The sequence below is a fragment of the Brevibacterium spongiae genome (assembly GCF_026168515.1).
GTDB lineage: Bacteria > Actinomycetota > Actinomycetes > Actinomycetales > Brevibacteriaceae > Brevibacterium > Brevibacterium spongiae.
This window is the reverse complement of the sequence record NZ_CP093443.1, coordinates 230,687-345,366: the sequence shown is the minus strand read 5'-3', so window position 1 is coordinate 345,366 and position 114,680 is coordinate 230,687. Positions and strand designations below refer to the sequence as shown.

108 protein-coding genes (2 of these 108 running past the window's edge) are annotated in these 114,680 nt (G+C 62.3%); 40 read left to right on the top strand and 68 right to left on the bottom strand.

Annotated features, from left to right (window positions below; translation table 11 throughout):
• Nucleotides 1-329, top strand: the 3' end of a protein-coding gene (locus L1F31_RS01580; RefSeq protein WP_265418985.1) for a DUF2891 family protein. 529 nt of this gene lie to the left of the window's left edge; 329 of the gene's 858 nt are visible here — the last part of the coding sequence; the start codon falls outside the window, past its left edge; its stop codon occupies nt 327-329.
• Here the strand turns inward: L1F31_RS01580 and L1F31_RS01575 are convergent.
• Both L1F31_RS01575 and istA read right to left on the bottom strand, forming a co-directional pair.
• A complete protein-coding gene (locus L1F31_RS01575; RefSeq protein WP_283255771.1) occupies nt 293-1,039 on the bottom strand; it encodes an ATP-binding protein in 747 nt (248 codons plus the stop codon). The two genes, L1F31_RS01580 and L1F31_RS01575, sit on opposite strands and share 37 nt — an antisense overlap.
• Nucleotides 1,036-2,589, bottom strand: coding sequence for an IS21 family transposase (gene istA / locus L1F31_RS01570; protein ID WP_265417440.1), 1,554 nt, complete (start codon nt 2,587-2,589; stop codon nt 1,036-1,038). Before istA ends, L1F31_RS01575 begins: the two co-directional genes overlap by 4 nt.
• A 177-nt stretch (nt 2,590-2,766) precedes the next feature.
• Between istA and L1F31_RS01565 the strand changes: the two genes are divergently transcribed.
• On the top strand, nt 2,767-3,099 hold the full coding sequence (locus L1F31_RS01565) for a DUF2891 family protein (RefSeq protein ID WP_429860976.1): 333 nt from the start codon (nt 2,767-2,769) through the stop codon (nt 3,097-3,099).
• Nucleotides 3,100-3,128: 29 nt separating this feature from the next.
• Here the strand turns inward: L1F31_RS01565 and L1F31_RS01560 are convergent, their stop codons facing one another.
• From L1F31_RS01560 to L1F31_RS01525, 8 genes are all read right to left on the bottom strand, one after another.
• Entirely contained in the window at nt 3,129-6,128 is a 3,000-nt protein-coding gene (locus L1F31_RS01560) for a DEAD/DEAH box helicase (protein WP_265418984.1), read from the bottom strand.
• Between the two features lie 2 nt (nt 6,129-6,130).
• Nucleotides 6,131-6,538 carry a (deoxy)nucleoside triphosphate pyrophosphohydrolase gene (locus tag L1F31_RS01555; protein WP_265418983.1) on the bottom strand — a complete coding sequence of 136 codons (408 nt, stop codon included), beginning with the start codon at nt 6,536-6,538 and terminating at the stop codon, nt 6,131-6,133.
• A 1,165-nt stretch (nt 6,539-7,703) separates the two neighbouring features.
• Nucleotides 7,704-8,873 carry a CoA transferase gene (locus tag L1F31_RS01550; RefSeq protein WP_265418982.1) on the bottom strand — a complete coding sequence of 390 codons (1,170 nt, stop codon included), beginning with the start codon at nt 8,871-8,873 and terminating at the stop codon, nt 7,704-7,706.
• Between the two features lie 10 nt (nt 8,874-8,883).
• Entirely contained in the window at nt 8,884-9,741 is an 858-nt protein-coding gene (locus L1F31_RS01545) for an HTD2 family dehydratase (protein WP_265418981.1), read from the bottom strand.
• Nucleotides 9,742-9,854: 113 nt separating this feature from the next.
• Nucleotides 9,855-11,030, bottom strand: a complete 1,176-nt coding sequence (locus L1F31_RS01540) for an acyl-CoA dehydrogenase family protein (RefSeq protein WP_265418980.1) — start codon at nt 11,028-11,030, stop codon at nt 9,855-9,857.
• A 14-nt stretch (nt 11,031-11,044) separates the two neighbouring features.
• Nucleotides 11,045-12,193, bottom strand: a complete 1,149-nt coding sequence (locus tag L1F31_RS01535; protein ID WP_265418979.1) for an acyl-CoA dehydrogenase family protein — start codon at nt 12,191-12,193, stop codon at nt 11,045-11,047.
• 47 nt (nt 12,194-12,240) lie between these two features.
• On the bottom strand, nt 12,241-13,992 hold the full coding sequence (locus L1F31_RS01530; RefSeq protein WP_429860938.1) for a FumA C-terminus/TtdB family hydratase beta subunit: 1,752 nt from the start codon (nt 13,990-13,992) through the stop codon (nt 12,241-12,243).
• Nucleotides 13,993-13,997: 5 nt separating this feature from the next.
• Nucleotides 13,998-15,206 (bottom strand): CaiB/BaiF CoA transferase family protein, encoded by a 1,209-nt coding sequence (locus L1F31_RS01525; RefSeq protein ID WP_265418978.1) that lies wholly within the window; start codon nt 15,204-15,206, stop codon nt 13,998-14,000.
• Between the two features lie 165 nt (nt 15,207-15,371).
• On the opposite strand from L1F31_RS01525, the gene L1F31_RS01520 reads away from it, so the two are divergent.
• From L1F31_RS01520 to L1F31_RS01500, 5 genes are all read left to right on the top strand, one after another.
• Nucleotides 15,372-16,052 (top strand): GntR family transcriptional regulator, encoded by a 681-nt coding sequence (locus L1F31_RS01520; RefSeq protein WP_265418977.1) that lies wholly within the window; start codon nt 15,372-15,374, stop codon nt 16,050-16,052.
• A 326-nt stretch (nt 16,053-16,378) separates the two neighbouring features.
• Entirely contained in the window at nt 16,379-17,356 is a 978-nt protein-coding gene (locus L1F31_RS01515) for a TRAP transporter substrate-binding protein (RefSeq protein WP_265418976.1), read from the top strand.
• 2 nt (nt 17,357-17,358) lie between these two features.
• Nucleotides 17,359-17,934: a TRAP transporter small permease gene (locus L1F31_RS01510; RefSeq protein ID WP_265418975.1), complete on the top strand. Its 576-nt coding sequence runs from the start codon at nt 17,359-17,361 to the stop codon at nt 17,932-17,934.
• Nucleotides 17,934-19,217, top strand: a complete 1,284-nt coding sequence (locus L1F31_RS01505) for a TRAP transporter large permease (RefSeq protein WP_265418974.1) — start codon at nt 17,934-17,936, stop codon at nt 19,215-19,217. The genes L1F31_RS01510 and L1F31_RS01505 overlap by 1 nt, the downstream gene beginning before the upstream one ends.
• A 243-nt stretch (nt 19,218-19,460) precedes the next feature.
• On the top strand, nt 19,461-20,711 hold the full coding sequence (locus L1F31_RS01500; protein WP_265418973.1) for an ATP-binding protein: 1,251 nt from the start codon (nt 19,461-19,463) through the stop codon (nt 20,709-20,711).
• 6 nt (nt 20,712-20,717) lie between these two features.
• Here L1F31_RS01500 and L1F31_RS01495 read toward each other — a convergent pair whose 3' ends face one another.
• A complete protein-coding gene (locus L1F31_RS01495; RefSeq protein ID WP_265418972.1) occupies nt 20,718-22,028 on the bottom strand; it encodes an Nramp family divalent metal transporter in 1,311 nt (436 codons plus the stop codon).
• Between the two features lie 191 nt (nt 22,029-22,219).
• On the opposite strand from L1F31_RS01495, the gene arr reads away from it, so the two are divergent.
• Nucleotides 22,220-22,630 carry an NAD(+)--rifampin ADP-ribosyltransferase gene (arr, locus tag L1F31_RS01490; RefSeq protein ID WP_265418971.1) on the top strand — a complete coding sequence of 137 codons (411 nt, stop codon included), beginning with the start codon at nt 22,220-22,222 and terminating at the stop codon, nt 22,628-22,630.
• Between the two features lie 3 nt (nt 22,631-22,633).
• Here the strand turns inward: arr and L1F31_RS01485 are convergent, their stop codons facing one another.
• The 7 genes from L1F31_RS01485 to L1F31_RS01455 form a co-directional block, all read right to left on the bottom strand.
• A complete protein-coding gene (locus L1F31_RS01485) occupies nt 22,634-23,104 on the bottom strand; it encodes a carboxymuconolactone decarboxylase family protein (protein WP_265418970.1) in 471 nt (156 codons plus the stop codon).
• 8 nt (nt 23,105-23,112) lie between these two features.
• On the bottom strand, nt 23,113-23,487 hold the full coding sequence (locus L1F31_RS01480) for a GNAT family N-acetyltransferase (protein WP_265418969.1): 375 nt from the start codon (nt 23,485-23,487) through the stop codon (nt 23,113-23,115).
• 115 nt (nt 23,488-23,602) lie between these two features.
• Nucleotides 23,603-24,658 carry a pirin family protein gene (locus L1F31_RS01475; protein ID WP_265418968.1) on the bottom strand — a complete coding sequence of 352 codons (1,056 nt, stop codon included), beginning with the start codon at nt 24,656-24,658 and terminating at the stop codon, nt 23,603-23,605.
• 83 nt (nt 24,659-24,741) lie between these two features.
• Entirely contained in the window at nt 24,742-25,833 is a 1,092-nt protein-coding gene (locus tag L1F31_RS01470; RefSeq protein ID WP_265418967.1) for a Fic family protein, read from the bottom strand.
• A 224-nt stretch (nt 25,834-26,057) separates the two neighbouring features.
• Nucleotides 26,058-26,519, bottom strand: coding sequence for a MarR family winged helix-turn-helix transcriptional regulator (locus L1F31_RS01465; RefSeq protein WP_265418966.1), 462 nt, complete (start codon nt 26,517-26,519; stop codon nt 26,058-26,060).
• Nucleotides 26,520-26,760: 241 nt separating this feature from the next.
• Complete coding sequence (locus L1F31_RS01460) at nt 26,761-29,115, bottom strand: MMPL family transporter (RefSeq protein WP_265418965.1); 2,355 nt, start codon at nt 29,113-29,115, stop codon at nt 26,761-26,763.
• Between the two features lie 100 nt (nt 29,116-29,215).
• A complete protein-coding gene (locus L1F31_RS01455) occupies nt 29,216-29,683 on the bottom strand; it encodes an Lrp/AsnC family transcriptional regulator (RefSeq protein WP_265418964.1) in 468 nt (155 codons plus the stop codon).
• 119 nt (nt 29,684-29,802) lie between these two features.
• On the opposite strand from L1F31_RS01455, the gene L1F31_RS01450 reads away from it, so the two are divergent.
• From L1F31_RS01450 to L1F31_RS01430, 5 genes are all read left to right on the top strand, one after another.
• Entirely contained in the window at nt 29,803-30,972 is a 1,170-nt protein-coding gene (locus L1F31_RS01450; RefSeq protein ID WP_265418963.1) for a M20 aminoacylase family protein, read from the top strand.
• Entirely contained in the window at nt 30,969-32,111 is a 1,143-nt protein-coding gene (locus tag L1F31_RS01445; protein WP_265418962.1) for a pyridoxal-phosphate dependent enzyme, read from the top strand. Before L1F31_RS01450 ends, L1F31_RS01445 begins: the two co-directional genes overlap by 4 nt.
• 172 nt (nt 32,112-32,283) lie before the next feature.
• A complete protein-coding gene (locus L1F31_RS01440; RefSeq protein ID WP_265418961.1) occupies nt 32,284-33,204 on the top strand; it encodes a carbon-nitrogen hydrolase family protein in 921 nt (306 codons plus the stop codon).
• A 111-nt stretch (nt 33,205-33,315) separates the two neighbouring features.
• Nucleotides 33,316-33,768 (top strand): hypothetical protein, encoded by a 453-nt coding sequence (locus L1F31_RS01435; protein ID WP_265418960.1) that lies wholly within the window; start codon nt 33,316-33,318, stop codon nt 33,766-33,768.
• Between the two features lie 2 nt (nt 33,769-33,770).
• A complete protein-coding gene (locus tag L1F31_RS01430) occupies nt 33,771-34,166 on the top strand; it encodes a PadR family transcriptional regulator (RefSeq protein WP_265418959.1) in 396 nt (131 codons plus the stop codon).
• Between the two features lie 30 nt (nt 34,167-34,196).
• Here L1F31_RS01430 and L1F31_RS01425 read toward each other — a convergent pair whose 3' ends face one another.
• Both L1F31_RS01425 and L1F31_RS01420 read right to left on the bottom strand, forming a co-directional pair.
• Complete coding sequence (locus L1F31_RS01425) at nt 34,197-34,727, bottom strand: GNAT family N-acetyltransferase (RefSeq protein ID WP_265418958.1); 531 nt, start codon at nt 34,725-34,727, stop codon at nt 34,197-34,199.
• A complete protein-coding gene (locus L1F31_RS01420) occupies nt 34,724-35,590 on the bottom strand; it encodes an aldo/keto reductase (RefSeq protein WP_265418957.1) in 867 nt (288 codons plus the stop codon). The genes L1F31_RS01425 and L1F31_RS01420 overlap by 4 nt, the downstream gene beginning before the upstream one ends.
• Nucleotides 35,591-35,729: 139 nt before the next feature.
• Here L1F31_RS01420 and L1F31_RS01415 point away from each other — a divergent pair, with 139 nt between their 5' ends.
• Entirely contained in the window at nt 35,730-36,512 is a 783-nt protein-coding gene (locus L1F31_RS01415) for a hypothetical protein (protein WP_265418956.1), read from the top strand.
• Between the two features lie 26 nt (nt 36,513-36,538).
• Here L1F31_RS01415 and L1F31_RS01410 read toward each other — a convergent pair whose 3' ends face one another.
• Genes L1F31_RS01410 through L1F31_RS01400 form a run of 3 tightly spaced genes read right to left on the bottom strand, consistent with a single transcriptional unit; the run spans nt 36,539 to nt 39,363 of the window.
• Nucleotides 36,539-36,934 (bottom strand): MmcQ/YjbR family DNA-binding protein, encoded by a 396-nt coding sequence (locus L1F31_RS01410; RefSeq protein WP_265418955.1) that lies wholly within the window; start codon nt 36,932-36,934, stop codon nt 36,539-36,541.
• Nucleotides 36,935-36,961: 27 nt separating this feature from the next.
• The gene (locus L1F31_RS01405) at nt 36,962-37,903 is read right to left on the bottom strand and encodes an NAD(P)-dependent oxidoreductase (protein WP_265418954.1); all 942 of its coding nucleotides are present in this window, start codon (nt 37,901-37,903) and stop codon (nt 36,962-36,964) included.
• Nucleotides 37,904-37,929: 26 nt separating this feature from the next.
• The gene (locus L1F31_RS01400; protein WP_429860937.1) at nt 37,930-39,363 is read right to left on the bottom strand and encodes a dihydrolipoyl dehydrogenase family protein; all 1,434 of its coding nucleotides are present in this window, start codon (nt 39,361-39,363) and stop codon (nt 37,930-37,932) included.
• Nucleotides 39,364-39,624: 261 nt separating this feature from the next.
• Between L1F31_RS01400 and L1F31_RS01395 the strand changes: the two genes are divergently transcribed.
• Entirely contained in the window at nt 39,625-40,749 is a 1,125-nt protein-coding gene (locus L1F31_RS01395) for a DUF2690 domain-containing protein (RefSeq protein ID WP_265418953.1), read from the top strand.
• Between the two features lie 43 nt (nt 40,750-40,792).
• On the opposite strand, the gene L1F31_RS01390 is transcribed toward L1F31_RS01395, so the two are convergent.
• From L1F31_RS01390 to L1F31_RS01370, 5 genes are all read right to left on the bottom strand, one after another.
• Complete coding sequence (locus L1F31_RS01390; protein ID WP_265418952.1) at nt 40,793-41,320, bottom strand: hypothetical protein; 528 nt, start codon at nt 41,318-41,320, stop codon at nt 40,793-40,795.
• A 349-nt stretch (nt 41,321-41,669) separates the two neighbouring features.
• The gene (locus L1F31_RS01385) at nt 41,670-42,380 is read right to left on the bottom strand and encodes a hypothetical protein (protein ID WP_265418951.1); all 711 of its coding nucleotides are present in this window, start codon (nt 42,378-42,380) and stop codon (nt 41,670-41,672) included.
• Nucleotides 42,381-42,483: 103 nt separating this feature from the next.
• Complete coding sequence (locus tag L1F31_RS01380; protein ID WP_265418950.1) at nt 42,484-44,289, bottom strand: vWA domain-containing protein; 1,806 nt, start codon at nt 44,287-44,289, stop codon at nt 42,484-42,486.
• 159 nt (nt 44,290-44,448) lie between these two features.
• On the bottom strand, nt 44,449-45,726 hold the full coding sequence (locus L1F31_RS01375; protein WP_265418949.1) for a TM2 domain-containing protein: 1,278 nt from the start codon (nt 45,724-45,726) through the stop codon (nt 44,449-44,451).
• A gap of 41 nt (nt 45,727-45,767) precedes the next feature.
• Complete coding sequence (locus L1F31_RS01370) at nt 45,768-46,610, bottom strand: hypothetical protein (RefSeq protein ID WP_265418948.1); 843 nt, start codon at nt 46,608-46,610, stop codon at nt 45,768-45,770.
• A gap of 319 nt (nt 46,611-46,929) precedes the next feature.
• Here L1F31_RS01370 and L1F31_RS01365 point away from each other — a divergent pair, with 319 nt between their 5' ends.
• The 4 genes from L1F31_RS01365 to L1F31_RS01350 all read left to right on the top strand — a co-directional run bounded on the left by L1F31_RS01365 (nt 46,930) and on the right by L1F31_RS01350 (nt 48,838).
• A complete protein-coding gene (locus L1F31_RS01365; RefSeq protein ID WP_265418947.1) occupies nt 46,930-47,631 on the top strand; it encodes a class I SAM-dependent methyltransferase in 702 nt (233 codons plus the stop codon).
• Nucleotides 47,632-47,789: 158 nt separating this feature from the next.
• Complete coding sequence (locus L1F31_RS01360; protein WP_265418946.1) at nt 47,790-48,167, top strand: hypothetical protein; 378 nt, start codon at nt 47,790-47,792, stop codon at nt 48,165-48,167.
• Between the two features lie 69 nt (nt 48,168-48,236).
• The gene (locus L1F31_RS01355) at nt 48,237-48,698 is read left to right on the top strand and encodes a hypothetical protein (protein WP_265418945.1); all 462 of its coding nucleotides are present in this window, start codon (nt 48,237-48,239) and stop codon (nt 48,696-48,698) included.
• A gap of 2 nt (nt 48,699-48,700) precedes the next feature.
• On the top strand, nt 48,701-48,838 hold the full coding sequence (locus tag L1F31_RS01350; protein ID WP_265418944.1) for a hypothetical protein: 138 nt from the start codon (nt 48,701-48,703) through the stop codon (nt 48,836-48,838).
• 82 nt (nt 48,839-48,920) lie between these two features.
• Here the strand turns inward: L1F31_RS01350 and L1F31_RS01345 are convergent, their stop codons facing one another.
• Genes L1F31_RS01345 through kdgD form a run of 3 tightly spaced genes read right to left on the bottom strand, consistent with a single transcriptional unit; the run spans nt 48,921 to nt 52,861 of the window.
• Entirely contained in the window at nt 48,921-50,261 is a 1,341-nt protein-coding gene (locus L1F31_RS01345; protein ID WP_265418943.1) for an enolase C-terminal domain-like protein, read from the bottom strand.
• Between the two features lie 11 nt (nt 50,262-50,272).
• Nucleotides 50,273-51,907 carry an aldehyde dehydrogenase (NADP(+)) gene (locus tag L1F31_RS01340; protein ID WP_265418942.1) on the bottom strand — a complete coding sequence of 545 codons (1,635 nt, stop codon included), beginning with the start codon at nt 51,905-51,907 and terminating at the stop codon, nt 50,273-50,275.
• Nucleotides 51,908-51,913: 6 nt separating this feature from the next.
• Nucleotides 51,914-52,861, bottom strand: coding sequence for a 5-dehydro-4-deoxyglucarate dehydratase (gene kdgD, locus L1F31_RS01335; protein ID WP_265418941.1), 948 nt, complete (start codon nt 52,859-52,861; stop codon nt 51,914-51,916).
• Between the two features lie 219 nt (nt 52,862-53,080).
• Here kdgD and L1F31_RS01330 point away from each other — a divergent pair, with 219 nt between their 5' ends.
• Genes L1F31_RS01330 through L1F31_RS01320 form a run of 3 tightly spaced genes read left to right on the top strand, consistent with a single transcriptional unit; the run spans nt 53,081 to nt 56,852 of the window.
• Complete coding sequence (locus tag L1F31_RS01330; protein WP_265418940.1) at nt 53,081-54,205, top strand: L-talarate/galactarate dehydratase; 1,125 nt, start codon at nt 53,081-53,083, stop codon at nt 54,203-54,205.
• Between the two features lie 15 nt (nt 54,206-54,220).
• On the top strand, nt 54,221-55,501 hold the full coding sequence (locus tag L1F31_RS01325) for a glucarate dehydratase family protein (protein ID WP_265418939.1): 1,281 nt from the start codon (nt 54,221-54,223) through the stop codon (nt 55,499-55,501).
• A 31-nt stretch (nt 55,502-55,532) separates the two neighbouring features.
• On the top strand, nt 55,533-56,852 hold the full coding sequence (locus L1F31_RS01320) for an Nramp family divalent metal transporter (protein ID WP_265418938.1): 1,320 nt from the start codon (nt 55,533-55,535) through the stop codon (nt 56,850-56,852).
• A 97-nt stretch (nt 56,853-56,949) separates the two neighbouring features.
• Here the strand turns inward: L1F31_RS01320 and L1F31_RS01315 are convergent, their stop codons facing one another.
• The 5 genes from L1F31_RS01315 to L1F31_RS01295 form a co-directional block, all read right to left on the bottom strand.
• Entirely contained in the window at nt 56,950-57,873 is a 924-nt protein-coding gene (locus L1F31_RS01315; protein WP_265418937.1) for a D-isomer specific 2-hydroxyacid dehydrogenase family protein, read from the bottom strand.
• Between the two features lie 104 nt (nt 57,874-57,977).
• Complete coding sequence (locus L1F31_RS01310) at nt 57,978-58,373, bottom strand: universal stress protein (RefSeq protein ID WP_265418936.1); 396 nt, start codon at nt 58,371-58,373, stop codon at nt 57,978-57,980.
• Entirely contained in the window at nt 58,370-59,884 is a 1,515-nt protein-coding gene (locus L1F31_RS01305; protein WP_265418935.1) for a tripartite tricarboxylate transporter permease, read from the bottom strand. Before L1F31_RS01305 ends, L1F31_RS01310 begins: the two co-directional genes overlap by 4 nt.
• 13 nt (nt 59,885-59,897) lie before the next feature.
• Nucleotides 59,898-60,482: a tripartite tricarboxylate transporter TctB family protein gene (locus L1F31_RS01300; protein WP_265418934.1), complete on the bottom strand. Its 585-nt coding sequence runs from the start codon at nt 60,480-60,482 to the stop codon at nt 59,898-59,900.
• Complete coding sequence (locus tag L1F31_RS01295) at nt 60,454-61,455, bottom strand: Bug family tripartite tricarboxylate transporter substrate binding protein (protein ID WP_265418933.1); 1,002 nt, start codon at nt 61,453-61,455, stop codon at nt 60,454-60,456. The genes L1F31_RS01300 and L1F31_RS01295 overlap by 29 nt, the downstream gene beginning before the upstream one ends.
• Nucleotides 61,456-61,593: 138 nt before the next feature.
• On the opposite strand from L1F31_RS01295, the gene L1F31_RS01290 reads away from it, so the two are divergent.
• The gene (locus tag L1F31_RS01290) at nt 61,594-62,469 is read left to right on the top strand and encodes a LysR family transcriptional regulator (protein ID WP_265418932.1); all 876 of its coding nucleotides are present in this window, start codon (nt 61,594-61,596) and stop codon (nt 62,467-62,469) included.
• 78 nt (nt 62,470-62,547) lie between these two features.
• Here the strand turns inward: L1F31_RS01290 and L1F31_RS01285 are convergent, their stop codons facing one another.
• The 3 genes from L1F31_RS01285 to L1F31_RS01275 form a co-directional block, all read right to left on the bottom strand.
• Nucleotides 62,548-63,306, bottom strand: coding sequence for an HpcH/HpaI aldolase family protein (locus L1F31_RS01285; RefSeq protein WP_265418931.1), 759 nt, complete (start codon nt 63,304-63,306; stop codon nt 62,548-62,550).
• A 139-nt stretch (nt 63,307-63,445) separates the two neighbouring features.
• The gene (locus tag L1F31_RS01280; RefSeq protein WP_265418930.1) at nt 63,446-64,066 is read right to left on the bottom strand and encodes a dihydrofolate reductase family protein; all 621 of its coding nucleotides are present in this window, start codon (nt 64,064-64,066) and stop codon (nt 63,446-63,448) included.
• Nucleotides 64,067-64,304: 238 nt separating this feature from the next.
• Nucleotides 64,305-64,808, bottom strand: coding sequence for an NADPH-dependent FMN reductase (locus L1F31_RS01275; protein ID WP_265418929.1), 504 nt, complete (start codon nt 64,806-64,808; stop codon nt 64,305-64,307).
• Nucleotides 64,809-65,148: 340 nt separating this feature from the next.
• Here L1F31_RS01275 and L1F31_RS01270 point away from each other — a divergent pair, with 340 nt between their 5' ends.
• The 8 genes from L1F31_RS01270 to L1F31_RS01235 all read left to right on the top strand — a co-directional run bounded on the left by L1F31_RS01270 (nt 65,149) and on the right by L1F31_RS01235 (nt 74,162).
• Nucleotides 65,149-66,642 (top strand): amidase, encoded by a 1,494-nt coding sequence (locus L1F31_RS01270; RefSeq protein ID WP_265418928.1) that lies wholly within the window; start codon nt 65,149-65,151, stop codon nt 66,640-66,642.
• 99 nt (nt 66,643-66,741) lie between these two features.
• Nucleotides 66,742-68,049, top strand: coding sequence for an MFS transporter (locus tag L1F31_RS01265; RefSeq protein WP_265418927.1), 1,308 nt, complete (start codon nt 66,742-66,744; stop codon nt 68,047-68,049).
• Between the two features lie 68 nt (nt 68,050-68,117).
• Complete coding sequence (locus L1F31_RS01260) at nt 68,118-68,645, top strand: MaoC family dehydratase (RefSeq protein WP_265418926.1); 528 nt, start codon at nt 68,118-68,120, stop codon at nt 68,643-68,645.
• Nucleotides 68,646-68,722: 77 nt separating this feature from the next.
• Nucleotides 68,723-69,883 (top strand): CaiB/BaiF CoA transferase family protein, encoded by a 1,161-nt coding sequence (locus tag L1F31_RS01255; RefSeq protein WP_265418925.1) that lies wholly within the window; start codon nt 68,723-68,725, stop codon nt 69,881-69,883.
• A gap of 4 nt (nt 69,884-69,887) precedes the next feature.
• The gene (locus L1F31_RS01250) at nt 69,888-71,042 is read left to right on the top strand and encodes an acyl-CoA dehydrogenase family protein (protein WP_265418924.1); all 1,155 of its coding nucleotides are present in this window, start codon (nt 69,888-69,890) and stop codon (nt 71,040-71,042) included.
• Between the two features lie 14 nt (nt 71,043-71,056).
• Entirely contained in the window at nt 71,057-72,430 is a 1,374-nt protein-coding gene (locus tag L1F31_RS01245) for an MmgE/PrpD family protein (protein WP_265418923.1), read from the top strand.
• Nucleotides 72,423-73,280 (top strand): HpcH/HpaI aldolase/citrate lyase family protein, encoded by an 858-nt coding sequence (locus L1F31_RS01240; protein ID WP_265418922.1) that lies wholly within the window; start codon nt 72,423-72,425, stop codon nt 73,278-73,280. Before L1F31_RS01245 ends, L1F31_RS01240 begins: the two co-directional genes overlap by 8 nt.
• Nucleotides 73,281-73,472: 192 nt before the next feature.
• Complete coding sequence (locus L1F31_RS01235; protein WP_265418921.1) at nt 73,473-74,162, top strand: FadR/GntR family transcriptional regulator; 690 nt, start codon at nt 73,473-73,475, stop codon at nt 74,160-74,162.
• 65 nt (nt 74,163-74,227) lie between these two features.
• Here the strand turns inward: L1F31_RS01235 and L1F31_RS01230 are convergent, their stop codons facing one another.
• Both L1F31_RS01230 and L1F31_RS01225 read right to left on the bottom strand, forming a co-directional pair.
• Nucleotides 74,228-76,048 (bottom strand): hydantoinase B/oxoprolinase family protein, encoded by a 1,821-nt coding sequence (locus L1F31_RS01230; RefSeq protein ID WP_265418920.1) that lies wholly within the window; start codon nt 76,046-76,048, stop codon nt 74,228-74,230.
• Entirely contained in the window at nt 76,045-78,204 is a 2,160-nt protein-coding gene (locus L1F31_RS01225) for a hydantoinase/oxoprolinase family protein (RefSeq protein WP_265418919.1), read from the bottom strand. Before L1F31_RS01225 ends, L1F31_RS01230 begins: the two co-directional genes overlap by 4 nt.
• Before the next feature lie 171 nt (nt 78,205-78,375).
• Between L1F31_RS01225 and L1F31_RS01220 the strand changes: the two genes are divergently transcribed.
• The 3 genes from L1F31_RS01220 to L1F31_RS01210 all read left to right on the top strand — a co-directional run bounded on the left by L1F31_RS01220 (nt 78,376) and on the right by L1F31_RS01210 (nt 80,084).
• Nucleotides 78,376-78,807, top strand: coding sequence for an ArsR/SmtB family transcription factor (locus tag L1F31_RS01220; protein ID WP_265418918.1), 432 nt, complete (start codon nt 78,376-78,378; stop codon nt 78,805-78,807).
• Nucleotides 78,804-79,496: an SRPBCC family protein gene (locus tag L1F31_RS01215; protein ID WP_265418917.1), complete on the top strand. Its 693-nt coding sequence runs from the start codon at nt 78,804-78,806 to the stop codon at nt 79,494-79,496. The genes L1F31_RS01220 and L1F31_RS01215 overlap by 4 nt, the downstream gene beginning before the upstream one ends.
• A 213-nt stretch (nt 79,497-79,709) precedes the next feature.
• Nucleotides 79,710-80,084: a DoxX family protein gene (locus L1F31_RS01210; protein WP_265418916.1), complete on the top strand. Its 375-nt coding sequence runs from the start codon at nt 79,710-79,712 to the stop codon at nt 80,082-80,084.
• A gap of 36 nt (nt 80,085-80,120) precedes the next feature.
• Here the strand turns inward: L1F31_RS01210 and L1F31_RS01205 are convergent, their stop codons facing one another.
• The 8 genes from L1F31_RS01205 to L1F31_RS01170 form a co-directional block, all read right to left on the bottom strand.
• Complete coding sequence (locus L1F31_RS01205) at nt 80,121-80,822, bottom strand: helix-turn-helix domain-containing protein (protein WP_265418915.1); 702 nt, start codon at nt 80,820-80,822, stop codon at nt 80,121-80,123.
• A 21-nt stretch (nt 80,823-80,843) separates the two neighbouring features.
• Nucleotides 80,844-82,358 carry a tripartite tricarboxylate transporter permease gene (locus L1F31_RS01200; RefSeq protein ID WP_265418914.1) on the bottom strand — a complete coding sequence of 505 codons (1,515 nt, stop codon included), beginning with the start codon at nt 82,356-82,358 and terminating at the stop codon, nt 80,844-80,846.
• Between the two features lie 10 nt (nt 82,359-82,368).
• On the bottom strand, nt 82,369-82,983 hold the full coding sequence (locus L1F31_RS01195; RefSeq protein ID WP_265418913.1) for a tripartite tricarboxylate transporter TctB family protein: 615 nt from the start codon (nt 82,981-82,983) through the stop codon (nt 82,369-82,371).
• Nucleotides 82,980-84,068: a tripartite tricarboxylate transporter substrate binding protein gene (locus tag L1F31_RS01190; RefSeq protein ID WP_265418912.1), complete on the bottom strand. Its 1,089-nt coding sequence runs from the start codon at nt 84,066-84,068 to the stop codon at nt 82,980-82,982. Before L1F31_RS01190 ends, L1F31_RS01195 begins: the two co-directional genes overlap by 4 nt.
• A gap of 68 nt (nt 84,069-84,136) precedes the next feature.
• Entirely contained in the window at nt 84,137-85,375 is a 1,239-nt protein-coding gene (locus tag L1F31_RS01185) for a CaiB/BaiF CoA transferase family protein (RefSeq protein ID WP_265418911.1), read from the bottom strand.
• Nucleotide 85,376: 1 nt separating this feature from the next.
• Nucleotides 85,377-86,324, bottom strand: coding sequence for a hydroxymethylglutaryl-CoA lyase (locus L1F31_RS01180; RefSeq protein WP_265418910.1), 948 nt, complete (start codon nt 86,322-86,324; stop codon nt 85,377-85,379).
• A 156-nt stretch (nt 86,325-86,480) separates the two neighbouring features.
• Nucleotides 86,481-87,041 (bottom strand): dihydrofolate reductase family protein, encoded by a 561-nt coding sequence (locus L1F31_RS01175; protein ID WP_265418909.1) that lies wholly within the window; start codon nt 87,039-87,041, stop codon nt 86,481-86,483.
• 49 nt (nt 87,042-87,090) lie between these two features.
• Entirely contained in the window at nt 87,091-88,383 is a 1,293-nt protein-coding gene (locus tag L1F31_RS01170) for a CaiB/BaiF CoA transferase family protein (protein WP_265418908.1), read from the bottom strand.
• A gap of 195 nt (nt 88,384-88,578) precedes the next feature.
• Between L1F31_RS01170 and L1F31_RS01165 the strand changes: the two genes are divergently transcribed.
• A complete protein-coding gene (locus L1F31_RS01165; RefSeq protein WP_265418907.1) occupies nt 88,579-90,363 on the top strand; it encodes a hypothetical protein in 1,785 nt (594 codons plus the stop codon).
• A gap of 73 nt (nt 90,364-90,436) precedes the next feature.
• Here the strand turns inward: L1F31_RS01165 and L1F31_RS01160 are convergent, their stop codons facing one another.
• The 7 genes from L1F31_RS01160 to L1F31_RS01130 form a co-directional block, all read right to left on the bottom strand.
• Nucleotides 90,437-91,885, bottom strand: coding sequence for a sodium:solute symporter family protein (locus L1F31_RS01160; protein WP_265418906.1), 1,449 nt, complete (start codon nt 91,883-91,885; stop codon nt 90,437-90,439).
• A 1-nt stretch (nt 91,886) separates the two neighbouring features.
• A complete protein-coding gene (locus tag L1F31_RS01155) occupies nt 91,887-92,189 on the bottom strand; it encodes a hypothetical protein (protein WP_265418905.1) in 303 nt (100 codons plus the stop codon).
• Nucleotides 92,190-92,448: 259 nt separating this feature from the next.
• Nucleotides 92,449-92,880 (bottom strand): hypothetical protein, encoded by a 432-nt coding sequence (locus L1F31_RS01150; RefSeq protein ID WP_265418904.1) that lies wholly within the window; start codon nt 92,878-92,880, stop codon nt 92,449-92,451.
• A 112-nt stretch (nt 92,881-92,992) separates the two neighbouring features.
• Complete coding sequence (locus L1F31_RS01145) at nt 92,993-93,844, bottom strand: fumarylacetoacetate hydrolase family protein (RefSeq protein ID WP_265418903.1); 852 nt, start codon at nt 93,842-93,844, stop codon at nt 92,993-92,995.
• 378 nt (nt 93,845-94,222) lie between these two features.
• Nucleotides 94,223-95,140 carry a universal stress protein gene (locus tag L1F31_RS01140; RefSeq protein ID WP_265418902.1) on the bottom strand — a complete coding sequence of 306 codons (918 nt, stop codon included), beginning with the start codon at nt 95,138-95,140 and terminating at the stop codon, nt 94,223-94,225.
• Complete coding sequence (locus tag L1F31_RS01135; protein WP_265418901.1) at nt 95,137-96,651, bottom strand: APC family permease; 1,515 nt, start codon at nt 96,649-96,651, stop codon at nt 95,137-95,139. The genes L1F31_RS01140 and L1F31_RS01135 overlap by 4 nt, the downstream gene beginning before the upstream one ends.
• 313 nt (nt 96,652-96,964) lie before the next feature.
• Nucleotides 96,965-97,558 (bottom strand): CGNR zinc finger domain-containing protein, encoded by a 594-nt coding sequence (locus L1F31_RS01130; RefSeq protein ID WP_265418900.1) that lies wholly within the window; start codon nt 97,556-97,558, stop codon nt 96,965-96,967.
• A gap of 102 nt (nt 97,559-97,660) precedes the next feature.
• Between L1F31_RS01130 and L1F31_RS01125 the strand changes: the two genes are divergently transcribed.
• The 3 genes from L1F31_RS01125 to L1F31_RS01115 all read left to right on the top strand — a co-directional run bounded on the left by L1F31_RS01125 (nt 97,661) and on the right by L1F31_RS01115 (nt 99,932).
• On the top strand, nt 97,661-98,923 hold the full coding sequence (locus L1F31_RS01125; RefSeq protein WP_265418899.1) for an MFS transporter: 1,263 nt from the start codon (nt 97,661-97,663) through the stop codon (nt 98,921-98,923).
• An 81-nt stretch (nt 98,924-99,004) separates the two neighbouring features.
• Entirely contained in the window at nt 99,005-99,430 is a 426-nt protein-coding gene (locus L1F31_RS01120; protein ID WP_265418898.1) for an ArsR/SmtB family transcription factor, read from the top strand.
• 1 nt (nt 99,431) lies between these two features.
• A complete protein-coding gene (locus tag L1F31_RS01115) occupies nt 99,432-99,932 on the top strand; it encodes an SRPBCC family protein (RefSeq protein ID WP_265418897.1) in 501 nt (166 codons plus the stop codon).
• A 158-nt stretch (nt 99,933-100,090) separates the two neighbouring features.
• Here the strand turns inward: L1F31_RS01115 and L1F31_RS01110 are convergent, their stop codons facing one another.
• The 7 genes from L1F31_RS01110 to L1F31_RS01080 all read right to left on the bottom strand — a co-directional run bounded on the left by L1F31_RS01110 (nt 100,091) and on the right by L1F31_RS01080 (nt 108,146).
• Nucleotides 100,091-100,303, bottom strand: coding sequence for a hypothetical protein (locus L1F31_RS01110; RefSeq protein WP_265418896.1), 213 nt, complete (start codon nt 100,301-100,303; stop codon nt 100,091-100,093).
• Nucleotides 100,304-100,494: 191 nt separating this feature from the next.
• Nucleotides 100,495-101,202: a GntR family transcriptional regulator gene (locus L1F31_RS01105; protein ID WP_265418895.1), complete on the bottom strand. Its 708-nt coding sequence runs from the start codon at nt 101,200-101,202 to the stop codon at nt 100,495-100,497.
• Nucleotides 101,195-102,814, bottom strand: a complete 1,620-nt coding sequence (locus tag L1F31_RS01100; RefSeq protein WP_265418894.1) for a dipeptide ABC transporter ATP-binding protein — start codon at nt 102,812-102,814, stop codon at nt 101,195-101,197. Before L1F31_RS01100 ends, L1F31_RS01105 begins: the two co-directional genes overlap by 8 nt.
• A gap of 5 nt (nt 102,815-102,819) precedes the next feature.
• Nucleotides 102,820-104,565: a gamma-glutamyltransferase family protein gene (locus L1F31_RS01095; protein WP_265418893.1), complete on the bottom strand. Its 1,746-nt coding sequence runs from the start codon at nt 104,563-104,565 to the stop codon at nt 102,820-102,822.
• 61 nt (nt 104,566-104,626) lie between these two features.
• Entirely contained in the window at nt 104,627-105,541 is a 915-nt protein-coding gene (locus L1F31_RS01090) for an ABC transporter permease (protein ID WP_265418892.1), read from the bottom strand.
• Nucleotides 105,538-106,446 (bottom strand): ABC transporter permease, encoded by a 909-nt coding sequence (locus L1F31_RS01085; RefSeq protein WP_265418891.1) that lies wholly within the window; start codon nt 106,444-106,446, stop codon nt 105,538-105,540. The genes L1F31_RS01090 and L1F31_RS01085 overlap by 4 nt, the downstream gene beginning before the upstream one ends.
• A 44-nt stretch (nt 106,447-106,490) precedes the next feature.
• The gene (locus L1F31_RS01080; RefSeq protein WP_265418890.1) at nt 106,491-108,146 is read right to left on the bottom strand and encodes an ABC transporter substrate-binding protein; all 1,656 of its coding nucleotides are present in this window, start codon (nt 108,144-108,146) and stop codon (nt 106,491-106,493) included.
• A 134-nt stretch (nt 108,147-108,280) separates the two neighbouring features.
• Between L1F31_RS01080 and L1F31_RS01075 the strand changes: the two genes are divergently transcribed.
• Together L1F31_RS01075 and L1F31_RS01070 are read left to right on the top strand one after the other, a co-directional pair.
• Nucleotides 108,281-108,982 (top strand): YoaK family protein, encoded by a 702-nt coding sequence (locus L1F31_RS01075; protein ID WP_265418889.1) that lies wholly within the window; start codon nt 108,281-108,283, stop codon nt 108,980-108,982.
• 63 nt (nt 108,983-109,045) lie between these two features.
• Nucleotides 109,046-110,017 (top strand): PCC domain-containing protein, encoded by a 972-nt coding sequence (locus tag L1F31_RS01070; RefSeq protein ID WP_265418888.1) that lies wholly within the window; start codon nt 109,046-109,048, stop codon nt 110,015-110,017.
• 104 nt (nt 110,018-110,121) lie between these two features.
• Here L1F31_RS01070 and L1F31_RS01065 read toward each other — a convergent pair whose 3' ends face one another.
• The 5 genes from L1F31_RS01065 to L1F31_RS01045 all read right to left on the bottom strand — a co-directional run.
• Complete coding sequence (locus L1F31_RS01065) at nt 110,122-110,889, bottom strand: SDR family NAD(P)-dependent oxidoreductase (protein ID WP_265418887.1); 768 nt, start codon at nt 110,887-110,889, stop codon at nt 110,122-110,124.
• Nucleotides 110,890-110,996: 107 nt separating this feature from the next.
• The gene (locus tag L1F31_RS01060) at nt 110,997-112,541 is read right to left on the bottom strand and encodes a TRAP transporter large permease (RefSeq protein ID WP_265418886.1); all 1,545 of its coding nucleotides are present in this window, start codon (nt 112,539-112,541) and stop codon (nt 110,997-110,999) included.
• A complete protein-coding gene (locus L1F31_RS01055; RefSeq protein WP_265418885.1) occupies nt 112,538-113,104 on the bottom strand; it encodes a TRAP transporter small permease in 567 nt (188 codons plus the stop codon). The genes L1F31_RS01060 and L1F31_RS01055 overlap by 4 nt, the downstream gene beginning before the upstream one ends.
• A gap of 1 nt (nt 113,105) precedes the next feature.
• Nucleotides 113,106-114,146, bottom strand: a complete 1,041-nt coding sequence (locus tag L1F31_RS01050; RefSeq protein WP_265418884.1) for a DctP family TRAP transporter solute-binding subunit — start codon at nt 114,144-114,146, stop codon at nt 113,106-113,108.
• Between the two features lie 155 nt (nt 114,147-114,301).
• On the bottom strand, nt 114,302-114,680 hold the 3' portion of the coding sequence (locus L1F31_RS01045) for an SDR family NAD(P)-dependent oxidoreductase (RefSeq protein ID WP_265418883.1). It continues 563 nt past the right edge of the window; only the last 379 of its 942 coding nucleotides appear in the window; the start codon falls outside the window, past its right edge; its stop codon occupies nt 114,302-114,304.

Below are 114,680 nucleotides of genomic sequence, written 5' to 3'. Positions count from 1 at the left end.
TGGGCGCCCGGGAGGCAGATCGTCACGATGTCGTCGACATCATTGCCGGTGCAGCTCGTCGATTCTTCGCCGAGGATGCCGCCTGGAATTTTGTTCAGGAGCGCAGCGGTCACGACTTCCTCTCCCCCGGATTATGCGAGGCCGATCTCATGGCTGAGATCCTCACCGAGGATGAGCTTGAGTATTTGAAGCTTTGGGGACCAGTCGATCGTGCGTTTGGGAGCCACCGATATTGCCGGTGGGGGCCAGCAGCCGGGACTATCGGGTCCACCAGCCACCCACCGACGGTTTCTCACGAATTCAGAGCAGCATGTTCACGCATGTTATGACTGCCAGTCTCGACCCAGATCGTGTTGTGCACGATTCGGTCCATGATCGCATCCGCGTGGACTCCAGACCCTAGTCGTTGATGCCAGTCCTTCTTCGCATACTGGGTACAGAACACCGTCGATGCCGTGTCGTAGCGGCGCTCGAGCAGTTCCAGCAGCATACTGCGCATAGCCTCATCGGGAGGATCGAGTAACCATTCGTCGATGACGAGGACGGTGAACGCGGCGTATTTCTTCAATAACTTCGTCGTGCCCAGCGGTTTGTCCTTTGCTAGTGCCCAGGCCTCTTCCAGATCAGGCATGCGAATGTAGTGAGCTCGGATCCGGTGCTGACAGGCTCGTTTTGCTAGAGCACATCCCAGATAGGACTTTCCCGAACCGGTGAATCCTTGGAACACGACGTTCTGGCCGCGGTCGATGAAGCCGCAGGTTCCTAGCTGCGCGATCACGTTCTGATCCAGTCCTCTCTCATCGACGCGGGACAGTTGCCGCAGGTCCGCTGCCGGGTATCGTAGTCCGGCCCGGCGGATGAGTCCTTCAACTTTGGCATGGTTGAACCTCGAGTGGGCTTCGTCGACGATCAACTGCAGGCGTTCATCGAAGCTCATTCCCATAGTCAGGTCCTCGTCCTGGGACTCGAGTGCCTCCAGCAAAGGTGTCGCACCCATCTCGCGCAGCTTGCGCTTGGTTTCTGTATCGATCGCCGTCACTGTCGGCCTCCTGCATAGTAGGAGGCTCCACGAACGTAACCGCCGTGCTCGACAGGCTGAGCCTCGTCGGCTCTGGTGTGGTCTTGCCCTGTGACCAGGATCGGGTTCACATGCGCATAGCGTGGGGACCTCACCGGACCGGCCAAAGCGATCCGGCAGGCCGCCTCGACCCTTTCAGCAGAGTAACGGCGGGCCAGCCTCAACACCGCCAGGGCCGGGTTGAGTCCTTGCTCGTCGATGGGAACAGACTCGAAAATGCGATCGATGACAACCAGTGCCGATGGACCGATCCGCTCGGCCCACCGGCGGGCTCGCGGTTTGTCCCACAGCTGGTACTTCTCGCCGACCGGCAGGTCGGCCTCATTCGTCCGATACTCATTCGCTGCCGTTACCGGTAGCAGCAGGTGCGTCGTGATCCTCTCATGGCCGGAATAGACCTCAAGACTGCGATCGGTGATTCGCAGATCAACCTTGGCGCCGATATGGGCAAACGGCACTGAATAATAGTTCCGCGCCCAACTGACATGCCCATTCCTGGCCACCCGGCGCCCGTAGACCCACCGGCTGATCTCGTAGGCAACCTGCGGCAATCGCCTCAGCAGTGGCTGCTCATCGGTGGTGAAGACGCTGAGTCTGGAACCTGGCCGCTTCTGGAAGGGCTCGGCGTTATAGGCTGCGACTCGCTCCTCGATCGCCGATGCCAGTTCCGGCAGCGAAGCAAACCGTCGGTCCCGAAGTCCCGCGATCACCCACGTGGCCACATGCCCGACAGTGTTCTCCACACTCGCCTTGTCTTTCGGTGCTCTGATCCGGCCCGGAAGCACTGCCGCCGAATAGTGGGCAGCCATTTCCCGATAAGCATCGTTGAGCACGACCTCACCATCGCGGGGATGAGCGATCACTCCGGTTTTGAGGTTGTCCGGCACGATCCTCGGCGTCGATCCGTCGAAAGCGGTGAACATTGCCACATGCGCCCGCAACCAGGAATCCTGGCTCATATCCAGACTCGGATACACGAACGCGTACCGGCTGAATGGCAGACACGCGACGAACAGATACACGGTCACAGGCTGACTCGCCCCCGACGGATACAGTCGCATCGTCGGCCCCGACCAATCGACTTCGATCGTCTGCGCGGCCTTGTGACCGACTCGGGAAGCGGCGCCAGTGACCAGCACATGACGTTGATAGGTGCGGCAGAACCGGTCGTAGCTCATCGCCGCATCACCAGCAGCAGCGCATGCATCGACATACTCGCCATGGAGGAGCTTCAGCGTCACCCCGACCCGAGCCATCTCCTTATGGATTCGTTCCCAGTCGGGTTGGGCGAACACACTGTGATGGTCGCCGCGGCCCGGGAACAACAGACTGTACACCTCACCATCGGGGCAGTCTTTGACATCATCCCAACTCAGGCCGGCAGCATTCGCGGCATCGAGGACTTGGGTGACAGACTTACGGGACATCGCCTGAGACGATGCAATAGCTCTTCCCGAGAGCCCCTCGGCCCGAAGCTGTAGAACCAGCTTCGCTCTGATCTTGCGTACCATGAATATTCTCCTTCTGCCGCGTGCCCTATACACGCGGCGGAAGGAGCTTATACGTCAGTGGCCCCCATGCACGCCATAGCTGGCCCCGAACCACACGATTATCTGATCAGGCGTCCGGCCCCCGAACCCACGATTGACGGCCCCCAATAAAGCGGATATTCAGAGCTTACGTCATGGCTGCCGAGTTTCCTTTCGGAGCTGTCTCCCGAGTCACCAGCGCTCACACCTGTGAAGGTCCTCGACCCCACCGGCGGCCAACAGAGCCACCTCTACGGCCTAGGACTGTCGATTGCGGCATCGGTGATGCGGCTGGCCCCGAGGCTGGAGGCGATTACAGAGAAGGCTGGCCATGACGAGCTCATGGCACAGGCCAAGGGCATGCTCACTCGCGTCGATTCGCTCATGGCGCCTGGTCTCGAGGCTGCTGTGTCAAACGAGTACGTGTCCTCTCATTGGCTCGCGACGTTTGCGTGGGAGGCGTTAATCCAACGAGCTAGCAGCCGCCACTAGTAATATCTCCTGCCCCGACAGTCTCATCGTTAGAACAGCTTGTCTTTCTGGTCGTCGCTATATTCATACCGAATTGGTGACTCTTCGTGGCTAAAGTCAATTGACTGAGCTGCCGAGCCACGACTCTTTGCATCTTCGATTGCCGGGCCTGTCGTCAAATAGTCATAGAGCGCTGCATCAATGGGGTACTCCAAGTTGAGGTCCATCGTGACAACGTCCAAACTCTTCCCATTCTCCCCAGGCATCTTTGTTTGCACTGGGTCCGAGGACGTAGCCTGGCCCAAGTAGTAAAAGTCAGTGCCTTCAGCGTCGTCCTTCTTAGCAAAGAGGAACAGCGGGACCTCATTGTTCACAATTGACCGGACTTCCTTGCTCTGCAAAGTCCTCTTGCTGCGTGTGAACCAGCGGAGAGTGTTCTCGCTGACAAATGAGTCTTCGTACGAAGTGCTCGCCGACACGTCGTCATCTTTGTGATAAGTCACGAAGATTGGACACGAGTTGGAGTAGACGTCGACCTTGTACCCGTACATCGTCCCCTTTTGGTCGCTTTGCCAATTGAGCAATCTACAAACGTCTTTGCGCGAGTACTTCTTCCCGGCCTCTAGCCGCTCATCCCAGCGGTACCTGTGACGAGACAAGAAGAGCCCTGTCTCGATTGCATCATTCAAATGAGCTAAGAAGCTGGGCGAGTTTTCAAGCAAATGCAGGAATTCTGAGGTTGGAGTGACCCTGCCGTCCGTCCAATCGACGATCGGAGTCCCGTATTTCTTCTGATCGCCCTCAGTAAAGAATTCAAAATTGAAAATTCTTTCGATGGAGTCGATCGTGGCCTGGTCTGAAGTCGTATCCTTTTGGTCAAAAAGCGAGCGAAGGTCACTCACAGTCACAGAAGTCCTTGAACTCACTAGTTGATCGAGCACCAGAAGTTCGTGGGGTCGTTTGCCGTTCAGAAACTCCTGACTGACCATTGACAGGATCTGGCTCTCTCTGTCTGTGGGCTGCTCGTCTTCGACTTTGAATGCATTGAGTAGTTTCCAATAGTTGCCACGCGCACTGGCTATGACGACGGGATCAACAACATCAAAGCGCGCATAATCCATCAGCATCGGCGGCCTACCGAGTCGGGTATGCAGGTCTCTAAAGGACTGCTTGAGATTCTTCAGGCTATCCAGGCGTGTGGACTCGATCGACTTGAAGATCCGTTCCTTTGCGACCGCATCAAAATTAATGCTTGAGAGTCCAGAAACCGCACCTACATCTTGAGCTTCAATCATCTTTTTTCGGAGAGAATCCTTGTTCAGGCTGCTGTCCCCGAAGAGTGCAATCGGCACAAGGAAGTTGTTCGTGTAGTTGCCGATGAAGTCGATAACGATGAGATGACTCTTGCCGGCTGCTTTGCGCAAACCGCGACCCAGCTGCTGGGTGAAGATAATGCTCGACTGAGTTTGCCGAAGCATGACCACTTGGTTGACAGTACGGATATCAATGCCTTCGTTAAACACATCGACGGTAATAATGTAGTCGAGCTCTCCGTTTTCAAGCTGAGCGACTACGCGTTCACGAGTTTCAACCGAATCTTCACCAGTTAGAGCTCGCGTTCGAAGCTGATTACCATGAACTTGCTTTTGGTTGAGAAGCATCGATAGCTCTCGAGCTTCATCTTTACGACTGCAGAACATGAGGCCCCTGACAGGGTCCCCAACATGCCCGTAACGCTCTATTGCCTCTATAAGGTGGGCTACTCGTTCCGGCGCCACAAGGGTGCGAAGTTGGCTTGCGTCACCGATGACTTCGCCGTCCTTCTCGAAGTCGGTGACTCCGTAATAGTGGAACGGGGCGAGCATGTCCTCCTCGAGCGCTTTTTGCAGTCGAATCTCGTATGGCACGTTGAAGTCGAACAGGCTATAGACATTGAAATCGTCTGACCGCTCGGGTGTAGCGGTGATTCCAAGCATGAATTCCGGGGTGAAGTACTGAATGATGTTCTGGTGCAACCTCGCACCGGCCCTATGAACCTCATCGATGAGGATGTAGTCGAAGTGGTCGGGCGCGATTTGGCTCAGCTTTTCAGGAGACCCCAGTGACTGCACGGTTCCAAATACGAATCGTCGATCAAGTTCTCTACGTGACCCGACGAACTTCCCAACCTCATGTTCCTCAAGATCGAGCACTTTGGTGAATTCCTCAATCGCGCGATCGAGAATTTGTTCTCGGTGCACGACGAAGAGCACTCGTTCCGGATTTGCGGCCTTCACGTCTAGCGCCGCGAGAATGGTCTTACCTGTGCCAGTCGCCGACACGACTAGAGCTTTATCCTCACCCGAGTCGCGTACTTTTTGAATTTCAACGAGAGCCTCTGCCTGCATCGCGTTGGCGACAATCTGAGTACGAGTCCCTGGCAGCTGAAGGTTCGACCCCGAAACTTCGCTACGTGCCGAAGGCGGGACGTACAACTCTTCGTATGCATTGATCCAGTCATCGCTCAGCAGCGTGGCGGACTCAAGCTGGATATCAATTGCAGCAGCAAGCTGCTGAACAATATCGCCGTCAGGAAGTGCTGAGAACCTCAGGTTCCACTCGTGGTTTCGCTTGAGCGCCCGAGAAGTCAGATTTGAGCTACCCACGATCGCTGTGGTCGTAGCTGCTTGCTCGAAGATGAAGCCTTTGGGATGGAAACCTCTTGTGTCATCTTCAAACACGTACACTTCGATGCCAAGGTCGTGGAGATTCTTCAGTTCCCTAAATGACTCAGGTGAGTTGAAACCTAAGTAAGTCGAAGTGATGATTCGGCCCCCGCCCGGGAACTCAATCAGTGGCTGCTTCAATGAAGCGATTGCGTCTGAACTGACAAATGCAACTGAAAAGGTGAAGCTCTTCGAGCGTCGCAGTTCTTCAAGGATGGCTTTGTGCATCGTGTTGGCTTCAACATTTGAAACCAACATCGGGTTGAAGAGGCGCTCCGCGGGTGACGAACGATCAAGAAATCCGAACGCTGTGTCTCGCTGAAGATGCTCTGGAACTGTTGCCACGCCTACTCCTCGGTCATTGAGAAATCTTGCACCACCTTTTCAACTGCAGGTATATCAGCTGGCGCCCACTCCACCGAATCGAGGTCGGTTGCTTCGATCCATCGAATTTCGGAATGTTCAGTTAGTTTCGGTTCGCCTTCGACTAGCTTTGAGTAGAAGGTAGTCAGGGTGACGAAGCCAAAATCGTACTCGTGCCGAGTCGAAGCGACTTCATCTCCAATCTCAGCCGTGCATAATAGCTCTTCTTGGAGCTCCCGGACGAGAGCCGCACGAGGAGTTTCACCGGCTTCGATCTTGCCACCGGGAAACTCCCACATGCCTGGCAGCGACATCTTGGAGCTCCTCTGCGCAGCCAAGATCCTTCGTCCGTCCACAATGATGGCACCGACGACGTTGATTTCCTTCTTCATTACTTACACTCCTACTGGGAGAACGACGCCAGTGACAGCCTATCCGCTTCTTAGCGGACAGAGAGTTCCCGAACGCATCAGGCGACCACTTGTCTTAGACATGAGCATGCATGAATCGCACTCTGACACCAGTCCCCTTGCTGATTAAGTTAAGATGTTCACAAAGCAACGTAGCTTGAATGTCGCCTGACCTACGAAGGTGCCATATGGAATCAGCACTCATCCAAGACACGGAACCGCCAGAAGTCGTAGCCGCTCATGAACTGCGCTCATGGTCTGAACCCGAAATTGCTTCAGTAAAGTTCAGATGCATCCATTGCACAGTTGAACTCACGCCTGCATCGTTCCGGCCACATAACGTAGTGCAACCCCACTTTCGGACAAGCCGGACCTTGGAGCATGATGCCTGTTGCTTGTTCATCAAGCAGAGCCCTGATGTTTCGGGTCAACGAGGTCAAGTTGGTGACGATTTCACATCGGAAATATTTCGACCCGTGTCCGGGTTTCCGGTGAAGCTAGTCGAGCCCACAGAGAAGAAAGTTACTAGCGCTTCAGGTGAACTTCGAACAAGCGTTCCCGGTCTGCAGGGGTCAGACAAACTCAGGAGTCGCCGACAGTACTCTTCAGCCCACCGTGCAGCGTCGTCCCGCACACTTCGCGCCTTCGCTGATGCCCACTGGAACATGACAAAGGAAGAGCGGAGTGTAGCGCCGATTGATCTGCCGGGCATTGATGCAGACACCTACCAATTCGCGTTTAAACGGCTTCCCTACAACGACATTGAACACTTGGCATACGCTCGAGTCTTCTATGCGGATATCCGCTATACCGCCGAACTTAGGCGAACAACCTACACGTTCGAGTTGGAGTTCTTTGCCGGCGAATATGACCCTGACAAAAAGCGACACACTCGCCCTTGGAAGCTAGTGATTGATCACACCAGCTGGTCTGAAATACAACGGAAAGACTTTCAGTCAGAATTTGACACCGCCGTCCACGAAGCCCAAAAGCCCAAACCCAGCCCACGATGCTACGCGCTTGCCCAACAAGATAGAGGGTCCCCGGAGCTCCTACGCGTCAGCAAGCGCCACTTAGTCACAGTGCTTATGCGTCTTTCTTCACATTGACTGTCATTCTCATTGCTGGCGCTTATTGAACTACGCTTTCATGTGTCTGCATCGAGGGCCAACATCTCAGCTAACACGCTCTCCGAATCCCCACCCAACCTCGGTGCTGGTACAGCCGCAGCCGCCGGGGACCCACTGAACTTCAATGGAACGCGGGGAGCCAGCACCCGCCCGACTCCCGGCTGGTCAATCTCGGTGAGCATCGGGTTCTCCGTCGAACACCGGGGATCCGAGTTCACCAGCTCCTCGAAAGTCTGAAACCCGCCGACGAGCACTCCGGCCTCGGCGAGCAGCTTCGTCGCGTCCTCGGAGTCGTGCGCGGTGAACCACGGCCGTACCACCGCATCAATAGCCTCCCGCGCCTCGAACCGGCCGCCCTCGGTGTTCAGGTCGACGTCGAGCAGTGGCCCGATCATCTCGAGCTTCTCGGACAGACCCGTCGCCTTCCCCAGGCCCCGCCAATGCTTATTGGAGATGACCACGACCATGATCTGCCGACCATCCGCGCACTCGAACGACTGCCCATACGCACCGTACAGTCCATTGCCCAAGGCACCGCGGGTCTTGTCTGTCGCCTGCACCTCGGCGATGTAGCCGAGATTGCCGACGGTGGCGAGCATGACATCGGACAGGGCCAGAGTGATCTCCTGGCCTTTACCTGAGGAACGACGATCCAACTCGGCGGCCATGATCCCGTTGGATATATAGAGCCCCGCAGCAACGTCCCATGCCGGCACCGCATTATTCACTGGGCGCTCGTCATCACCGGTGATGATCGGGAACCCACTGGCCGCATTCACCGTGTAATCGACCGCCGGGGAACCGTCGTGCCACCCGCCCAGGCGGAGCATGACGAGATCTTCGCGATGCTGTTTGAGATTCTCATAGCTCAACCACCCACGGGCCGGCAGATTCGTAATGAAGGTCCCCGCCTCAGCGATCAGCTGGGTGGCGATCTTCTGCCCCTCCTCGGACTTCAGATCCAGCGTGACCGAGCGCTTCCCCTTATTCAGAGACGCCCAGTAGATCGATGTGCCGTCATCGCTGATCGGCCACCGATTCGCATCGATATTCCCACCGATGGGGTCGATGCGGATGACATCAGCGCCGAGCTGCGCGAGCGTCATCGACCCCAGCGGGGCTGCGACGAAGGCAGAGATCTCGACGATCTTGAGGCCGGTCAGAGGTGCGGGGCGGGTATCGGTCATGCTGTGCTCCTCAGTTCTTCGTCGTCACGGTGGCGGCGATCGCGGTCTTCCCACCCGGGGCGATGGCCTGGAGTTCGTGGGTACCGGGTTCCGTCTCTCGCCCAACGAGGTGGATCTGCTCGTTCGCGAACAACGGGGACTTCGCCGTAAAACGATATTCGGCCACAGCCGCCTCGGGGTGGGTGGACATGAACGCATCCAACAACAGTGTCGCGGTCAACGGACCGTGCGTGACCAGCCCGGGGTAACCTTCGACTTCGGTGACATACGGGTGGTCGTAGTGAATGCGGTGGGAGTTGAACGTCAACGCCGAGTAGCGGAAGAGCGTGACCTCGTTCGGCCTGACCGAGCGCGTCCAGTCCCAGCCTTCGGGCGCGGGCGAATCCGCCCGTGGGGGCTTCGCCGCCGATCCCTCCGGCGCCGAGGTCGCCTCCCGGTAGACAATCGCGTGCTGATCCGTCGTGGCAGGCTTCCCGTCCGCGGTGATCTCGTGGCGGAGAACCACGAAGCACAGGGGTCCGGTGCTGCCGGTCTTCTCCGTGATCGATTCGATCGTCGTCGTCCGCTCGATCGTCTGCCCGGGCAGGATCGGGGCGTGGAAGGTCAGGTCGCTGCCGGCCCACATCCGCCTGGGCAGAAGCACCGGGGGCAAGAACCCGCCAAGCGCGGCATGACCGTCAGCGCCGAGGTCACTCCTCGGCACATCATCTTCGGAGAAATGCAGCCAATGCCCCAACGGGAACAGGGGTGCCACCGGGTCACCGTCGTGACCGAGAAGTGTCGCCAGGCGTGCAGCCCGTTCCCCATCGGCGATCTCGAAGGCGGTCGAGGTCCGCCCGACCCAATCCTGAAGGTTCGTCTCAGTCATCGCAGTCAAGTTCCTTACGGTAGTTCGTAAAATACACCCACATTGCGCCATTGCTACCTGACGGCGGCGCAGATACCTGGCGCCAGGTTGCTGGGCCGCCGTCAGGTAGTAAATCAGCGGCCTAAGAGTTCGTCGGAAATGATGCGCATCTGGATCTCCGATGACCCCTCGAAGATCTTCGTCAGGCGGGCGTCCCTCCAGTGGCGTTCGACGGCGAAGTCCTTCGTGTACCCGGCACCACCATGGATCTGCACGGCCTCGGAGGTGACTTTCTCGCTCATCTCTCCGGCCAGGTACTTCACCATCGCGGCCTCCTTGTCACAGCGACGGCCCGAATCGATCTCAGTGCATACGTGGTACATCAGCTGCCGGCACGCTTCAATCTGCGCGGCCATGTCCGCGACCTTGAACCGCAGATGCTGGAAATCCGCCAACGGGTGCCCGAACTGTTCACGTTCCTTCAGATACTTCACCGAGTCTTCGAGAGCCGCCTGCGCCAAGCCGATCGACCGAGCCGCCGTATGCGCACGCCCGACCTCGAGACCGGACACTGCCTGGTAGAACCCACGCCCTTCCTCACCGAGGAGAGAATCAGCCGGCAGGACGAAGTTGTCGAACGACAATTCCCACGTCTTCCACCCGAAGTACCCGATCTTCTTCGCTGGTGCCCCAGAAATCCCGTCCGGGAAAGTGCCGCGTTCCTTTTCGACGAGGAACACCGAAATCCCCCGATGCCGTTTCTCTTCTGTAGAGGTGCGGGCGAAGAGGACGATGTAGTCAGCCTGATCGGCATACGTGCACCACATCTTCGTGCCATTGATGACCCAGTCACCGTCCGCATTGCGTTCGGCCTTGCACCGCAGGTTCGCCACATCCGACCCGGCCTCCGCCTCGGAGAGGGCGAAGGCGCCGAGGTATTCACCGGCGGCGACCTTCGGCAGCAGGCGTGCTTCCTGCTCGGGTGAGAACCCGCCGCCCATGCCGTTGCCGCGGGCGAGCAGTCCGGCCACGGACATCCAGGCACGGGAGAGTTCCTCAGCGACGAGGCAGTACTCGAACACGCCGAGTCCGAGGCCACCGAACTCTTCGGGGATGAGGATGCCGAAGAAGCCCATGTCGGCCATTTGCTTGACCATTGAATCCGGGAACTGGCCCTCGACGGGGTCGAGCTCGTTGGCGATGGGGAGAACGACGTCGCGCGCAAATTCCCGGGCGAGCGCTTGGATCTCGAGGCGTTCCTCGGTCATCATGTGCGGCGTGTTCGGACGAGGACGCGGCTTATGAGTCATGAGTGGATCCTTCCTCAGGCCTTGTTGCGGCCGATGAGCTGCTTGGCGATGACGTTCATCTGGATCTCGTTCGTGCCTTCGCCGACGATCATCAGCGGGGCGTCACGGTAGTAGCGTTCGACGTCGTATTCGGTGGAGTATCCGTAACCGCCATGGACACGGATCGCGTCAAGAGCCACCTCGGCGGCCATCTCTGACGCATAGAGCTTCGCCATTCCGGCTTCCATGTCCACACGTGCCCCGGAATCGTAGGTGCGAGCGGCGTGGAGGACGAGCTGTCGAGCGGCCTCGAGCTTCGTCGCCATTGTGGCGAGCTTGTTGCCCACCGACTGGTGTTTCCAGATCGGCTTGCCCATCGACTCGCGTTCCTGCGAGTACTTCACCGCATCATCAAGCGCCGCCTGAGCGACGCCGAGCGACCGAGAGGCAACTTGGATACGTCCGATCTCGAGTCCCTTCATCATCTGCTTGAATCCGACGCCCTCGGTCTCACCGAGCAGCTGTGACTGCGGCTGCCTCAGTCCGTCGAAGGACAGTTCGCAGGTCTCGACGCCTTTGTATCCGAGCTTCGACAGATCCTGGGAGACGGTGAAGCCCTCCCCCTTCTCCACGAGGATGATCGAGATGCCCTTGTGGCGCGGTTCTGCCTCGGGGTCGGTCTTGCACAGCAGCGCGATGAGGTCGGACTTCCGGGCGTTCGTGATCCACGTCTTCGAGCCGTTGATGACGTAGTCGTCGCCGTCCTTGGTCGCGGTGGTGCGCATGGCCTGCAGATCGGAGCCGCCGCCGGGTTCGGTCAGCGCCATCGTTGCCCGCAGCTCGCCAGTGGCCATCCGCGGCAGGTACTTGTCCTTCTGCTCATCGGTGCCGAATTCCTGGAGGAGCTTCGCGACAACAGTGTGCCCACCCATTGCTCCGGCCAGGGACATCCACCCGCGAGCGAGTTCCTGCGTGATGAGCGCATACGCCTCGGTCGAGACCTTGCCCATCCCCCACGGCTCGTCGATGGCGAGCCCGTAGATACCCATGTCCTTCATCGTCTGGATCCACGCTTCGGGGTACTCGTTCGCGTGCTCAACCCGGTTGACCTCGGGCTTGACCTGTTCGTCGATGAATTCGGCGACCAGATCGATCATCATCTGCTCTTCATTGCTCACTGCCATGGTGAATTCCTCTGTTCGTTCGTCGCTCGTTCGTCGTCTCGGAAAGTTCAGTCCAGTCGGGTGCCATCGCGGACGGTGCGGGTGCGCCCCAGTCCGAGCGTCGGCGGTTCCGTCGTGTCGAAGAAGTCGTTGCCCTTGTCATCGGTGATGATGAACGCCGGGAAGTCCTCGACCTCGATCTTCCACACGGCTTCCATCCCGAGCTCCTCCATATCGAGGACCTCGACGGAGGTGATGCAGTCCTGAGCCAGCCGGGCGGCCGGTCCGCCGATCGAGCCGAGGTAGAAACCGCCGAATTCGGCGCACGAGTTCTTCACCTGTGCCGACCGATTGCCCTTGCCAAGCATGATCATCGACCCGCCGGCCGCCTGCAACTCACGCACATACGTGTCCATCCGCGACGAGGTGGTCGGACCGAACGACCCCGACGGCATCCCCTCGGGCGTCTTCGCCGGTCCCGCATAGTAGATCGGATGATCCTTGACATAGTCGGGCAGATCCTCACAAGCGCCGAGGCGGTCTCGCAGGTTCGCATGCACGATGTCGCGGGCAACGATCATCGTTCCCGTCAGCGACACCCGATCCCCGACTGACAGTTCAGACAGCTGCGCTTGCAGGTCCGACATCGGTCGGTCGAGGTCGATATCGGTGACGTTGCCGGATTCGATCTCTTCGACGCGGCCCATCGACGGCAGGAACCGAGCCGGATCGTGTTCGAGCTCCTCGATGAACACGCCGTCTGCATTAATGCGCGCGATGATCTGCCTGTCGGCCGAACAGCTCACCGCGATCGCAATCGGCAGGGAGCCGTTGTGACGGGGCAGCCGGACGACGCGGACGTCGTGGCAGAAGTACTTGCCGCCGAACTGGGCACCGAAGCCGAGGTTCTGCGTGAGTTCGAAGACGGTCTCCTCGAACTGCTTGTCCCGGAATCCGTGGCCCAACTCAGCATCACCGGCCTCGGGCAGGTCGTCGAGGTAGTGGGCGCTGGCGAGCTTCGCTGTCTTGAGCGTGAACTCGGCCGAGGGCCCGCCGATGACGACAGCGAGGTGGTACGGAGGGCAGGCTGCAGTGCCCAGCGTGGAGATCTTATCGGCGAGGAATTCGAGCATCGACGACTCGTTGAGCACGGCCTTCGTTTCCTGATAGAGGAAGGACTTGTTTGCGCTCCCTCCGCCTTTGGCCATGAACAGCAGCTCGTAGTCATCGGTGGGGCTTAAGGCCACTTCGATCTGGGCAGGCAGGTTCGTGCCGGTGTTCGACTCCTCGAACAGGCTCGTGGGAGCCAGCTGCGAATAGCGGAGGTTGAGTTCTTCGTATGCGCGGCCGATTCCGCGGGACAGATGCTTCGCGTCATCGCCATCGGTGAGCACATTGGGTCCGCGTTTGGCCGAGACGATTGCCGTTCCTGTGTCCTGGCACATCGGCAGGATCTCCCCAGCGGAGACCGCAGCGTTCTGCAGCAGGTCGAGAGCGACGTAGACGTCGTTCTCACTCGCCTCCGGGTCGTCGATGATCGCTCTCAGGCTGGCCAGATGGTCGGTGCGCAGGTAGTGGGAGATCTCTTTGAAGGCCACCTCGGCGAGGTCGGACAGGGTCTCCGGCGCCACGGTGAGGAAGGTGCGAGAGGTCCCGGCCACCTCGGCGGTGGTCGTCTCCACTCCCCTGATCTCGAGGCGGCGCATCCGCAGACCCTCACCGTCGGTGGGAAGCAGCGGTGAATAGGCGAAGTCAGGCCGTCCGTCCTCGATCACCGAGGCGGCTCGACCGTCTGCTGTGCGTGCTGGTTCGTGGTTCATCGCCTTCAGATCACCCCATTGCTGCGCAGTTCGCCGATCGCTTCGGCATCCATTCCCATTTCGCCGAGGATGGACTCCGAATTCTGCCCGACCGCGGGGATCGGGTCCATGCGGCAGCCGACCCCGGACATCTCGACCGGGGGTGCGAGCATCGAGATCGGACCGACCGGAGTGTCGACGTCGTGCCAGCGGTGGCGTTCGGTCAGCTGCGGGTGGTCGGCGATCTCGCTCATATCGCGCTGCCGGGAGTGGGCGACGCCGGCGGCTTCGAGCAGTTCGTCGCAGGCTTCTCCGGTGAGTTCCGCGAAGGCTCCGTCGATGATGTCCTGGAGTTCGTGACGGTGGGCGTAGCGGTGGGCGGCCCGGTCGAAGCGTTCGTCGGAGACCATATCGGGGCGGTCGAGGACCTGAGTGGCGAAGCGCTCCCATTCGCGTTCGTTCTGGATGGCGAGCATGATCTGAGTGCCGTCGCCGCAGGTGAACGCCCCGTATGGAGCGATTGCCGCATGGGAGGTGCCGGCCCGGGTGGGACGGGTGCCGCCATAGCGGGTGAAGTAGAGCGGGTAGCCCATCCATTCGACGAGGGAGTCGAAGAGGCTCGTCGACAAGGTGGCGCCCTCACCAGTGCGTTCGCGGTTGAATAGGGCGGTGAGAATGCCGGAGTACGTGTACATGCCGGCGGCGATATCTGCCGTCGAGATTCCCGTCTTTGCGGGGAACTCCTCTGTTCCGGTCACGGAGACCAGTCCTGCTTCGGCCTGCACAAGAGCATCGTAGGCCTTTGCGTCCTTGTAGGGTCCGTCCGTTCCGTATCCGGAGATCGAAGCGTGGATGAGTCGCGGGTTGAGATCTCGCAGTTCGTCAGCACCCAGACCCAGTCGGCCAGCGGCACCGGGGGCAAAGTTCTGAATGAAGACATCGGCCGAGGCGATCAGATCGTGAAGGATCTGCAGGCCTTCAGAGCTCTTGAGGTCGAGGGCGAGGCTCTCCTTGTTCCGGTTGATCCACACGAAGTGACTCGACAGACCGTTGACAGTCGTGTCATACCCGCGAGCGAAGTCCCCGACACCGGGGCGTTCGATCTTGATGACCCGCGCACCGAGGTCGGCGAGCTGGCGTGAGGCGAACGGCGCGGCGACGGCTTGTTCGCAGCTGATGACGGTGATGCCCGTCAGCGGCAGGCGCGCTTCGGATGCCTGAGCAGTAGTGGCCATCGGCCCTCCACGACGAGGTGTGATTCATTGACGCTCACATCATACATATCTTTCCAGATAATGCATTCTTTGGTCTCATCCGATGGTCGAGCCTGTAGACTGGAGCAATCAGGACATCAACCGGGCGCGCTGCGACCGAACCGCGTATGACCGAAAGGCGATGGTGTGGATCAGGAGTCGGCATCGACGAAGCGAGACGTCATCGTCCTCGGACTGCGCCGCAGGATCCTCTCCCGCGAACTCGATCGCGGTGAACGCCTGCGGCAGGATCAGGTCGCCGAATGGTTCAATGCCTCCATCACCCCGGTCCGCGAGGCCCTTCGCATCCTCGAAGCCGAAGGCCTCGTCACCTCCGAGGCCCATCGCGGCGTGCGGGTCGCCGGCGTCGACGTCGACCGGCTGAAGTCGCTCTTCGTCACCCGCCGACTCACCGAGACCTTCGCCATCGCCCGCGCGACCACGCGGATCTCCCGGCACGAGCTGCGGCAGGCCGAACGCCTGCTCGAAGCTCTCGATGAGGCGAGTGCCGACGGCGATTCGCTCGGGCGCAACACTCGCAACGAGGAATTCCACTTCTTCTTCTACGACCGCTGCGGCATGCCTGCGCTGCGCGACGACATCGCCGCTCGCTGGCGGGCCTTCCCTTGGGATCTCACCCTCGACAGCCCGGAGAGGCTCGATCAAGTTCACTCCGAACATCAGGCGATCGTCGACGCCGTACGGGACGTCGATCCAGACGCGGCGGCGCGCCACCTCGGCGATCACATCACGAACGGCTTCCTCCGCCTGGCAGAGTCGACGACCGGTCAGCCGGTCTCCGATCCCTTCGATTTCGATACGGACTGATCCACTCAGCCTGAGGCGCACCACCCGCTGCGCTCTCCGCAGTTTCACTCCCCCATTCCCGCTTTTCGAGAAATAATGCATTCTTGTGAAGATCATATTGGAAATCAGCAGAAAGTCCTCTAGGCTCGTGAACGGTCGATCGAGAACTTGACTCGGTGCGAGTCCGTCGCCAGGCAATGACCAGCCGAGGTTACGGCGAACTCGTCCGCCCGTACGCTCCCGATCGGCATCGCCCCTGGCCAACCAGACTGGAGCTGACGATGACGTCAATGAGACGACCGAGGTGGAAACCGCTTCTTGCGGGCCTCTCGATAAGTCTCCTGCTGTTGAGCGGATGCAATCCCGCACGCAGCGGAGATCAACAGAAATTCGAACTGCGATTCGCCCATGTCACCTCGGTGGGCACACCGAAGGGACTCGCAGCCGACTACTTCGCTGAACAGGTCGAAGAGAAGTCCGAACGCCGGATCGAGGTCGAGGTGTTCCCGAACTCGGAACTCTACGGCGACAAGGACGAGATGCAGGCCATCCAGTCCAATGCCGTCCAGGTACTGGCCCCGGCGAGCGCGAAGTTCACGACTATCGCGCCGAGCCTCCAGGTCCTCGATCTGCCGTTCATCTTCGATGATCCGGATGAGATCCCCGAGGTCGCCAGCCCCGATACGGAGATCGGCAAAGCCATCTATGCGAACCCTGATCTGGAGAAGAACGGGCTCAAGGTCCTCGGTCTGTGGGACTCGGGGATGAAGCAGATCCACTCGAACAACAAGACGCTGAGTCCCGAGGACATGAAGGGCAAGAAGTATCGCATCCAGCCTTCGGACGTGCTGCGCACCCAGTTCGAGACCTGGGGTGGAATTCCGACGCCTCTGTCGTTTGCCGAGGTCTACAGCGGACTGCAGCAGGGACTCATCGACGGTGGCGAGAACACTTACTCGAACATCCAGTCGCAGAACATGCATACCGTCCAGAAGTACGTGACCGAACTCGACCACGGCTACATCGGCTACATCCTCACGGTGAACAAGCGCTGGTATGACGAACTGCCGGACGATTTGCAGGCCGTCGTCGACGAGGCCGCCGATTCAGCCAGTGAGTTCAACCGCCAAGAGGCACAGAAGGTCAACGCTGAGTCGAAGAAGACCATCGAGGAGTCCGGCGGCACGGAGATCGTCATTCCGAGCAAGGAGGAGCGTCAGGCTTTCAAGGACCTGGTCGTCCCGTCCGAATACGAGAAGTATCGCGAGACTATCGGGCCCGAGGTGGTCGACGAACTCCTCGAACGCAACGAAGAGAGAGGCTGAGGATGAAGACCATCGACAAGTATCTCAGCCGGGTCGAGAACTTCCTCGCCGGCGGCTGCCTCATCGCGGCCACCGTGCTGGCAGTCTTCGCAGTGCTGTTGCGCAATATCACCGGTGACGTCATCTTCTGGTCTGAAGAGGCGATCATCTACCTCATCATCTTCTCGACGTTCTTCGGCGCGGTGGTCACTCTGCGCCACAACGAACACGTGGCCGTCGACATCATGCCGACTCTGCTCAAGGGCAAGGCGAAGAAGTTCTTCGTCGTCCTCGGTGGTTTGGCCACCCTGGTCTACGCGGGCTTCGTCGCCTACCTGTCGTGGGCGCTCATCACCGAACCGTTCTCACGGACGACGATCACTCCGGCTCTCAAGGTGCCTCTGTGGGTGGTCGAGCTCTCGCTGGCCGTCGGCATGACGCTCTTCTTCATCCGCGCCGTGGAGATGACGGTCCGTGCGCTGCGGACCTCGGCTGCCGATCTCGACAAGGATGTGCTCGCCGAGGAGGCCGCCGCAGTCGGCCTCGACGTCGAGGACATCGCGATCGTCGAGGACGACAAGAAGAGAGGCGATCGCTGATGTTCGAAGCAACCATCGTCCTCGTCGTCGTCCTCATCGCGCTGCTCGTCACCTCGGCCCCGATCGCGGTCGCTTTGGGACTGACCAGTCTCGTCTACTTCTACTACTTCACGCTCATTCCGATGACTCAGGTCTCGGAACGCCTGTTCAACGCACTCAATTCGTTCCCGCTCATGGCGATCCCCTTCTTCATCCTCGCGGCGAACATCATGTCTCGGGGCGGGATCTCCCGGCGACTGACGGACTTCGGTGCGGCCATGGTCGGGCATCTGCGCGGCGGCATGGCGATCACCACGGTGCTCGCGTGCATGTTCTTCGCCGCGGTCTCCGGGTCGTCACCGGCCACGGTCGTCGCGGTCGGTGCGCTGATGATTCCGGCGATGGTGAAGAACGGGTACCCGAAGGAGTTCTCCACGGGGCTCGTAGCCACCTCGGGGTCGTTGGGAATCCTCATCCCACCGTCGATTCCGCTCATCGTCTTCGGCATCGCGACTGAACAGAACATCGGCGACCTGTTCCTCGCCGGCGTCCTGCCGGGCATCCTCGCCGGTGTGATGCTGCTGGGCATGGCAGTGTTCGTCGCCTGGAAGAAGGGCTACGGTCACGCCGGTGTCGGATTCCGGATGTCGAACAAGGACAAGCTCAAGGCTTTCCGTGATGCGATCCTCGCTCTCGCGCTGCCGTTCCTCGTCCTCGGCGGTATCTATTCCGGGTGGTTCACCCCCACCGAGGCGGCCGCAGTGGCCGTTGCCTATTCGCTGGTTGTGTCGTTGCTGATCTACCGCGAGATCAAGATCTCGCAGCTGTGGGAGGTGACGATGGCGTCGGTGAAGACCTCGGCGATGGTCATGTTCATCATCGCCAACGGCATCCTCTTCACCTTCGTGCTGGCCAGTGAGCGAATTCCGGGTCAGATCTCGTCGACGATCACCGAATGGGATCTGCAGCCGTGGCAGTTCCTCATCCTCGTCAACATCCTGCTGCTGTTCGTCGGCTGTGTGATGGAGACATCCTCGGCGATCCTCATCCTCGCCCCGATCCTGCTGCCGATCGCGATGGAGCTGGGCATCGACCCGATCCACTTCGGCATCATCGTGGTGATGAACCTCGAGATCGGCATGATCACACCGCCGCTGGGACTCAACCTGTTCGTCGCCTCCGGCATGTCGGGAATGAGCGTCGTCGGGGTGGCGAAAGCCGCGATCCCGAGTGCGCTGGTGCTGCTCGCGGCACTTGTGTTGGTGACGTTCGTGCCCTTCTTCGCGACGGCGTTCGTGGGATGATGTCTAGCATAGGCTGACGCTCTGCGGTCACTTCGGGTGGGACAGTTCTCCGAAAAGGAGTCTGTCCCACTCTTCTGCCGCCGAGGCTCAACTGGGCGCGAGAAGGTAGCGTAAGTTTTCCGCAAAAGGTAGTGTATGAACCTGCGGAATGGTAGTGTATGAGCCTGCGAAATGGTAGCGTTGTAAAACAGATCCGCGCGGATCACTGACAGAATCGCAGGTACCCGACCAAGGGCAGGCTCCGTGGATTACCTTTCCCGAACCATTGATCTCGAACTCGACGAACTGCTTAATGAAACCCCAGCCATAGCAGTTGACGGCCCCAAAGGCGTGGGTAAAACCGATACGGCATCGCGCCGATCAGACATTGCCTGGTACTTGGACGACCCAGCTCAACGCGACATCCTTCGCTCTGACTTCTCCCTGAAGTCAATCCCAAAGGGCACCGTACTTCTCGACGAATGGCAACAACTGCCACAGATTTGGGATTCAGTTCGGCGATTGGTGGACGCGGGTGCGCCGAATGGACGTTTTCTTCTCACCGGCTCTGCATCACCGGTCGACACCGCTGGGACACACAGCGGTGCCGGACGCATCCTGTCCCTTCGCATGCGTCCAATGGGTGTGCACGAGCGCGGACTCACCACGCCGACTGTTTCATTGGCTCAGCTATTGTCAAGGCAGGCCACGTCAGTCGACGGGACAACGACGCTGCAACTGACCGACTACGCTGAAGCCATTGTTTCCAGCGGCTTCCCTGGCATCATGAATAGCCCGCTGCGAATCCGGCGCCGCATGATTGATGCCTACCTTCAGAGAGTCGTCGACAGAGATCTGCCTGATCTGGGGTTCACTGTCAGGCGTCCAGAAACGCTCAGGCGGTGGCTCGCTGCCTATGCCGCTGCTTCGTCAACGACAACGGCATATTCACGTCTACTCGACACGACTACAGCCGGTGATGGAACTCAACCAGCGAAGACTACGACAATTGCCTATAGAGACCACCTCAGCCAACTGTGGCTTCTCGACCCAGTCCCCGGCTGGGTACCGACCAACAGCCCGAACCGACGCTTGCAACAAGCTCCAAAACATCACTTAGCCGATCCCGCTCTCGCTGCCAGCCTTCTCAACCAGACCGCAGAATCACTTTTGTCTCCCCGAGGAGCCCATCTTGCGGGGCCTCTGTTCGAGTCGCTCGTGACATTGGGGGTCAGGGTCATGGCTCAAGCGGCAGAGGCCTCGGTCAGTCACCTCCGCCTACATGGAGGTGCGCGAGAAGTCGACCTCGTTGTTGAAGGCGTCGACGGCGCAATCGTCGGTATCGAGGTCAAGCTCGCTGCCGATGTCTCGGATTCAGATGTGAAGCACCTACGTTGGCTCCGAGAGCAAGTTCCTGATCGCGTCACCGACCTGGTTGTTGTCACCACTGGCACAACGGCTTACCGGCGCAACGATGGAATCGCCGTCGTGCCGCTGGCACTGCTCGGCCCCTAAGAAGATCTACCCCACCAACCCCATCACCGACTCCCGCACCTGCAGGGCAGCGAGGAAGCCGAACAGGACCAGGCACACGCCGAGCAGCACGTTCGACCACTTCGTATTTCGCAGCTGCTCCGGCACGGAAGACCGGTTGAGGATGACGAGCAGGGCGAGCGCAAGCACCGGCAGGATGAACGCGCTGATCGCCGCGTAGACCAGCACGAGGGTGACCGGTTTGCCGAGGCTCATGATGATCAGCGTCGCGATCGAGAGGTAGACCAGGGCCCCGCGGAACTCGATCGACTTCGCCGACATCTCGTGGGCCGGTTCGTCCTGGTGCGGGTAGCGGCGCAGCACGCGCATGCAGTCGGCGGTGACGTAGGCAATGCCGGAGAATCCGCCGAGCACGCTCGTGTACACAACGGCGAGGAAGCTGATGAGGAAGACGAGGCGACCCGCTTCACCGATGCGCCCGACCAGGTCGTCGGCGATGGCGAACAGCGCGTCATTGTCCGAGATCGTGAAGCCCTGCCCGTAGAGGATGAAGGCACCGACGGCGCTCATCGCCACGGCGAAGACGAAGACCAGCCCGTAGCTGATGAACAGGTCAAGGCGGACAACTGGCTTCCAGTCAGGTGTGCGCCACGCCTTCTCACGGATCCAGAACGAGTAGGCGAGGATGCCCGTCGCTCCCCCGACACCGCCGATGAGCGACATCACCGTGATGATCGAGGTGTTCGGGAAGCTCGGCACGATCGTCGCCGCCGCGACCTCCTGCGCGTCCTGCCCCTGGAACACGGAGATCGCCAGCGCAAGGATGCCGAAGAACATGATGATTCCGAACCCCATCATGGCCTTTTCGACAATCCCGTACCGGCCGATGCCGACGAGCACTGCAGCCGAGAGGAGCACGACGATCGCAGTCGGCCAGAACGGCAGGACCGGGAAGATCGCCTGCAGGATGTTCGTCGTCACCGCGACGACGCCGGCGCCGAAGAAGAGCCCGACGAGCAGCTCGGCGATGAGGAACAGCACGGGGAACGTCCGCCCGCCGAACCGGGTGAGGTGGGAGAGCAGCGAACGGTCGCCGCTCATCTGCAACCTGGACACCGCCTCGGAGAGCACGAATTTGAGGATGATGCCGACGGTGAACACCCAGATCAGCGCCAGTCCGTATTCGGCACCGGAGTTCATCGTCGTGATCATGTCCGATGCGCCGACGCTGGCCAGGGCCAAGACGATGCCCGGCCCGATGAGTCGGAGTCGTCCGGCGAAGGTCGACGGCGCCGAGGCGGTGGTGTCAGTCGTCTGCGAAGTCATATCTGCGGACATAAGCGGGGGTGGGCTCCTTCGTGTGTGCACGTCGACCCAGGAAGGGCATCGACCACCCACTAATGTGCCTGACAACCTCGCATGTCAAGATACGAGTCTCAACCTTCGGAACATACAGCTGTGCCCGCTGAAGTCTATTCTAGTCCCGGATTCTGACCCTCATGCGCAGACTGCCCGAGTATATTCGAGGCATGTCTGAGCCACTTGATCACGGACCGTTCTTCCATGGCACCAAGGCGAAACTGAATCCGGGCGATCTGCTCACCGCAGGGTACGCATCGAACTATCGCCCCGAGATCGTCATGAACCACATCTACTTCACCTCGATCGTCGACGGTGCGGGGCTGGCCGCCCAAGTTGCCGCCCTCGACGGGACGCCTCATGTCTACGAGGTCGAACCCACCGGCGACTTCGAGGATGACCCCAATGTCACCGACAAGAAGTTCCCGGGCAATCCGACCCGCTCATACCGCAGCACCGAAGCGCTGAGAGTGATCCGCGAGGTCGACGGCTGGCCGCGCATGAGCTCCGACGAGTTGCAGACGTGGCGGGGCAAACTCGCGGCCCTCCTCGACGACGACAGCGCCGAGATCATCAACTGAGACTCAGTCCTGTTTGGCTCCGAACACTGGGTGGTCGCTGGCGATCGAGATGCGGTTGAACGCGTTGATGAGGATAGTCGACCACTCGACCGCCGAGATCTGCTCGGTCGTCAGGAATTGCGCCACCTCGGCGGCGATCGCATCCCGATCAGCGGTCTTGTCCAGCACCGTCAGCGACTCGGCGAGTGTGAGCGCGGCGAACTCCTGATCGGTGAAGATCTCCGCCTCATGCCAGCTGGGCAGCACGTCGAGCTTGAGCTGTGAGACTCCGGCCTTCCGCGCCGCCGGAGCGTGGATGCTCAGGCAGGTGCGGCAGCCGTTGATCTGCGATACCCGCGTGTTGACGAGTTCGATGAGCCCGTCATCGAGGCCTGCAGCACGTGAGGCCTTGCGTGAGCTCGCGGCCGCCTGGGCCAGTGCCTTGTAGTTCTCGGGGTGGATCTTGTCGATGAATGGTCGGCTTGCGTTGCTCATACCCTCACTCATGCCTGTCTCTTGATGATGTCCATGTCAGCGCCGGTGGCCTTGCGGAACTTGCCGCCCTGCGCCGCATAGTCCTCTCCCGTCTCGTCGAGCTTCTTGACGAAGAGCGGGCAGACAGGCACGACCGTCACGCCGAGTTCGCGCGAGTCCTCGAGCGCCTCGGCGACGAGGATCTTCGACAGTCCGCGACCGCCGAACTGCTCGTCGACCTCCGTGTGGTGGAAGATGCGCTCGGCTTCGGCATCCGGCCCGGGCAGGAAGAAAGCGTGTCCGGCGATGGTGCCGTCGGCCACGGCGATGTCATAGGACCGATCGGTCTCATTGAAGGTCACGGTCACCTCGGCGCCGGTCTTGTCCTCGAATGTCTTCGACATGGTTGGAACCCTTTCAGTCAGATTCGATGATCCGGTCATCAGGTATGACGAAATCGGCTGCGGAGTTATTCCCTCGCGGTCACGAGTCCGGACTCCGGCCACGGCCCGGCTGCCGTTACGCCTCGGGGCCGCCTTGCACCTGCGGCGGCGGATTCTTCCGCGCTTTGATGGTCACGTCGGGCAGCCTCGGTGCGGGGAGCCTGCCCATGCCATCGGCATTCTGTCCGGGTCCGCCCTTGCCGACGTAGCCGTCGACGACACCGAAACGGTCGCCTTCGGCCTGCCATTCCTCGCGGTACCGTGCGATCTCCTCATGGGTGCGGCCGACGAAATTCCACCACATGACGATGTCCTCGGGGAACGGTTCCCCGCCGAGGAGGATGACCCGGCCGGGCTCGTCACCGCGGTTGGCGATGCGCAGCTCGTCCACACCGACCCCGGTGTAGCCGATCGCCGCGACCGGCAGTTCGACGTTTTCCAAGGTGATGTCACCGGAATCGACGAGAACGCCGTGTTCGAACGCCGGGTCGACGGGCAGGTCGATGCTCGCACCCGGGTCGAGGCGGATCTCGGCGCCGAGCAGAGGCGAATGCGTGCGCACCGGAGAGGCAGTCCCCCACACTTCGCCGAGGAAGACGAGCAGCTGCCCGCCGTCGAAGTCGACAGGCTCGGGCTCATAGTGCTCGAATTCCCGTTCCGGCTGGTGGCGGGAGGAATCGGGCAGGGCCAGCCACAGCTGCACACCGTGGAGCGTCGTCGTGTCCTCGGTCGAGACCTCGGAGTGGCAGATGCCGGCGCCGGCGGTCATGAGGTTGACCTCGCCGGGTAGGACGAGCCCCGCATTGCCGCCGGAGTCGATGTGCTGGATGGCGCCTTCGAAGAGCCAGCTCACGGTCGCCAGCCCGGTATGAGGGTGGGGCGCGACGTCCATGCCGCCGGTGACGGAGACGTCGGCCGGGCCGTAGTGGTCGACGAAGCACCAGGGTCCGATGAGGGAGCGTTGGCGCTGCGGCAGAGTCCGGCGCACCTTCATTGCACGGGGTCCGCCAAGCGGCACTTCACGGGAGGTGATGATCTCGACGGGGGAACGTCCCTGCTGGTCACAGTTGGGTCCGGGGAGTCCGCCGGCAGTGCAGACGACTTGTTCCGGGCGAGTCTCTACGTTGCTCATGGCCACATCGTAGCCGGGTTCTCACCGAGTGGGGAGGGTGCTGTACGGCAACTGAGCCGGCGAACGGACACGTGAATCTCCGGTCAGGCCGGACGTCGTCGGCCCGCCCGCTGCACGAACGCGTCGACGGCTGCAAGAATCTCGTCGCTGCGCCAAAAGGGCCCCAACCCGTGTTCCGCTTTGGACTTCACGATGCCAGCGTCGACAAGAGTCTTCAACGGCGGATAGATATTCGGCTGAGCCACCCCGAGTTCCGCCGCGGCCGTTGCTGAGTTGAGCACCGGATGTTCAACGAGAATATCGAGCAGCCGCCAAGCATTCGAGTTCTTGCGGGCAGTCAGTTGTGTATCCCACCCTGCCCGAATTCTTCGCAGGTCGTCGACGAGCTGAACACTGTTTTCGACAGCGCGGAAAGCGGCCTCGGCGAATATGCGAACGATCGGATTGATATCACCGTTGCGGTAATCCGTCAGCGCCTGGTGGTAGCGAGGCACATCGGTCAGAATCCCAGCAGAAACCGGGACGGCCACGTTCTGAGTGATGCCTCGCTGCCGGAACATCGCTTGGACCAATGCTCGTCCGGTTCGGCCATTGCCATCGGTGAAGGGATGGATCGTTTCGAACTGAGCATGTGAGATCGCCACCGCTGCCATCACAGGCACGTCGTTGCGTTCGACGAACTTCGAAAGATCCTCGATGAGGCCCGGGACCCGTGAATGATGTGGCGGCACGAACTCTGCTCCGACCGGAGAATCGGATCGGCTCCCGATCCAAACCTGTTCGTCCCTGAAAACACCAGCGGGATGTCGCGTCTGTGGCTCCATGAGGACTCGGTGGATTTCTCGGATCGACTGGCTGTCGATCATCTCTGAATCCCTCAATGCGGTCGACAGGGCATGCGTGTTCGCAGCAATCAGCTCGGCGTTGCTTCCCGAACGAGCCCCGAACTCGGCTGAGAAGATTGCCCTGGCGCTGGCAGTGAGGTTCTCGATCTGTGATGAAGAGGCCGCTTCTGATCGAAGGAGAACCGGTGCGAATCCGGCAATCTCCATCCCTTGTTCGGCGTCGAAGCGACTCAACTCTCGAATGGCCTCATCTGAGATTGCCTGCACCTCCGGCTCGAGACGCGGAGCGAGGTCGGCAACCCCCGGCGGAACCGCAGCTTCATATCTCACAAGCCCGGCATTGTCGGTCGTTCGAGGCCCGAATCCGGGTCTTGACACCCAGCTATAGGTCTCACTGGTCAAAGCCGGCCACGTCATCGAGGCTCGGGACTCATCGTCACGTTCGGCAGAAACCATAACTACCATCTCCAATTTTATGAGTTAACCTAGTTTCTCATAAAAATGGCTCTTCGGTTTATGAGTTTCTCGCCCGCTCGCCGCCCCGTTGCACGGGCCTACTCCACCGGGCACACCTTCGACACGAGCTCGAAGATCTGATCCGCCTCGGCGTCGGTGAGTCCACCGAATGCCGCGAGGATGATCTCGGCATTCGTCGCGGCTGCCTCGTCGCAGAGCTTCTGGCCCGCCTCGGTGAGGGTGACGAGCACACCGCGCTGGTCCTCGGGATCGGGCTGCTGGGTGACCAGCCCGCGTTCCTCGAGCTTGCCCAGCAGCCGACTGAGCGCACTGCGGCTGATCACCAGGCTGCGCAGGAGGTCGCGGTGACGCACCTGGGACATGGGTCTGGCATTGATGAGCACGTCGAACTCGTTGGCGCTCAGCCCGTGCCGGGTCCGGAACTCGTGCTCGAACCTCGTCATGAAGTCCTGATACTTCTCCATCATCAGACGCCAGGTCGCAATCTTGATCGGACCGTTCTGCCTGATCAGAGTGCTGACGGGAGTCGTCTTGTCCACCTGAGAGCCTCCACCGCTCGATGTGTCATGCCACACTTTTGTTGCAACGTCAACAAAACCGTAGTTCAATGGTATACCCGGCCCTATTACAGGGCCCGTCGACGATCCCCTCGTCGAAGTACCGGAGTATCCCCAACGTACCCCCGGCTGCAGAATTCGAGCAGAGTCGCCCCACGGCTCCGATCTCAGTCCCGGGGGTATCGTATTGCCGCCAGCCGCCTCCCCGCCGCTCATTCGACGCTCAGTCCTTGGGGATCCGCTTCCGCCATGGCCACCACACGGCCCGTCCCAGGTCATGCACCAGTGCCGGCACGACGAGTGAGCGGACGAGGATCGCGTCGAGGAGGACGCCGAAGGTGACGATGAAGGCGAGCTGGAAGAGGAACATCACCGGGATGACGGCGAGCGCGGCAAAGGTCGCTGCCAGGACGATGCCCGCCGAGGTGATCACCCCGCCCGTGGTCACGAGCCCCCTGAGCACGCCCGCCCGAGTCCCCAAACGCAGCGACTCCTCCCGCACCCTGGACATGAGGAAGATGTTGTAGTCGATGCCGAGCGCGACGAGGAAGACGAACGCGTAGAGCGGCACCGAGGGGTCCGCTCCCGGGAACCCGATGACGTCGTTGAACACGAGTGCGGAGACTCCCAGCGCGGTGCCGAAGGACAGCACGGTCAGGGCCACGAGCAGCAGCGGTGCCAGCAGTGAGCGCAGCAGCAGGATGAGCACGATCGTGACCACGACGAGGATGAGCGGGATCGCCAGGGATCGGTCCGCCTCGGCGGTGGTGTTCGTATCGAGGTCGACCGCGGATTCCCCGCCGACGAGGGCGTCGGGGTCGATCTCGTGCACCCGGTCGCGGATCGTCGTGACCGTGGATTCGGCGGCATCGGAGTCGGCGACCGAGGTCAGAGTCGCTTCCAGCAGGACGTTGCCGTTGACCTCGGTGGGCGTCGGTTCCATCGACCCGGGCTGGCCGGACGGGGTCTGACCGGACGACGCCGGTCCCGCGTCCGCCGGGCGTTCGCGCGGGGGCTCGATCTGACCATCCTTAGCCACGGTGAGCGTTCCGCTCGGGGAATCGTTGGCGGTGACGGTCATCGATTCGACCTCGCCGAGGTGGCCGACTGCCTTCGCCGCATCCTCAAGTTGGTCTTTCGCCACGACGATCTGCGTCGGAGATCCGGAGCCGCCGGGGAAATGCTCGGCGAGGATGTCCTGGCCGTCACGAGCCTCGGAGTCACCGAGGACGAAGTCGGACTGCGGCACGCCCTCGGCCTTGAGCTGGCCGAGACCGACCAGCGGGATGGCGAGGATGATGACGAGCGTGACCCAGATGCGGCGCGGATGCTTCGCGACCGCCTCGGCGATTCGGACCCAGAGCCCGCGCTTGGGTTGCGCTGTGTCGGCCTGCACGCGGGGACGGAAGGGCCAGAACAATGCACGGCCGATGGTCATCAGCGCGGCGGGCAGGAAGGTCAGGGCTGCTAGCATGGCGGTAGCGATGCCGATCGCGGCGACCGGGCCGAGCGCCCTGGTCGAGGCGAGGTCGGTGAGCAGGAGGACGAGCAGGCTGGCGATGACGGTGCCGCCGGAGGCCGCGATCGGCTCGAGGACTCCCTTCACGGCACTCAGCCCGGCCCGCACCCGGTCGGGTTCATGGAGCAGGGCGTCGCGGAAGCGGGCGACGACGAGGAGGGAGTAGTCGGTGGTGGCGCCGACGACGAGGATGAAGAGGATGCCTTGGACCTGCCCGTTGACGAGCAGGATCTCGGCGTCGGCGAGGTGCCAGACGATGAAGATCGAGGCGGCGAGTGCGGCGACCGAGGTGAAGAGGACGATGATCGGCAGCAGCGGGGACCGGTAGACGATGACGAGGATGACGAAGACGGCGATGAGTGCGACGAGCAGGAGGATGCCGTCGATGCCGGCGAAGGCTTCGGTGAGGTCGGCGGAGAATCCGGCCGGGCCGGTGACATGGACATTCGCCGAGGTGGTCGGGGCTTTGGCGGCCTGAGCCGGGGTCGAATCGGCAGCGACCGCTTGTGGGAAGACCTGATCGATCGTGTCCCTGATGGTCTCGACGTCATCGGCAGTGGTGTCCGTGGTGACCGGGAGGATGAGCTGGAGGGCCTTGCCGTCTTCGGACGGGATGGCCGGCGAGGGGTCGGCGGCGAGCAGCTTTTTGCCTTCAAGCTGTTTCGTCAGATCGTCGAGTCGGGACCGGTCGTCGTCGATAATGCCGTCGCTGTTCTCGAGGACGACGATGGCGGGCACATAGTCGAGGTCGCTGAATTTCTCGATCTGGTCCTGGGCACGCGTGGATTCCGAGGATTCGGGGAGGAAGGACGAGCGGTCGTTCGTGGCGACGTCGGAGATCTTGCCGAAGTACGGGCCGCCGATGCCGGAGATGCCGACCCAGGCGATGAGGAGGACAGCGAAGAGGATGAGCAGTGCCCCTCGGCCACGGACGGGACGACGGTTGGGCGCGCTTTCGGGGGCGGCAGCCGTGCCTTCGGCACTTGCGTCGGCTCCTGCGGGACCGCCTCGGCGTGGGTCGGGGTCCGGAGGGGTCGAGGTCAGCAGGTGGCGGGGCATGGTTTCAGGCTACGCCCGTTGACCTTTCGCGGACCTCAATCGAAAGTAGGAGAAAGAGCGTTCGCGAAGTGAGGGGTTTCGATCTTCCGAGGCATCCCAATCATCCAAGGGGAACCGTGAGGCCGACTTTCGCAGCGTCCATGACCACCTGCGTGCTGAAGCGTCGAACATTGTCGTTGCCGAAGAACAGCTGTCTGGTCAGCTCCGTGTACTCGGCCATATCCCGGACGAGGAGGATGAGCACGAAGTCCCATTCGCCCGCCACGTAGTAGCACTGTTGGACCTCGGGCCGTTCGACCAGTGCGGCACGGACTTCGTCGAGCTTGTCCAGCTGCTCGCTCTCGACGGCCAGCTGGGCGATGACTCTCACCGGACGTCCGAGGAGCTCCGGGGCCAGGGTCAGGGTGCTGCCGAGGATGATGCCGGATTCGGTCAGACGCTTGAGGCGCCGATTGACTGCGGCCGTCGACAGCCCGACGCGTGCGCCCAATGCCGATTGGGGTAACCGTGCATCGGCCTGCAGTGCGTCGAGCAGTCTGAAGTCGATCTCGTCCAGGCTGGCATCCACCTCCCCAGTGTCAGCGAATCGGACGCGTTACGCAAAGACTTTGCGTCAATGCGCGTGCGGAAGGTCTACTTTGTCAGTTCGCGTTGAATGACTTCGCTCCGTTCGGCGAGTCTGGACCCATGACAGCCGAACACATCGACCTCGCCACTGACTGGCGCAGGCACCTCCACGCAATTCCGGGCATCGCATTCGACGTCGCCGAGGTTGCCGAGTTCGTCGCCCGCACCTGCACCGATCTGGGCTGGGAGGTGACGACAGGCATCGGCGGCAGCGGTGTCGTCGCCACTCTGAGGCGCGGCACGAGCTCGCGGTCCATCGCGCTGCGGGCAGACATGGACGGGCTGCCGATCACCGAGAACACGGGCGTCGCCCATGCTTCGAAGAACCCCGGGTCCATGCACGCCTGCGGACATGACGGGCACATGGCGATGCTGCTCGGCACCGCCTCGGCGCTGGCGAAGGACATCGACTTCGACGGAACCGTCCATCTGATCTTCCAGCCGGCGGAGGAGCCGGGAACTGGTGCCGAGGCGATGATCAACGACAGACTGTTCGACCGGTTCCCCACCGATGAGATCTACGGCCTCCACAACATCCCGGGCCTGCCCGAGGGCGAGATCCACACCCGCCCCGGACCGATCATGGCGTCGGAGGACAACTTCGAGATCCGCATCAGCGGACGGGGCGGGCACGCCTCCGCCCCGCACTTCGTCATCGACCCGATGATCGTCGGTGCCGAGATCGTCCTGTCCCTTCAGACCGTCGTCGCGCGCAACGTCGACCCGCTCGATGCGGTCGTCGTCTCGTGCACGGAGCTGTTCACCGACGGTGCCCGCAATGCCATCCCTGGGCAGCTGGTCATCCGCGGGGATGCGAGGACGTTCACCGATGCCGACAGCACGCTCGTCGAGACGCGCATCCGTGAGATCTCGGAGGGAATCGCCGTCGCTCACCGGGCCTCGTGCGAGGTCTCGTACACGCGCGTGTTCCGTCCGACCGTCAACGACGCCGACTGTGTTGGCCATGCGTCAGCCGCAGCCCGGCGCGCAGTGGGATCAGACAAGGTCGACGCCTCGTGCCGCCCGGTGACCGCCAGCGAAGATTTTGCGGCCTACGCTCGCGAAGTTCCGGCCTGTTTCGCGTTCCTCGGCGCCGGTGAGATCGGTGAGGGCGGCACGGCGCCGCTGCACAGCCGTGATTTCGACTTCAACGATCGGATCCTCGGCGCCGGAATCGAATTCTACACCGCACTCGTCACAGCCCGCCTGACCGAAGGGAACCACTCATGACCACGTCTGCCACCACCGACCGGTGGATCGCCAACGACCGCGACCGCACCTGGTCGAGTCCCGACCAGGATGATGCTGCCCTGAACTTCCACCGCAGCCTCACCGGCTACGCACCCACTGCGCTCATCGCTTTGCCGGAGCTGGCCGCTGAGCTCGGCGTGGCGGCAGTCTTCGCCAAGGACGAGTCGACGCGGCAGGGTCTGCCCGCGTTCAAAGCCCTCGGAGCATCGTGGGCCGTCCACCGTGCGCTGGAGGCGTCGCAGGCTGACCCGGGCGCCGAGGTCGTCACTGCCACCGATGGCAACCACGGTCGGGCTGTGGCTCGGTTCGCCCGGGAGGCCGATCGGCCGGCCCGGATCTTCGTCCCGGCCGGCGGCATCCACCCGAGCGCCGTCGCCGCGATCCGCGGCGAGGGAGCAGAGGTCGTCGAGCTCGAGGCGAATTACGATCAGACCGTCGCCGCGGCCGCCGACTATGCAGCCGCGAACGCCGGTGTGCTCGTCCAGGACACCGCGTGGGACGGGTATGAAGAGGTTCCCGGGTGGATCGTCGAGGGCTATTCGACACTCTTCCACGAAATCGACTCTCAGCTGGCCGCCGCCGGTCATCACGCTCCGGACCTCATCTGCGTCCCTACCGGAGTAGGATCCCTGTTGCAGGCCGCTCTGGCTCACTACCGCCGTTCCGGATCGAACCCCGAACGCGGCAGCACTGCAGGTCCCGGCACACAGGCAGGCAGAGCCGACCACACTGCTGTTGTGTCCGTCGAAACCGAGGCAGCCGCGTGCATGGGACCGAGTCTGCGTGCCGGTCACCCCGTCACCGTGAAGACCGGACAGACGATCATGTCGGGACTCAACTGCGGAACCCCCTCGTCGGTGGCCTGGCCGCTGGTGCGCGACGGTCTCGACGCTGCAGTGACGGTGAGCGACAGTGCTGCCGTCGAAGCTGCTCACCGGCTCGCCGAGCTCGGGGTGGCAGCCGGACCCTGTGGAGCCGCATCACTGGCAGGAGTCAGAGAGGCCATCGGCGGTGCGGAGAAAGAAGACCGTCGACGGCATCTGGGCGTGGACGCTTCCAGCGTGATCGTCTTGACGGTCACCGAGGGGTCCGATGCGAACCCAGTGCCGGAGGTTTGAGGTCGCTTCCGATATCGAACGCCCTGTGCAACTGGCGATGCTTGGCGCGCTCGGCAGCGGAGCGACTGGCCAGCAGAATCGGACTCCTCCTGATTTCGCGATTTGACTCGTTTCTTTCCTCGTCAGAGGCTGAGGGAAAAGGTGAGTTCACGAGCGAAGAAGGTCGATCATCATGGCAAAGGTGGCAGTCGTCCAGGCAGGTTCTGTCCTCTTCGATGCTGAGGCGTCCGTCGACAAGGCGATTGCGCGGCTGCGTGAGGCTGCGAGCAACGGGGCCGAGCTCGTCGTGTTCCCCGAGGCGTTCATCGGCGGGTATCCGAAGGGCAGCATGTTCGGTGCACCCGTGGGGATGCGCACCGGGGACGGTCGCGCGCAGTTCGAGCGGTACTTCGATGGCGCGGTCACCGTCGATGGTCCCGAGATCGCCAGGCTCGCCGAGGCAGCCCACGACGCCAACGTCTTCGTCGTCATCGGCATCATCGAACGTTCCGGCAATACCCTCTACTGCACGGCACTGATGATCGATCCGGAGCTCGGGGTCGTCGGCGCGCACCGGAAGCTCATGCCCACCGGCACGGAACGTGTCATCTGGGGCTTCGGGGACGGCTCGACACTCGACACGATGGATACGCCGTTAGGCCGGGTCGGCAGCGTCATCTGCTGGGAGAACTACATGCCGCTGCTGCGCCAGGCGATGTATGCCAAGGGCGTGTCCGTCTACTGTGCACCGACCGTCGATGACCGTCCGGCGTGGACGGCGACTATGACGCACATCGCGCTCGAGGGGCGAACGCACGTGCTCTCGGCCTGCCAGTACATCACGAAGAGCGAGTTCCCTGACGACCACCCCTTCGACGAGGAGTTGCCCTACGGCGAAACCGCTATCCGAGGCGGAAGCGTCATCGTCGCGCCCACCGGCGAGGTGCTGGCCGGACCTGTCTATGACGAGGAGACGATCCTCTATGCCGATATCGATCCCGGCGCCAAGACCCGCTCACACCTCGACTTCGATCCTGTCGGCCACTACTCCCGACCCGACGTCTTCGAGCTGAGGGTCGATACCCGCGCGAAGGGTTCCGTGACGTTTGAGTGAGGTCCTGAGCTGCTGAGGGTTGAGCAGCTCGGTGCCCCTCCCCCGCCACCAAAGTAACAGGGTGTCCTCAAACTCTTGCACTACGCAGTGAACCATAGGTACAGTACCAATATGTCTATTACCCCGCAGACAACACCAGCCGCCAACGCCCGGACCCTGCTGCTGCCCTATACGCTCGGCCTCATCATCGCCATGGCCATCGTCCAGATCGTCATCGCCGCCACCGGCGGTGAGGTCACGATCCTCGCCGGAGCCCTCACCGCCGTCGTGGCGCTGGGCATCGTCGTGTGGCTGTGGCGGAATCTGCGCACCCTCAAGCGTGTCCGCTTCGGGGTCGCCATCGCCCATGTCATCGCCTTCGTGACGGTGACGACGTCGTTTACCCTGCACGCGATGACCAGGGTGATGTCCCTCGGCTTCGAAGTCGACGGCGCCGGAGACGCGGCCCGCACCCTGCTCGAGAGCTCCTGGTTCGGAGCAACCATCGTCATGAGCGGCCTCTGGGGACTCGGACTGCTCATCCACCTTGTCGGCGCTGTGCTCGGCCGCGGCTGGGAAGACTGAACGTGGCCGACAAGTCACGCACGAACCAGAGCGCGGAGACCGACCCTGCGCCTTCTCCGGAGGAACGGGAGTGGCTGGACCACCGCGTCGACTCGTGGGTCGAGACCTATAAGAAGTCGATGCTCACCCCGGTCACGCTCTCACTGGTCGCCGCGCACCAGCCGGCGGAGATCTCGACCATCGCCGAGGCGGTCACCGCAGCCACCGGCTGGCAGATCACCGAACGCGGCCTCTACCGCACGATCAAACGCCTGCAGGATTCAGGATTGCTGCAGAGCAGAGCCGTCGACGCCCCGCGGACCGGGGCGAAGCGCAAGCTGCTGTCCCTGACCCCGCTGGGAGCAAGTTATCTCGCGGGGATCCGGGGCCACCTCGTCGAGGTTCCTGCCTCCGAGTGACCCGCCCATCCGCGATAACGGCCCCTGCACTCAAGGACGGTCCCGACGGTAGACGACGTGCCACCCGTCGTCGCTCGGGTTGTCCGGTGGCAGCTGCCCCTCAGCGATCCGTTCGTAGCCGGCGGCCGCCAGCGCTTTCCATGATGCCTGGTTGACGGCGGTCACCGGCACGATGATCGCCGGTGCGACCGGGCTGTCGCGGAAGCAGAGTTCGGTGAACTCGCGGATCATCCGCGTACCGACGCCGTGGCCCGTCGCCGCCTGCTCGCCGATGAAATAGTCGATCGTCAACGCACCCCTGGGCACGTCGGCCAGGTTGATGAGCTCCCGCTGCTCGTCCGCGTAATCCCAGATCGCACTGCGTTGGATGAGACCGATCGGCACTCCGTCCTCCTCGACGATGTAGTCGAACGACGGTTCGGTCCCGTCGATGCTGCCGCCGAAGTCCCGCTCAATCGCCTCAGCCGTCGTCTCGTGGTTCCAGAATCGGGCGACGTGCGACGAGCCGAGCCACCGAGCGAGCAGCGGAAAATCGGCTCTCGTCGTCCGTCGGAACCTCACATCTCTTCGTGGGTCAGCGGGTCACGGTCCTTCATCCGACCGCGCTCGAGTCCGGAGATCGCAGCCACCTCGTCGGGGGTGAGTTCGAAGCCGAAGACGTCGGCATTGGTCCGCTGGCGTTCCGGGTTCGCCGACTTCGGGATCGGGATGCTGCCGATCTGGGTATGCCAGCGCAGGACCACCTGGGCCGGTGTCACGCCATGGGCGGCGGCCGCCTCGGTGATGGGTGCCTCGTCGAACAGCCCCTGGTCACGGTAGAGCGGGGACCAGCTCTCCGTCTGCACACCGATCGAACGGTGGAATTCGATGAGCTTCGCCTGCGGGAAGTACGGGTGCAGCTCGACCTGGTTGACGGCGGGGGTGACGCCGGTCTTCTCGACGAGCTCGGCGAGCATCGCCTCGGTGAAATTCGAGACGCCGATGGACTTCACGAGCCCACGTTCGCGCAGTTCGATGAGCCCGCGCCACGTGTCGACGTACTTGCCGACGCTGGGGTTGGGCCAGTGGATGAGGTGGAGGTCGAGGTAGTCGAGGCCGAGCCGGCCAAGCGATTCCTCGGTGCTGGCGATGGATTCGTCGAATCCGTGGTGGCGTCCGGGGATCTTGGATGTGACGAACAGGTCCTCGCGGGGCGCGGAGGCCTTCGCGATGGCCTGACCGACCTCGCGTTCGTTCTCGTAGTTGACCGCGGTGTCGAGGAGTCGGTAGCCGACGTTGTCGACGGCGCCCGCGATCGCGTCGACGCCTTCCTCGCCCTTCATCGCGTAGATGCCGAGGCCGAGCTGCGGGATCGCGCGGCCGTCGTTGAGGTCGAGGGTGGGGATGGGTGAGTTCTGTGCTGAGGAATCTGCTGAGTTCGCCATACCTTCACCCTATGACCGCCGAGGCGGCTCTGGCCAGGGACTTCATCGCCGGGTTTCGGGGGTGAACTCTTCCTGTGAGGAGACCCTGAGCATCATTCAAGGTGGGTTGTCGCGATATTCCTCCGGTTAATGTGGACGCATGGAGACGACAGTGCGGGCCGCGGCGCGGGGGCCTTTTCGCTTCGTCCGTCGGCTTTCGCGCTGGCAGATGGCATTTCTGCTTCCGTGCCTCGCGATGGTGGTCGCACTGCTGCTCCACATTGCGCAGTGGGTGACCTCCTGGATCTCGACCGCACTGGCCCAGGCACTCGGAGGCGCCGATGCCTGTCCGGACCTGGTCACCGACTTCGGTGTCGATTCCGACGCGATCGAAATCATCGATCGTGCTCCGTTCGGATTCGTCTGCCAAGCCTCGACCTACGACGGCGGCACGGCGATGATCGAACACTCCGGGGCCACCTCGGCGATGTTCATCACCTCGGTCGGGCTCGCGGCGCTCGGCTCCGCTGTGCTCCTCGGTGTGCTGCTTGCGTTCACGGTGACCCGACTGCTCGCTACGGCCCCGTCTCCTCGGGACGATGTCGGAGTGGATCGATGGGCACTGCTGCTCATCGGGATCGGGGTCTTCGTGGTCCCGCTGATGATGATCGGCCAGTACCTGCAGTGGTATTCAGCGTCGAAATCGGGGGGGGGATCGGGGATCTGCCCGGAGTCCGTCAGCGGCAACGATGTGCTGGGATTCTCCGTCACCGCCGACTACCTCCCGCCGAGCCTGACCTGCTCCGGCGACACCGTCACCGGCCAGGAGTTCTCCGTGACGCAGTACGGGTTCCCCTTCTACGGATTCCTCGCCGGGCTGATCCTGGCGGCGGTGGGGCTGGTCGTGCTCATCGTTGTGAGGATGCGGGCGCGGAGGCGCTGAGGCGTGAGGTCGGGTCCGGTGATTGATCATTGCTGAGTGTCGAGCGTCCTGACCAACCTCGCCGAGGCGGTGTTCCGGTACGAGTCAACGAGCAGCTCCAGGACCTCCCCGTCGTCGAGGTCGACAATCTCGAGGCCGATCCAGCCGGATGGGCCCAGGTACATGGGAACGTAGCTATCGGGCCACTCGAGGAGCACCTCGGCGTCGGCGGGATCGGGGAGGATAAGCACCGAGTGAGGGCGCTGCTCCATCTGTTTCGGGCCGATCTTCACTGTGCCGCCGAAGATGGCGAAGGTCTTCTTCGTGAAGAAGGTGGGGCGTCCGTGGGAGATCTTCTCGGCAGCCTCGGGCAGGCCAAGCGCGATCGCGCGCAGCCGGTGCAGGAGCGGATCGTCGTCATCTAACATCTGCGCATGCGCCATGCATCAACGGTACGCCTCTGACGGTTCCTAGACGATGAGCCCAGCCGGGGTCTTTCCGTCGAGGACGTCGATGACGGCTTGGGCCGCGGCCAGGCCGGCACGTTCACGGGCCTCAACGGTCTGCCCGGCCACATGCGAAGTGATCCAGACATTGTCGAAGCCACGGAGCGGGTTCTCACTCGTCATCGGTTCGACGTCGAGAACGTCGAGGGCGGCGCCGGCGATCTGCTTCTTCTCGAGCGCCGCGACGAGGGCGGACTCATCGATGAGCGATCCGCGGGCAGTGTTGATGATGAACGCGGTCTCCTTCATCGCTGCGAGGCGGTCGGCGCCGATGATCGGGGTGCCGGTCGCACGGGCGTGCAGCGTCAGGTAGTCGGCTGCGGCGATCGTCGTGTCAACGTCGGTGAACTCGATGCTCGGACCCGCCTCGGTGTCGGGGTGGGAGGTGCCGACGATGACGTGCATGCCGAGAGCCGCACCGATTGCCGCGATCGCTCTGCCGCTGGGCCCGTACCCGATGACGCCGAGGGTCTTGTCGCGCAGTTCGGTGCCGGCGGTGCGCGGCCACTGCCCCGCCCTGACACCGGTGATGACGTCGCTGAGGTGCTTGGCGCAGTTGAGGATGAGGGCGAGCGCGAGCTCGGCCACGGCGTGGTGATTGACCCCTGGGGTGTTGGCCACGTGGATGCCCAATTCCTGCGCCGCGGCGATGTCGACGGAGTCGTAGCCGACTCCGCTGCGGGCGATGATCTGGAGGTCGGCCGCCTCGGCGAGCATGTCACGGGTGATCGGCTCACTGGAGACGATCGCTCCGACTGCGCCGGTGAGCAGGTGCCGGCGTTCGTCGTCAGCGCGCTTGCCGCCTGCCGGGGAGTAGACGGGTTCGAGTCCGTGCTCCCGCAGCAGACGGTCCACGCTGTCGCCGGGGACGAGGTAGTCGGTGGTGATCACGATGCGTCGGCTCATGATCGTGAGCCTAACGCAGCACTATCTCACTTGAGCGCGCCGAGGACCTCGTTGAGCGCCTCGGTGGCCGAGGGGTGGGTGTAGATCGTGTCGCGCAGTTCGGTCGCGGTGACGTCGTGGCGCATCGCCAGCGCCACGGTGTTGATGACCTCCTGCGAGTGCACGTGGACGAGTGCAGCACCGAGGATGTGGTCGGTCTTCGCGTCGACGACGAACTTGACGATGCCGCGCGGGTCGCCTTCGATCTTTGCCCGCGGTGCTGCCGCGATATCGGCCTGGAGCTTCGCTCCGACCTTGATGTCATAGCCTTCGTCGCGGGCGGCCTTCTCGGTCAGGCCGACGCGGGCGACGGGTGGGGTGAGGAACATCGTGTACGGCACGGAGCCGCGGTCCTTCGTCGACCGCTTCCCGTCGCCGAGGAGCTGGTCGGCGAGGATCCGGTTGTCATCGAGCGAGATGTAGGTGAACATCGGTCCGCCGTTGACATCACCGAACGCATAGACGCCCTCGGCAGAGGTGCGCAGGTACTCATCGGTGGTGATGAACCCGCGGTCGTCGGTGTCGATGCCGGCCTTCTCGAGTCCGAGGTCGGCAGTCGCGGGCTTGCGTCCGACGGCGAGGAGGACCGCCTCGGCGTCGATGGTCTTCGTCTCACCGTCGACCTCATAGGTCACGGTCGCGACGTCAGATCCATCATTGACTGCGGTCACGGAAGCGTCATTGACGATGGTGACGCCATCGTCGGACAGCGCCTCGGCGACCACCTCGGCGACGTCTTCATCCTCGTTCGCCAGCGGGCGCGGCCCCCGGTCGAGGACGGTGACCTGCGAGCCGAAGTGGGCGAACATCGATCCGAATTCGAGGCCGATGTAGCCGCCGCCGACGATGACGAGTCGCTTGGGGAAAGGGTCGACGTGCTGCAGGGTTTCGGAGTCGTGGATGCGGCCGCCGAGCTGCGCGCCGTCGATGGGCGGGATGTTCGCGACGGATCCGGTGTTGACGACGACGGTGTCGGCGGTGATAGTCATGGTGTCGGTGCCGCCGGTGACGCGGACCTCGCGTTCGCCGGTGAACTCGGCGCGGCCGCTGACGAGGAGGACCGAGTCGAAATCGGCGAGCATCGAGTGGTTCTTCTTCCGCATCGCACCGGTCAGGGTGTCGCGACGTTTGACGGCCTGGGCGAAGTATTCGTCGGTGTCATCGTCGGCGCGTTTGTTCTCGGCGTCGTGGACGAGGATCTTCGTGGGGATGCAGGCGATGTTGATGCACGAGCCGCCGATCATCATCTCTGACTGTTCGACGACAGCGACTTCCTTGCCCGCGCGGGCCATCGTGCCGGCCAGAGTCTTGCCGCCCTTGCCCCAGCCGATGACGAGGAGGTCGACGTGTTCGGTGTGGTCGGCGCCGGACGATGCGGTGTCCGTCGAAGTGGTCTGGTCGGTCATGCTCTGGGCAGTCATACTCAGTTCCTTTCACGTCGGTGTCTGTCACTCTACTCCCGGGCGGTGCTTGCACCGTCGGGGTTCGCGACTGTCTATACAGAGTTCAACGACGCGTCTCGTCTCATATTCCAAACACCCAGACAACGAGACCACTCTCACCCTCATTTACTACCCGACGGGCCCCCAGCAACGCGGCGCCGGGTGGCTGGGACGCCGTCGGGTAGTTCTGACAGGCCTGAAACCAATCCGTAACAAATAGTGACCCATAAAATACAATATGTGTTGTCCATTATCAACTACACCCGATATCAATATGGTCACGGTTTTCCGAAATTCCTTCTTATTTCACATCAAAACCGCAAAATTGGAATGCAAGTATCCGCCTCTGCACGGGTGATCATGGAGTCCGTGCAGGCCGAGCATCGATCGGAGCGATTGACGATGACGGAACTCGATTTCGGTGGCCCAGCTGGTCATGCCGAGCCCGTCGAACCGTCGCTGAATGATCCAGACTTCCCCGCCTCAGCAGATGATTCAGTAGAACGGTTTGCACAGGATCTGCGTCAGCTGCGGCATTCCCACGACTTTCCCAAGCTCACGACGATGCAATTCCACACTGGGATTTCGAAATCAACGATCTCGGCCGCGCTCAGGGGAGATCGGCTGCCATCGGAAAAGACCGTCCGAGCCCTTGCCGACTTCTTCGATGCCGATGCAGAGGATTGGTCACGGCGCAGAGGTGCCCTGGATCGGAAGACCCCTGCAGCACGCACTGAACCCGAAGTGGGGTTCAACGCTGAAACGGGATTGTTGGAGACACCCACGGAACTGGGAGGTGAGGGCACTCGCGACGCTGCCGGCGCCCGCACCGGCGAAGTGGACGAACTGCTCACCGCTACACCGCGCATGGTCAGACGCCGAGTCCTGGTTCTGGCCACTGTAGCCACCTCGATCGTGACCGCCTTCGCCACAAGTCTCGCCTGGTATGTGCTCACTCCCACCGCCAGCAATGCTCAAGCGTCCACGGTCGAACACTATGTTGACTTCTCCACCGGGGTGGATCCGCTGCTGACCGTGTGCCGAACAGACGCCGAAGTCGCCGCCGCGGCCGACAAGCTTCAAGGTACGGTCTTCGTCGAGATCATGCGCTCCGCACGGTGCCACGCCGTATGGGCTCGTGCCACGAGATATGACGCGAAGACCGCCGGCAACTCCATCCACGTGAAGCTCTACCGCTCCAGCGTATCCTCTGAGTCCGAGGCACAGAACGCCCAATCGACGAACACGCAGTCTGTCTATACCCCGATGCTTGTGCTCGATGCAGATGACAGTGGCCTTTGCGCCTCGGCCACTCTGACCCGTGGCGAAGAGAGCCTAGAGACAGCGTCACCGGTCTGTATCTGAGCTGACGAAGACGACGGACGGCTGGCCGTCAGTTCCTTTCCGCTCAGCCGACGAACCATCCCTCAGTGATCGAGACCGCTTCCGGCTCAGGCGGATCATCAGTACCGACCTCGCCGACGAACGCAGTCCATACCTTCGCCGAGTCGTCATACCCATGCGGATATTCGTCGTTGGAGAGGATGACCTGGTCGGTGTCTTGGAAAGTCTGACAGTGCTCAATACACAGGTACGCGCCTAACCATCCGTCCGGGCGTCCGGCCCACGATCCGCCAGTTCTCAGTCGCCAACGCGAACCATCGCTGAGCTCTATTGCCCAGAGCACCGGATCCGAGGTTGCAGCCGAAGCAGACAGGCCTCCATCGATCGACCGCGTGAACGTCTCATCTGACCACGGATTCTCCAAACAGACGACGGTCGCTTGATCATCGGGGTTCTCCCAGCAGGCACTGGCACTGTCAGCCGTTGTGCCCAGCCAATACGTCCCCGCGCTCGTCGCTGATGGAGACGGTTGGAAGTCGGCGGCCATTGGCGGCAGGTCCGTTCTGTCATCGACGCGCACGTCTTGCCTCATGCGACCGTCAGAATCGAACGGAGTGTAGGTCCGAATCCGAGTTGTTCCTGCCTTTGCAGCGGAGTTCGGTTCTTCCGTGGGCTCGCTGTGCGTGCGCCGCTCCGGTGCATTTGGGGCGGACGCCTCGCCTGTCCACAGCTCAAGCCCCTCCACTCCGACTGTCGTCGTGGCTTCTGATTCCGGAACGGCCGCCCATCGTGGAACGAGGATGACAGCACAAGCGACCAGGAGGGCAATGGTCAGAGCTCCGCCAATCCAGGCAGCAGCCGTAGCCTGTCGCTTCGTCACGTTCGCCCCTCTCACCCGCCGGTCGGCTGGGATCCGTCATCGTCATATCGAATGGTTCGATCTACGGAGCCGAATACTTCTGCCCGTCCCAGCGCGCTGTGGCGTTCTCGATCTCCAGTTCGTAGTTGCCGTTCTCGTCTAGCTCTCCCCAACTGAGAGATGTCATCGGCTGAGAGTTGAAGATGTCGCTGAAGTCGTCACCAATGTAGTCGAGGTCGACGAGCTCGAAGAGTCCCGTCGACACCGGTCGCAGTCCCGACGCCGACCAGCCGTCCATACCCGGCATGCGGAAGAATATGTTCTTTGTTGCATCTGTGGCGGGGTCGAGAAAGTAGAGAATATCCGTCAGGTCACCGCCGGTCATCGACCACGCACTGGTGTATTCGAGAGGAAAGATTTGTGCAGTTCCACCATCGGAGCTCAGGACCGCGACCTTGCATACTCCGTACGCCTCCTTTGAGAAGTCGGCGAAGAGGACCACAGTGACCGGACCTTGGTACAGATGCTCGTATGTCACCGCGTCACTGACCGAACACGTTGATTCGTCACAGCCCTCGATCGCTTCGGCAGAAGGATTTTCCGCTGGCTCTGCTGTGCCCGGCTGCGGGCCGCTGGCTTCAGCGCTGTTGGGATTGTTCTCCCCACCGCCAGCTTCGTCCCCAGCTGCTCCTGTGGAGGAAGGACTGGACGATTCGCTTTTCGCATTGCCTGCAGCAGCGGTCTCCGAGGTCGTCCCTGGATCAGCCACCGCGCCTTCGACGAACTCGGTCACTGCGGCACAACCGCTCGTCGTCAGCAGACAAGCGGCAGTGAACACAGACAATCCCGTCCGCTGCATTCGCCGCAGCGTTTCTGTGTGCCTCCAGCTCGCAAGACTAGTCAGGGACATAGCCGTCACTTCCCCTGTGAAATGTGGTTCGGCTTGATCCGTCGTCGAAGACGAGTGTGTAGTAACCGTCTTCATCGATGTCACCCCACGAACTGTCGCCGTAGGTGAATGCGTCGAGTGGGTTCGGCCCATCGACGGTGTCATAGTCGATCCGATGCCGCTCCTCGGTGAAGTAGCCGTCAGGATCGATAAACAGATTCATCGCCAACAATCCTTCAACACCCGGAGCGCAGAAGAAGACATCCCCACTTCGGTCGGTCACTGGATCCATGAACCTGAAAATGTCAGACAGCTGGTCTCCGTACCCACTGGTGTCATATGGCCCGTGGTCCTCATCAGCCCCGGCGACGCTGCCGTCGGCATTCATCACCTTGCCCGTGCTGTCAACCATGTACAGGTGGCCGAAGGAGAGCTGCGATGTCGGATCTCCATCGACGTCGATGAGCACAAGCGTCAAGGCTCCCTGCGTCGGGTGTTGCACCTGTGCTGCGTCGTAGATCCGGCAGTTCTGTTGGAATTCGCATCCGGGGAAGATTCCAACAGGCGGAGCCGCGACCGAATAGGAATTAGTGGTGGCGCATTTGCAGACCACCATCTTCGTGATCGTTCCCGACAGATCCTGGCCAGGCTGGTGGCTCTTGGCTCCGTCAAAGTAGAACTTGAATCCGGTCCCTGACACGGGGTCGGCCGAATAGATCGCCGCGCCTTCATCGGTGATCTCGGTCGGAAGTTTGGGGTCTGCATAAATGGCTTCCGCCTCGGCGATATCGTCACCGGGTTTGATGTGATCGATCGTGGACAGTTTGTCGGATTCAATCGCCTCGAGCACGCCGTCGACGAAGATGAGTGTGCAATCGACATAGACGATCTCGACACGTCCGCTGGCGGGGATGTCGTCATCGAAGCCGCCCTCCTGCCGAGCCTCCTCAGCAGTCATTCCTGGTTCCAGTCCCTTGTAGCCGGAAGGCGACAACAGCGACTTCGCCAGCTCGGGATTGATCGCCATCGCCAGCCGGGTGCTCAGCTGTTTGTCATTGACCGCATCCCAGCTGGATCCTTTGGTCACTCGGGACAGGCAGTCGAGCTGCTCCGATGTCCGACCGTCCACCCGGAACCCGACCGTGTGAATGGTCAGCTCGCCGTCGCTTCCCAGATCCTGTGCGGTGGTGCACGGGTCGAGCTGATCGCCTTCGTCCGCGCAGGTGTCGATCCCGTCCGACAGCAGCACAATGGCCCGCTCACCCGAATCGGGGAGTTCGGCTGCCGCCGTTTTCAATGCCAATGAGATCGGTGTGTATCCCGATGGTTTGAGTCCATCCACCGCCGAGGCGAACGCTCCTTTGTCGATGGGAGCAGACTTGAGAACGGTCGTGACGTCCTGACAGCCGGCGGACTTCTCCGAGTCCGCATTGCCGGTCTCTGTGCCATAGGTGATCAGTGCCGTGTCCTGGCCGTCAGGGATGGTCTCCACCAGAGCCTTGACCGCCTTCTGGGCCGCAGCGAATCGCTGCCCGGGCGCATCCGTGGCGGTCATCGACCCAGATGCATCAAGGATGATCGCGGTCGGCTTGGCTTGCACCGTCGCATCGCGCGAGTCCGTCGACCCCACGCCCTCGGCCGATTCGTCGGATTGAGTTGGTGTGACAGCATCTCCAGAACCCCCGGGGCGAAACAGTCCGCATGCCGACAGCAGCAATGCCAGCGATGCGAGAATGCCGATGAAAATTGGCAGTGTCGTGCGAGCAGGTCTGTGTGCTGCCTCGGTTCTCTTTTGGGCGGATGCTGAGGTCATCGCTGCTCCTTAGGCCACTGCCGACTCATCGGGATGCCCGCCGACGACACGTATCCCAGCGGGTCCTTCGAAGCTACCTGGGTCGGAGGGACACAGATGCGGTTGGGCAGGACAGAGTTTCCAGAATTTCCAGACAGGGGTCACGATGGCACTCCACCGTCAGTAACCGACGCTCGGGTCTTCGGCCCAGTTGAACACGGTCTCGTCGAGGGCAACCGTCCCCGTGTCCTGGTTGGTGATCGTCAGCGAATATTCGCTCACCGAATAGACAGTGGTCACACCGTCCTCATAGTTCGTCGCTTCGTATCCGTCGCCGGTTTCATAAGCAGACAGAGTGATCCCCGTGCCGAGGCGGTAGGACTCGCCGTAGTAGACCAGGTCGATCCCGTCGGTGCAGATGACGAAAAAGGCGCTGTCGGTCTCTCCGTATGCTTGCGCGTCATATCCGCTGGGACAGTAACCGGCCGCGTCGAGGAGCAGCTGATCGGTATCCCCCACGTCGTCTTCGTCGGCAGAGTCCGGCGAATCTTCCTGACTGCCCTGTGCCGGTCCCGCTCCATCGCTGCCCAGGTCGCTGCCGGCCTCGTACTCGCCGTCAGCGGTGTAGTACCCGTCATCCAGCTCCGAATCTGTCCCGTCATCGACAGCGGTGGAGCCGTCGGTTCCCGAACCATCGGATTCGGAGGAAGTCGAATACTCCGACACCCCGGAGGAAGCAGCGCCGGCCTGGGCAAATACCCAAATGAGGAAACCGATTGCCAGTCCGATTGAGAGGAAATAGATTCCCGCCAGTATCCAGACGATGACTTGGACCAGTCGATGGTGCTCTCGGAAGCCGTCGAGCTCTAGCTCATCGGTGGCCCGCAGGGACCCATTGGCGATTCGGAGCCCGTCGATCATCGTCCACAAGCCGCCGAACCCCAGGGTGACGAGTTTGAGCACTCCCGTTCCGATTCGGCCCAGATAGAATCGGTCGGCACCATATCCGCCGAAGAAGAGCATGAGAAAGACAGCTGTCATGTACTTCTTATCCGACACCGGATACGCGGCCGACGAGGTCGGAGACGCGATCACAGGCGGGCCCGAAGCAGGCGAGGCCGCCCCTGATCCGGAGAATCCGCCCGCCGAGGCGGGGGCGGAGGCGTCCGAAGCGGCTGTGCCCGGGGCAGCCGTGTCTGGGACAACTGTGTCCGGGGTTCCCGCGCCGGCTAACACTTTGGTCTGATCCGCAGTCGGAATCTGGCTCGGCCTCTGCTCGACCGCGACTTTCGCCTCGACCGTGCCATAGGTGTGCAGCCATTCGAGCAGATCGTCGTACGCATTCGGGTGCCGAGCGACCCACTCCTGAGTCTCGGGCTGACCGGCTGCGAGTTCTGCGAGTCGATGCGCCGATGTGCTCGGATCCTGAGCCTCTTCAATCGGAGACATGTCAGTCATCGTTGTTCCTTCCTCTTCACATGCTTCTCAATTGCCAGAGCTCATTGCTGCGGTGGAGGAGGCGGTGGCGGCGGAATTGGTGGCGGCGAGACCAGCCGCGGTGGAAAGGGCGGCGGCGGGTACGACGGACGGGGCGGGATCAGCGGCTGAGCCGCCTCGGCGGATTGCATCATCATGTGTGCGAGCGGGTCACCGATACACGTGGAACTCGGCATGTCCAGCCACTGCATTCCTTTGTCCGTTTCCGCCCATTGCCCGCTCGGATCGAACTCGTCCCAGGCCTCTCGGAGCTCGGCACTGAGGGAATCTCTGAATGTGTGGTGGTAGGAACGGCAGTGCGCGATGATGGAGTCGCGGAATTCTTCCGCCGTGCTGGTGAGACGAAACGACGTCGCGATGCGGTAGGGGATCATTTCGGTCTCGGACACAGATTCCGCAAGGACCACGCCCACTACCGGTGATCGCCAAAATGTCTTCTTCTGGAAGCCGATCCTCATGACCCAACCCCACCGAACGTGTCCGGCGAGCGCATTTCCTCGGTTCCGTGCTGCCGCGCGTGCCCCGCTGACTGCGGCGGTGGTCGCAAGAACGACCAGGCCGATGGGGCCTGACGTGCCGATATACCCACCATGCGACCATTTGCGGCAGTAGAAGATCAGCCGCGATTCGGTCGGGGTGACCTCGATCTTGCCTTCATCGATTGAGGCAACGCGCTCCCAGTCGTCACCGGTGAAATAGTCAACTTGTGCATCCATAACCTTGAACGTGGAGCCCGGTGCCCCGTCGTCGGGCTCTGCCATGACGTAGCGATCGTCGTCGAGGAGCGGATAGAGGCCAGCGGTGTCCTCACCGACCGAAACTACTTTGAGACCTTCCCAGCTCATGTCCTCTACCTCGCCATCCGAACCACACTACGGGTCACGATGAAGTGCTCATCGCTTGAGGACGAGCGTAGGGTCTGGCATTGCTCAAGGTCCGCCTTCTCGCTGAAAGAAGATTCCAGCTTTTCCAATCGGACGCGAGACCTGCTTCAATGCTGCGGGCGTCGCGTCGAATTCCAGTTCTTCTCACACCTCATCGAGGACCCGCTGGTCTGTTCCGTCTCCGGTATCAGGCTCTCGTCACCGTTGCTGCCGCAGTCATCCAGGTATGGTTCCACCCACACCCCCAACGAAGAGGCAATCGGCAATGTCGAGGTTTCTGATGAGTCCAATCCCTGCAGCAGATCACCATCTGCCTGGCCACACCGCCAGGCAGACCCTGTTCTGGAACAGGTATGCCCTCGGCTATGACCGCGCCTGGGATTCCCCGCTCACGGTCGCTGCCGCCGAGGTGGTTGCCGACGAGCTCTCTGCCACGACAGTGATCGACCTCGGCTGCGGAACGGGGCTCTTCGCCGCACGGCTGGCCAGCCGGCACGCCTCCGTCACCGGTGTCGATCAGTCACGAGGAATGCTCAAGCGCGCCGTCCGACGTAACCGCATCGCCGTGGCTATACGGGCCGACGCGGCGCACACCGGCCTGCCCGATGCCAGCACCGATTCAGTGATCTGTGCAAATATTCTCCACCTGCACCCCGACCCCGAGGCGGTGCTCGCAGAGGCGGTGCGTCTGGTCCGCCCCGGAGGGCGCATCGCGGTCGTGACTCCGACCGAGGCGGCCACCCACCACGAGGTCGTGCAGGAAGAACGAGCCGCCCTCCGCGGACGGTGGATGATTCTGCTCGCTGATCTTGTTCGCCGACAGGTGGCGATGGCCGCCCCGCTTTCGGACGTGCGGATCGCTCCTCCCGGCTGCCTCGCCGATATTCTTCAACGGTGCATCTCCACGCACCGGTTGAGTGTCGTCGTTGAGCGGTTCATCGGACGCACTCAACACATTCTCATCCTCAATCGCGGTCAATAGTCACAGCCGCAGAAGGTTCCGATTGTTCCGATGTCTGTGGACGAGAACCCAGTTAGTGCAGAGATTCCGATTGCCCTTTCGGAATTGCGTGAACAGGTTGATGCTGTACTGCACAGGTGCCCTCGATGGTGAGGGCCGATGGATGATGGGACAGTCGAATGACACAGATTCGTTGCTCTGGTACCCGCCTCGGCTTTGCCGTGGCAGTCGTATCCGCCGTCGTTGTCGCATTGTCGGCTTGTGGGACTTCCAAACCCACTCTTGCCGGAATCTGGCAGCCCGACGATGGATCGGGCACCAAGACCATCAATGAAGACGGCTCCTGCAGCGGTATGTACTACGACTCAGGAAAACCACTGGATATCGGCGGCGTCGCCACGTGCACGCTCGGCGACAAGGCCTCGGACGGGGCCTATTCGCTGGTCGTCCGCCAACCGCCCAATGAAGCCACCTATCTGATCAAGTTCGATGATGACGACACCGCAGTTCTGATGAGCGGTTCGGGCTCCCCGATCGTCACGCTCAGTCGCATGTGAGCCGGCCGGCGGTCGACATCAGATCACGTGTATACAGCTCCAGCTGACACCTATTGAAAGGTCTCGACAATGACAATGAACCCCGTGGACGATGACAGGTCCCAGTCAGGCTCTGCAGATCGCCATGACTCGCCGGGAACGCCTCCCGTACCGCCGCCTGCGCCGCCTGTGCCCCCGCAGGCACCGGAGACGCAGTCGACCATCTCTCCCAGCGCCGCGGCGACTCCTCCCGAATACTCGACCCGTGACAGCCAGTACAGTCGGCCCGAATTCTCAGCTCCACGCCCGCAGAAGGAGTTCTACACGTCGCGGGCTTCAGGTTTCGAGAAGGCGGACAGCGCCCTGTCCGCGATCGGCAGCGCGGCCAACTCGACCGGACGCTTCCTATCCAAGATCTACGGTGTCGTCGCCGTACTCATCGGACTCGCCATGCTGTTCGTCACCCCATCGGCCTGGTGGGCGGGCTTGATCATTGCAGGCTACGGCGTCTACCTGCTTTGGCCCGGCGGCGACAAGTGGGTGGTCTGGTAGCCATGACCATCGTGCTGACCATCATCTTCATCGCCATCATCATGGGAATGATAATGGGCGTCGAAAAGCTTCGCGAGGCTCTTCGGAAACGCACAGCCGAAGATCGAGCTAAGCGACTGGGGATCTTTGACGATGACTGATCCCCGAACCACGTGACGGCGCCCCAGCAACCTATCGCCACGTTGCTGGGGCGCCGTCGGGTAGTACGGAGGGAGGGAGGATTCAGCGGACGAGGGCGGGCTTCTTCGCGTCGAAGGACCACCCCGGGACCAGGTACTGCATGGCCACCGAGTCGTCACGCGAGCCCAGACCGTGTTCGACGTAGAGTTCGTGCGCCTCAGCCAGACGGTCCTCGTCGATGGTGACACCGAGGCCCGGAGCCGTGGGCACCTTGATCTCGCCACCGACGATTGTTAACGGATCGCGAGTGAGCTCCTGGCCGTCTTGCCAGATCCAATGCGTGTCCAGTGCCGTGATCTCGCCCGGGGCGGCGGCACCGACATGGGTGAACATGGCCAGGGAGACATCGAAGTGGTTGTTCGAGTGCGAACCCCACGTCAGCCCGAAGTCGTGGCACAGCTGGGAGACCCGGTGCGATCCGGACATCGTCCAGAAATGCGGGTCGGCCAGCGGAATATCCACAGCATTCGTCCTGATGGCGTGTGCCATCTCCCGCCAGTCCGTGGCGATCATGTTCGTGGCCGTGCGCAGTCCCGTCGCGCGGCGGAATTCCGCCATGGTCTCCCGTCCCGAGAATCGGCCCTCGGGCCCGACCGGGTCCTCGGCGTACGCGACGACTCCCCGCATGGCCTTGCCGTATTCGATGGCTTCATCGAGCAGCCAGCCGCCGTTCGGATCAAGCGTGATCCGCGCGTCCGGGAACGCCTCGGCCAAAGCCGTGACGGTCTCGACTTCGGCCTCACCGGCGAGGACGCCGCCCTTGAGCTTGAAGTCCTTGAACCCGTATTTCGACGAGGCGGCCCTCGCCAGCTCGACGATCGAAGCTGGGGTCAGGGCCTCCTCGCGGCGCAGTCGGTCCCAGCCGTCTGCTTCGGGTTCGCGCAGGTAGTCGAGATCCGTGGCATCGGGGTTGCCGACGTAGAAGAGGTACCCGAGCATCGGCACGGCGTCCCTCTGCTGACCGGCGGCGAGGAGGTCAGCGACCGGCAGTCCGAGGAACTGACCGTGCAGGTCGAGCAGAGCCGACTCGATCGCGGCGGTGGCATGGACGCCGACACGCAGATCGAAGGTCTGGTTACCGCGCCCGCCGGCGTCGATCGCGGCGAACCGCTGGTGCAGTTCGGACACGATCCGGTTGACCTGGGCCACCCGCCGACCGGCGAGCTGACGTCCGGCATCCTCGATCGCGGCTTTGATGTTCTCGCCGCCGGGCACCTCACCGAGGCCCGTCCGGCCATCGCTGTCGGTGATGAGGACGATGTTGCGGGTGAAGTACGGCCCGTGCGCACCGGAGAGGTTGAGCAGCATCGAGTCACGGCCGGCGACCGGAACGACCCGGACTGATTCGATGGTCGGGGTGGCGACTGCTGTCTGCGTGGTCATCGAGGTTCCCTTCATGAGGTGGCCGCTCCCGCTTCACTGAGGACCGGCTGCTCGGCCTCCGCAGGCGTCGTCACCGTACCGTCGATCATCTGCACGACCGACCACGGATTATCATCGGCGATCGGCTCCGGCAGCAGTGCGGTCGGCACCGCCTGGTAACTGACCGGTCGGAGGAAGCGTTCGATGGCAAGCGTTCCCACTGAGGTCGTCGCCGGCGCCGAGGTGGCCGGGAACGGTCCGCCATGAACCATAGCGTGTCCGACCTCGACCCCGGTGGGCCATCCGTTGAACAGGATCCGTCCGCACAGATCTTCGAGGATCGGCAGCAGCCGTCCGGCCGCTTCCGTGTCGGCGTCCGTCGCGTGGATCGTCGTCGTCAGCTGTCCTTCGATTCCCTGCAGGGTCGCGACCAGGTCGTCGACGTCGTCATAGCGGACCAGCAGCGAGGCGGCCCCGAAGATCTCGTCACTGAGCGCATCGTTGTTCCGCAGTGCCACCGAAGCGGCGGTGAAGACCACCGGTGCAGGCGCGTTGGCGCCTTCCCCCGCCGTGCCGGCGCCCACCGTGGACACGTCGTCCTGCTCACTGAGCGCGGCAACGCCGCGGTCGAACGCCTCGGCGATGGAGGGGGTGAGCATCGTCTGCCCGGTCTGCTGACCGATCAGCTGCGCAACCGCCTCGGCGAAGGCATCACCATCGGTGCCTGTCGGCACGAGGACGAGGCCGGGGGCGGTGCACAGCTGTCCGCTCGATCCGGTCAGCGAGGTGATGAACTGTTCGGCGAGGCTGCGAGCCCCGCCCCCTGCCAGGGCACCATCGAGGAGGATGACCGGGTTGATCGAGCTCATCTCCGCGTAGACGGGAATGGGCACCTTGCGAGCCTGAGCGGTGGCCTGCAGCGCCAGCCCACCGGAGCGGGACCCGGTGAAGCCGACCGCGGTGATCTGCGGATCGGCGACGAGCTGCTGCCCGACGGACGACCCCGAACCGTAGACGAGGGAGAAGACTCCGGGGTTGAGTCCATGGGCGGCGACCGCCTCGGTGATGGCCCTGCCGACGATCTCCCCGGTTCCCGGGTGGGCGTTGTGGGCCTTGACGATGACGGGACATCCGGCGGCGAGCGCCGAAGCGGTGTCACCTCCCGCGACGGAGAACGCGAGCGGGAAGTTGCTGGCTCCGAACACGACGACGGGGCCGACGGGGACCTTGCGCTGTCGGATGTCGAGTCGCGGGGCCGGGGTGCGGTCGGGTTGTGCGGGATCAATGCGGGAGGAGTGGAAGTTCCCGGCCCGGACCACCTCGGCGAACAATCGCAGCTGTCCGACGGTGCGGCCGACTTCGCCGGCCAGTCGGGCCGAAGGCAAACCGGTCTCGGCCATGGCACGTTCGACGAGCGGTTCGCGCACGGCTTCGATGTTCGCAGCGATCGTGTCGAGGAAGGCGGCGCGATCGGTCGGGGAAGTGGCCCGGTAGCTGGCGAATGCCTGTGCCGCGGCGTCCGTGACCTGCTCGACTTGGGACTCGTCGAGGAAGGAGTAGTCCGGGGCGAGAGTCGAACCGGTGCTCGGGTCGATGGCGTTCGTCGTGGCACCATTGCCGGTGACCGGGGTGCCCGCGATGAGGGAGAGTCCGTTGAGCGCGGTCATGGGTGGTCAGGCTCCGATCTTCAGATTGGTCTGGGGCTGGATGTTCGCCGCGCTGATGAGCTCGGCGATGTCGGCGACGTCCTTTTCACTGAGGTCGTGCAGCGGCGGACGGACCGGTCCGGCGTCGCGGCCGATGGCCTTGAGTCCGCCCTTGACGATCGAGACGCCGTAGCCTTTGCCGCGGTCGCGGATGTCGAGGTAGGGCAGGACGAAGCGATTGAGCTTCTCGGTCACGGCCTCTCGGTTCTGGGCGCGAACGTCGGCGTAGAAGTCGAGGGCGAATTCGGGGACGAAGTTGAACATCGCCGAGGAATAGGTGCTCATACCCAGCTGCAGCAGCGGCAGGGCGAAGGTCTCTGCCGTCGGCAGTCCGCCGAGGTAGAAGAGGCGATCGCCGTTCTTCGCGTAGACCTTGGTCAGATGTTCGATGTCGCCGATGGCGTCCTTGAACCCGATGAAGTTCGCGTGGCTGTCGGCCAGACGGGCCACGGTCTCGGCGGAGTAGATGGCGTTGGCGCGGTTGTAGACGATGACGCCGATGTTCGTCGCTTCGCAGATCGCGGACACGTGCTGGTAGAGACCGTCCTGGTCACATTCGGTGAGGTAGGGCGGAAGGACGAGGACACCCTCGGCGCCTGCGGCTTCGGCGTCGCGGACATTGCGCACAGCCTGGACTGTGGGGCCGCCGGCGGAGGCCAGGACGGGGACCTCTGGCCGGGAGGAGGCGACGGCGAGTTCGACGACGCGGGCCGCCTCGTCGGGGCTGAGGCTGAATCCTTCACCGGTGCCGCCGGCGGCGAAGAGTCCGGCGACGTCGTAGCTCGACTGCCATTCGATGTGGCTGCGGTAGCCGTCTTCGTTGAGGCTGAGGTCGGCGTTGAACGCTGTCGCGGGGAACGAGAGCAGTCCGTTCTTGAGGTGATCTGCCAAGTCCTGGGGGGAGAATTGAGCCATTGCGGTTCCTTTGCTGACTACTTCGATGGAGTGATTCGAAAGTGACTCTAGGGCCGCCTGATGATGCCTGTCTAAGGCCCATTCGATATCGACTCATGCAGGAAAGGTATTGGCCTCATAGGGCGAACACCGATGTTATTGAGTCGGCACACGCATCACCTGAACCCCGCCGATGGCCAGGTGAAGGCGACTTCGAATCGGCACGATCAAGGAGCATCAATGGCGTACACCCCCGACGCGATCAAGACGATCACCCTGTCATCGATTCGATTGCCGTTGGAGGTGCCGATCTCCGATGCCAAGGTCTTCACCGGCCGACAGAAGCCGATGACCGAGGTCGCCATGCTCTTCGCCGAGATCACGACCACCGAGGGACATTCGGGAATCGGGTTCAGCTATTCGAAGCGCGGCGGCGGGCCCGCGCAGTACGCGCATGCGAAGGAGATCGCCGAGGCGGCACTCGGGGAGGACCCCAACGACATCGCGAAGCTCTACACGAAGCTCCTGTGGGCCGGCGCCTCCGTCGGTCGTTCTGGTTTGGCCACCCAGGCCCTGGCCGCCATCGACGTCGCGCTCTACGACCTCAAGGCGAAGCGGGCGGAGCTGCCACTGGCGAAGTTCCTCGGCAGCCACCGCGATTCCGTGCGCACCTACAACACCTCCGGCGGGTTCCTCAATGCCTCGATCGACGAGGTGAAGGAGCGGGCCTCGAATTCCTTAGCCGACGGCATCGGCGGAATCAAGATCAAGGTCGGCCTGCCCGACAGCGCCGAAGACATCCGCCGAGTCACCGCGGTGCGCGAACACATCGGTGACGCGCCGCTGATGGTCGATGCGAACCAGCAGTGGGACCGTGCGACGGCGCTGCGGATGGGCCGCACTCTCGACGAACTCGGCCTGGTGTGGATCGAGGAGCCGCTCGATGCCTATGACGTCGAAGGTCACGCACGACTGACCCGGACGCTTGACACTCCGATCGCCACCGGCGAGATGCTCAGCTCGGTCGCCGAACACAAGGCGCTCATCGATGCGCGCGCCTGTGACATCGTCCAACCCGATGCGCCTCGCGTCGGCGGCATCACTCAGTTCATGCGACTGCTCACCCTCGCCGATGAGGCGAATCTCGACATCGCCCCGCACTTCGCCATGGAGATCCATCTGCATCTGGCTGCCTGCTACCCGCGTGAGACCTGGGTCGAACACTTCGATTGGCTCGACCCGCTGTTCAACGAACGGCTTGAGACGAAGGACGGACGAATGCTCGTTCCCGACCGTCCGGGGCTGGGCATCACGCTCAGCGATCAGGCTCACGCCTGGACCACCGATACCGTGACGATCAGCTGAAGGAGTCCGCCAACTATGTCTTCTGCCAAAAGCACCCACATCGTCGACATCAACCTCACTCCAGTCGCATTTGCCGATCCCCCGCTGCTCAACGCAGTGGGAGTCCACGAACCCTTTGCTATTCGCACGATCATCGAGGTCGTCACCGATTCGGGCGCTTACGGCCTGGGTGAAACCTACGGCGATGAGGCACACCAGAACCGTCTGACACTCGCCGCCGACGCTCTCATCGGCACCGACATCTTCGACATCAATCGAGCGCGTGAAGCGGTCGAGGCTGCATTGGCCGCCGATGCCACCGCCGGCGGGCACGGAATGAGCGGGATGATCACCGATTCCTCGACCCTCGACCGAGTCTTCTCGCCCTTCGAAGTCGCCTTACTCGACCTCCAAGGGAAGATCCTCGGAGTCCCGGTCGCGGATCTCCTCGGCGGTCGGGTCCGCGACCGTGTCGATTTCAGCGGTTACCTGTTCTACAAGTGGGCGGGCCACCCTGGATTTCCCGATGACGAGTGGGGCGAGGCCCTTGATCCCGAGGGCATCGTTCGGCAAGCCGAGAAGATGATCGATGAATACGGTTTCACGGCGCTCAAGCTCAAAGGCGGAGTCTTCCCTCCCGACGAAGAGGCCGCCGCCATCGAGGCCCTTGCCGCGCGCTTCCCCGACGTGCCGCTGCGCATCGACCCGAACGCCGCGTGGACGGTCGAGACCTCGATACGCGTTGCTGAACGACTGGACTCCACCCTCGAATACCTCGAGGACCCGACACCTGGGATAGAAGGCATGGCCGAGGTCCGTGCCGCAGCAAACATGCCGTTGGCAACGAACATGTGCGTCGTCGCGTTCGCACAGCTGCCGGACGCCGTCGCCGCAGGCAGCATCGATGTCATCCTCTCCGACCACCACTTCTGGGGCGGACTGCGCCGGTCCACAACTCTGGCCGGCATCGCCGAGACTTTCGGAATGTCGTTGTCGATGCATTCGAACTCCCACCTGGGCATCAGCCTCGCAGCCATGCTTCATTTGGCCGGAGCGACGAAGAACATCGACTATGCCTGCGACACCCATTGGCCATGGAAGAACCCGGAAGACGACGTCGTCGTCGGCGACCCGTTCAGCTTCGTGGGCGGCGCCCTCGAGGTCCCCACTCGCCCAGGGCTCGGGGTCGAATTGGACCGCGAACGACTTGCACGACTCCACCAGCAATACATCGACTGCGGCATCAGGAACCGCGATGACACCGGCTACATGCAGAAATTCGACCCCGAATACCGAGCAGTGGCCCCACGCTGGTGAAGCGTAGGCCGCCGGAAGGACCCATTTCACAATGAGTGCGAATAGCAACGACGCTGCCAGCACAGTCAGCTCAGACAACTCGCCCGCAACCGGACCGAGGCGACGAGGAATCCTCGGGAGCCTCCGCGAATTCGGCCCCGGAATCATCGCCGTCCTCGCCATGATGGGCGCCGGCGATCTGGTCACCGCCTCGGTGTCTGGATCGAACTACGGATACAACCTCATGTGGCTGCTCGCAGCCTCCCTGCTCATCCGTTTCGTCATCGTCAACATCATGGGCCGCTATCAGGTCCTCAACCTCAAGAACCAGTCCATCATGGAGGGCTACCGCGATGTCGCCCGGTGGTACCCGTGGGCGATCGGGATCGCCGCCGTCATCAGCGGGCACCTCCTCAACGGCTACATGGTCCGCGGAGCCGGTGAGGCTCTGGCTGAGATCTTCACCGTCGGAGATCCCTTCCTCTGGTCATGCATCCTCGTCGTGGCAAGTATCTTCGTCATCTGCAAGAACGTCTACAAGACCATCGAAAGCATCATGAAGCTGCTGTTGGCCATGATGACGGTCGTCTTCCTCGGCCTCGCGATCTACAGTGTGCCCGACGTGGGTGAGATCGTGCGCGGCACAGTCGGTTTCGGCATTCCGGACAATACCGGGGCGATCGGCGTATTCGCAGTTGCGCTCTCGCTCATCGGTGCGGTGGCCGGTTCTATGGCGAACTTCCTCTACCCCTACTACGTTCGCGACAAGGGATGGCGCGGTGTCGGCTTCAAAAAGCTGCAGCGCAACGACATTCTGTTCGGAATCTCCTCAGCCATCGTCATCAGCCTCTCGATCTGGGTCGTCGGGGCCGAGATCCTCCGCCCCAACGGTATCGAGGTGACCAACCTCGACGACATCTCGCAGGCACTGTCGATCCACCTCGGCGCTGTCGGCGGAGTCATCTTCTACCTCGGAGCATTCGGCATTCTCTACAGCAGTGTTGTGGGCTTCGCCAACGGGTTCCCGAAGATCATCGTCGACTGCCTCCACATCATTCGGCCCGCGCGGCGCGAACGCTACGGTGACCACTTCGAGGACGACCCGTCCTTCAAGTGGTTCAGTCTCTTCATTCTGATCTCGCCGATCATCTGGGCCTTCCCCGGAATGCCCGGATTCGTCACGATGGCCGTGTTCGTCACCGGCCTCCAAGCGGTCGTCGTCCCCCTCGTGGCAATCGGTCTGCTCATTCTGGCGAACAAGAAGAGTCACTTCGGGGAGCACAAAGCAAACCTCTTCGAAAACATCATCCTCGTTCTCACCACCCTGCTGACAATCTGGGTGACGATCCAGGTGGTCATCGGCTGGTTCTAGGACCGAACGACCGCATCACCCACTTAGGCCCCGACATCGTTTCGACGATGTCGGGGCCCAATCCTTTAGGTCCAATCCGGTGGTGCCGTGCGGCAGCTCAGTAGCTGCGGCTCAGATCAATCTCTGCCTTCAGTTCTCGTCCGCAGGCGAACCGACGCAGGTTCTCCTGGACAAGATCAGCGAAATTCTCCAACATCCGAATCCGCGGATTGGCGACATGCGGAGTGATGAGCACGTTGTCCATGCCCCACAGAGGATCCTCGGCGGGGAGCGGCTCCGGATCGAACACATCCAGACCTGCCCCACTGATGATCCGACGACGCAGTGCATCGGTCAGCGCCGCATGGTCTACGAGGTCTCCCCTGGCGATATTGATGAGCACTCCGGGTGTTCCGTCTCGCGGGTCAGATCCCAATGCCGCCAGCTGTTTCTGTCCGATGATTCGTAGAGTCTCGTCCGTCGAAGCTCCCGCCAGGACTGCGTCGTCGGCCTCCGCCAGTGCTTCATCGAGATCCCGAGAACTCACTGTTCGCTCTGCGCCCTCGACTTCTCGGCCTGAGCGATTGATGGCGATCACCCGCGCTCCGTGCGCTTTGAGCAGGGGAATCAACGACCGATCTATCGACCCTGCGCCGACGATCGCAACGGTTCGACCCCGCAAGGATCGAACGGTGCTCCAGGTTGAATCCTTCAACCAGGAATTTGCCCGAGCATGAAGTGTGAATTGGCGGAGAGAGCCGAGCAACAGCGCCACGGCATGCTCGGCGACATCGGCACTGTAAGCACCCACTGCGGATGTCCACCGTCTCTTCGAGTCGACTCGTCCTGAATCGATCCACGGCTTCACTCCTGCGGACTTGAGCTGAACCCATTCGATAGCGGGTGGAAGGCATGATGGAAATCCAGTCTGGTCGGACCCCGTCCAGATCAGCGCCTGAGCGTCATCCAATGAAGAGACAACCACATCGGCTGACTTCAGCACGGCGTCGAGGTACGGGGTCGAGTTCGGCAGCACTGCCACTTTGAGAGACACTTCAGCTCCATAGTCGATTCGCTGCGACGACCCATCGTCGCATAGAACAGACCGACACCAGCTGTGCCGGTGTCGGTCTGCGAGTGGTTGGATCAGTTGGCGACTTTGACGGCCAGAACGGGCACATCTGCCTGCAGCAAGATTCTCTGCGCGGAGGACCCCATAATAAACTTTCCGACCTGAGAGCGTTTGCGCATGCCGATGACGATGAGGTCCACAGACCAGGCGTCTGCCGCTTCCAGCAGTGAGTCGACGACGTCGTCCTCATGGGCCAAGGTGAATACTTCGACATCGACTCCTGCGCCTTCGGCTCGTGCCTTCACCGCTTCGAGGTCGGCGTCTTCAGCAACCGTGCCTTCGACCAGCGGACCGCGTTTGCGCGAATTCGCTATTCGCAGCTTCACTCCTCGCCAACCCGCTTCTTTGATAGCCGCGTCGACGGCGGCTTCTCCTGTCGCCGAGGGAACATACCCGACCAGAATGCTCATGACACGAGCTCCTTGCTCTTCGATTTGGCGGTGGCTCTGCCGAGCATCTTCTGAAAGATCGGCAGGAAGATGACGATCAGGAACACGAACAGCAGCGTGACGGTGATCGGACGGGTGAACACTTCGCCGAGGTTGCCCTCGAAGAGAATGAGCGAACGTCGCACGCTCGACTCAAGCAGTTCGGCCAGCACGAAAGCGAGGACGAGTGGTCCCGGTTCGAATCCGGTCTTCTTCATGAGGTAGCCGATGACTCCGAAGAGGACCACGAGACCGACGTCAAAGACCGAGTTCTTGATCGTGTAGGCGCCGATGAGGGTGATAAGCACGGTGATCGGGGCGAGGATCGCCGGTCGGACGCTGAGGATCTTGACGAAGACGCCGATCAGCGGAATCGCCATGATGAGCAGCAGGATGTTGCCGATGTACATGGAGTTGACGACGCCCCAGAAGAGTTCGGGTTCGTCGGAGACCAAGAGCGGCCCGGGCGTGATCCCCTGGATGAGGAGGGCACCGAACATCAGCGCCATCGTGGCATTGGCGGGAATACCGAGGCTCAGCAGCGGAATGAACGACGATGTCGCTGCGGCATTGTTCGCGGACTCCGGCCCGGCGACTCCTTCGATGGCTCCCTTGCCGAAGCGAGAAGGATCTTTGGCGACCTTCTTCTCCACGCCGTAGGCGGCAAGCGAAGAGATGGTGGCACCTCCGCCGGGAAGAATTCCCAGCAGGAAGCCGAGTATCGATCCACGTCCGATCGCCGGTGCCGACTGTTTGAATTCGCCCGTCGTCGGCCAGACACGCTTGGGTTTCTCGGGAGTGGCCATCGCCTTGTGGCGCTCCTCGAGGTTGTAGAGGATCTCGCCGAGTCCGAACAGTCCCATTGCCACTGTCACGAAATCGATGCCGTCGCTGAGGCTGAGGTTGTCGAAGGTGAAGCGTTCAGTACCGGTGAATACATCGCGACCGACCATGGCGAGGAACACGCCGATAGCTGCGGCGATCAGGGCTTTGACCTTGTTGCCGGAGCTGATCGTTGCGACCAGGGTGACGCCGAGGAGGGACAGAGCCGCATATTCGGGCGGCCCGAAGTCGAGGGCGAACCCGGCGATCAGGGGCGCTAGGAAGGTCAGACCCAGGATTGCGGCCGTTCCACCGATGAATGATCCGACTGCGGCAACACCGAGCGCTGCACCTGCGCGGCCCTGCTTGGCCATTTGGTAGCCGTCGAACACAGTGACGACCGAGCTCGCCTCACCGGGCAGCCGCAAAAGCACCGAGGTGATCGTACCGCCGTATTGTGCACCGTAGAAGATGCCGGCAAGCATGATGATCGCGGTGACCGGTTCGATTCCGAAAGTCATCGGAAGGAGAATAGCCATTGTCGCCGCCGGGCCGAGGCCGGGCAGCACTCCGATGAGCATGCCGACGAGAACGCCGATGAAGCAGTATAGAAGGTTTCCGGGTTCGAGGACGGTGCCGAACCCTTCGAGGACTGGGGCAAAGAAATCCATGTAGTCGTCCTCCTCAGAAGAGATGCGGCAGCTGCGTGCGCAGCGCTACGACGAAGATGAGATAGAAGGCAGCGACGGTCAGAGCCGAGTAGAGAGCGGCTGATCTCCAGGATTCGCCGCCCAACCACTTCATCCAGACGAAGGAAAGGAGCAGCGCGGGAATCTCGAATCCGATCTGTGGAAGCGCGATGACGAACACCAGAAGGCTGATGATTCCCCACACGACTGTGACCGAGTAGCGGTTGAACTTTTCACCGTCGCCTCCTCGGCGGCCCAGAACGATCTGGGCCACCGAGAGGACTGCAGTGATCAGTGCGATGACGAAGGGGAAGAAGCCCGGAGCAGGGTCAGTGAGACTGCCGAGGGAGAGATTCCAGGACAGGATCATTCCTGCGATACCGAATGCCAGAGTCAGCGCACAGGCGACGAGGTTGGCGATCCCTCCAGCGGGCTCCGGAGCTTCCTCCTCCCACAGCGCAAGGAGCTCTTCGGGAGTTTCCGCTTCTTCGCCGGTGGCCGGGAGCTCGGGCCGGTTCTCGCCGTCGTCGGGCTTGTCCACGTCTGTCCGATCAGTCTGCGAGATCGATGTCATACTCATCAACCAGCTTCTTGTAGCGGTCTGCCAGGTCTGACCATTCGGCGGCGATCTCATCGCCGGGGACTTCGGTCGGCGTCAGCAGGTTCTTCTCGTTGAATTCCTTATAGGCGTCCGTTTCGAACGTTGCCTTGAACGACTTGTCGAGCTTTTCGATGACCGCGTCGGGGGTGCCCTTCGGTGCCACGACTGCACGGTACTGCGAGACAGGAATGTCGTAGCCTTCCTCGGTCGCCGTCGGCACATCCTTGAGGAACTTGTTGCGCTCTTCGGAGAAGACCATGATCGGCACGAGCTTGCCAGCGTCGATGTGCGGCTTCGCCTCACCGAGCTGAACGGTGGAGATATTCACCTGGTTGCCCAGGGTCGCAGTCACTGCAGGCGCTCCGGAGTCGAACGGAACTTCCTTGAAGTCGGTATCGATCTGAGCCAACAGGAGGCTCTGCGCCAGCTGCGAGCCAGTGCCAACGCCTGCCGTGCCGAAGGAGAGCTTCTTGTCGCTCTTCTTGATATCGTCGACCGTCTTCACGTCGGCATCCGGATTGGCGACCATGACGTAGTCATCCTGCGATACTCCGGTGATGACCTCGAAGTCGTCGATGCTCACAGCTTCGTCTTCGCCAACCGCCAGCGGGGTGATCGTGATGAGTGAAGCGTTGAGGGTCGCGAGGTTATAGCCATCAGGTTTAGCCGCTTGGACTTCCTTGGCCGCCAAGGTGCCGTTGGCACCGGGCTTGTTGATCACCGGCATGGCCTGACCGAGGTCGGACGAGGCCCCGTCGGCGAGAGCACGGGCAATGAGATCAGTGGAACCTCCTGCCGCAGCTCCAACGGTGATGGAGACTTCCTTTGTCGGAAAGTCTTCTTCGCCACCGCCGCCACCTGCGGCGACGTTGCCGCCACAGGCGGAGAGCGCAAGGGCCACGACAGATCCCAGGGCCAGCGGCCCGACAGCTCGTTTGGAGATGTTCTGCATTTTCTGGTCCATTCCATTCGGGCTCGGTCGATACCTCTGCGTATCTGTTGAGCACTTCAGAATGAGCCTAAGAACCGTCGATAATATTGTCTATGATGATATCTGCATGAAGTAATGCCCGAAAGGTATTGTCGTCCCATGTACACATTGGACCAAGTTCGGTGCTTCGTCGCGGTTGCCGAACACCTTCATTTCGGCAAAGCAGCCGAGGCGCTCTCGATGACACAACCCCCGTTGAGTCGACAGATACAGAAGCTCGAACGCTTCGTCGGGGTCGACCTGCTCGACAGAGACAACAAGCGCGTCACCCTCACCGCAGCGGGAGAGGCCTTCCTCGACAACGCCCAGGTGCTGCTGGCTATGGCAGATCGGGCTCCGCAGGATGCGCGTCGAATCGCATCGGGGCAATGGGGACGGCTGAGCATCGGTTTCACTGCGGCCAGCGGCTTCGGCATCCTCGGAAGCTTGGTGACAGCCATAGAGGAGAACTTTCCCGGCATCGATCTCGACCTGCACGAGATGGTCACCGGAGAACAGCTGGAGAATATCGCGGAAGGGCGGATCGACCTCGGCCTAGGCCGGTCCGATACGACGCCCAGCTTCATCGACTCGGAGCTGCTGCTGGCAGAACGACTGCTGCTTGCCATTCCGGATGGACATCGACTGCACGACCTCGATCGGCCGCTGCGCAAGGACGATGTGACGGGAGAGCCGCTGATCATGCATTCGGCGACGAAGGCGACGTCCTTCTACGACCTCATCATCCGCCATTTCCCCATCGACCATCACATGGTGAAGCACTCGATCAGCCAAGTGCTCACCATGATCAACCTCGTCGCTGACAACCACGGACTCGCGTTCGTCCCAGAATCGGCATCGCTCGTCAGCGTGCCGGGGGTTCACTTCAAGGCATTCGAGGACCTCAGCGAAGAAATCGTCGAGCTCAAGGCGATGTGGAACGTCCAGTCGAAGAACCCCGCCCTGCAGCAGGTCGTCTCCCTCCTCCGCTCCTGACCCTCCCAGAGCTACCCGACGGCGCCCCAGCAACGTGGCGAAAGGTTGCTGGGGCGCCGTCGGGTAGCAAGGGAGGGATCAGTTCCGGGCCGCGGCCAGCTCCTCCCGGAACGCGCGGCCCGCGGCGCCGAGGTCGCCGGCCGAAGTGATGAACCGGAAACCCTGCTCCCTGCGCAGCTTGGCCTCCTCGCCGTCGCCGCAGTGGATTCCCGGAACCACACCGGCGGCGTCGGCGGCCGTGCGGATCCGCACGAGCGCCTCGGCGTGGGCCTCATTCGGCTGCCCGGGCAGGGCACCGACAGCGAAGGCGAGATCCGACGGGCCGACGTAGACCCCGTCGACTCCGGGCACGGCGCAGATGTCTTCGACGGCGGCCAAGCCTTCCTTGTTCTCGATCATGACGAACAGCAGCGGGCGTTCGTCCCGGGTGTCCTGCACGGCACCGTGCATGATCTCGGCGGTCGGTCCCCAGGATCGATCCCCGCCCCGCGAAGGATAGTCCAGGGCCCGCACAGCGGCCCGAGCTTCCTCGACGGACGACACAAGCGGCACGATGATCGCTTCGACACCGGCATCGGCGAGCGCCCCGATCTCGGTGAAGCGGTTCGCCGCGACCCGCGCGGTCACCAGCGCATCCCCGCTGGCCCGGACCGCGTCCGTCAGCCGCAGCACGTCGGTGGGCCTGACGAACCCGTGCTGCAGATCGATGCTCACATAGTCGAACCCGGCCGCCGACCCGGCCTTCGCCAGCTCGGGGCTCGTCGACATCATCCACAGTCCGTTGTAGATCTCCCCCGCGCGCAGGCGGGCCCGATGATTCTCAATCGCAGCAGTCATATACGCATCGAATCACGGAACCAAGCGCCGGCACCAGAGGTGCCCGATATCCGGATGGACAACCTCGCCGAGGCGGTCCGAGGTTACGTACGGAAGGCCAGGGCCGCCTCGGCGAGGGGATACACCCGGTGGGGCTGGCTCAGCTGTCTTCGAGGAGCGGTCCGATGACGCGATGGCGAGCGACGACGAAGGGGGCGCTGTGTCCGACCTCGAGGAGCTCGAGGTCGAGGCGACGCGGCAGCAGCGGGCGCCCCTTGCCGAGGACCACGGGCGCGGTGAAAGTGATGATCTCGTCGAGCAGTCCCTCGTCGGCGAACTGTCCGGCAAGGTCGCCGCCGCCCATCACCCACAGGTCGTGGTCGCCGGTGGCCGTGCACATCTCGTAGTAGTGGTCGGCAACGGACCCCTTGGCGAAGCGGATGTCGGGCTTCGTCCCGGCGTCGGCCGCCTTCCCATCGTCGGGGCTCTTCTCGTCGCCCGTCGCCTCCTCGGTGTCCGGCACATTCGCGTCGGCGACTTCGGGCAGGCCGAGCTTGCGGTGGGTCATCACCCAGGCGGGCACACTGTACGGCCACGGTCCGTCGAGGTTGCGCAGCAGCCATTCGTAGGTCGTCGCACCCATGACGAGGGCGCCGACACCGTCGATGAAACCGTCGTCCGGCGGCTCTTCGGTCTGGCGCAGCAGCCATTCGAGTGAGTCCTTGGGGTCGGCGATGAACCCGTCGAGCGTGGTGGCGGTGTAATAGACGGTGCGTGGCACGATGCAGTGTCCTCCTGAGTCGATCTCTCTTTCATCCTATTGCGCCGAAGGAAGCGCCCGCCGAACCGTGGACAGTTTTTGTGTCGGAGGTCCGTGTCACCCGGTGGGTGCCCGTACTAACTCGGTGAACCTGCAGCAGCTTGGTGCATGGACCGAGCTAGTGCCGGTTCACCGAGCTGACGGTGCTTCCCGGGCCTCGTTCACCGAGCTGAAGACCAGCCTCAGCCGTGCAGCAGCCTCAGCGGCCCCGCGACAAGTACGCACCCTGACTGCCGACCCAGTCGTCGAGGACCACGGCGCGGTCGTCGAACTTCGCTGTGGGGAATGCCAGACCCTTCGTCGGAACGCTCGCTCCGAGCTCGACGAGCAGAGGTCGCAGGGTCGTCTCGACGGCGAGGGTGTGTGCCGGGGAGCCGATCGTGAACACCGGGATCGCGGTCAGTCCGTGCAGGCCGCCGGCGTCGTAGCGGTCGAGGAACGCCTTGAGCAGTCCCGTGTAGGCGGCCTTGTAGGTGGGGCTGGCGATGATCGCATAGTCGGCGGCGGCCAGCCGTTCGGTGAGCGTGTCGAGGCGGTCGGACTTCCATTCGAAGATCTCACCGGTGACCTCGGCGAGTTCGATGGTCTCGTCGATCTCCGAGCCGGTGATGTCGGCGACGCGGGCGGCCAGGTCCTCTGCCACCTGCCTCGTCCGCGAGCCGGGGCTCGGATTGCCGACGACGACGGCGATGCGTGTGGTCATGCGGGGTCCTCTCCTGGTGACTGAGTCCAAGGACGACGAACACTCGCCGTCCTCCATGGCTGTCACACTAACTATGCGGACCAGAAGCCGGTTCCACTTCAGTCACGCGGAGTCACAGACAAGATTCCCCACTACGCGACCATACCGAAGATCGATTGATCAGATATTTACGGACACGAAGGCCGGATTTCACTCTATAGATTCCCTGTTGACGTATAAACCTCATAGGTTTAAGCTCGATTCTGCCATCAGAAGTTGCCACTCGTTCACCTCGAGTCACTCCAGGGCCGGTGCGCGCAGAGCCGCGCCGCATCGCACATTGCAATGAGAACGGGCTGAAATGAGCACCACCACAGAGAACCACGATGCGCACCCGGCGGCGCGCATCAACGGAGCCGTTGACAACCTCCTTGGCTCTGCCGGCAATGACCGTGCCGAATCCCTCGTTGCCGCGAGTGCAACCGAGATAGATCGCTCGTTCACACCGCCGTCGCCGCCTCAATGGCTGAAGCCAGGCGGCATTTCAGTCGATTCCTCAGATAGTCGGTGGACCAGCACCGTCGACGAGTCCCCGAGAACCGGCATCTTCCGAAGATATACAGAGTCCACGGTCGCCGGCGCAACTGTGCTCACAGAGGAACTGTCCGGACTCAGAATCACCCACAAAGACAATATCGGCATCCGCGACTATCCGATCACTGCTGGCAGCCCGGCCCTGTCCGACACGCGAGCCGAGGCTACCTCCCCATTGCTCCGTTCAATCGAAGCAGCCGGAGGAACCATTATCGGAGCCAACCACATGGCGGAATTCGCGCTGAGTCCCACCGGTCACAACCAGTGGTTCGGAGATGGAGTCAATCCTCTCAGCGACTCCCACCTGTCCGGAGGCTCTTCGAGCGGTTCGGGCGTCTCAGTCGCCACCGACGCCTGTGACCTCTCTCTGGGAACGGACACCGGAGGATCTGTCCGGCTTCCGGCAGCCTATTGCGGCCTCGTCGGCTACAAGCCCACCAATGGCCTCTTCACCCATTCTGGTCTCATCCCACTGTCCGAGACTCTGGACACCATCGGGCTGCTGGCTTCCGACACCACGATTGTGCAGCGCGCCTTCGAAGTTCTCATCTCCGACTCCGCTGTCGTCAACGCCGAAGCACGCAGCCGAATCGACGTCAGCGAGGAGGCAGTGTTCTCCGGCTTCGCACACCTGTCCCGGTCGACCGTCGACCGAGACTGCGACACCGAGGTCGCCTCCGCGTTCGCCTCTGCACTCGACGTCGTCAAGGAAATCGGACAGAGCAGTTCCAATGATTTCGGATGCCTGGACGAACGCGGAGTCGACATCGACGACGCCGATCTCAACAGGAAGTCAGTAACAATTGTCAGCGTCGAGGCCGCGCGCAACGTCGGCAGCCTCGTCGGATGGAACTGGGACCTCCTCGGCGACCAGGTGCTCTCACGCGTAATCCGCGGAACCGCGATCCCCGCCATCGGCTACGCAGATGCTCTCGCCTGCCGTTCGGCTCTGGCCGCAGAGTTTCTCGACAAGGCCATGGGACGTTCACGGTTTCTCCTCACACCGACGAGTCCGATCCTCGCACCACAGATTTCGAAGTCAGACGCGACAGGATCCCGTGCTCGCAGCGACTACATGCGAGCCAGCAGTTACACCCGCACTATCAACTATCTCGGACTGCCTGCGATCACTGTGCCGCTTCCAACCGCAGGAGCAGAGCTCTCCCCTGCTCTTCAGCTTATCGGCCGCCATTACGACGACCGGGCGCTGCTCACGGTCGCGGCAACGATCGCGGAGGCCTGCAGACAATCACAGAAATGACCGCCCAAAAGTCACCACTATTTCGGAATGAATCAGATGAAAGGCGCGACAAGGATGTCCGTTGATACCAATGCAGAACAGATAGAAATTGGGGCGCGCATGGATGCGCTCACCCCCAACACCGAGCACAGGAAACTCTTCGCCTACATCGGCGCCGGCGCCATGATCGATGCCTACGACATCTACGTCGCGGCCGGCGTCTCAGCGGCGCTGGTCTCGACTGGCTTCGCCGGCGTCCACGAGATCGCCGTCTTCATGTCGATGACGTTCTTCGGCATGCTGCTGGGAGCGGCCACTGCCGGCTTCGTCGGTGACAAGTTCGGTCGCCGGATGAGCTACCAGATCAATCTGCTCGTCTTCGCAGTCGCGGGCTTCGCGGCCGCACTGGCTCCGACCTTCGAATTCCTCGTCGGCACCCGATTCGTTATGGGTATCGGACTCGGTGCCGAACTCGTCCTCGCCGCTGCTATCCTCGGCGAGTTCATTCCTCCCCGCAGTCGCGGGCGGTGGACTGCGGCCCTCGGCATCCTCGTGAACTCGGGCCTGCTCTTCGCCTCGGCGATCGGCGCACTGGTGATCTCAAACTTCGGATGGCGCTGGATGTTCGTCATCGGTGCTGTGCTGGCAGTCATCGTTTGGCTGGCTCGGCGGAGGTGCCCCGAATCACCACGATGGCTGGTGGTTCGAGGACGACTGAGCGAGGCGCAGGCCGTCGTTGAGCGGTTCGAAGCGATGTCGGCGACGACTTTGGAGACCAATCCGCCTGTACCGACCGGCACCAACGCCTCAGACAGCGATGCCGCCGAATCGTCGGCAACGTCCAAACGCCCGTTCTGGCAGCTTGCCGTGCTCGGAACCGTCCTTGCCGTCGGCGTCAACATGTTCGTCTACGGCTTCATCTCCTGGATGCCGACGTTCTTCGTCGAACAGGGCATCGACGTCTCCCATTCCCTAGCCTATACGACTGCGATGGCTCTCGGCGCCCCCGGTGGAGGCCTCGTCTGTCTGCTGCTCATCAATAAGCTCAACCGACGCACGGCAATCATCGTGTTCTCGATCATCGTCATCCCGCTCGGCCTTGCCTACGCCGCCGCGCAGTCGATCCTGATAATCGTCATCATCGGCATCCTGCTCGTCACTGCGATCTACACCCTGGTGACGTTTGTCCTCTACTCCTACATGCCCGAGCTCTATCCAACCCGCTTCCGCCTGCGCGGAACCGGCATCTCCTACACCTTCGCTCGCGGTGCGTCGATCGTCGTGCCCTTCGTCATGTCGGGGCTGTTCGTGGCATTCGGGATCTTCGGCCCCATCGGATTCGTCTGCGCCATGGCCGTGTGCATGATCGTCGTCGTCATCGCGATTCCCGTCGAAACCCGCGGACGCAGCCTTGAAGAGATCTCCTGATCGCACACTGCCTGCCGAGACAGCGCTCCCCCTGACTACCAGCCACTGCCAACTAAGAAAGAAGAAACATGACCATCCACGACGCCACCATCGGCCGATTCTTCGAGGACTACGCCGTCGGCGACATCTATCAGCATCCCTTCGGACGCACCATCACCGAGGCGGACAACGTCTGGCTGACCAACCTGACTCTCAACACGAATCAGAACCATTTCAACGAGCATTTCGCGTCACAGAATCCGATTACCGACGGCAAGATCATCGTCAATTCGGGCCTCACTGTGGCCATGGTGCTCGGTCTGAGCGTGTTCGACATGAGTCAGAACGCGATCTCGAACCTCGCCTTCACAGACATCAACTTCCGGCATCCCGTCTATGTGGGCGACACCCTCTACGCGGAAAGCGTATGCACCGAGGCTCGTCGTTCGAAGTCCCGCGACTATGCCGGAATCATCTCGATGACGACTCGAGGCCTCAACCAGGACGGCGTCACCGTGGTCAGCTGGAAACGCTCGGTCATGATCGCCACACGGGACAGCGGGATCGGCCAGGGGCATTTCCCCGAGGCGACCGACTCGGTCAGCGACTACAGCTGAGAACCATGATGAGCACGCCTTTCACACAGTCGCGGACTCCGCAGCCAGAAAATAGAACGAACTCAGGAGGAGACAGGATGCAACCGCTTGAAGACATCCGCATCATCGCTGTCGAGCAGTACGGTGCAGGCCCTTGGGGATCAATGCAGCTCGCCGATCTGGGTGCCGATGTCATCAAGATCGAAGACCCGAACACCGGCGGCGATATCGGACGTTACGTTCCGCCGTTTCGCGAAGGAACGGATTCGCTCTTCTACGAGTCCTTCAACCGAAACAAGCGCAGCATCGCGCTGAGCCTGAGTGATACGGCCGATCGAGACATCTTCAACCGTCTCGTTGCTGGTGCTGACGTTGTCTATTCGAATCTCCGCGGCGATGTTCCGTCCAAACTCGGCATCACCTACGCCGACCTCCAAGACATCAATCCTCAGATCGTGTGCTGCAATCTGTCCGGCTATGGCGGGGGTTCGGCTGCGAAGCGACCAGGCTATGACTACATGCTCCAATCCGCAGCCGGATGGATGGACATCACGGGCGAGCCCGACGGACCACCCACAAAATCAGGTCTGTCCCTCGTCGATTTCAGCGGCGGACTCGTCGCAGCGATCTCAATGCTCGCGGCCGTCCATGCCGCCCGTCGAGACGGAGTGGGTACCGATTGCGACCTCAGCCTCTTCGATACAGCGGTATCGATGCTCACCTACGTAGGCAACTGGCATCTCAACGAGGGATTCGAACCCCAGCGGACCCCCAAGTCCTCTCACCCGTCTCTCGTCCCGTTCCAGGCGTTCGAGACCAGCGACGGATGGATGACCGTCGGCTGCGCCAAAGAGAAGTTCTATCTCCGCCTCGCCGAGGTGGTCGGAGACGAAAGACTGAACCAGGACAAGTTCTCGAGCTTCGACAAGCGGATCGAGCACAAAGCAGAACTCCTCGGCATCCTCGACGAGGCTTTCCTACAGCGCACCGCCGATGAATGGGTAGAACTGCTGGAGACCGCCGGGGTCCCCGTAGCCAAGGTCAAGAGTGTGGCCGAAGCTCTTCAGGATCCGCTGGTCGCCGAACGGGGCCTGGTCTTCGACACCAACCACCATCGTTGGGGCACGATCCGCAATATCGCGACGGCCCCGCGAGTCGGACCGCCGCTGACGAGCAATCGCGCAGCTCCGACGATCGATGAACACCGTGCCGAACTCCTGGAGGAACTCGGCACCCCAACAAACAGCAAAGGAGTTTGAGACCATGTTCGAACTCAGCGAAGAGCAGAGCGACTTCAAGACATCGCTGCGGACTTTCGTCGACAAGGAGATCATCCCCGTCGCCCGAGAGATGGAAGCAAAAGGCGAATACCCGTCCGAAATCATCGACAAGCTCAAAGCGATGGGGCTGTTCGGCCTGACCATCCCCGAGGAGCACGACGGCCTGGGCATCGATCCCGTCTCCTTCGGGATCGTCTTCGAGGAGCTTGCCCGTGGTTGGATGGGCATCGCAGGAGTCCTCGGCAGCCATACGATGGCGGCGAAGATGATCGCCGAACACGGCAACGACGAACAGAAGTCGAAGCACCTCTCCGCCCTCGCTTCAGGAGAGCGGCGCACGGCCCTCGCTTTGACCGAGCCCGATGCCGGGACCGACCTGCAGGGCATCAAGACGACGGCGAAAAAGGTCGGTGACAAGTACGTCATCAACGGGGCCAAAATGTGGATCACGAACGCCAGGCATGCCGATCCGCTGCCGGTTCTTGTGAAGACCGATACCTCGACGACGCCGGCTCACAAGGGCATGAGCATCCTCTTGGTCAACGCGGACACACCCGGCTTCAAAGTCACCAAGGACATCCCGAAGCTCGGCTACAAGGGCCCCGAAAGTTGTGAAATAGTCTTCGACAACTGCGAAGTGAGCGCCGACGCTCTGCTCGGCGGAGTCGAGGGTCGAGGCATGCAACAGGTGCTTTCCGCCCTTCAATGGGGGCGAGTGAATATCGCCGGCCGGTCGGTCGGCATTGCGCAGAGAGCACTCGAAGAATCGGTCGCCTATGCCCAGGAACGCGAATCCTTCGGCCAACCGATCTCTCAGTTCCAAGCGATCCAACTGCGCGTCGGTCGGATGGCAACACGAGTGCAGGCGGCGCGCCAACTGATGTATTGGTCGGCTCAGTCGCTTCTCAAAGGTCGGGCAGACGGAGAGACCGGCATGGCAAAGGTCTTCTGTTCAGAAGTCGCCCTTGAATCTGCAATTGAGGCGATGTCCATACACGGCGGCTACGGCTACTCGAAAGAATACGAGATCGAACGGCTGTATCGCGACGCCCCGCTGATGAGTATCGGCGAAGGCACGAATGACATCCTCAACACCGTGATCGCCAAGTCGATCTTCTCCGGCCGCACCGCGATCTGATCTCAGGAGTTCTCATGACCAGCATCTCAGAATCCATTGCCTCTTCAGTCGCTTCGATCAGGCTCGATGACATTCCTTCAAACGTACAGTCGCGTGCCCGCCATCTTCTGCTCGACTCGGTCGGGGTCGCCCTTGCCGCCAGCAATCAGGAGTTCGCGTCAATCACCATGGCCGGTCTCGCGGAACTCAATCCCGGTGAGACTCCAGTCATCGGCAGCTCGACCACGCTCTCGAAAACCGGAGCGGCGATCGCCAACGGTCTGATGATCCATGGTCATGACTTCGACGACACACACATAGCGGCCGTATCGCACGTCAGCGCATCCTCTCTTGCCGCCGTCATCAGCGCCAGCGCCACCGACGAATCGATCAGCTTCGGCGACCTCCTGCTCAGCTACATCCTCGCCATCGAAGTGAACTCCCGTTTGGGAATGGCTGTCGACGGACGGTTCCACGACAAAGGGTTCCACCCCACAGGTATCCTCGGGGCGTTCGGATCGGCTGTCGGTGTCGGAATCCTTCGTGGACTTCCGGTCGACAAACTGGTCGACGCTCAGGGTGTCGTCGGTTCGTTCTCCTCCGGCCTCCTCCAGTTTCTCGATGAAGGAGCACCGACGAAGCGGCTGCACCCCGGGTGGGCGGCCAATGCGGGCCTCCATGCTGTCTCGCTCGCCGCTGCCGGATACACAGGTCCGACGGAAATCTACGAGGGGCGGTTCGGTCTGTATCGGACTCACATTCAGGGCGAAGATGCGCCGGGGCTCGAAGTTTTCGAGAGTCTCGGTGAGACCTGGGAAGTGGCGAATGTTGCGGTCAAGCCGTTCCCCACGTGCCACTTCACCCATTCGTTCATCGATATTGCGCTGCGCCTCCGGGAGGAACCGAACTTCGACTTCGACCGGATCGCATCGATCTCTGCGAAGATCCATGATGTGCCAGGTGCAGTAGTCTGCGAACCGGCTGCGGACAAGTTGCGGCCTCGAAGCGAGTACGACGCCAAGTTCAGCCTGCCCTATCTCACAGCTGCGGCTCTGCGGCATGGGCAGATCACGTTCCCGGAACTCGACGAGACGGCTCGTACCGATGAGTCGGTTCTCAGTGTCGCTGCACGGGTGGTCGTCGAACACGACCCCGCGAGCCTCTACCCGAAAGCTTTCTCTGGGGACCTGGCCATTACGCTCGACGACGGCACCACCTTCCACGAGGCGGAGCAGATCAATCGAGGTCACGAATCCCGCCCGTTGACCAACGCCGAGGTGGCTGAGAAATTCTCCACCTGCGCTGCACCGATCGTCGGCTCCACACGAGCAGCGGAGATCGCAGCGGCCGTCACAGATGCTCCTGTTGACCGGTCGGCCGCCGCTGTCATTGGTGATTTCTGTGGTTGACGTCGACAGCGAACCGGGGAGCGTCACTGCCACGAATGTGCCGAGAATCGAGCTGAACGGCCCCGGGTGGCTGTTCGTCCCGGCCGACCGGCCCGAGCGCTTCGCGAAAGCCGCAGCTGTCAGTGACCAGGTGGTCATCGACCTAGAAGACGGAGTTCGAAAGGCCGACAAGGGGAAGGCCCGGAGTCTGCTGCGCCGGTCCGGTTTCTCCCCCGTACGAGCCTGCCTGCGCATCAACGGCCTGTCTACTGCTCACGCCGAACAAGACCTCGAACTCGCACGGGAGATGGGGTTCGGGTCGATCATGGTCCCAATGGCCGAATCGCATCAGCCTTTCTCCCAGTTGGCCGACTTTAGCGTCATCGCTCTCGTCGAGACGGCTCGAGGGGTCGTCGATTCCGATCGCATCGCCGCTCACCCCGACGTCGATGCGTTGGCCCTGGGGACGGCAGATCTGCAATTGGATCTGGGAGCGCACGCCACTGCCGGGACTGCAGGTGTGTTCGAGGACCTGCTTGCGTACGCCCGGGCGACGCTCCTCTTCGCAGGTCGCGCTCACCACCTTCCCGTCATCGACTCGGTGCATACCACTGTGGCCGACTATGCAGGGCTGCGGCGCGCTGCCGCAGTAGCGTCAGCGTACGGAATGGACGGCAAACTGGCGATCCACCCGAAACAGATCGAAATCATTCGTACCGAGTTCACTCCCAGCGAGTCGGAGGTGGCGTGGGCATCAGCAGTGGTCTCTGAAGCAGAGTCCCGCGCCGCAGGTGCGTTCGTCCTCGACGGCGAAATTATCGACGAAGTCATCATTCGCAAGGCAGAGAGGCTTCTCTCCCAGGTCAAATGACCTGCAACGCCGCCATTGCCTTCCGACACGGTTTTGCCACACGCTACGCGGTCTGCCAGCAACAATCGCACTAGCATGGCATCACAGGCAATCGTCTTCGGCTGCCGACGACCGGTTCGACAAGCCTGGCAAGGAGAGTAGACAGAATGCCCAAGTGCGCCCGCCTCAACCGTGTGACGGACAGGACCTCAGATGGTTGAGTCAAAGACCGCTTACGCCGTCGTCGCGGAGAAGATTCGTCGGAAGATCCTCGACGGAACTTTCGCTCCCGGCTCTCGGTTGCCCTCGGACGCCGACCTCCGCGAGGCCTATGCGGTGGGACAGAGCACCATCCGCGAAGCTCTGCGAACGCTGTCGAGCGAACACCTGGTCAGAAGCGTCCGCGGGGTCAACGGAGGCACATTCGTCACGATACCGACTGTCGGGCACTTGGGTTCGCAGTTGGAGGTCGGCGTCACTCTCCTGGCGTCCTCCGACTCGATCTCAATCGACGACCTCATGGAGATCCGGCACGTCACCGAAGTGCCAGCGGCTGGCTATGCCGCCTCCAGACGAACCGACGAGGACTTGGACAAGCTGCGGAACTCGGATCCGAGCCTACGCAGCGAGGAGTCGTCGTTCTCCAGCCATTCGACCTTCCACCAGCAGATAGTCGAGGCGGCTCATAACCCCTTGCTCGAGGTCGTGACGATTCCTCTGTTCAACGCGCTGCAGAACATCGTCGGCGAAGCCAATGCTGCCGCAAACATCGGCTCCAGCGTGAGCCATGATCACTCAGCACTCTTCGACGCGATAGTTCGCCGTGATTCCATGGAAGCGATGTCTTTGATGCGCCGGCATCTTGACTCCGTGTCGGACTACTACCGTAGCCGCGGACTCTGACGACATAGCTTGAGGGGCGTCTGGCTTTACCGGACGCCCCTCAACCTGTGTGTAGATGTAAGCGTTCAGCTCATTTTCGCCCCGTTGCGGAGTCGTTCGGTCGCTTCGTCGTCAACGACCCATCGTTCAGTATCAACGACAACTCCGTAGTCACGTTCAGCCTCTTCGGCCGTCAGATATTCGTCCCAGACATCGTGGAGAACCGCGAACGGGTCGCGCTCGAATGGATTTCCGAAGCCGCCGCCTGAAGGCATACGAATCTCAAGTGTGTCTCCCGCATGCACTACTTCTTGCGTGACCTTCGAGTACAGCACTTCTTCTCGGTCGGTTCCGGGATTGCGGACAAAAGATCCAGATCTTCCGTCTGCTCCGCCCAATGCGCCCGCAGGTGCATCGCTGCGATTGTCCGCTTCGGAGCCGAGAAAAGTATCCGTCATCATCAGCCAACGTCGCACACTGCCTATGCCTCCACGCCATCGTCCCGGTGCAGGGGATTCGTCTCTCAATTCGTATCGCTCTGCTCTCATTGCATGGTTGAGCTCGAGTTCTTCGATCGGGTTGTTTCTCGTGTTGGCCATGAGAGCATCGACGGCGTCCATCCCGTCTCGACCATTGCGCCCACCATAGGAGCCTTCGTTGATCTCGATATATACCCAATAGCTCTCGCCGTCTTCCGCCACTCCTGAGTACGCTATTGCGCACAACGCTGATGAGGAGCCGGCTATGGCGTGATCAGGGAGGATCGGCGCGAGAGCCAAGTTGATTGAGTCGAATACTCGATTGACCTGGGAAAAGCGAGCAAAACACGATGCCGGGAAATCCGGATTGAAGATCGTTCCCTCTGGCGCGTATGCCCTCACTGGGCGGAAGCAGCCGTCGTTCTGGGGCACATATTCCTGCGTGGTTTCTTCATCTAGAAGAATTGTTCGAATGGCACTGACGGCCACAGGCAGAACCGACCCCTCGAATGGCACGTTGAAGGCAGTCGGCACCTGTTCGTTCGAGCCGGTGAGATCAATAAGCACCTCGTCGTCTTCAATGTCAACGCGGACAGAGACTTTGAGCGGGACGCCTCGGTTCTTGCCGTCGTCATCCAGGTAGCCGACCGGTGCCTCGTAGCTGCCATTCGGAAGCTCCTTGATCCGGTTGCGAAGCATCGTCTCTGAATAGCTCATCCACGTTTCGCTGGCGCTCATGACTGTATCGAGCCCGTATCCCTCAAGAAGCTCGAGGAATCGGCGTTCTCCGATCCGAGCGCATGAGATGAGCGCTTCCAAATCGCCTCGGTTCTGCTCCGGAGTACGTACGTTATCGAGGATGTGCTGAATGAGCATGTCGTTCCGCACACCGCCGTCGTAGATCTTCATCGAGTCCATAAGCTTGCCTTCAGCCCATACATCGACGACATCCATACACAGGCCTGGGAAGTTTCCGCCGATGTCAGACACGTGTCCTGTGCATCCGGCGAAACCGATGTGTTCATCGTTCCAGAAGATCGGGATGACGATTCCATAGTCCGGTGAGTGCGCGGCTCCATGGTACGGATGGTTGTGCAGGATGACATCACCCGGCTTGTACGTGCCGGCCAATCGTCTGTTCACCCCTTTGATGTATGCGGGTATCGAACCACAGTGCATGGGGGTCGAGTCAGATTCGCACAGTTCGCGCCCGCTGACATCGAAAATGCCTGCCCCGAGGTCTTCCGATTCCCGGATGAGACTCGAATACGCCATTCGGTAAAGGACCTGGGCCATTTCTTTGGCCATGGAATCGAGTGCTCCACCGATCACTCGCAAGGTAATCGGATCGACTTCGACAGAGTTCCATGTGCGAACTGCTTCCGGCGCTAGTGAGACGCCAGATTTCGGCATTGCAGCTTTGCTCACGACGTGCTCCTTTCAATGATGATGTGGCCGAGTGAATCGACGGATGCTCTCTGCTCAGTTCCGATGACTGTTGTGGAGTCGAATTGCTCGACAATCGCCGGTCCTTCGATCTCGTTGCCCGCCTTCAGGAGTTGTCGAGAGTAGACGGGAGCGTCGACCCACTCTGGGTCGCCTGCATCGTCAGTCCAGATCAACATCTGGGTTGTCGTCACAAGGGCCTCGGAAGCGTCCGTTCCGCCAACTGCGATTTCTGGAAGTTTGATCTGTGGGACTGCTCCGATCCCGGTAACGCGAACATTGACGAGCTGAACGGCCTTATCATCGAATCGCTGTGAATACATGCGGCCATGTAGCTCGTGGAACGCTTGCGCCACCTTCTGGACCCACTCTGTATCAATTGGGCCGCTGGGGGCTTGAACTCTCAGTTCATAACCCTGACCGACATACCGGCAATCAACACTCCGCTCCAGGCTGACTTGTTCATCCGAGAATCCGTCAGCTTGCAACTGCTTCTCAGCCTGAGTCGAAAGCTGATCGATCTCTCGCGCCAGCAGTTCGATGTCTGCGTCATCTGACGAAGTCCAAGCCGTGGTGGGAACCTCATATCTGATGTCAGTGGCAAGCAACCCAACTGCTGAGGTGATTCCAGGATGCATGGGAACGATGACCCGAGGAATATTTAGCTGCTTGGCAATGTGCCAGGCGAACAGAGGTCCCGCTCCGCCCTCTGCGACGAGCGAGAAGTCACGTGGATCGTAGCCCTTGCGAACCGAATGGAGGCTAATGGCTTCAGTCATGGAGTGGGCAAGGACGGTGAAAATACCCATTGCAGCTTTCTCAAGGCTTGTTTCAAGAGGCTCTGCAATATGTTCACAGATTGCAGCAGCTGCGAGCTCGGGCCGGACGGTCATGGTCCCCGATAAAAAGCTCTTCTCTCGCAACCAGCCGAGAACGACCATAGCGTCTGTTGATGTTGGTTCTGTCCCGCCCTTGCCGAAACAGGCCGGACCGGGAACAGCACCCGCGCTTCGTGGCCCAACTCGGAACATTCCGCCCTCATCGATCGAGGCGATCGATCCGCCGCCAGCGCCGATGGTATCCACTTCTGCCATAGGCACCATGGCGTGGTAATCCCCGATTCGGGTGTCCAGCAGATGTTTCATACGTAGACGACCGTTCGGAGCTACCCCCACATCTGCAGAAGTTCCGCCCACGTCCAGAGTGATGACGCTGGGATATCCTGACGCTTCACCGATCGCACAGCCGCCGATCAAGCCTGCAACTACTCCACTGGTCAGGAGGAGAACCGGAGTCTCTCTGGCACTGCGGGCCGTGACAAGACCACCCGCGGAAGTCATCAGATGGACATCATCGCTGATTCCGGCCTCGCTGGCCTTCTCCACGAGTCGAGCAATGTAATTCGATGTTTTGGGGCCGACGAACGCATTGAGCGCGGTGGTCGAGAACCGTTCATACTCTCTGTACTGACTAGCCACTTCGCTCGACAGAGAAATGAACACTTCGGGATACTCTTCCTGAATGATCTCTTTCACACGGAGCTCATGAGTCGGATTTCGGTACGCATGAAGAAATGCAACAGCGATCGCGGCTACGCCGCGCTCGCGCAACAGTCGCACTTCCTGACGAACTGCATCTTCGTCTAATCCAGTGAGTACCGCTCCGGACGCATCGATTCTTTCCGACACCGTCCGCCTATTTCGACGCGGGACGAGCTGCCACTTCTGCCACGGAAGTTCTTGATAGTTCGAATAGTTGAGCGGTCGCTTCTTCCGAGCGATGTGCAGGAGATCTCGAAATCCTTCGGTCGTGATCATTCCGACGTCATCACCGTTGTGTTCAAGAACGATATTGGTTGCCACTGTCGTTCCGTGAAAGAACATTTCGATGCTGGCCGGATCTGCCTCTGCCTTACGAGCGAGTTCCGATATCCCGTCCATAGTCCCCACGGATGGATCATCGGATGTAGATGGAGTCTTGTGTACTGTGATCGTGCCGTCGTCGTCCCACAGGACCAGATCGGTGAAGGTACCGCCGACGTCAACTCCCAGTCGTTTCATGGATTTCCAATCAGAAGCCGGAGCAAATTGTTGCGATGGCAACACTGCCTTGTGCTGCACCACAAAACGAATATACATCAGATCATTAAGGGCGGCTAGACCGATTATGAGACTAAAACTCGTAGAATACTCCGAACCTCCGGGATATTCATCTGATCAAGTCCCCTGAAGACAGGATTCTTTTAGGCCGTATAATTCTTGCCCCAATCTCACCATTGACTTATATAAGTCTGCACTTATACTGAATCCATGCACGCATTCGACATCCTCGGGGATCCTGTTCGCAGGCGAATCCTCGAGCTCCTCGCCGACGCGGAACTGACCGCAGGTGAGATCGTCGATGCCATCGGCGAGGAATTCGCCATCAGTCAGCCAGCCGTCTCCCAACACCTCAGAGTCCTCCGCGAGGCCGGGTTCACCGCGCGTCGCGCCGAAGGCACCCGCCGCCTCTACTCCTTGGAAGCGGCACCGCTGCGCAGCGTCGACGAATGGCTCACCCCCTTCCGTCGCTTCTGGGCTCCACGCCTCGACGCGCTCTCGACCGAGATCGCGCGCGGGAAGCGGCAGCGACGTATCGCCGAGGATCACCGAACCACGGATACCGACACCACCGACGCGGACAGCGACACCGACACAGCACAGCCGCCGACATCACCGGACACCACACAGGAGAAGCCATGAACACCAACGAATCCGCCGGCCCGACCGATTCGGCGACACCGACCGAAATCGAGGTCCTCGCCGCTCAGGCCGACGTCGTCGACCGGGGATTGAGCATCAGCATCGAGGGCGACACGCAGCACACCGTTCAGACGATCAGCCAGACCTACCCGACCACCGTCGCCGACCTCTGGGACGCCTGCACGGATCCGGCCCGACTCGAACGCTGGTTCGCCCCGGTCTCCGGCGATCTCGAACTCGGCGGCCGCTACGCGATCGAAGGCAACGCCTCGGGCACGATCGAAAAGTGCGAACCGCTGAGTTCCTACTCGCTGACCTGGGAGTTCGCCGGCGGCATCAGCTATGTCACCGTCCGCGTCACGGAAGCCGACGCCGGCGCGCGGTTCACGCTCGAACACTCGCACAGCGGCGAGGCTGGCGCGGAGTTCTGGACCCAGTTCGGACCCGGCGCCACCGGAGTCGGCTGGGATCTGTCCCTGCTCGGCCTCGCCTTCCACCTCGTGGCCGGTACGGGACGACCGGAGAACGAAAACGAATGGGTCACCTCGGCGCCGGCTCAGGAATTCGTCCGGACCTCCAGCACCCGCTGGGGTGAGGCCTCCATCGCCGCCGGCACCCCGGCCGATGAAGCCCGCGCCGCCGCCGACCGGACCACCGGCTTCTACCTCGGCCAGCCGCCGACCGAGTGAACCCGGACGACCGAGACTGCGAGGCTTTTCTGTGAGGCACGCCCCGACTACGGGGCACGCCCTGGCTACGCGGGCACTGCTTTGAGTCTCGTCGATCTGTTGACTCCGCGGCGCTCTGGCACGAAGGTGTTCAGCTAACGACACGGATCGTGTCGCATTCCGATGAGCATCCTCCGCCCCTCACCACCGAGAGCCAGAGGAGAGCGGAGAATCATGTCCATCGCACTCTGGATCGTCGCCGGCATCTTCGCCATCGCGTTCACTGCCGGCGGCATCGTCAAACTCACCTGGTCATTCGACAGATACGCCGCGAAGCTGCAGTGGCCGGCGGACTTCAGTCCAGGAAAAGTGAAGTTCATGGGCATCATCGAAGTCCTCGGAGGGCTGGGACTCTTCCTGCCCGGACTGCTCACTCCGACTGCCTGGCTGGTGCCGGTGGCCGCCTCGGGCATGGCTCTCTACATGGCAGGAGCCGTGACCGAACGCATCCGCCGGTCCGAATACGGGAACCTGCTCGGCGACCTGATCTTCCTCGCCGTCATGCTCTTCCTGGCGTGGGGCCGATTCGCCCTCAGCCCCTTCGACTGACCCCAGATCAGCCCCCTCACATGATCCCCGCCGCCCCTACTCCCCTGCCGCCTTCTGCGCGCCGAGGGCCAAACGAGCGATGTCGCGCAGCACTCCGAGTTCCTCGCTGCCGTCGAGCAGCGACGCCAGCTCGCCGGCGGCCTGGGTGAGCAGGGTGCGGAACGCCCCGGCGACGTTCTCCGGCTCCCGGGTCAGCGGATAGGACACGCACAGTGCGAACACGACCGTCCCGACGGTGAAGGCGACACTCGCCGAGGCGGTCCCGGCCACCCGTGCCTGCTTCGTCGCGTAGAACTCCGCCGGACTGCCCGGCCCACACAGCGCAAGTGCACCCGATCCGCCGTCGACGAGCGGGAGCACGGTGCCGACGCTGCGGGAGACCCGCAGCTCGTGGTCGGCCTCGACGTTGCGCACGCACACCCGATCCTCACCGGCACGGATCCACAGCTGCACGGACTCTCCGGTCATCGACCGCAGATACTCGAGCACCGAATTGGTCGTGGCGATGCTGCGCCGGCCCGGGAACGGGCCCAACCGCAGGTTCCCGGACGTGTCGCGGACGATGAACCGGTGCGCCCGCAGGTCGGTCAGCAGCCGATAGGTCGTCGACTTCGAATAGCCGAGCCGTCGGCACACTTCGGCGGCGGTCATCGGGTGGTCCTGCAGCGCTGTGAGAATCGCGGCGCTGCGGTCGAGGACACCGACTTCCGAGGTCGGGTTCTCTGGTGAACTCTTCATTGAACTCCTCAATTCGGCGTCTCAGGCCACGGTCACATCGGCGAGCAGTCTGCGACGGCTCACCCACCAACGGAAGATGATCGGTCCTACGATCCCCAGAACCATGAGGATGATGATCGACAGCGACACCGGCCGAGTGACCAGCGGGGCGAATGATCCGCCGGAGATCTGGAGCATGCGGCGGAAGTTGTCCTCGAGCAGCGGAACCAGCACGAGCGCGAGGATCGCCGGTGCCAGCGGGATCCCGCCCTTCTCCATGAGGTAGCCGATGATACCGAAGATGCCGAGCATCATCAGGCCGAAGAGGCTGAACTCGATGGCATAGGCACCGATGACGACGAGCACCAGAATCGCTGAGAAGAGGATCTCTTTGGGCATCTTCAGCAGTTTGACGAACACCCCGACCAGCGGCAGGTTGAGGATGATGAGCGCGATGTTGCCGATGTACATGCTCGCGATGATCGTCCAGATCAGACCGGTCTCGTCCCGGAAGATCAGCGGGCCGGGCTGCAGTCCGTACATCGTGAACACGAACAGCAGCAGCGCCGTCGTCGCCGAACCGGGGATGCCGAGGCTGAACAGCGGGATCATCGCACCGCCGACTCCGGCATTGTTCGCCGCTTCCGGACCGGCCACGCCTTCGATGGCGCCGTGCCCGAATTCGTCCTTCCGCTTCGAGATCCGCTTCTCCATGATGTAGGACATGAAGGATGCCAGCGAGGGTCCGACACCGGGCAGGATGCCGATGATGAAGCCGAGCACCGACCCGCGCGCCCACGGCATGGCCGAGCGCTGCCAATCCTCCTTCGTCATCCACTTGTCCTCGCCGAAGCTCTGGATCTCATCCTTCGCTCCGCGCCCGAGCGCGAGGTTGCGGATCGCCTCGGGGATGGCGAAGAGCGCCATCGCGAAGATCGTGAAGTCCACCCCGTCGGAGAGCAGGTCGATGCCGAAGGTCTGCCGCGGCAGACCGGTTTGGAAGTCCAGACCGATGAGACCGACCGCGAGACCGATGAAGATCGAGATGAGCGCCTTGGTCCGCGATCCCGCCGACATCGTCGAGGCCAGCAGCAGAGCCGTAGCCATGAGCAGGAAGTACTCGGTGGCGCCGAAGACGTTCGCCAACTTCACGAGCACCGGCGACAGGAACGTCAGACCGATGATCGCGAGGGTTCCGGCGAGGAACGAGCCGATCGCCGCGGTCGCCAGGGCCGCCTTGCCGCGGCCTTTGCGAGCCATCGCATAGCCTTCGATGGCCGTCACCGCGCTGGCCACCTCACCTGGGGTTTTGATGAGTGTGGCGGTGATCGAACCGCCGTACATGGACCCGTAGTAGATGCCGCAGAGCAGGATCAGCCCATGCACGGGCTCCATGCCGAAGGACACCGGGATGAGGATCGCGATCGCAGAGATCGGGCCGATGCCCGGCAGCACCCCGACCACGGTGCCCAAGAGCACGCCGAGGAGGGCGAAGGCGAGGCTGGCCGGTTCCAGCGCCGAGGCGAAGCCGCCTCCCAGATCGATGAGAGTATCCATATCCGTCCCCTCAGCCCAGGATTCCGACCGGCAGGTACACCGCGAGGCCGTAGACGAAGGCGAAGTAGATGACGCCGGCGAAGACGATGGAGAAGATGAGATTGCGGATCCACTTCTCCGGCGCGTAGATGCTCGTCAGGCCCATGAGGAAGACCGCTGTGGAGAGCAGGAAGCCGACCGGGATGAGGATCGCCAAGTAGACGAAGAAGAGCGCGAACTGGAACACGACCTTCCGCGCGGCCGGCTCGGGAGGCGCCTCGAGGACGACCCCGCCGGCCGATTCGCCCGTGCCGGTCGATTCCGGTGCGGTCTCCCCCACCGAGGCGGTCCCACCGTTCCCCGCGCCCACCTCGGTGGACCGTGTGGTCCCGTTCCCCGCGCCCACCTCGGTGGACACCGGGGACCCGGGCCCCGCCTCGGCGAGATGGGACTTCCGGTGTTTGTATATGGCCTGACCGGCTAGGAAGAGGCCGAGCACGATGAGGGCGATGCCGACGATCGCAGGGAAGGTGCGCGGGGTGACGATGTTCGCGGTCTCCTGGATGGAGAACGTCGCGATGTAGTAGACCGCGCCGATGACGGCGATGGCGCCGCCGGTGATGAGGTCGGTGCGGTGCGCGGTCATTTGCCGTTGCCCAGGTCGGTCTCCTTGACGCCTTCCTCAACGGTCTTCGCGGCCTCGTCGACGTAGGTCTGGGCGTCATCGCCGGTGCGGAACTCTGCGGCCCACTGGTTGTTCTTCAGCGTCTCCTGCCAGGTGTCGGACTTGCTCATGTCCTCGAGCGCCTTGGCCCAGTAGTCCACGGCTTCTGCGGGCATCTCGGCGGGGCCGAAGACTCCGCGCCAGTTGCCCAGGGTCACGTCGTAGCCGGAGTCCTTCGCGGTGGGCACCGTATCGAACGGGGCCGCCAGCGGCTTCTCGGCGAAGGTCACCAGCGGTTCGATGTCACCGGATTCGAGGACGGAACGGAACTCGCTCATCCCGGCGATCGCGACCTTCGCGTCTCCGTTGAGCATGGCGGTGGTCTGCTCGCCGCCGCCGTCGTAGTTGACGAAGTTGATGTCGGCCGGGTCGATGCCGGCCTCCTTCGCGAACAGGGCGAAGGGCAGTGTGTCATCGCCTGCGGCCGCGACCGTGACCTTCTGCGGATCGTCCTTGAGCGCCTTGACCAGGGCGTCGAGGTCCTTGAAGTCTCCGTCCTTCGGGGTCACGACCATGAAGTCCTCGACGTAGAGGGTGGCGATGAGGGTCGTGTCCTGCGGACCGTATTCGCACAGTCCGCGCGCCTTCATCGTCTGGCTGGCCAGCGAGGTGATCGCGATCTGGTCATCCTTGCCCTTCTCCTGCTGCATCATCGAGGTGATCCACGAGCAGCCTGTGCCGCCGGGCTTGTTCTGCACGGGCAGCGGGCTGGTGACGATGTCGTCCTTCTGCAGCGCCTCGGTCATGGCGCGGGCGGTGGTGTCCCAGCCGGAGCCGGGTTCGGCCGGGGCCGTGACCGTGACCGGTCCCTTCGGGTAGTCCCCGCCTTCGCCCGGGGGCTGCGCTTTGTTGCCGCACGCGGTGGCGACGAGGGCGACGGCGGCGAGCACGGCCCCGATTCCGGCCGCACGTCTGCGGCGGGTCAGTGACCTCCCGCTCGCCGAGGCGGTCTCACCGCCCCTCGCCGAGGCGGTCCTGCGTGTGCGTGTGATCGTCGTTGATCGCATGAGTTGTCCCCTTGTGTGTTCAGTTATGTGGTGAGTTCTCGACTTTGTGCTGAGTTCTCGACGTGTCCTCAGGTGCTGCCGTGGTGCTGTGGCCCGTCCGTCGGCGGTCCGTTCGGCACTGCGGTGCCGTCCCGATAGTGCGCGTTGTGCCGACCCGGTTCGGGCACATCGCTGCGCAGGCCGAGTCTGGCACCGTCGAAGGTCAGCGGCAGCAGCGGCACATCGACGTATGAGCCGGTCGGCAGCCCTGTGTGCGCCAGCGCCCCGGAGGCGACGAGGTGTGGGTCGGAGTTGAGATCTGCGGGGGTGTTGACCGGGGCGACGGGCAGTCCGCGGCGGGTGCACTTCTCTTCGATCTCTTTCAGGCTCAGCTGCGACAGCGCCGTCTGGAGTTCGCGGTGGATGCGATCACGCTGGTCGACTCGTCCCTGGTTGGTCAGCATGTCCGGGTCGGCGGCGAGTCCCGTCAGTCCGAACTCGTCGCAGAGGTCGCGCCACTGTCCGTCGGAGACTGCGGCGACGAAGACCTGGTTGTTCGCGGCGTCGCGGAAGATGTCGTAGACAGCCCAGGTCGCTTCCCTGGTCGGCATCGGACGCGGCGGTTCGCCGCTGATCTGGGCTTGTGCCATGTGGTTGCCGACGAGGAAGGCGTTGTTCTCGAACAGAGCGGAGTTGATGAGCTTTCCGCGTCCGGTGGTCTCGCGGACCCGCAGCGCCGATTGGATGCCGATGACGCCGAACATTCCGCCCATGATGTCGTTGACGCTGGCTCCGGCGCGCAGCGGCTGACCGGGCGGACCGGTCATATAGGCGAGTCCTCCGAGCATCTGGACGACCTCGTCGAGGGCGGCACGTCCGCCGTACGGGCCGGACAGGAATCCCTTGAGGGAGCAGTAGATGAGGCCGGGGTTGCGGGCCGAGAGGTCCGCATATCCAAAGCCCATCGATTCCATCTTCCCGACGCGGAAGTTCTCGAGGAGGACATCGGCGGAATCGATGAGTTCGAGGACGCGGTCACGGTCGGCCGCCTCGGCGATATCGAGCTGGACGCTGTGCTTATTGCGGTTGAACGCGGGGAACAGCCCGGATCCGGACCCCGGCAGGTACCGGGTCTTGTCGCCGGCTCCGCGCGGTTCGACCTTGATGACCTCGGCTCCGAGGTCGGCGAGGATCATCCCGCAGCTGGGCCCCATGACCATGTGCGAGAACTCGATGACGCGGATGCCCTCGAGCGGCAGCGGTTCGGGCGGCGGCGCTTGGTCCGTGTCCGTATTCGGGTTCGCGGTGCGGGCCGCCTCGGTGCTCATGTCAGTCCCTCGCCGAGGTGGGGGCGAAGCGGTCGTCGAAGGCGGCGGGGGTGGCGGGGATGTCCGACAGGCTCGAGGTCAGTCCGTGTCCGACGGCGGCGATGAGGGGCTCGCGAATCTCGATGAGGGCGCCGACGTCGACGCCGGTGGCCACACCTTCGCGGTGGAGGAGGTGGACGAGGTCGTCGGTGCCGATGTTGCCGGCAGCACCCGGGGCGAAGGGGCAGCCGCCGAGTCCGCCCAGGGCCGCGTCGAAATTCGCGATTCCCAACTCCAGTGCGGCGATGACGTTGGCCATGCCGAAGTTGTACGTGTCGTGGAGGTGGAGGTTGACCGGTTTGTCCGGGAAGGCGTCGATCACCGCTGAGGTGTTCCGGCGCACGAGGGAGGGGCTTGCATTGCCGATGGTGTCGGCGACGCCGATTCCGTGGGCTCCGGCGTCGACGAAGGGGCGGAGGACCTCGACGAGGTGGTCCGCCTCGGTGATTCCGTCGAACGGGCAGATGAAGCTCACAGCGGTCGTGATGTCGAAGCGCAAGCCGTGGTCGCGGGCGAAGACGGCGGCGGCCATGAGACGGTCGCTCGCCTCGGCGATTGAGGCATCGGAGTTCGCCTGCGAATGTCCTTCGGAGGCGGAGAGGACGAGTTTGATGTTCTTCGCCCCGGCGTCGACGGCCCGCTGGGCGCCCTTGAGGTTGAATACGAGGGTATAGAACTCGACGCCGTCGGCCTCATGCGGGGCGAGGCGGCGCAGCAGTTCGTCGGTGTCGGCCATCTGCGGGACCTTCTTCGGATTGACGAAGGATCCGACTTCGATCTGGTTCAATCCTGCATTGATGAGCTTCTCGGCGAGCGCGACCTTGATATCGGTGGGCACGATCGCCTTCTCGATCTGCAGTCCGTCACGCAGGGTGGTGTCGAGGATCTCGACGGTGCTCGGCCGGGCCATGGGACTCCTTCACGCATGCTCCCGTACAACGGGAAACGAACCGTCGCCGCGCTCCAGTGTGCGGCGTCTCTATCGTTATACATGGCGCTCACGACGCGGAACAGGGAAGTTTCGACATGTGAGAGGGCAGGGAGAATTGCCCCTTGGGGGTTCCGTTTATCGGGACTGAGATTGTTTCGGGCGATATGTGAGGATGGCGTGGCCGGATTCGAGTTCGTCGCGTCCGACCAGTTCGAGATCGACCGCTCTGCTCAGTCCCGCGAAGAGGTAGGGGCCGTGGCCGGCGATGCACGGGTGGACGACGAACTCGAATTCGTCGATGAGACCGAGTTCGGCCAGGGCGAGCGGCAGCGTCACTCCCCCGACCGCGAGTCCCGTCACCGATTGTTCTTTGAGACCGCGGATGGCGGTGTCGAGGTCGCCGCGGATGAGTTCGGAGTTCCAGTCGACGCTGTCCAATGTGCTCGACACGACGTACTTGCGGGCCGGGTCGATGGCCGCGACGAACGGATCGAGATCGGCTTCAGGAGTCGTGTCACCGGGCGATCTGCGCCAGGCGTCCTCCATCATCTGGTACGTCACGCGCCCGAACACCAGACCGTCGGCGCGCTTGAGATTCTCGGCGTGATGCCGGTGGAACTCTTCGCTGATGACGCCCACGCGGTGATCGCAGCAGCCGTCGACGGTGACGTTGATCGAGTATCTCAGCTCGCCCATGGCCTAAGGATAGACCTGGGCGGGCGCTGCGGAGAAGGGTCTGCCGGACTCAGTCCTCCTGGCCGTCGTACCGGCTGTCCCGGTCCGCTCCCGAGCCCGAGCCCAAGTCCGAGGCGAGGCCCAACCATGACAGCACTTCGGCTGTGTGCTCACCCAGGTCCGGTCCGAGGTGGTCGATGGCAATGGATTCGCCGCCGATGACCGGAGTGATGCCGGGGAAGGCGACGTCGTTCAACGTCTCTTCGCCGGTGGAGACGTCGAGGTTCTGGATCATTCCACGCGCGGCCAGCTGCTCGTCGGCGACGAGATCTTCAGCAGTGTAGATGGGACCTGCCGGAACTTCGGCCTCGTCCAACACCGCAACCACATCCTCAACAGAACGTTCGGCGCACCAGGCTCCGATCGCCTCGTCGAGTTCCTCGTGCCGTTCCCATCGTCCGGCATTCGTCTGCAGTTCGGCATCCTCGGCGAGGTCAGGCCGGTCAATCGCGGTCATCAGCCGTGGGAAGATTCCGTCCCCGTTGCCGGCGATGACGACGGATTTCCCGCCGGCGCACAGGTAGCCGTTCGACGGCGCGATGCCCTCCATCCGGCCGCCGGTTCGGGTGCGGACCTCCCCGAAGGCGGAGTAGTCGGGGACGAGGGATTCCATCATGGAGAACATCGCCTCGTTGAGTGCGACGTCGACGGTCCGCTCGGACAGCGACCCCTCCCCTTCGAAGCTGTGCGCGGATCCGACGACGGTCTCGGCGGCTCCAGCGATCTTCTGTCGCTGCCGGTCGAAGAGCATCATCACGGCACCGAATGCGGCCTGCATTCCGGCGATCGAATCGCCGATGGAGATGCCCACGCGGACGGGTGGACGGTCGGGGTCGCCGACGAGTTCGCGGAAGCCCGAATAGCCTTCGGCCACTGCCGCGAAGCCAGGCCGGGCGGACATCGGTCCGGTCTGGCCGAACGCGGAGATCCGGACGAAGACGAGCTCCGGGTTGGCCTCTTCGAGGACGTCGGGGCCCAGCCCCCACTTCTCGAGTGTGCCGGGGCGGAAGTTCTCGAGCACGATGTCGGACCGGCGGACGAGCTCGAGCACGGCTTCGCGTCCTTCGTCGCTGCGCAGGTCGAGCACGACGGACTTCTTGTTGCGGTTGATCGTGCGGTAGAGCATCGAGGTGGTGCCGGCTTTGAGTCGCCAATTGCGCAGCTCGTCGCCGGTTCCGGGGCGTTCGACCTTGATCACCTCGGCGCCAAAGTCGGCGAGCATCCGCCCGGCGGTGGGTGCGGCGATGTAGTTGCCGAGTTCGAGGACTCGCACACCGGTGAGGGGAAGTCGGCGCGTGCTCATGACGATGCTCCTAAAGTGCGTGGTTCGGTTCTCCCATGGTGCCAGGTGTCGGCGCTACATTCCCGGATATCCGCGTCCTCGGATGGACGATCATGCCCTCGCCGAGGCGGCCGGATGCCGCGCGACTGCCGGTTCCGTGCGACACCGACTCCGCGCGACTACCGGCCAGAGAGCACACCCAGTAGCGTGGAACCCATGAACCAGCCTCCCGGTCCATTCGATCCCTCTCGTGCTGACGAACCCGAGCTTCTCGATGTACTCGAAGAGGCCGCAGCCAGCGAAAGCCCGCTCATGCTGCTCGAGATAGCGAGCACCATGCTGGCCTCCGTCGACGACCCCAACGACGATGACAAGGATGCGGAAGAGCTGCCGCCGATTCCGCAGCTCGCCGTGCAGATGCTCGAGGCCACGCCCGAAGAGACCGAACCGCTGGTGCGGATCTGGGCACAGATGCTCGACGACGAGCTCTTCCGCCATCGGATCGCCAAGATGCTCCCGACCCCGAAGACCAAACGCCTGCCGGAATGGATCCGCCGTGCCGACGAGATCAAACCCTTCCGAGCCGCCGCCGTCGTCTCGCCGGTGAAGATCGAGGAGACGATCCTGCTTGAGATCTCCACGGCCGGCAGATCAGCCACTTTGGCGGTCGCCGTGGACCGCAGCGGTTCGCCCTACCTCGAAGACGCCTATCTTGCCGACGGACCCCTGTCGAGTGTCGTCGAGTTCAGCAGCACCGACCTTCCGACACCCGTCGACGTGGTCACCCTCAGCCTCCACGATGCCGCTGCCCGGCTGCGTGAGGTACTCGAGATGAGCACTCACATGTTTCCCCCGATCGAGACCGAAAGCTGGCCGGGAACCCGACCGTTGCTCGAATGGATGCTGGCGAAGCTCTCCGATGGCGGCACCGGCTACGAGATCAGAATGTGGGAACCGGAGGAGATCGAGGAGCTCGTCGCGGACTTCCGCACCTCACCCTTCGCCGCAGCGCTGACCGAGGACGAGATCGGTCATGCCCATCTTCTCTTCGAGTTCCAGATCAACTACGGCAACAATGATCCACTGAGGTGGTCGGGCACTTTCGTCGAACGCCTCATGTGCGACCTCTACCCGCGCAAGGTCATGTCCCCCGAGGATGATCTTCTCCTCATGCCGACGACCCTGGCCGCGGTCGTCCGCTATGCCAATGATCGCAGCGAGGTCGATCCTGTCTTCACGGAGAACGCTATTGCCGCGATCGAGGACAATCGGGAGGAGTACGAAGCGCGAGTGCGCGGCGACCGGCCTGAAAGCACGAGTGACCTCTTCGCACGCCTGCTGACCGGGACCGACGATGACACTCTGCCTCTGTCGGGGCCTTGGTCGGATGCCGGTGACGGGTTCGGTAAGGGATCTTTCTTCGGCGATCAGGCTTCGATGCTGGCGGAGATCTTCATCGGCAGCGGCGCCGAGGAGGTCGGCGGCCTCGATGCCCTGCAGGCACTGACCGATGAACCGCTGGCTGACGAAGATCTTGACACCACGGACCTGACCGATGACATCGTCGACCGCCTCACCGGCTTGGTTCCGGAGATCCGACGGATCGCGGACGAGGTGTTCGCAGAGCCGGAGCTCGCGACGTCCGCGCTGCGATTCTTGACGGAGGCCGGGCGAGGGGATCCCGCGTTCTTCCGCCGCCGCCTCGCCGACCGCACTCTGCTCGCGGCATTGTTCTGGATCGTCGGGAAGAACAATAAACTTTTCTCCGGCCAGTGGAGCAGCGAAAGCGATATGACGATCGGAGAGCTCCAGCACCACCTCGGCGTCTCGAGTTCACCGAAGCCGACTGCCGAGAAGATGCTGCATGCCGCCGGCCACGAGCTCTCCGACGTCGAGGTCATCCTCGGCGATCCGCGCTTTCTCATCTCACGCAGGCGGCAGCGCATCATCGAAAACCGTGACATGTTTTGGGACGATCTGCCGGAGGACTGGGAGTACTGAGTCTCTGTCGGTACGTTCGCCTTCACTGAGGATCACCGGACCGAGGTTGCCCACCGTCGACATGGTCCGTTTCCTATGCGCGCGGACCGACAGCCTCCGCCGATGCGGACGGCGTCGACCGTCCGACGCCGGCACGCACAGCTTCGCAGATCGCGACGATCACGATGTTGACGCCGAGTCCGATGATGCCTTCGCTGATCGCCCACGGCAGAGGCAGCCAGAAGGTATATGCGATGACGACGATGAGTCCCGCAGCGATACCTGCGATGATCGAGTTGACGCTGAGGCGGCCGCGGAAGAAGATCGCTGCGGCGATCGCCGGGGCCAGCTGGTCGAGGCCGGAAAACGTCAATAGCAGCAGGTTGGCAAGCAGGTCCGGCATCACGATGGCAAGCAGCAGGGACAGCCCGGTAGCGACGACCACGATGAGCTGTGTGGCGGTGAATTGGTGTCGGTCGGATTTGATCCGGAAGACGTTGCGCGAGGCGAGTGTCGAGATGCCGATGAGCAGCGCGGCCGAAGGCACCATGGCGGTGGTGATACCGGCGACGGCGAGGATTCCGATCACCCAGTCGGGGAACATCTGTCCTGCGAGGTGAAGCAGCGCGGAGTCGGCGTCGGTATTCCTGCCGAGGATGACGACGGCCACGTAGCCGACGATGAGGGGCAGGACGATGAAGGTGTTGTAGATCGGCAGCCACAGGTAGTTCTGGCGCAGAACTGCGGAGCTGCGGGCTGCGAGGATCGGCGGCCACATGTGCGGCAAGGTCACAAAGGCCACGCCGATCGCACTGATCGCCATGTTCGAGATGTACCAGGGGATGCCATATTCCTCGGTGCCGTGGACGCTCAGGAGCTCGGGCATGGTGGCGGCGACGGTGTCGAATACATTGGTGAATCCGCCGGTGAAATGGATGGGGATCGAGATGCAGACGACGAAGAGCATGACGAGCATGAGCGCGTCTTTGAAGTAGGCGGTCGTGGCGACTCCGCGCAGTCCCGACCACAGGACGAAGGCGACGACGAGGATGAAGGCGATGACCATCGACCACACTCCGGTGGTGCGGTTGCCGGTGACGAGTTGGACGATGAGCCCGAGCCCGGTGATCTGCAGCTGCAGGTAGGGCAGCAGGAAGACGACTCCGCAGACACCGGCGATGACGCCGAGAGTACGTGAGGAGTAGCTGTGCTCGAGGAAGTCGGCCTGAGTCAGATGACCACGTGCTTTGGCCATGCGCCAGATCTTCGGGCCGATGAAGTAGAGGACCAGGTAGCCCAGGGGGACGTAGGGCATCGAATAAAAGGCGGCGGCGCCTCCGGAGACTACGAGCCCGGCGGTGCCGAGGAAGGTGAAGGTGGTGAAGGTTTCGCCGGCCTGAAGCAGCCAGGTGGTGGCCACACCGAAGCGCCGGCCGCCGACGGTCCACTCGGAGAGGTCCGCGTTGGGCTTCTTGCGTCCGATGAGTCCGAGGATCGCGACGAGGACGATTCCGCCGAGGGTGACGATTTCGACTGTGCTCATCTCAGTCCTCCTCCCCGTCTTCGCGCCGCTCGGCCGCCTCGAGGGCGAGGTCATCGAGGTGGCTCTGTCGTTCGAGGTCGGGACGGGTCTTCTCGATGATCAGGAGGATCCCGGTCACGAGGAGGCTGCCGGGAATGCAGGTCCACCACAGGATGGTCGGCAGACCGAGGAACAGATGTGGGCCGTTGAAGATCGGCAACCACTGGAAGACGAAGGCGGCGATCACCGGGATGAGGCAGAGAATCGCCCAGACTGTGACACGACCTTTCGTCACCCGTTGTGTGTCGGATTCGGGTGTGCTCATTATGCCTCCCGCACTCGTTCGGCCGGTCTGCTCGGCCGGCGGCCCGACCGATGTGGTTCAGACCACATCCATCTTCTCTCCACCAACGTTGCCGAGCGGTCGCGAAATGCCGCAGAAAGCAAAGTCGCCTTGGAAAGTCGCTCTGATTGAACGGCAGTTGTGGGGCGAGCGAACATCGCGCAACATTCCTTGAACTCCATTGCCAGCCGATCTGCGTGTGCCCAAGACTGACAAGCAAGTCGCAGACAGCGATGATTCGTCACCGAATGAGGAGTTGGACATGGGATCGAACGATTTCGCAGGCAACAACGACAACGGTCAGAACGATTTCGAGAACCAGCAGGGCGGACAGCCCGGCGGACAGCAGGGTCAGCAGCAGGGCGGCTTCGGTGGCGATGACCGCGAGCAGGGCGGCCAGCCCGGTGTAGATCAGCAGGACCAGGGCCAGAGCCAGCAGGCTCAGGGCGGATTCGGCGGCCAGGGAGAACAGGCCCAGGGCGGCCAGAATGCCGGCGACTTCGGCGACGACCGCGGCCAGCAGGGTCAGGACGGACAGCAGTCCGGCGGGTTCGGCGGCAATGTCCGCGAACAGGGTGGACAGCCCGGAGGACAGCAGGGTCAGGACGGTTTCGGCGGCCAGGACCAGAGCGGTCAGCAGGGCGGATTCGACCAGAACCGCTGATCCCGGCAACTCCCTGATCTGACGTCATCTCGCTGACGTCGATCGCTGACACGAGCGGCGCACCATCACCGGTGCGCCGCTCGTCGCATTCACCGCCTACACGTGCAGGCGAGAAGACATCTCACTCGGTGACGGTCACGACCTGCCGGTGCCGTCCGAGTCCGTCGAGTTCGAGTTCCACGACGTCTCCGTCGGCCAGATATGGGTACTTGCCCGACAGCGCGACGCCCTGCGGAGTGCCGGTCAGGATGACGTCACCCGGCTCGAAGGCCATCGCTTGGCTGAGCTGGTGGATGATCTCGCCGGCGGAGAAGATGAGGTCGCTCGTCGACGAATCCTGCCGGACTTCGCCGTTGATCCAGCTGCGCAGTCGCAGGTCACCGGGGTCCACCTCGGCGGCGGGGCGGATCCACGGCCCCAACGGAGTGAACCCTGGCAGGTTCTTCCCCTTCGACCACTGCCCTCCGGACTCCTCAATCTGCAGGCGACGTTCGGACAGGTCGTTCGCCAGCACGTACCCGGCGACGTAGTCGAGTCCCGCCTCCGCCGAGGCGACTCTGTAGGCCCGCGCACCGATGACCACTCCCAGCTCGACCTCCCAGTCAGCCTTCGTCGCAGACGGCGGCAGCTCGAGCGGGTCGGTGGGTCCGGCGATCGTCGAGGGCATCTTGAAGAAGATGACGGGACGCTCAGGCGGCTCGGCTCCCGCCTCGCGGGCGTGGGCAGCGTAGTTCATGCCGACGCACACAATGGAAGACGGCCTGGACAGCGGCGCACCGATGCGCAACTCGTCGGCTCCGGCCAGCGGTTCAAGTTCACCGGCGTCGAGTGCAGCGCGGGCTCGTTCGATGCCGTCTGCGGCGAAGAAGTTCGGGTCGATGTCGTGAGTGAGCGGGCGAAGGTCGAAGCAGACCCCGTCGTGGCGGATCACCGGAATCTCGTGTCCGAGCGGCCCCAAGCGCAGCAGTTCCATACGGTTCCTCTCTACTTTCAGTCAGTCACGTCGTTGTGACCAGACCTCACGCTAGCGAAACCAGCTAGTCCAAATTGGAACCGCTCAAGCATTGGACACTCCCAGCCGGAATTTGCTCGACAACGGTGGCCGCGGGCCGCCCACAGCTGACCCGAGACTCGGGCATCCCTCACCGTTCGCGGCACAACATCGCGTTCCTGCAGGATGTTGAGCCGCTCCCGGTGGGGGATGCGTCGCGGACCGTCGGACGTACCGGGAACGGGAGGATTCGCCGCCAACGGTGACCGATGCTCGAGCCGAACCCGCTCACACCACCTGCCGCCACCTGGCTTGGAGGCCTCGGCGACAGAGGTGTGCGCGCGGGACCTCCCGCACCGCTCACACGGTCTGCTGGCGGATGTAATCGGCCTTCGCGCGCCTCGGCACGACGATAATCGGCACCGGCGAGTTCTGCAGGATCCGCATCGCATGGCTGCCCAGCGACACCCGCTTGAGCGCACCCAAGCCAGATGATCCGAGCATCATCACTTCCGGGTGCTGCCACTCGACCGCCGTCAGCGCCGCGGCCCAATCGACGCCCGTTCCTACGACGACATCCGTCTCACCAGGCTTGATGTGCAGCTGCTCGATCGAGCACAGAATCTTGTCCGTGTCGCGCTGGACGGTCTTCGTCCACTCGTCGACGACGCTCGACTCCATATCGAAGGGGACGTTCGCAGACGCGACCACCCGCGAGCGCGGTGCGAACGAGGCGATGCGGAACGGCACGTTCGACTGCGCAGAGACCATGGCGGCCCCGAGGATGAGGTTCGCCGAGGTGGTCGAACCCGAATACGCCGCCGTGATCCTCTCCAGCGTCGCCCCCTCCGGGGCACGGTAGCCGGACGGGGCCAGGGCGACGGGCAGCCTGGCACTGTGGAGCAGGCCGTTCGACACCGATCCGAGACCGATCCTGCCGGGCTTTCCGTCTGCTGAGGGACCGACGACGAGCCGGTAGGCGTCGGCCTTCTCGCACATCTCGAGCAGGCCGCGCCGGGACGAGCGTGAGGTGTGGAGGACGATCTCGGACTCGATATCGCTGGGAATGAGCGCACGCGCATCGTCGAGGGCCGCCTCGGCGACCTTGCGGAATTTCTTCTCGTATTGGCTCTCGAAATGCACGGGAGTCATCGGGAACGCGGCGGAGTCGATCGAGGTTGCCACGATCCGATGTCCGTAGGTGCGAGCGAGGACGATCCCGAGCTCGATTGCCGCCTGGTTGTCCTGACCTGGGGCGATGCCGACGACGATGCTCATTTGTCTCCTCCTGTGGAGTCGGAACCGGTGGAGTTGGGACCCGTGGAGTCGGGTCCCGTCGAGTTGGGGCCGTTGGAACGCGTGGAATCGGGACCGCGGTGCCCCGCCTCGGCGAGCTGTTTGCCGAGGACGGAGGACTTGCGGCCGAAGATGAAGTACAGGCCGAGGATGAAGGCCGTCCAGATGACGAAGACGACGATCGTGATCAGCTGCAGGCTCGAGATGATCCAGAAGCAGCCGATGATCGACAGGACCGGCAGCACGGGATAGAACGGAACCTTGAAACCGCGTTCGAGGTTCGGTTCGCGCACGCGGAGGATGATCACGGCCAGGGACACGACGACGAAGGCGACGAGGGTGCCGATCGAGGTCATCTCGGCGAGGAAGTTCAACGGAATGAATCCGGCCAGGATCGCGATGACGACGCTGACGACGATTGTGCCCTTGACCGGGGTCAGCGTGCGGGGATTGACCTCGCGGAAGAGCTTGGGCATCATTCCGTCGCCGGCCATCGTGAACAGGATCCGGGACTGACCGTAGATCGATACGAGCGTGACGGAGAAGATCGAGATCACCGCGCCTGCAGCGACGACAGTGCCCGGCCATTGGGAGCCGACGATGTTCTCGAGGATGGCCGACAGGCCTGCGGTCTGACCGTCGAATTCCTCCCACGGCTGGGCGGACAGAGCGGCGACGGCGACGAGGACGTAGACGGAAGTGACGATGATGAGGGCGGCGATGAGGGCTCTGGGCATCGTCTTCTTCGGGTTCTTCGTCTCGTCACCGGCCGTGGCGACGGCGTCCATGCCGACGTAGCTGAAGAAGATCAGCCCCGATCCGGCGACGACGCCGGAGATGCCGAAGGGCGCGAAATCGGCGAAGTTGTTCGAGTCCCAGCCGGTCACGCCGACGCAGACGAAGAAGATGAGCACGCCGATCTTCAGGCACACCATGATCGCGTTGACGACAATGGATTCGCCGGTGCCGCGCACCAGCAGGAAGCAGCACATCGCGAGCAGCAGGATGGCCGGGAGGTTGACGATTCCGCCCTCCTCGGGCGCGTAGGCCAGGGCGTGCGGAATCTCGAAGCCGAAGAGATTGAACAGCAACTGGTTGACGTATTGCGACCAGCCGACGGCGACGGCGGCTCCTGCGACGCCGTATTCGAGGAGGAGGCAGGCCGCCACGCCCATCGCGGGCAGCTCACCCAGGGTCGCGTAGGCATAGGAGTACGAAGATCCGGAGACCGGGACGGACCCGGCGAGCTCGGCGTAGCAGATGACGGCGAGGCCGGCGACAGCCCCTGCGATGACAAATGACCAGATCACGGCCGGGCCCGCCACGGGAACGGACTCGGAGAGGATGAAGAAGATGCCGGTGCCGATCGTCGATCCGACGCCGACCATCGTCAGCGAGAACAGGCCGATCGTGCGCTTAAGGTCGGTCTCGACATCTTCCTTCTGCCGTGGGACCGGTTTGATCCGGAACAGCTGCTGTCGCAGTGTGGGCATGATCTTCTCCAGACATCGTCGTCGGGCGCTGTGGGTCCGCGCAGGACAGTTGGTTCTCATCGAAGGACGGCGTCACTGCCGGCGAGCGCCGAGTCGGCTCCCGCTATGAGCGACCTTACGTCGATTTCGGTGAGCTTGCGGGTGTGTCGGAAAAAATCTGTCGCAGATTTCGGACACCCGTGTCGTCATCGGCAGCACCTCCACCACTTCGCCGAGGCGGGGCGACGATCACCGCCGACCCGACGTCTCCGCCGGGGCCAGTTCGCCGTCAGGATCAGTTCACCGTCGGCGGGAGAATCAGGGTCGGGTGCGCTCAGGGTCGGGTGCGGCGGTAGTGGCGCAGGGCTTTGTCCCGTCCCCCGCACGTCTGCATCGAGCACCAGCGGCGGCTGCGGTTGCGTGAGGTGTCGATGAAGAGCCAGTGGCAGCTCGGGCAGGACTTGAGGCGGTCGAGGCGGGTTCCGGTGAGTTCGTCGATCGCCGATTGGGCGAACAGTGCGATCAGCGCCTTCGTGCTCCAGGTATCGGGCCAGTCTCTGACGAGCGGGGCGATCCGTCCCGCAGTGTCGGACGGCCCATCAGGAGCACGGAAACCGAACTTCTGCAGGCTCCGGGCATGCGCCTCGGTGATGGTGTCGAGGCTGCGTTGGGGCACGCTGCCACCCGATGCGAGCGCATCGAAGACGTCGAAGACGTGCTCGCGGAATTTCCGCAGCTCGGCGAGGTCCTGCTCGGCGAGGTCCTGCTCGGCGAGGTCGGCTCCGCGGTCGAGGTCGAGGTCGAGTGAGCCTATCCAGTCTGCGGCGGTCGCGGGGTCGGCCAGCCAGTCACGGTCACCGCTGGCGCGATCGGGGATCGAGTTGGTCAGCTCCAGGCACAGCGCATTGCCCACATGTTCGAACTCCATGAATCAACTTTACCATCTACTAACTCTTGACCGGTGATAATTTCTGGACGAGACTTGACTATCTACATTGCTTTTGCCGGTAAACATAGGATGGCTGATGCCATGATCACCCCGTTCGGCCGCCTCTGGGCAAGTGCCTGCTCGTCCAACCTCGGTGATGGAATCGCGCTGACGTCGTTTCCGCTCATCGCGCTCACCGCCGGGGCCTCCCCCGGCGAGGTCGCCCTGGTCACGACGGCGGCGACGATCGCCTGGCCGCTGTGCGGGCTGCACGCAGGCTGGCTCGTCGATCGCCTCTCTCCGCAGCTGCTGCTGACCGTGGCCAACGGCGCGCGTGCGCTCATGCTTCTCGGCCTCACGGCAGCGATCGCCTGCGACGCGTTCGTCGCACCGGCTGTCATGATCGCAGCCCTCGTCTATGGCATCGCCGAGACCCTGGTCGACACCTCCCTCATCGCGGGAATCCCGCGGATCGTCCCCAAACACCAGCTCACCGGGGCGAACGCCAAGATGGAAGCGACGATCAATATCGCCAATGAGCTGGCGGGTCCGCCCTTGGCCGGGTTCCTTCTCGGTGCGGCCGGACTTGCAGCGGCAGCGGTCGGCAGCGGGCTCTATGCACTCGCGGCGCTGGCCGGGCTCAGCCTGCTGGTGGCGATGCGCAGTCGGCCGACGCCTGCCGCCGCAGAGAGCGCCACCCCCGACCAACCCACACCTCGCATCCGCGACGGCTTGCGATACCTGTGGAGAGATCGCCTGCAGCGCGAGCTGACGGTGCTGACGGCGGCGATGAGTCTCATCTGGGGCGCCTGGACGGCGATGTTCGTTCTCTACGCAGTTGCGCCCGGCCCGCTGGGCCTCAGCACTGTCGCCTATGGATGGGTTCTGGCCGCGATGGCTGTCGGCGGAATCGTCGCCGCGGGACTCATCGAACGGCTGCAGAGGCAAGTGTCGACGGCTCTTCTCCTCTTCCTCGACACGGTCGGCACGATCGGGCTCGTCCTTCCGGCCGCACTCGGAGCACCGCTGCCGGTCATCGTCGCCGGTGTCATCCTCGCCGGAGCCGGGTCCACCGTCTGGAGGGTCATCGTCGCGGTGATCAGGCAGCAGGCCACTCCCCTGTCGCTCCTCGGTCGCGTCTACTCGGCCTCGCGGGTCATCAGCTGGGGCGCACTTCCCCTCGGATCGGCATTGGCCGCCCTGGCGGTCGAGTCCTTGGACATCGAGACGGTGTTCCTCATCGCCTCGGCGGTGGCAGGTGCCGTCTGTGTCTGGTTCACTCTGCGCTTCCGGAGTCTGCACACTCGCATCGCGGGCCTCGAGGCCGAAACAAACGCTGAGACGTCTATTCAACCAAATGGTTGACTAACAGCATCCATCGGGTCTACATTGTTATTTAACCAATTGGTTGAAGTCAGATTTCGATGCAGACGCCCAGGAGGCCCCATGGCCGATCAGCTGTCCAAGGTCTTTGCGGCACTTGCCGATCCGACCCGTCGGGACATGGTGGCTCGACTCAGTCTCGCGGATGCGACGGTGAACGAACTCGCCGCACCCTACGACGTCAGCGTCCAAGCCGTATCGAAACATCTCAAGGTGCTAGAGGACTCCGGACTGGTCTCCCGCACCCGTGACGCCCAGCGCAGACCGGTCCACCTCGAAGACAATGTGTTCGATCTGATGACGAAATGGATCGAAAGATACCGAGCTCAGGCAGAGGAACGCTACCAACGCCTCGACGCCGTCCTCGCACAGATGGACGCGGACGAGGCAACGCAGAACACGGACCCGGGCGCCGCCTCGGCGGGCGGATCCGGCACCACAACTCCGCAGGAAAGCTCAACCCGACCACAATCACGCAAGGGAGCATGACATGACTACCACCACCGACACCGCAGCAGACCATTCGACGCTCAAGCTCGACGTCCCCGAGGGCGTGCAGACCGTCTCGATCACCCGCGACTTCGCGGCCACCCCGGATAAGGTGTTCCGGGCTCACATCGACCCCGAGCTCTTCGTCAAGTGGTGCGGGCCGGACTCGATCACGAACACGATTCGCGAATGGAATGCGAGAACGGGCGGGAACTGGAGCTACGTCTCGACCGATGATCGCGGCGAGTACGCGTTCTTCGGTTCGTTCCACGAGGTGCGGGAGAACGAACGCATCGTCCAGACCTTCACCTTCGAGGGCTTCCCCGACGCGGTCAACCTCGAGATCCTCACGCTCACCGACTTAGGCGACGGACGGACCCGCCTGGCCTCGACCTCGATCTTCGACTCGGTCGAGTCCCGCGACGGCATGGTCGCCTCGGGCATGGAGCACGGCATCGTCGAGGGCTTTAACAAACTCGACCGCCTCCTCGCCGACTCCTGATTACTACCTGACGGCCTCCCAGCAACGTGGCGCCACCACGCTGGGAGGCCGTCAGGTAGTTCCGGGGACACCGCGGCACAGAGACGGAGCGGATCGAGTAGACCCTTGCCAGCTTCTGCGGTCGGCCGATGCTCGCGGGAATCGAAGAGGCGCAGACGCTATGTGGCGGCTCGTTCCTGTGTCGTGCTGCTCTTCGCGATGTAGAGGCACAGTTCGTTGACGCCGATGAGGAAGACGCCGGAGCCCAGCAGCACAGCACCCGGGATGGTGATCGATGCGAACAGCAGAACGGCTCCCGCGACGAAGAGCGGGTAGCTCAGACTTGTGAGCAGAATTGAACGATGGGCAGGGTCCTGCACCGTGATGATCACCGACCTGGATCGCGAATCGAGTTGTCTTGTCCGTCGCACCGCTGGCTTACGCAATCCGCCGAAGACCAAGGTGAGACCACTCAACGATAGCCAGAGATCCAGTCGTGGTCTCTCCCCTGAAAGTATGATTTCCCGAACTCAACACACCTGACGGCCTCCCAGCAACGTGGCGCCACCACGCTGGGAGGCCGTCAGGTAGTTCCGGGGCGTTCGGACATCGTGGCGAAGTAGGAATCGCGGCTGCGTCGCACGTGCCGGGCCATGACCTCGGCAGCCAGGGCATCCTGACCGGCATCGATGGCGGCGATGATCTCACGATGCTCCGGCCACGCCTGCGGACCGCGTCGAGTCACATTGAGCGAGTACAGCCACTCGATCTTGCCCGAGATCTGCCGTAGCAGGCTGATGAACGACAGACTCCCGCTGAGTTCAGCAATGGCGAAGTGAAAACGCATGTTCAGCACGGCGAGATCCTCGTACCGCTCCTGTTCGATGACGATGTCGCCAGCCTCGAGAATATCGTTGATCTCCTTGCGCTGCTCTCGCCACTTCAGGTCAGGAACATCGCTGGCATTCAGTGCTTCCGCCCGCTTGGCCGCGCGTTTCGCCGTCGCCGCCTCGAGCACAATACGGATCTCGAACAGATCGTCGGCATCTTCCACCGGCGAAGGGGCGACGACCGAGCCGCTGTATTTCCGCGATTCGACCAGCCCTTCCGCTTCGAGGGAACGCAGAGCTTCCCGAATCGGAATCCGAGACACCTCGTACTTTTCCGCCAACGCGGCTTCACGCAACTTGGCCCCCGGCTCGAGCCGACCTCCGATGATGTCGGCTCGGATCCGGGTACCGACGCTGCTTCCGTCTGGTGAGAACGATGGCGTTGGAGCGAAATCAGACATTGAGCAGACCGGAGCCAGGCACAGCGGCGAGAAGCTGCTGCGTATATTCGGCCTGTGGCCTCTCGATCACATCTTGTGTGGCGCCTGATTCGACGATCTCTCCGCTTTTCATCACAACAACATCGTCTGCCAAGTTGGCGACCACTGCAAGATCGTGAGTAATGAACAGGCAGCTGACAGCCAAGTCATTCTGCAGATTCCGCAGCAGATCAAGGATCTGTTCCTGAACCAGCACGTCAAGCGCAGACACTGCTTCGTCACAGATCAGGAGCTCAGGTTCACTGATCAGCGCACGCGCGATCGCTATCCTCTGACGCTGACCGCCCGAGAGTTCAGACGGTCGCCGCTCAAGCATCGTCTTCGGCAGAGCCACTTGGTCAAGAACTTCAAATACCTTCTTCGATCGATCAGCACGGTTGCCGATCTTGAACACATCAAGAGGCTCCCGAATGATTCGCTCGACGCTCCACATCGGGTTCAGCGACGAAAACGGGTCCTGGAAGACTGGTTGGCTGAAACGACGAAGAATGCTGCGTTCAGAGCGGGTTGTCGCGTCAACATTCCTGCCACCGGCGAGAACCTCGCCACTGGTCGCTTTCTCCAGCCCCAGGACGATCTTTGCAATCGTCGATTTTCCCGAGCCGGACTCGCCGATCACCGCGGTGGTCTTTCCACGTCGCGCTGAAAGACTCACTCCTCGCAGAGCATGGACTTCTTTACCGCGCCCTCGAAGCTTGTAGACCTTGTGCAGATCATTGATCTCCAAGACCATGTCCGTGGGGCGCCTAGCGCTGACCGGATCGCCAGCAACTGCCGTTTCATCAGTGTTCTCCACGACCAGGCTCGGCGCAGCTTTGACCAGCGATTGAGTGTACTCATGCTGTGGGTTTCCCAAGACTTGCTCGGGGGCGCCTCGCTCAACGACGCTCCCCTGGTGCATGACGAGAATCGTATCCGTCCGTTCCCCCGCTACCCCCAGGTCGTGAGTAACGAACAAGAGCGACATTCCGCGCTCGGTGACCAGCTCCTGCAAGTGATCAAGAATCTGCTTCTGCACTGTCACGTCCAGAGCCGAAGTCGGTTCGTCAGCGATGATCAGATCCGGATCTCCTGCCAACGCAATGGCGATAAGCACTCGTTGCCGCATCCCGCCGGAGAACTCGTGCGGGTACGACCGGCGTCGATTCTCCGGGTCGGGGATACCGGCATCGGTCATCAGTTGGATGACGCGTTTCGTGACCTCTGACGAATTCGTCATCCCATAAGTACGGAGGGCATCGGCAATCTGGTCACCGACGCGCATGCTCGGGTTGAGACTGGCCATTGGGTCTTGCGGAACCAGGGCAATCGATCGTCCTCGCAGCTGCTGCATGCGCTGGCGGCTCGCTCCGACTAGCTCCTCTCCGCGGTATTTCACTGAACCGCTGCTGACTCGTCCGGCTCCGGGCAGCAGTCCCAAAATGGCACCGATCGATGTCGATTTTCCAGATCCGGACTGGCCGACAAGAGCCAGACGCTCGCCGGGCTCCAGGGTGAAATTGACGTCGTGGAGCACGGGAGACTCGTAGGAGACTTCCAGTCCCGTAACTTCAAGTACGAATTCTTGGTTCATTCGTCTCACCTTCCCGCCGCATAGCCCTGAGCGCCACGTGGATTCGCTCCCGCTGTCAGTCGACCCGTTTCCGGATCCCGTGTCACACATGACAGACGACCAAGATCCCAGTTCCCCGCGCGTATCACGTCGTGTCCACGTGAGATGAGCCCGTTGATGACCTCATCGCCGAGGCGGTCCTCGACGACTGCTCCGCCCGGAACCCAGGTGCGGGGCCAGAATGAGCCAGCCAAAGCAGTCGTGTGCATGGCTGGGGCATCAATTGCCTCCTGTGCGGCATAACCGCCCACGAGCATTCTTAGAATCAGCAGCAGCTGCCATTGTTCCTGTTGGTCCCCTCCCGGCGAGCCGAGGGCAATGATCGGCTCACCGTCCTTGGAGATCAAGGTTGGAGTGAGCGTCGTTCTAGGACGCTTGCCCGGAGTCAGCGCAGATGGAGCCGATTCGTCCAACCACATCATCTGCAGACGCGTCCCGAGGCAGAATCCAAGTTCTGGAATCGTCGGGGATGACTGAATCCAGCCGCCGGATGGGGTCGCGGAGATCATATTGCCCCAGCGATCAACGACGTCGATATGGCAGGTGTCCCCGTTATTCACACCGTTCTTCTGCACGGTCGGTTCGCCGATTCCCGCCTTGATGAGCGCTTCCCTGTCCGCACCTTCCAAAGTCAGTGGGGGCCGGAACGCCGGTGCGGCTCCGTTACGGTCAGTGCCTGGTCGGAAGTCGTGCGACGCAGTGGAGCCGATGAGTTCACGGCGCAGAGCAGCATATTCGTCACTGAGAAGCCATTCAAGGTCCACATCGTTGTCGCCGTAGTAGGTGTCCCTATCGGCCATCGCAAGCTTGAGCGCCTCGAGTATCGTGTGGGCTCCCAGCTCAGTCGAGGGATCGAGACGATCGTCATCAAAGCCCTCAAGGATCTTCAGAGTCTGCAGCAGTACGGGGCCCTGCCCCCACGCCGCAATCTTGGCCACCTGATAACCACGGAATTCGATCGTCACCGGGTCTTCGAAATGAGCATCGAAGGCAGCAATGTCCTCCACAGTCATGACGCCAGCATGGTCGCTTCCAGTGGAGTGCCGGTGCGGAGCCTTGATGAATTCGGCGATCGCTTCGGCCACAAACCCTGTCTTCCATTCACGCCGAGCTGCTTGAATCCGTGTTTCTCGGGTTTCTGCCTCATCCCCCGCGGAGATCAGACGCCGCAGAACATTGGCGTAAGCATGGTTGTAGATCAAGTCGCCGGCCTTCGGCACCGTACCGTCTGGCATCCACTGTGCAGCTGAGGTTGTCCAATGCTCGACGAAAAGCTCCTTGACCTTTTCGATTGTCCCGACCGTTCGACCAAGAGCAGGATGTCCGTTGTCCGCATAGTCGATAGCGAATTCCAGAACCTCGGAAAGCTCCCAAGTGCCGTGGTGTTCGAGAAGGTTGAGCCACGAATCGACTGCGCCGGGGACCGCAGCAGCGAGGGCTCCGGCACCCGGAACCATGTCGAGACCTTCGTTACGGAAATGCTCGATGCTCGCCCCAGCTGGAGCGGGACCCTGCCCCATCATGATCTTCGGCTCAGACGGTTCCTCAGCAGTCGCGAAGACACCAGTCATGTCTCCAGCGGGACCGTTGAGGTGTGGCTCAACAACGTGCAGCAGAAATCCTCCTGCCGCTGCGGCATCAAATGCGTTTCCGCCTCTTTCAAGGACTGCTTGAGATGCTGCGGTCGCCAGCCAATGCGTTGATGCGGCCATACCGAAATGACCTTCGAGCGTAGGCCGGGTTGTGAATTCAGGGGGTGTGGTGAATGACAAGTCAGTGTCCCTTCTTGGAATTGGGGTCGAGGGCATCGCGCAGGGCATCTCCGAAGAGGTTGAAGGCAAGACAGATGAAGAGGATCGCCAGGCCCGGGAACAGCGCCGTTGATGGTGCGCGGAAGATGTACTGCTGAGCATCCGACAGCATGATGCCAAGGCTAGGCGACGGCGGCTGTATGCCTAGTCCGAGGAATGACAGGATCGACTCTCCGATGACTGCAGTGGGAAGAATGACCGTCGCCTGCACGATGATCGCAGAAGCCGCATTCGGCAGAATGTGCATACCCAGAATTCTTGTCTTCGAAGCATCGGTTGCGATGGCGGCTTTGACGAAATCGGCTGATTTCAAGCGCATGGTCTCGCCTCTGACGACACGAATCATCGTCGGTACCTGAGAGATGCCCAGCGCAATCGCAGCATTGGACAGGCTTGGCCCTGAGATCGCAGCCAGTCCGACCGCGATAATAAGGAACGGGAATGCCAGAGTGACATCCGTCAGACGCGAGATGACTGCGTCTAGTCCGCGGAAGTACCCTGCCAACAGCCCCAACGGAGTACCGACTACGACAGCCAGAAGCACTGCCAGAAGCCCCACCTGGAGTGACGCGCGAACCCCGAATGCCAGTCGCGACAGAATGTCACGTCCAAGGTCGTCGGTGCCGAATACATAGCCGACTGTGCCGGGTACCTGGAACGGAACGTCGAAGTTCGTCTGCGCGAATCCGTAAGGGGCAATCAGCGGAGCGAATACGCCGATCAGAACAACGATGACAACCATGATCGAACCGATGAGTCCCGAGGGTGTCGAGATGATCGATTTGATCAACCAGAGTGCCCGGTTGGACGAAGCATGGAATTCGGGATCCAGACCCTGAGTCTGCTTATTCGTGTTGGTGACAAGTGGTGTGCTCATGAGGCATCCTCACTGACGCGAATCTGTGGGTTGATGACCGAGTAGAGGATGTCTACCGCCAAGTTGATGAGAATGTAAGACACTGTGATTACCAGGACCACTGCTTGGATCACTGGGTAATCGCGGGAGAACACAGCGTCAAGAGTGAGTTTGCCGATTCCCGGCAATGCGAAGATCCGTTCGGTGACGACAGCACCGGAGATCAGTCCACCGAGCTGAAGTCCGACGATTGTGACCAACACGATCAGCGAGTTCCGAAGCCCGTAGCGGAAGAGAACGCGCGGACGCGATAGGCCTTTCGCTCGAGCCATTCGCACGTAGTCGGTGCCCATGGTCTCGATCATTGATGCTCGTGTCTGACGAGTGATGACAGCTGCGAGGCTGGTCCCCAGGATCACAGACGGCAAGGTCAGGTAGTAGATGCCCTTGATCGGTTCAGAAAGTATGTCGACATACCCGGACGCAGGGAACCAACCGAGGCCGACCGCCAGACCGAGGATTGCCAGCAGCCCCAGCCAGAAATTGGGAACCGAGAGCCCGAGCAGGGCAATGAAATTGCTGCCGAACTCTGGCCAACGTCCACGGAATCGCTCCGCGATCATGCCCAGCGCTACTCCGACGACGACTGCAACGACTATCGCGTAGAGCGCGAGCCAGAGGGTGACTGGCAAAGTGGTCGCGATCATCTCTGTGACGGCCAGCCCGGTTCTCGTGGATTCGCCGAGATCGCCGGTGACGACGGATCCGATGAACTTGATGAACTGCACGAGCATCGGCTCATCGAGTCCGAGGTCGGTGCGGATAGCTTCAAGCCGTTCTGGTGTCGCCTCTTCACCGGCCATGGCCAAAGCAGGGTCGCCCGGCAGCATTCTGACTCCGAAGAAAATGACGATCGCGGAGAGCACGAAGGTGATGATCGCGTGAAAGACCTTGGTCAGAACAAATCGTGTCATTTCGCGCCTCCGCTCTTCAGGAAGCCAGCCCCCGAAAGATGAACCACACCATCTGAGAAGACTTCGATTCCAGCAACATCTTCCGTGTACGCGGTGAGGTTCTTCTGCCGGTAGAGGTAGATGATCGAGTTTGTTTCTCTCATCCGCTCAGAGGCCTTTCCGTACAGCTCTGCACGCTTCTTCTCTTCGGTTTCCTCGCTTGCTTTGGTCAGCAAGCCATTGATCTCAGAATCGTCTATTCCAGTGACGTTATTGGCGGCACCTGGGAAATGAAATGAATAAAGGTTTCCGTGCGGATCGACTCGTCCTGACCAGCCCAGTTGGAGCATCTCGTAGTCTCCGCGGTCTTGAGCATCAAGAAGTGCGGTGTATTCCGTTGGCTGCACCTTGATATCGAATCCGGCTTCCTTGGTCGCGGCTTGGATCGCTTGAGCGAAACGGAGAGTGTCTTGAGTGTTCGAGACCTTCATATTCACTTCGAGTGGAAGCTCAACACCGGCGTCCTTGAGGATCTGCTTTGCGCCTTCCGGGTCGTAATCGACGCAGCCGTTGCTGGCTTCAGTCGCAAATGGACTGTCCGGGGCGATGCCAGAACACGCGGGTGAGAACCAACCATTGAATACAGTGTTGACGAGGGCCTTTCGGTCGATCGCCATCGACAATGCTTTGCGCACTTCCGGATTCTGACCGAGAGGCCCGGAGTAGTTCTCCTTAGCATCGCCGAATCCCATATTGACGGTCAGTCCCTGATAACCCAGCGAGTTCGACTGCAGAAGACCGATTCCAGATTCGGCGTCCAAAGCGTCAACGTCTTGGGGCGAGATCGTATCGGCAACCTGCACGTCTCCCGAGCGGATGTTCGCAGCACGAATATTCGCGTCAGTCATGATCTGGTACGTAATCGAATCCAGATGGATCGAATCCGCGTCATAATAGTTGGGATCTTTGACGACCTTGATCGACGTTTGAGCGATCCTCTTCTCAAATTTGAATGGTCCGACGCAGACTGGGTGATCGCCGAAGTCGTCACCCTGCTTCTCCAGTGCTGTCGGCGACATGACCATGCCTGCGCGATCAGCCAAAGCGGCAGTGAATGGCGCGAACGGTTGATCGAAAGTGACCTCAACAGTATGTGCGTCAGCAGCCTCAACCGAGGATATAGGACCGAGTTCTGCCGCCCGTGAAGAAGCTTCGAGGTTAAGTCCGCGCTCGATCGTTGTCTTGACCGCTTCAGCGTCGAAATCAGTTCCGTCAGCGAACTTCACGCCTTGTTTGACTGGAATTCGGACAGTCTTGCCGCCTTTGGAAATAGTCGGCAGTTCCGTCGCGAGCATCGGCACGATCTCGCCGTTTTCATCGATGTCATAGAGCTTCTGACACATGGTCTGCATGACATAGCGCGTGTACAGAGACGACGATGTAGTCGGGTCGAGCCGATCCGGCTCAGATGACAGGGCCATGACCAGATTGCCGCCGTCTTCGAAGTCTGCCGCATCCGCTTGCACCGACTTCACATCAGTCCGTTCCGGCGGATCCTCTAGCGGCTGCACGGGAACACATCCCGCCAGCAGTACAGCGCTGGCAAGCGCCGCGCCTATCCGAATTTTCACTCGCACTCCCTCGTGGTCTCGGATCTCGGTTATCAGTTGCATACAATCTATAGTGAACTTAGGGTTTTGTATACAAACAATGGAAAATTTCTGAGATGTGGGAGTCAGCCGACGCGCATCTCTCCACGCATTCAGGACTGCGCTCCAAATGAGCCTCCTGCCACGAAAGGGCACCGATGACACGTCGACTCGATTTGGCCATGCTGCTGTTACTGACCTTCTCGACCGGCATGGTCGATGCCATCGGCTACCTCGGCTTCGACAAGGTCTTCACCGGCAACATGACCGGCAACGTCGTCATCCTCGGCATGGGTCTCGCCGGCGCCGAAGGTGTCCCAGTCCTCCGCCCCGCCCTCGCACTTGTGTTCTTCATGATCGGAGCCGCACTGTCAGGTCGCATTCTCGGCGACATCGGTGAGGCCTGGCATCGCCGGACTACGCTGATCTATGGCATCGTCGCCGTCGGCTGTGCCGCATTGTCTGTCTACGTCGCGGTCGTCCCCGATCCCGAAATCGGCCTCGCCGGGACGGTCTTCACCTCAGCCCTTTCGGCGCTCATGGGTGCACAGGCCGCGGCCGCCCGGAAAATGAAGATCGCCGACGTCACCACCGTGGTCGTGACCTCGACAATCGTCGGCCTCGCCTCGGATTCCCGACTCGCCGGCGGCGACAGCACTCGGTCGGTGCGCCGCTTCCTCGCCGTCGTCCTCATTCTCATCGGCGCCCTGGCCGGGGCGGCGACGCTCATCCTCAATCAGTGGATCGGCATCGCTCTCGTGGCTGTCATGATCGCTGCCGCGACCATCATCGGCCATCTCGGTGAGAAGAAGAGGCAAGCTCGCACCGAGGCAGCCGCATCCGTTCCGTCAAACGTCTGAGTTGACGTTCCACCCCTTGGATTTTCTGCGACACCGATCCTGACCCCCGACCATAATCAGAGCATGAGCAAAGGAGCCGATTCGACAGCACTGCAGCAGCCGACTTTTCCACTCAAGGCACCAGGAACTGCGGTCATCCACGCGGGTCCGCACCAAAGTCCCCGCATCGTTTCAGTCCCGACCCGATGCACCGAACACGTCATCGAACTCCCCGAGGGCACAAACCTCTTCGCTGCCCTCGAGCAGGCACTGACCGGCTTCTCCGTTCCCGGCATCATGGCCGAGTTCGTCTCCGGCGAATTCGGCCACATCGACTATGTCCATCCCGCCTATGGCCCCGATGCCGAGCATCCGATGTCCTTCACTCAAGTCTTCACCGTCGATGCACCGGCTCGATTGCGACATGCTGCGGCCACGATCGGTTGGCGTGACGGCTCCCCCTTCTGCCACATTCACGCCTCGTGGACCGAATCAGAGGGAACGGTCAAGGGCGGTCATCTGCTGCCCGGCACGACCGCCGGGACCAACGGGCTGACGGTTCGGCTCTTCGCCCTGCCCGATGTCCGGCTGATCAGTGATAGCGATCCCGAGACCGGGTTCTCTACTTTCGCTCCACACCCCGTCACACCGGCGCACGCCACCGCGTCAGCATCATCCGAGCTCGATCTCGCCGAGGCGGCCCGCCCAGCTGACGCAGTCGTCACCCGTGTTCGTCCAGGTGAGATCCTCGACGAGGCGGTGCTCGCCGTCTGTCGCGCCGCCGGTTTCGACTCCGCCGAGGTGGTCGCGAGCCTCGGCAGCACGACCGGGGCCGTGTTCACAGGCGGCACCGCCCCGTGGCCTGCCGTCGAGTTCACGCACCTGAGCGGTGTGGTAACCGGCGCGACCGCATCCGGAACACAGCGCCCGGCCCCGCAGATCAGCCTCTCCGGAGAGGTCGTCGACGTCGACGGTGAAGTCAGCTCCGGCATCCTCGAATCCGGAGCCAACCCCGTGGCAGTGACCTTCGAGCTCTTCGTCCGCCGCACCGCCTGATCGAACAAGTCGCCCAACCAGACAGACCAGCAGATACAGCGATCCCCGCACCATCCTGAGGATGATGCGGGGATCGTCTGTTCACGCCCGACTATTTCAGCGACTCACGACATCACAGCCCCTCCATCGACGCGCAAGATCTGTCCCGTCGTGAACGCGGCGCCGTCGGTGGCGAGGTAGGCGACCGCCTCGGCGATCTCATCCGGCTGTCCCATCCGGTCGAGTGCCTGACCAGAGGTGTCATAGGTCTGGCCGACGGTCAGCGCGGATTCGACGGGACCGGGCGCCACCGAGTTGCAGCGGATGCCCTGGCGACCGTACTCTTTGGCCACCCATTTCGTCAGGGCGATGATCCCGCCCTTGCTCGCCGCATAGGCCGGACCCGACCGCGCACCGGCCTCCCCGTCGGAGACCGCTCCGCCGTTGATGCCCGAGATCGACGAGATGTTGATGATCGACCCGCCTGCCGCCTCGAGCATGTGCGGGTGCACGGCCGCCTTGATGAAGTTGAACGTCCCGCCGAGGTTGGTCTCGATATCTCGCTGCCACTGCTCGGTTGTGATCTCACCGATGCCGATGCGCGCGGCCGTGCCCGCATTGTTGACGAGGATGTCGAGTCCCCCGAACGTCGAAACGAACGATCCGACCGCGTCCGCCACCTCGTCGGCGTCGCGGACGTCGAGTGAGAACGCGGCGAACCGCTGCTCCGGATACTCCGAAGCCAGCCCGGCCGCGGCCTCCTCGGCACCCTTGAGGTCGACGATGCCGACCGAGGCCCCGCGCCTGGCCAGCGCGGTGGCGATCGCCAATCCGATGCCCTGCGCGGCACCCGTGACCAGCGCGGTCTTGTTCGTGAGCAGATACGGTTCCATATTTCTCCTTCGACAGAAATGAGTAAGGCGGCGCCGCCTCGATTGAGCGGACCCGGCCGTCGGAACCGGCGCCCGAAGACGCCAGCCCCGACACCGAACAGCTCCGACTACCCGACCCCGAGCAGGTCAGGCAGCCAGTTCGATATCGCCGGGATGTAGGTGATGAGCAGCAGGGCGACGATTGCGCAGATGAGGAACGGCAGAATCCCGCGCACGACCTCTTCCAGCTTGACCTTCCCGATGCCCGCGCCCACATAGAGGTTGAGCCCCACAGGCGGGGTGAACAGACCGATCGCGAGGTTGACGGTCATGAACACGCCGATCGTCGTCATGTCCACGCCCACCCCGATGAGGATCGGCACGAGGATCGGGATGAACAGGTAGAACGCACTGATCGCGTCGACGAAGGCGCCGACGATGAGCAGGATGATCGTGATCGCCGCAAGGATGAGGTACTTGTTGTCCGTCACGCCCAGCACCGCTGCAGAGATCCGATCGGCCACCCCCTCGACGGTGATGACGTAGGAGAAGAGGCTGGCGACGCCGACGATGAACATGATGACCGCGGTCGAGACCCCGGACTCGAGGAACACCTTCGGCATGTCCTTCCAGGTCAGCTCCCGGTAGACGAACACCCCGACGATGAGTGCGTACACGGATGCGACGGCTCCCGCCTCGGTGGGGGTGAAGATTCCGCCGTAGATCCCGCCGAGGATGATCACCGGAATGAGCAGGCCCGGGATCGCCTTGACCAGTGCGGCCATGATTTCGGCGAACCCGCCCTCGGGGTTGACCGTGACCGTCGGATCCGCCGATCCGACCGCTCCGGATCCGACCGACCCCGAAGTCCCGGAAACCCCGGAACTCGCCGAGGCGGCCTTCCCCTCCGTCGTCAGCAGCTGAGTCTTGCCCCCTGCCGCACCGTCACCCGAACCGCCGTTCCCAACGGAGTCAACACCGGACGAACCGGACGCCGACGTTCCGGTCGATGTGGACCCGGGTCCCGCCTCGGCGGCGGACTTGTTCCTCACCGGCAGACCGGCGAACTCGCGGACACGGGGCACGAACAGGGCGGCGATGAAGAACGCGAGCGCCATGATGATGCCGGGAACGATGCCGGCGATGAAGAGCCGGGAGATCGAGATCTTGCCGAACTCGGCGGCGACGACGGCGAAGATGATGAACGCGATCGACGGCGGCACGACGATGCCCATCGACCCCGACGCCGCGACGAGGGAGACCGCGTGCTTCTTCTGATACCCGTTGCGCACGAGCGCGGGGATGAGGATCGCACCGATCGCGGCCACGGTGGCAGGCCCGGATCCCGAAATCGCGGAGAAGAAGAACGCGGAGATGATCGTCACCGCGGCCAGGCCGTGACGCAGGCGTCCGAAGATGAGGAACGCGAGGTCGACGAGGCGCTGTGAGATGCCCGTGTACTGCATGACGATGCCGGCGAGGATGAAGAACGGGATCGCCAGCAGCGTGCCCGAACTCATCGACGGGAACATCACCGAAGGCACCACGTCGAGGACCTGCACACCATCGGTCGTGACCAGGGTGACGACGGCGGAGAGCCCAAGGGCGAAGGCGACGGGGATGCCGAGGCCGAGGAACAGGAAGAAGCTGCCGAAGAGCAGGAGCGCAATCATTTCCGGCCTCCCTGGGAATCGGACTTGAACTCGGACGAGAATTCGGCAGCGCTGATGGTCGGGGCGGCTTCGGTGGCCAGCCTCTCGACGACCGCCTCGGCGGACGTGTCCTCATGCAGCGCCGTGCGCAGCGCCTGGATGCTGCGCAGGATCCCGAGCGCACCGGCCAAGGGGATGGACAGGGTGAACAGCCACTGCGGGATGCCCAGCGACGGGGTCGCCCGGCCGCGCAGGCCCTGCGCGATCGTCATCTCGGCGCCCCAGATCAGGAGGACTGCGAGGAACACGACGATGAGCGCGGTGCCCGTGATGAGCAGGGCCCGCCGCACGCCGCCCTTCGCGTTCTCGACGAGGTAGGAGAACCCGAGGTGCGCGCCGAGGCGGATCCCGACGACGGCTCCCATCATCGTGAGCACGACGAGGAGGTTGATGGTGATCTCCTCGGAGAAGGCCAGCGAGGCCTTGAAGATGTAGCGGGAGAGGACGTTGATGAAGGTGACGAGCACGATCACCATGAACGAGGCGATGACGACCCAGTCCTCGAAGAATCTGATGACTCTCATCTCACAGTCCTTTCGGGATGAACGCCTGGGACATGTCCGGTCCCCAGACCTTGCGGTATTCGCTGTAGATCGGGCTCAGCTTCGCGCGGAAGGCGTCCTTCTCCTCGTCGCTGAGTTCGTTGACCTTCATGCCGGAGTCCTCGAGTTCGGCGATGAGCTTCTCTTCGCCGTCTCGGTTCTTCTGGATCTGGAACTCGTTGGCCTCACCGGCCAAGCGGCTCACCAGCTTCTGGTCCTCCGGTGTCAGGGAGTCAAAGAGGTCCTTGTTGATGCCGAGCACGAGCGGGTCGTAGGAGTAGTTCCACAGCGTCAGATACGGCTGAACTTCCTGCAGGTTCGCCGAGTAGATGACGTCGATCGGGTTCTCCTGCCCGTCGATCGCTCCCTGCTGGAGGGCGGTGAAGACCTCGCCGAAGGGCATCGTCGTCGGGTTCGCCCCGATCTGCCGGTAGAGGTCGGTGTACATGCCGAAGCCGGGGATGCGGAACTTCAGGCCCCGCATGTCCTCGGGTGTGTGGATGGGCCGGTGCGTGTTCGTCAGCTGCCGCATCCCCGATTCGCCGAAGCCGAGCAGGTGCACGCCGCGCTCTGCCAGGTAGTCGCCGTAGACGTCGCCGCCCTTGCCGGCGAGCGCCTTCTGCCCGTCCTCGACGGAGTCGAAGATGAAGGGGGCGGTGACGGCGCCGAAGCGCGGGTCGACGCCGGCGTAAATGATCGGCGAGTTGTAGGAGAAGTCCTTCGCCCCGTCCATGAGCTGTTCGACTCCGGCGGTGGCCTCACCGGCGGAGAGCCGTTCGTTGGAGAAGACCTTCATCGTGATCCGGCCGTCGGTTGCTTCGTCGAGGTCCTTCGCGAATTTCTCCGCGGCGAGGTACCACGTCGACGTCGAGCCGGTCGTCACCGTCATCTTCCACCGGTAGCGCTGTTTGCCGTCGTCGGTGGTGCCGAAGTTCGTTCCGCATCCCGCCAGCAGCAGGGCGCACACCATCAGTACGGCGGACCAGACGAGCATCGTCCTCGTCGTCCGTGTTCTCGGCACCATTGCCTCCTTCATTTCCTTATTTCACTGTCGTGTCCGTGGTCAGCGGGGTCATTCCCTCGCCGAGGCGGCCGTCCCGGTCGCGTGTGCGTTCCCCACCGCGAGCGCCTGGTCGGCCGGATCAGCCGAGTCGTCCCGCGCTGAGGCGGCCCGATCGTTCATCGCTTCGGCATCCCTGCGTAGTGGGTGAGTCCCCCGTCGACGGGGATGAGCGTGGAGTTGATGTAAGCCGATTCGCTTGATGCGAGGAAGACCGCGAGGTCCGCAACGTCTTCGGGCCGACCCATCTTCCCCGTCGGGGACTGGGCGTGCCGGGCGGCGAGCATGTCCTCGACCGAGGCGTAGTGGCCGGAGATCGAACGGTGGATGAGCGGGGTCTCGATGAGGCCCGGGGCGATCGAGTTCGCCCGGATGCCTTCGGATGCGTACTGTGCGCCGACGACCTTCGTCAGCTCGATGAGTCCCGCCTTCGATGCCGCATACGCCGGGTAGTCGTAGCCCATATAGCGCATGCCGCCGACCGAAGACACCGTGATG

Coding starts and splice junctions, on each gene's coding strand:
- istA (WP_265417440.1), bottom strand. CDS start 2,589: ATGGTACGCAAGATCAGAGCGAAGCTGGTTCTACAGCTTCGGGCCGAG.
- L1F31_RS01555 (WP_265418983.1), bottom strand. CDS start 6,538: ATGAAGAAGGAAATCAACGTCGTCGGTGCCATCATTGTGGACGGACGA.
- L1F31_RS01550 (WP_265418982.1), bottom strand. CDS start 8,873: ATGACCGATACCCGCCCCGCACCTCTGACCGGCCTCAAGATCGTCGAG.
- L1F31_RS01545 (WP_265418981.1), bottom strand. CDS start 9,741: ATGACTGAGACGAACCTTCAGGATTGGGTCGGGCGGACCTCGACCGCC.
- L1F31_RS01540 (WP_265418980.1), bottom strand. CDS start 11,030: ATGACTCATAAGCCGCGTCCTCGTCCGAACACGCCGCACATGATGACC.
- L1F31_RS01535 (WP_265418979.1), bottom strand. CDS start 12,193: ATGGCAGTGAGCAATGAAGAGCAGATGATGATCGATCTGGTCGCCGAA.
- L1F31_RS01530 (WP_429860938.1), bottom strand. CDS start 13,992: ATGAACCACGAACCAGCACGCACAGCAGACGGTCGAGCCGCCTCGGTG.
- L1F31_RS01525 (WP_265418978.1), bottom strand. CDS start 15,206: ATGGCCACTACTGCTCAGGCATCCGAAGCGCGCCTGCCGCTGACGGGC.
- L1F31_RS01510 (WP_265418975.1), top strand. CDS start 17,359: ATGAAGACCATCGACAAGTATCTCAGCCGGGTCGAGAACTTCCTCGCC.
- L1F31_RS01505 (WP_265418974.1), top strand. CDS start 17,934: ATGTTCGAAGCAACCATCGTCCTCGTCGTCGTCCTCATCGCGCTGCTC.
- L1F31_RS01495 (WP_265418972.1), bottom strand. CDS start 22,028: ATGTCCGCAGATATGACTTCGCAGACGACTGACACCACCGCCTCGGCG.
- arr (WP_265418971.1), top strand. CDS start 22,220: ATGTCTGAGCCACTTGATCACGGACCGTTCTTCCATGGCACCAAGGCG.
- L1F31_RS01485 (WP_265418970.1), bottom strand. CDS start 23,104: ATGAGCAACGCAAGCCGACCATTCATCGACAAGATCCACCCCGAGAAC.
- L1F31_RS01480 (WP_265418969.1), bottom strand. CDS start 23,487: ATGTCGAAGACATTCGAGGACAAGACCGGCGCCGAGGTGACCGTGACC.
- L1F31_RS01475 (WP_265418968.1), bottom strand. CDS start 24,658: ATGAGCAACGTAGAGACTCGCCCGGAACAAGTCGTCTGCACTGCCGGC.
- L1F31_RS01460 (WP_265418965.1), bottom strand. CDS start 29,115: ATGCCCCGCCACCTGCTGACCTCGACCCCTCCGGACCCCGACCCACGC.
- L1F31_RS01450 (WP_265418963.1), top strand. CDS start 29,803: ATGACAGCCGAACACATCGACCTCGCCACTGACTGGCGCAGGCACCTC.
- L1F31_RS01445 (WP_265418962.1), top strand. CDS start 30,969: ATGACCACGTCTGCCACCACCGACCGGTGGATCGCCAACGACCGCGAC.
- L1F31_RS01440 (WP_265418961.1), top strand. CDS start 32,284: ATGGCAAAGGTGGCAGTCGTCCAGGCAGGTTCTGTCCTCTTCGATGCT.
- L1F31_RS01435 (WP_265418960.1), top strand. CDS start 33,316: ATGTCTATTACCCCGCAGACAACACCAGCCGCCAACGCCCGGACCCTG.
- L1F31_RS01420 (WP_265418957.1), bottom strand. CDS start 35,590: ATGGCGAACTCAGCAGATTCCTCAGCACAGAACTCACCCATCCCCACC.
- L1F31_RS01415 (WP_265418956.1), top strand. CDS start 35,730: ATGGAGACGACAGTGCGGGCCGCGGCGCGGGGGCCTTTTCGCTTCGTC.
- L1F31_RS01410 (WP_265418955.1), bottom strand. CDS start 36,934: ATGGCGCATGCGCAGATGTTAGATGACGACGATCCGCTCCTGCACCGG.
- L1F31_RS01405 (WP_265418954.1), bottom strand. CDS start 37,903: ATGAGCCGACGCATCGTGATCACCACCGACTACCTCGTCCCCGGCGAC.
- L1F31_RS01400 (WP_429860937.1), bottom strand. CDS start 39,363: ATGACTGCCCAGAGCATGACCGACCAGACCACTTCGACGGACACCGCA.
- L1F31_RS01390 (WP_265418952.1), bottom strand. CDS start 41,320: ATGAGGCAAGACGTGCGCGTCGATGACAGAACGGACCTGCCGCCAATG.
- L1F31_RS01380 (WP_265418950.1), bottom strand. CDS start 44,289: ATGACCTCAGCATCCGCCCAAAAGAGAACCGAGGCAGCACACAGACCT.
- L1F31_RS01375 (WP_265418949.1), bottom strand. CDS start 45,726: ATGACTGACATGTCTCCGATTGAAGAGGCTCAGGATCCGAGCACATCG.
- L1F31_RS01370 (WP_265418948.1), bottom strand. CDS start 46,610: ATGAGCTGGGAAGGTCTCAAAGTAGTTTCGGTCGGTGAGGACACCGCT.
- L1F31_RS01365 (WP_265418947.1), top strand. CDS start 46,930: ATGAGTCCAATCCCTGCAGCAGATCACCATCTGCCTGGCCACACCGCC.
- L1F31_RS01360 (WP_265418946.1), top strand. CDS start 47,790: ATGACACAGATTCGTTGCTCTGGTACCCGCCTCGGCTTTGCCGTGGCA.
- L1F31_RS01355 (WP_265418945.1), top strand. CDS start 48,237: ATGACAATGAACCCCGTGGACGATGACAGGTCCCAGTCAGGCTCTGCA.
- L1F31_RS01350 (WP_265418944.1), top strand. CDS start 48,701: ATGACCATCGTGCTGACCATCATCTTCATCGCCATCATCATGGGAATG.
- L1F31_RS01345 (WP_265418943.1), bottom strand. CDS start 50,261: ATGACCACGCAGACAGCAGTCGCCACCCCGACCATCGAATCAGTCCGG.
- L1F31_RS01340 (WP_265418942.1), bottom strand. CDS start 51,907: ATGACCGCGCTCAACGGACTCTCCCTCATCGCGGGCACCCCGGTCACC.
- kdgD (WP_265418941.1), bottom strand. CDS start 52,861: ATGGCTCAATTCTCCCCCCAGGACTTGGCAGATCACCTCAAGAACGGA.
- L1F31_RS01330 (WP_265418940.1), top strand. CDS start 53,081: ATGGCGTACACCCCCGACGCGATCAAGACGATCACCCTGTCATCGATT.
- L1F31_RS01325 (WP_265418939.1), top strand. CDS start 54,221: ATGTCTTCTGCCAAAAGCACCCACATCGTCGACATCAACCTCACTCCA.
- L1F31_RS01320 (WP_265418938.1), top strand. CDS start 55,533: ATGAGTGCGAATAGCAACGACGCTGCCAGCACAGTCAGCTCAGACAAC.
- L1F31_RS01310 (WP_265418936.1), bottom strand. CDS start 58,373: ATGAGCATTCTGGTCGGGTATGTTCCCTCGGCGACAGGAGAAGCCGCC.
- L1F31_RS01305 (WP_265418935.1), bottom strand. CDS start 59,884: ATGGATTTCTTTGCCCCAGTCCTCGAAGGGTTCGGCACCGTCCTCGAA.
- L1F31_RS01300 (WP_265418934.1), bottom strand. CDS start 60,482: ATGAGTATGACATCGATCTCGCAGACTGATCGGACAGACGTGGACAAG.
- L1F31_RS01295 (WP_265418933.1), bottom strand. CDS start 61,455: ATGCAGAACATCTCCAAACGAGCTGTCGGGCCGCTGGCCCTGGGATCT.
- L1F31_RS01290 (WP_265418932.1), top strand. CDS start 61,594: ATGTACACATTGGACCAAGTTCGGTGCTTCGTCGCGGTTGCCGAACAC.
- L1F31_RS01285 (WP_265418931.1), bottom strand. CDS start 63,306: ATGACTGCTGCGATTGAGAATCATCGGGCCCGCCTGCGCGCGGGGGAG.
- L1F31_RS01275 (WP_265418929.1), bottom strand. CDS start 64,808: ATGACCACACGCATCGCCGTCGTCGTCGGCAATCCGAGCCCCGGCTCG.
- L1F31_RS01270 (WP_265418928.1), top strand. CDS start 65,149: ATGAGCACCACCACAGAGAACCACGATGCGCACCCGGCGGCGCGCATC.
- L1F31_RS01265 (WP_265418927.1), top strand. CDS start 66,742: ATGGATGCGCTCACCCCCAACACCGAGCACAGGAAACTCTTCGCCTAC.
- L1F31_RS01260 (WP_265418926.1), top strand. CDS start 68,118: ATGACCATCCACGACGCCACCATCGGCCGATTCTTCGAGGACTACGCC.
- L1F31_RS01255 (WP_265418925.1), top strand. CDS start 68,723: ATGCAACCGCTTGAAGACATCCGCATCATCGCTGTCGAGCAGTACGGT.
- L1F31_RS01250 (WP_265418924.1), top strand. CDS start 69,888: ATGTTCGAACTCAGCGAAGAGCAGAGCGACTTCAAGACATCGCTGCGG.
- L1F31_RS01245 (WP_265418923.1), top strand. CDS start 71,057: ATGACCAGCATCTCAGAATCCATTGCCTCTTCAGTCGCTTCGATCAGG.
- L1F31_RS01235 (WP_265418921.1), top strand. CDS start 73,473: ATGGTTGAGTCAAAGACCGCTTACGCCGTCGTCGCGGAGAAGATTCGT.
- L1F31_RS01225 (WP_265418919.1), bottom strand. CDS start 78,204: ATGTATATTCGTTTTGTGGTGCAGCACAAGGCAGTGTTGCCATCGCAA.
- L1F31_RS01220 (WP_265418918.1), top strand. CDS start 78,376: ATGCACGCATTCGACATCCTCGGGGATCCTGTTCGCAGGCGAATCCTC.
- L1F31_RS01215 (WP_265418917.1), top strand. CDS start 78,804: ATGAACACCAACGAATCCGCCGGCCCGACCGATTCGGCGACACCGACC.
- L1F31_RS01210 (WP_265418916.1), top strand. CDS start 79,710: ATGTCCATCGCACTCTGGATCGTCGCCGGCATCTTCGCCATCGCGTTC.
- L1F31_RS01205 (WP_265418915.1), bottom strand. CDS start 80,822: ATGAAGAGTTCACCAGAGAACCCGACCTCGGAAGTCGGTGTCCTCGAC.
- L1F31_RS01200 (WP_265418914.1), bottom strand. CDS start 82,358: ATGGATACTCTCATCGATCTGGGAGGCGGCTTCGCCTCGGCGCTGGAA.
- L1F31_RS01195 (WP_265418913.1), bottom strand. CDS start 82,983: ATGACCGCGCACCGCACCGACCTCATCACCGGCGGCGCCATCGCCGTC.
- L1F31_RS01190 (WP_265418912.1), bottom strand. CDS start 84,068: ATGCGATCAACGACGATCACACGCACACGCAGGACCGCCTCGGCGAGG.
- L1F31_RS01185 (WP_265418911.1), bottom strand. CDS start 85,375: ATGAGCACCGAGGCGGCCCGCACCGCGAACCCGAATACGGACACGGAC.
- L1F31_RS01180 (WP_265418910.1), bottom strand. CDS start 86,324: ATGGCCCGGCCGAGCACCGTCGAGATCCTCGACACCACCCTGCGTGAC.
- L1F31_RS01175 (WP_265418909.1), bottom strand. CDS start 87,041: ATGGGCGAGCTGAGATACTCGATCAACGTCACCGTCGACGGCTGCTGC.
- L1F31_RS01170 (WP_265418908.1), bottom strand. CDS start 88,383: ATGAGCACGCGCCGACTTCCCCTCACCGGTGTGCGAGTCCTCGAACTC.
- L1F31_RS01165 (WP_265418907.1), top strand. CDS start 88,579: ATGAACCAGCCTCCCGGTCCATTCGATCCCTCTCGTGCTGACGAACCC.
- L1F31_RS01160 (WP_265418906.1), bottom strand. CDS start 91,885: ATGAGCACAGTCGAAATCGTCACCCTCGGCGGAATCGTCCTCGTCGCG.
- L1F31_RS01155 (WP_265418905.1), bottom strand. CDS start 92,189: ATGAGCACACCCGAATCCGACACACAACGGGTGACGAAAGGTCGTGTC.
- L1F31_RS01145 (WP_265418903.1), bottom strand. CDS start 93,844: ATGGAACTGCTGCGCTTGGGGCCGCTCGGACACGAGATTCCGGTGATC.
- L1F31_RS01140 (WP_265418902.1), bottom strand. CDS start 95,140: ATGAGCATCGTCGTCGGCATCGCCCCAGGTCAGGACAACCAGGCGGCA.
- L1F31_RS01135 (WP_265418901.1), bottom strand. CDS start 96,651: ATGCCCACACTGCGACAGCAGCTGTTCCGGATCAAACCGGTCCCACGG.
- L1F31_RS01130 (WP_265418900.1), bottom strand. CDS start 97,558: ATGGAGTTCGAACATGTGGGCAATGCGCTGTGCCTGGAGCTGACCAAC.
- L1F31_RS01125 (WP_265418899.1), top strand. CDS start 97,661: ATGATCACCCCGTTCGGCCGCCTCTGGGCAAGTGCCTGCTCGTCCAAC.
- L1F31_RS01120 (WP_265418898.1), top strand. CDS start 99,005: ATGGCCGATCAGCTGTCCAAGGTCTTTGCGGCACTTGCCGATCCGACC.
- L1F31_RS01115 (WP_265418897.1), top strand. CDS start 99,432: ATGACTACCACCACCGACACCGCAGCAGACCATTCGACGCTCAAGCTC.
- L1F31_RS01105 (WP_265418895.1), bottom strand. CDS start 101,202: ATGTCTGATTTCGCTCCAACGCCATCGTTCTCACCAGACGGAAGCAGC.
- L1F31_RS01100 (WP_265418894.1), bottom strand. CDS start 102,814: ATGAACCAAGAATTCGTACTTGAAGTTACGGGACTGGAAGTCTCCTAC.
- L1F31_RS01095 (WP_265418893.1), bottom strand. CDS start 104,565: ATGGCCGCATCAACGCATTGGCTGGCGACCGCAGCATCTCAAGCAGTC.
- L1F31_RS01090 (WP_265418892.1), bottom strand. CDS start 105,541: ATGAGCACACCACTTGTCACCAACACGAATAAGCAGACTCAGGGTCTG.
- L1F31_RS01080 (WP_265418890.1), bottom strand. CDS start 108,146: ATGCAACTGATAACCGAGATCCGAGACCACGAGGGAGTGCGAGTGAAA.
- L1F31_RS01075 (WP_265418889.1), top strand. CDS start 108,281: ATGACACGTCGACTCGATTTGGCCATGCTGCTGTTACTGACCTTCTCG.
- L1F31_RS01070 (WP_265418888.1), top strand. CDS start 109,046: ATGAGCAAAGGAGCCGATTCGACAGCACTGCAGCAGCCGACTTTTCCA.
- L1F31_RS01065 (WP_265418887.1), bottom strand. CDS start 110,889: ATGGAACCGTATCTGCTCACGAACAAGACCGCGCTGGTCACGGGTGCC.
- L1F31_RS01060 (WP_265418886.1), bottom strand. CDS start 112,541: ATGATTGCGCTCCTGCTCTTCGGCAGCTTCTTCCTGTTCCTCGGCCTC.
- L1F31_RS01055 (WP_265418885.1), bottom strand. CDS start 113,104: ATGAGAGTCATCAGATTCTTCGAGGACTGGGTCGTCATCGCCTCGTTC.
- L1F31_RS01050 (WP_265418884.1), bottom strand. CDS start 114,146: ATGGTGCCGAGAACACGGACGACGAGGACGATGCTCGTCTGGTCCGCC.